The sequence below is a fragment of the Rhizobium sp. CBN3 genome, assembly GCF_030518245.1.
Lineage (GTDB): Bacteria > Pseudomonadota > Alphaproteobacteria > Rhizobiales > Rhizobiaceae > Rhizobium > Rhizobium aethiopicum_A.
In genome coordinates, this window is sequence record NZ_JAULSE010000003.1 from 226,387 (window position 1) to 341,071 (window position 114,685).

The 114,685-nt window shown below is 60.7% G+C and carries 103 protein-coding genes and 1 tRNA gene (2 of these 104 running past the window's edge); 49 read left to right on the forward strand and 55 right to left on the reverse strand.

The window, feature by feature from the left end; translation table 11 throughout:
* Position 1 carries a 1-nt sliver of a replicative DNA helicase gene (locus tag QWJ46_RS06415; RefSeq protein ID WP_184453508.1) on the forward strand. The gene continues 1,496 nt to the left of window position 1, outside the view, so only 1 of the gene's 1,497 nt is visible here; the start codon falls outside the window, past its left edge; its stop codon straddles the left edge of the window (only 1 of its three bases is visible, at position 1).
* Positions 2-25: 24 nt separating this feature from the next.
* Here QWJ46_RS06415 and QWJ46_RS06420 read toward each other — a convergent pair whose 3' ends face one another.
* The 3 genes from QWJ46_RS06420 to QWJ46_RS06430 all read right to left on the reverse strand — a co-directional run bounded on the left by QWJ46_RS06420 (position 26) and on the right by QWJ46_RS06430 (position 1,933).
* Positions 26-328: an AzlD family protein gene (locus tag QWJ46_RS06420; RefSeq protein ID WP_184453244.1), complete on the reverse strand. Its 303-nt coding sequence runs from the start codon at positions 326-328 to the stop codon at positions 26-28.
* Positions 325-1,044, reverse strand: coding sequence for an AzlC family ABC transporter permease (locus QWJ46_RS06425; protein WP_302749932.1), 720 nt, complete (start codon positions 1,042-1,044; stop codon positions 325-327). The genes QWJ46_RS06420 and QWJ46_RS06425 overlap by 4 nt, the downstream gene beginning before the upstream one ends.
* A gap of 67 nt (positions 1,045-1,111) precedes the next feature.
* Entirely contained in the window at positions 1,112-1,933 is an 822-nt protein-coding gene (locus tag QWJ46_RS06430) for an AraC family transcriptional regulator (RefSeq protein ID WP_302749934.1), read from the reverse strand.
* Between the two features lie 187 nt (positions 1,934-2,120).
* Between QWJ46_RS06430 and alr the strand changes: the two genes are divergently transcribed.
* Entirely contained in the window at positions 2,121-3,284 is a 1,164-nt protein-coding gene (gene alr, locus QWJ46_RS06435) for an alanine racemase (protein ID WP_302749935.1), read from the forward strand.
* Between the two features lie 11 nt (positions 3,285-3,295).
* Here alr and QWJ46_RS06440 read toward each other — a convergent pair whose 3' ends face one another.
* On the reverse strand, positions 3,296-3,931 hold the full coding sequence (locus tag QWJ46_RS06440; protein ID WP_302750266.1) for a LysE family translocator: 636 nt from the start codon (positions 3,929-3,931) through the stop codon (positions 3,296-3,298).
* Between the two features lie 166 nt (positions 3,932-4,097).
* Here QWJ46_RS06440 and radA point away from each other — a divergent pair, with 166 nt between their 5' ends.
* The 4 genes from radA (at position 4,098) to QWJ46_RS06460 (ending at position 8,749) form a co-directional block, all read left to right on the forward strand.
* Positions 4,098-5,498 (forward strand): DNA repair protein RadA, encoded by a 1,401-nt coding sequence (radA, locus tag QWJ46_RS06445; RefSeq protein WP_302749936.1) that lies wholly within the window; start codon positions 4,098-4,100, stop codon positions 5,496-5,498.
* A gap of 90 nt (positions 5,499-5,588) precedes the next feature.
* Positions 5,589-6,206, forward strand: coding sequence for a CvpA family protein (locus QWJ46_RS06450; RefSeq protein ID WP_088395735.1), 618 nt, complete (start codon positions 5,589-5,591; stop codon positions 6,204-6,206).
* Positions 6,207-6,439: 233 nt separating this feature from the next.
* The gene (purF, locus tag QWJ46_RS06455; RefSeq protein WP_302749937.1) at positions 6,440-7,930 is read left to right on the forward strand and encodes an amidophosphoribosyltransferase; all 1,491 of its coding nucleotides are present in this window, start codon (positions 6,440-6,442) and stop codon (positions 7,928-7,930) included.
* Positions 7,931-8,008: 78 nt separating this feature from the next.
* Entirely contained in the window at positions 8,009-8,749 is a 741-nt protein-coding gene (locus tag QWJ46_RS06460) for an SDR family NAD(P)-dependent oxidoreductase (protein WP_302749939.1), read from the forward strand.
* A gap of 9 nt (positions 8,750-8,758) precedes the next feature.
* Here QWJ46_RS06460 and QWJ46_RS06465 read toward each other — a convergent pair whose 3' ends face one another.
* Positions 8,759-9,508 (reverse strand): GH25 family lysozyme, encoded by a 750-nt coding sequence (locus QWJ46_RS06465; RefSeq protein ID WP_184453262.1) that lies wholly within the window; start codon positions 9,506-9,508, stop codon positions 8,759-8,761.
* 321 nt (positions 9,509-9,829) lie between these two features.
* On the opposite strand from QWJ46_RS06465, the gene cysS reads away from it, so the two are divergent.
* The 6 genes from cysS (at position 9,830) to cimA (ending at position 15,600) form a co-directional block, all read left to right on the forward strand.
* A complete protein-coding gene (cysS, locus tag QWJ46_RS06470) occupies positions 9,830-11,206 on the forward strand; it encodes a cysteine--tRNA ligase (protein WP_302749941.1) in 1,377 nt (458 codons plus the stop codon).
* Positions 11,207-11,414: 208 nt separating this feature from the next.
* Complete coding sequence (locus tag QWJ46_RS06475; protein ID WP_184453267.1) at positions 11,415-11,894, forward strand: GFA family protein; 480 nt, start codon at positions 11,415-11,417, stop codon at positions 11,892-11,894.
* The gene (locus QWJ46_RS06480) at positions 11,894-12,376 is read left to right on the forward strand and encodes a GFA family protein (RefSeq protein ID WP_184453268.1); all 483 of its coding nucleotides are present in this window, start codon (positions 11,894-11,896) and stop codon (positions 12,374-12,376) included. The genes QWJ46_RS06475 and QWJ46_RS06480 overlap by 1 nt, the downstream gene beginning before the upstream one ends.
* Complete coding sequence (locus tag QWJ46_RS06485) at positions 12,373-12,849, forward strand: GFA family protein (protein ID WP_302749942.1); 477 nt, start codon at positions 12,373-12,375, stop codon at positions 12,847-12,849. The genes QWJ46_RS06480 and QWJ46_RS06485 overlap by 4 nt, the downstream gene beginning before the upstream one ends.
* Positions 12,846-13,808, forward strand: coding sequence for a prolyl aminopeptidase (gene pip, locus QWJ46_RS06490; RefSeq protein ID WP_302749944.1), 963 nt, complete (start codon positions 12,846-12,848; stop codon positions 13,806-13,808). The genes QWJ46_RS06485 and pip overlap by 4 nt, the downstream gene beginning before the upstream one ends.
* Positions 13,809-13,986: 178 nt before the next feature.
* Positions 13,987-15,600 (forward strand): citramalate synthase, encoded by a 1,614-nt coding sequence (cimA, locus tag QWJ46_RS06495; protein WP_302749946.1) that lies wholly within the window; start codon positions 13,987-13,989, stop codon positions 15,598-15,600.
* Between the two features lie 18 nt (positions 15,601-15,618).
* Here the strand turns inward: cimA and QWJ46_RS06500 are convergent, their stop codons facing one another.
* Entirely contained in the window at positions 15,619-16,098 is a 480-nt protein-coding gene (locus QWJ46_RS06500) for a GNAT family N-acetyltransferase (RefSeq protein ID WP_184453277.1), read from the reverse strand.
* 312 nt (positions 16,099-16,410) lie between these two features.
* Between QWJ46_RS06500 and rarD the strand changes: the two genes are divergently transcribed.
* Positions 16,411-17,328 (forward strand): EamA family transporter RarD, encoded by a 918-nt coding sequence (rarD, locus tag QWJ46_RS06505; RefSeq protein WP_184453279.1) that lies wholly within the window; start codon positions 16,411-16,413, stop codon positions 17,326-17,328.
* 31 nt (positions 17,329-17,359) lie between these two features.
* On the opposite strand, the gene QWJ46_RS06510 is transcribed toward rarD, so the two are convergent.
* From QWJ46_RS06510 to QWJ46_RS06520, 3 genes are all read right to left on the reverse strand, one after another.
* Positions 17,360-18,292, reverse strand: coding sequence for a hypothetical protein (locus QWJ46_RS06510; RefSeq protein WP_302749947.1), 933 nt, complete (start codon positions 18,290-18,292; stop codon positions 17,360-17,362).
* Positions 18,293-18,386: 94 nt separating this feature from the next.
* Positions 18,387-19,394 (reverse strand): alpha/beta hydrolase, encoded by a 1,008-nt coding sequence (locus tag QWJ46_RS06515; RefSeq protein ID WP_302749948.1) that lies wholly within the window; start codon positions 19,392-19,394, stop codon positions 18,387-18,389.
* Positions 19,387-20,280, reverse strand: coding sequence for an MBL fold metallo-hydrolase (locus QWJ46_RS06520; RefSeq protein WP_302749950.1), 894 nt, complete (start codon positions 20,278-20,280; stop codon positions 19,387-19,389). Before QWJ46_RS06520 ends, QWJ46_RS06515 begins: the two co-directional genes overlap by 8 nt.
* Positions 20,281-20,367: 87 nt before the next feature.
* Here QWJ46_RS06520 and QWJ46_RS06525 point away from each other — a divergent pair, with 87 nt between their 5' ends.
* Positions 20,368-21,303 (forward strand): LysR family transcriptional regulator, encoded by a 936-nt coding sequence (locus QWJ46_RS06525; RefSeq protein ID WP_184453287.1) that lies wholly within the window; start codon positions 20,368-20,370, stop codon positions 21,301-21,303.
* Between the two features lie 46 nt (positions 21,304-21,349).
* Here QWJ46_RS06525 and QWJ46_RS06530 read toward each other — a convergent pair whose 3' ends face one another.
* Positions 21,350-21,973: a TIGR00730 family Rossman fold protein gene (locus QWJ46_RS06530; RefSeq protein ID WP_184453289.1), complete on the reverse strand. Its 624-nt coding sequence runs from the start codon at positions 21,971-21,973 to the stop codon at positions 21,350-21,352.
* A gap of 154 nt (positions 21,974-22,127) precedes the next feature.
* Between QWJ46_RS06530 and QWJ46_RS06535 the strand changes: the two genes are divergently transcribed.
* Both QWJ46_RS06535 and QWJ46_RS06540 read left to right on the forward strand, forming a co-directional pair.
* Entirely contained in the window at positions 22,128-24,182 is a 2,055-nt protein-coding gene (locus tag QWJ46_RS06535) for a LysM peptidoglycan-binding domain-containing protein (RefSeq protein ID WP_302749952.1), read from the forward strand.
* Positions 24,183-24,393: 211 nt separating this feature from the next.
* Positions 24,394-26,271: an ABC transporter ATP-binding protein/permease gene (locus tag QWJ46_RS06540; RefSeq protein WP_302749954.1), complete on the forward strand. Its 1,878-nt coding sequence runs from the start codon at positions 24,394-24,396 to the stop codon at positions 26,269-26,271.
* 61 nt (positions 26,272-26,332) lie between these two features.
* Here QWJ46_RS06540 and QWJ46_RS06545 read toward each other — a convergent pair whose 3' ends face one another.
* Genes QWJ46_RS06545 through QWJ46_RS06555 form a run of 3 tightly spaced genes read right to left on the reverse strand, consistent with a single transcriptional unit; the run spans position 26,333 to position 27,660 of the window.
* On the reverse strand, positions 26,333-26,944 hold the full coding sequence (locus tag QWJ46_RS06545) for an ATP-dependent Clp protease proteolytic subunit (RefSeq protein ID WP_302749956.1): 612 nt from the start codon (positions 26,942-26,944) through the stop codon (positions 26,333-26,335).
* 45 nt (positions 26,945-26,989) lie between these two features.
* Positions 26,990-27,349, reverse strand: coding sequence for an SRPBCC domain-containing protein (locus QWJ46_RS06550; RefSeq protein WP_184453298.1), 360 nt, complete (start codon positions 27,347-27,349; stop codon positions 26,990-26,992).
* On the reverse strand, positions 27,346-27,660 hold the full coding sequence (locus tag QWJ46_RS06555) for a helix-turn-helix transcriptional regulator (protein ID WP_302749959.1): 315 nt from the start codon (positions 27,658-27,660) through the stop codon (positions 27,346-27,348). The genes QWJ46_RS06550 and QWJ46_RS06555 overlap by 4 nt, the downstream gene beginning before the upstream one ends.
* 182 nt (positions 27,661-27,842) lie before the next feature.
* On the opposite strand from QWJ46_RS06555, the gene QWJ46_RS06560 reads away from it, so the two are divergent.
* From QWJ46_RS06560 to QWJ46_RS06570, 3 genes are all read left to right on the forward strand, one after another.
* The gene (locus QWJ46_RS06560; protein ID WP_281413893.1) at positions 27,843-28,646 is read left to right on the forward strand and encodes a phosphatidylserine decarboxylase; all 804 of its coding nucleotides are present in this window, start codon (positions 27,843-27,845) and stop codon (positions 28,644-28,646) included.
* 55 nt (positions 28,647-28,701) lie between these two features.
* On the forward strand, positions 28,702-29,547 hold the full coding sequence (gene pssA / locus QWJ46_RS06565; RefSeq protein WP_302749960.1) for a CDP-diacylglycerol--serine O-phosphatidyltransferase: 846 nt from the start codon (positions 28,702-28,704) through the stop codon (positions 29,545-29,547).
* A 286-nt stretch (positions 29,548-29,833) separates the two neighbouring features.
* Positions 29,834-29,980, forward strand: coding sequence for a hypothetical protein (locus tag QWJ46_RS06570; protein ID WP_302749962.1), 147 nt, complete (start codon positions 29,834-29,836; stop codon positions 29,978-29,980).
* Between the two features lie 138 nt (positions 29,981-30,118).
* On the opposite strand, the gene QWJ46_RS06575 is transcribed toward QWJ46_RS06570, so the two are convergent.
* Entirely contained in the window at positions 30,119-30,883 is a 765-nt protein-coding gene (locus QWJ46_RS06575) for an SOS response-associated peptidase (protein WP_302749964.1), read from the reverse strand.
* 65 nt (positions 30,884-30,948) lie between these two features.
* On the reverse strand, positions 30,949-31,269 hold the full coding sequence (locus QWJ46_RS06580) for a YnfA family protein (RefSeq protein WP_302749966.1): 321 nt from the start codon (positions 31,267-31,269) through the stop codon (positions 30,949-30,951).
* 183 nt (positions 31,270-31,452) lie between these two features.
* Here QWJ46_RS06580 and QWJ46_RS06585 point away from each other — a divergent pair, with 183 nt between their 5' ends.
* The 8 genes from QWJ46_RS06585 to QWJ46_RS06620 all read left to right on the forward strand — a co-directional run bounded on the left by QWJ46_RS06585 (position 31,453) and on the right by QWJ46_RS06620 (position 36,490).
* Positions 31,453-31,869, forward strand: a complete 417-nt coding sequence (locus QWJ46_RS06585) for an NUDIX hydrolase (RefSeq protein WP_085859061.1) — start codon at positions 31,453-31,455, stop codon at positions 31,867-31,869.
* Between the two features lie 58 nt (positions 31,870-31,927).
* Positions 31,928-32,344 carry a TIGR02301 family protein gene (locus QWJ46_RS06590; RefSeq protein ID WP_302749967.1) on the forward strand — a complete coding sequence of 139 codons (417 nt, stop codon included), beginning with the start codon at positions 31,928-31,930 and terminating at the stop codon, positions 32,342-32,344.
* A 103-nt stretch (positions 32,345-32,447) separates the two neighbouring features.
* Positions 32,448-32,705, forward strand: a complete 258-nt coding sequence (locus QWJ46_RS06595; protein WP_020920882.1) for a hypothetical protein — start codon at positions 32,448-32,450, stop codon at positions 32,703-32,705.
* 18 nt (positions 32,706-32,723) lie between these two features.
* The gene (locus tag QWJ46_RS06600) at positions 32,724-33,479 is read left to right on the forward strand and encodes a hypothetical protein (protein WP_184453315.1); all 756 of its coding nucleotides are present in this window, start codon (positions 32,724-32,726) and stop codon (positions 33,477-33,479) included.
* A gap of 96 nt (positions 33,480-33,575) precedes the next feature.
* Positions 33,576-34,421 (forward strand): folate-binding protein YgfZ, encoded by an 846-nt coding sequence (locus tag QWJ46_RS06605; protein ID WP_302749971.1) that lies wholly within the window; start codon positions 33,576-33,578, stop codon positions 34,419-34,421.
* Between the two features lie 29 nt (positions 34,422-34,450).
* Positions 34,451-35,023, forward strand: a complete 573-nt coding sequence (locus QWJ46_RS06610; protein ID WP_302750270.1) for an HD family hydrolase — start codon at positions 34,451-34,453, stop codon at positions 35,021-35,023.
* On the forward strand, positions 35,020-35,550 hold the full coding sequence (locus tag QWJ46_RS06615) for a tyrosine phosphatase family protein (protein ID WP_302749972.1): 531 nt from the start codon (positions 35,020-35,022) through the stop codon (positions 35,548-35,550). The genes QWJ46_RS06610 and QWJ46_RS06615 overlap by 4 nt, the downstream gene beginning before the upstream one ends.
* 58 nt (positions 35,551-35,608) lie before the next feature.
* Entirely contained in the window at positions 35,609-36,490 is an 882-nt protein-coding gene (locus tag QWJ46_RS06620) for a mechanosensitive ion channel family protein (protein ID WP_302749973.1), read from the forward strand.
* Positions 36,491-36,518: 28 nt separating this feature from the next.
* On the opposite strand, the gene QWJ46_RS06625 is transcribed toward QWJ46_RS06620, so the two are convergent.
* Entirely contained in the window at positions 36,519-37,034 is a 516-nt protein-coding gene (locus QWJ46_RS06625) for a superoxide dismutase family protein (RefSeq protein WP_184453323.1), read from the reverse strand.
* Between the two features lie 125 nt (positions 37,035-37,159).
* Entirely contained in the window at positions 37,160-37,501 is a 342-nt protein-coding gene (locus tag QWJ46_RS06630; protein ID WP_085777601.1) for a hypothetical protein, read from the reverse strand.
* A gap of 424 nt (positions 37,502-37,925) precedes the next feature.
* Here QWJ46_RS06630 and QWJ46_RS06635 point away from each other — a divergent pair, with 424 nt between their 5' ends.
* The 3 genes from QWJ46_RS06635 to QWJ46_RS06645 all read left to right on the forward strand — a co-directional run bounded on the left by QWJ46_RS06635 (position 37,926) and on the right by QWJ46_RS06645 (position 41,500).
* Positions 37,926-39,830 (forward strand): bifunctional diguanylate cyclase/phosphodiesterase, encoded by a 1,905-nt coding sequence (locus QWJ46_RS06635; RefSeq protein WP_302749975.1) that lies wholly within the window; start codon positions 37,926-37,928, stop codon positions 39,828-39,830.
* A gap of 145 nt (positions 39,831-39,975) precedes the next feature.
* Positions 39,976-40,620, forward strand: a complete 645-nt coding sequence (locus QWJ46_RS06640; RefSeq protein ID WP_302749976.1) for an HD domain-containing protein — start codon at positions 39,976-39,978, stop codon at positions 40,618-40,620.
* A 22-nt stretch (positions 40,621-40,642) separates the two neighbouring features.
* Positions 40,643-41,500, forward strand: a complete 858-nt coding sequence (locus tag QWJ46_RS06645; protein ID WP_302749977.1) for an MOSC domain-containing protein — start codon at positions 40,643-40,645, stop codon at positions 41,498-41,500.
* A gap of 112 nt (positions 41,501-41,612) precedes the next feature.
* Here the strand turns inward: QWJ46_RS06645 and QWJ46_RS06650 are convergent, their stop codons facing one another.
* From QWJ46_RS06650 to rpoZ, 12 genes are all read right to left on the reverse strand, one after another.
* On the reverse strand, positions 41,613-42,608 hold the full coding sequence (locus tag QWJ46_RS06650) for an aldo/keto reductase (protein ID WP_302749978.1): 996 nt from the start codon (positions 42,606-42,608) through the stop codon (positions 41,613-41,615).
* A gap of 96 nt (positions 42,609-42,704) precedes the next feature.
* Positions 42,705-43,475 (reverse strand): DNA repair protein RecO, encoded by a 771-nt coding sequence (gene recO / locus QWJ46_RS06655; RefSeq protein WP_302749979.1) that lies wholly within the window; start codon positions 43,473-43,475, stop codon positions 42,705-42,707.
* Positions 43,476-43,621: 146 nt separating this feature from the next.
* Entirely contained in the window at positions 43,622-44,107 is a 486-nt protein-coding gene (locus QWJ46_RS06660) for a response regulator (protein ID WP_042118173.1), read from the reverse strand.
* 102 nt (positions 44,108-44,209) lie between these two features.
* Positions 44,210-44,962: a Crp/Fnr family transcriptional regulator gene (locus QWJ46_RS06665; protein WP_184453336.1), complete on the reverse strand. Its 753-nt coding sequence runs from the start codon at positions 44,960-44,962 to the stop codon at positions 44,210-44,212.
* A gap of 146 nt (positions 44,963-45,108) precedes the next feature.
* Positions 45,109-46,050 carry a GTPase Era gene (gene era / locus QWJ46_RS06670; RefSeq protein ID WP_302749981.1) on the reverse strand — a complete coding sequence of 314 codons (942 nt, stop codon included), beginning with the start codon at positions 46,048-46,050 and terminating at the stop codon, positions 45,109-45,111.
* Positions 46,051-46,057: 7 nt separating this feature from the next.
* The gene (gene rnc / locus QWJ46_RS06675) at positions 46,058-46,777 is read right to left on the reverse strand and encodes a ribonuclease III (protein ID WP_302749983.1); all 720 of its coding nucleotides are present in this window, start codon (positions 46,775-46,777) and stop codon (positions 46,058-46,060) included.
* Positions 46,774-47,517, reverse strand: coding sequence for a signal peptidase I (gene lepB / locus QWJ46_RS06680; protein WP_064801523.1), 744 nt, complete (start codon positions 47,515-47,517; stop codon positions 46,774-46,776). The genes rnc and lepB overlap by 4 nt, the downstream gene beginning before the upstream one ends.
* Positions 47,518-47,741: 224 nt before the next feature.
* Positions 47,742-48,146, reverse strand: a complete 405-nt coding sequence (acpS, locus tag QWJ46_RS06685; RefSeq protein ID WP_184453340.1) for a holo-ACP synthase — start codon at positions 48,144-48,146, stop codon at positions 47,742-47,744.
* Between the two features lie 37 nt (positions 48,147-48,183).
* A complete protein-coding gene (locus tag QWJ46_RS06690; RefSeq protein ID WP_184453342.1) occupies positions 48,184-48,774 on the reverse strand; it encodes a DUF2062 domain-containing protein in 591 nt (196 codons plus the stop codon).
* Positions 48,775-48,929: 155 nt separating this feature from the next.
* On the reverse strand, positions 48,930-49,079 hold the full coding sequence (locus tag QWJ46_RS06695; RefSeq protein WP_184453344.1) for a DUF3563 family protein: 150 nt from the start codon (positions 49,077-49,079) through the stop codon (positions 48,930-48,932).
* A 196-nt stretch (positions 49,080-49,275) separates the two neighbouring features.
* Positions 49,276-51,510 carry a bifunctional (p)ppGpp synthetase/guanosine-3',5'-bis(diphosphate) 3'-pyrophosphohydrolase gene (locus QWJ46_RS06700; RefSeq protein ID WP_184453345.1) on the reverse strand — a complete coding sequence of 745 codons (2,235 nt, stop codon included), beginning with the start codon at positions 51,508-51,510 and terminating at the stop codon, positions 49,276-49,278.
* Positions 51,511-51,652: 142 nt separating this feature from the next.
* The gene (gene rpoZ, locus QWJ46_RS06705; RefSeq protein ID WP_011424719.1) at positions 51,653-52,057 is read right to left on the reverse strand and encodes a DNA-directed RNA polymerase subunit omega; all 405 of its coding nucleotides are present in this window, start codon (positions 52,055-52,057) and stop codon (positions 51,653-51,655) included.
* 298 nt (positions 52,058-52,355) lie between these two features.
* Between rpoZ and QWJ46_RS06710 the strand changes: the two genes are divergently transcribed.
* The gene (locus tag QWJ46_RS06710; RefSeq protein WP_064801515.1) at positions 52,356-52,937 is read left to right on the forward strand and encodes an NYN domain-containing protein; all 582 of its coding nucleotides are present in this window, start codon (positions 52,356-52,358) and stop codon (positions 52,935-52,937) included.
* A gap of 39 nt (positions 52,938-52,976) precedes the next feature.
* Here the strand turns inward: QWJ46_RS06710 and smpB are convergent, their stop codons facing one another.
* Together smpB and dapA are read right to left on the reverse strand one after the other, a co-directional pair.
* Positions 52,977-53,456 carry an SsrA-binding protein SmpB gene (gene smpB, locus QWJ46_RS06715; protein ID WP_004675044.1) on the reverse strand — a complete coding sequence of 160 codons (480 nt, stop codon included), beginning with the start codon at positions 53,454-53,456 and terminating at the stop codon, positions 52,977-52,979.
* Positions 53,457-53,545: 89 nt separating this feature from the next.
* Positions 53,546-54,430 (reverse strand): 4-hydroxy-tetrahydrodipicolinate synthase, encoded by an 885-nt coding sequence (gene dapA / locus QWJ46_RS06720; protein ID WP_302749986.1) that lies wholly within the window; start codon positions 54,428-54,430, stop codon positions 53,546-53,548.
* 213 nt (positions 54,431-54,643) lie between these two features.
* Between dapA and QWJ46_RS06725 the strand changes: the two genes are divergently transcribed.
* Positions 54,644-56,719 carry a lytic transglycosylase domain-containing protein gene (locus QWJ46_RS06725; protein WP_302749987.1) on the forward strand — a complete coding sequence of 692 codons (2,076 nt, stop codon included), beginning with the start codon at positions 54,644-54,646 and terminating at the stop codon, positions 56,717-56,719.
* A gap of 127 nt (positions 56,720-56,846) precedes the next feature.
* Complete coding sequence (locus tag QWJ46_RS06730) at positions 56,847-57,749, forward strand: alpha/beta fold hydrolase (protein WP_302749988.1); 903 nt, start codon at positions 56,847-56,849, stop codon at positions 57,747-57,749.
* 44 nt (positions 57,750-57,793) lie between these two features.
* Here QWJ46_RS06730 and QWJ46_RS06735 read toward each other — a convergent pair whose 3' ends face one another.
* The 7 genes from QWJ46_RS06735 to QWJ46_RS06770 all read right to left on the reverse strand — a co-directional run bounded on the left by QWJ46_RS06735 (position 57,794) and on the right by QWJ46_RS06770 (position 74,216).
* Positions 57,794-59,242, reverse strand: coding sequence for an HlyD family type I secretion periplasmic adaptor subunit (locus QWJ46_RS06735; RefSeq protein WP_302749989.1), 1,449 nt, complete (start codon positions 59,240-59,242; stop codon positions 57,794-57,796).
* Complete coding sequence (locus tag QWJ46_RS06740; RefSeq protein WP_184453351.1) at positions 59,239-61,383, reverse strand: peptidase domain-containing ABC transporter; 2,145 nt, start codon at positions 61,381-61,383, stop codon at positions 59,239-59,241. The genes QWJ46_RS06735 and QWJ46_RS06740 overlap by 4 nt, the downstream gene beginning before the upstream one ends.
* A 40-nt stretch (positions 61,384-61,423) precedes the next feature.
* Positions 61,424-61,732 (reverse strand): hypothetical protein, encoded by a 309-nt coding sequence (locus QWJ46_RS06745; protein WP_302749992.1) that lies wholly within the window; start codon positions 61,730-61,732, stop codon positions 61,424-61,426.
* Between the two features lie 72 nt (positions 61,733-61,804).
* On the reverse strand, positions 61,805-63,043 hold the full coding sequence (locus QWJ46_RS06750; RefSeq protein WP_302749993.1) for a GTP-binding protein: 1,239 nt from the start codon (positions 63,041-63,043) through the stop codon (positions 61,805-61,807).
* A gap of 18 nt (positions 63,044-63,061) precedes the next feature.
* Positions 63,062-67,582 carry a DUF4082 domain-containing protein gene (locus QWJ46_RS06755; RefSeq protein ID WP_368046078.1) on the reverse strand — a complete coding sequence of 1,507 codons (4,521 nt, stop codon included), beginning with the start codon at positions 67,580-67,582 and terminating at the stop codon, positions 63,062-63,064.
* Positions 67,583-67,791: 209 nt separating this feature from the next.
* Positions 67,792-68,973 (reverse strand): GTP-binding protein, encoded by a 1,182-nt coding sequence (locus tag QWJ46_RS06765; RefSeq protein WP_302749997.1) that lies wholly within the window; start codon positions 68,971-68,973, stop codon positions 67,792-67,794.
* A 101-nt stretch (positions 68,974-69,074) separates the two neighbouring features.
* Positions 69,075-74,216: a DUF4082 domain-containing protein gene (locus QWJ46_RS06770; RefSeq protein ID WP_302749998.1), complete on the reverse strand. Its 5,142-nt coding sequence runs from the start codon at positions 74,214-74,216 to the stop codon at positions 69,075-69,077.
* Positions 74,217-74,842: 626 nt separating this feature from the next.
* Here QWJ46_RS06770 and QWJ46_RS06775 point away from each other — a divergent pair.
* Complete coding sequence (locus tag QWJ46_RS06775) at positions 74,843-76,159, forward strand: polysaccharide biosynthesis/export family protein (protein ID WP_302749999.1); 1,317 nt, start codon at positions 74,843-74,845, stop codon at positions 76,157-76,159.
* Positions 76,160-76,178: 19 nt separating this feature from the next.
* On the forward strand, positions 76,179-77,684 hold the full coding sequence (locus QWJ46_RS06780) for an O-antigen translocase (RefSeq protein ID WP_302750000.1): 1,506 nt from the start codon (positions 76,179-76,181) through the stop codon (positions 77,682-77,684).
* Positions 77,685-77,875: 191 nt separating this feature from the next.
* Here QWJ46_RS06780 and QWJ46_RS06785 read toward each other — a convergent pair whose 3' ends face one another.
* Genes QWJ46_RS06785 through QWJ46_RS06810 form a run of 6 tightly spaced genes read right to left on the reverse strand, consistent with a single transcriptional unit; the run spans position 77,876 to position 83,407 of the window.
* On the reverse strand, positions 77,876-79,093 hold the full coding sequence (locus QWJ46_RS06785; protein WP_302750001.1) for a DegT/DnrJ/EryC1/StrS aminotransferase family protein: 1,218 nt from the start codon (positions 79,091-79,093) through the stop codon (positions 77,876-77,878).
* Positions 79,090-80,064, reverse strand: coding sequence for an NAD-dependent epimerase/dehydratase family protein (locus QWJ46_RS06790; RefSeq protein WP_302750002.1), 975 nt, complete (start codon positions 80,062-80,064; stop codon positions 79,090-79,092). Before QWJ46_RS06790 ends, QWJ46_RS06785 begins: the two co-directional genes overlap by 4 nt.
* Positions 80,061-80,777, reverse strand: a complete 717-nt coding sequence (locus QWJ46_RS06795) for a DapH/DapD/GlmU-related protein (RefSeq protein ID WP_302750004.1) — start codon at positions 80,775-80,777, stop codon at positions 80,061-80,063. The genes QWJ46_RS06790 and QWJ46_RS06795 overlap by 4 nt, the downstream gene beginning before the upstream one ends.
* Positions 80,767-81,870 (reverse strand): DegT/DnrJ/EryC1/StrS aminotransferase family protein, encoded by a 1,104-nt coding sequence (locus tag QWJ46_RS06800; RefSeq protein ID WP_302750006.1) that lies wholly within the window; start codon positions 81,868-81,870, stop codon positions 80,767-80,769. Before QWJ46_RS06800 ends, QWJ46_RS06795 begins: the two co-directional genes overlap by 11 nt.
* A complete protein-coding gene (locus QWJ46_RS06805) occupies positions 81,867-82,904 on the reverse strand; it encodes a Gfo/Idh/MocA family protein (protein WP_184453373.1) in 1,038 nt (345 codons plus the stop codon). Before QWJ46_RS06805 ends, QWJ46_RS06800 begins: the two co-directional genes overlap by 4 nt.
* The gene (locus QWJ46_RS06810; protein ID WP_302750009.1) at positions 82,901-83,407 is read right to left on the reverse strand and encodes an acyltransferase; all 507 of its coding nucleotides are present in this window, start codon (positions 83,405-83,407) and stop codon (positions 82,901-82,903) included. The genes QWJ46_RS06805 and QWJ46_RS06810 overlap by 4 nt, the downstream gene beginning before the upstream one ends.
* A gap of 556 nt (positions 83,408-83,963) precedes the next feature.
* Here QWJ46_RS06810 and QWJ46_RS06815 point away from each other — a divergent pair.
* Entirely contained in the window at positions 83,964-84,719 is a 756-nt protein-coding gene (locus tag QWJ46_RS06815; protein WP_064801485.1) for a response regulator transcription factor, read from the forward strand.
* A gap of 158 nt (positions 84,720-84,877) precedes the next feature.
* Here QWJ46_RS06815 and QWJ46_RS06820 read toward each other — a convergent pair whose 3' ends face one another.
* From QWJ46_RS06820 to QWJ46_RS06840, 5 genes are all read right to left on the reverse strand, one after another.
* Entirely contained in the window at positions 84,878-85,924 is a 1,047-nt protein-coding gene (locus QWJ46_RS06820; RefSeq protein WP_302750271.1) for a glycosyltransferase, read from the reverse strand.
* A gap of 128 nt (positions 85,925-86,052) precedes the next feature.
* A complete protein-coding gene (locus QWJ46_RS06825; RefSeq protein ID WP_302750011.1) occupies positions 86,053-86,862 on the reverse strand; it encodes a glycosyltransferase family 2 protein in 810 nt (269 codons plus the stop codon).
* Between the two features lie 129 nt (positions 86,863-86,991).
* Positions 86,992-88,044: a UDP-glucuronic acid decarboxylase family protein gene (locus tag QWJ46_RS06830; protein ID WP_184453379.1), complete on the reverse strand. Its 1,053-nt coding sequence runs from the start codon at positions 88,042-88,044 to the stop codon at positions 86,992-86,994.
* Between the two features lie 46 nt (positions 88,045-88,090).
* Positions 88,091-89,545 (reverse strand): sugar transferase, encoded by a 1,455-nt coding sequence (locus QWJ46_RS06835; RefSeq protein ID WP_302750014.1) that lies wholly within the window; start codon positions 89,543-89,545, stop codon positions 88,091-88,093.
* A gap of 7 nt (positions 89,546-89,552) precedes the next feature.
* On the reverse strand, positions 89,553-90,419 hold the full coding sequence (locus QWJ46_RS06840) for a WecB/TagA/CpsF family glycosyltransferase (RefSeq protein ID WP_302750016.1): 867 nt from the start codon (positions 90,417-90,419) through the stop codon (positions 89,553-89,555).
* A gap of 289 nt (positions 90,420-90,708) precedes the next feature.
* Here QWJ46_RS06840 and QWJ46_RS06845 point away from each other — a divergent pair, with 289 nt between their 5' ends.
* Positions 90,709-91,629: a phytanoyl-CoA dioxygenase gene (locus tag QWJ46_RS06845; RefSeq protein ID WP_302750018.1), complete on the forward strand. Its 921-nt coding sequence runs from the start codon at positions 90,709-90,711 to the stop codon at positions 91,627-91,629.
* Between the two features lie 125 nt (positions 91,630-91,754).
* On the opposite strand, the gene QWJ46_RS06850 is transcribed toward QWJ46_RS06845, so the two are convergent.
* Positions 91,755-93,884, reverse strand: a complete 2,130-nt coding sequence (locus tag QWJ46_RS06850) for a nitrous oxide reductase family maturation protein NosD (RefSeq protein WP_302750020.1) — start codon at positions 93,882-93,884, stop codon at positions 91,755-91,757.
* A complete protein-coding gene (locus tag QWJ46_RS06855) occupies positions 93,881-95,200 on the reverse strand; it encodes an O-antigen ligase (protein WP_302750022.1) in 1,320 nt (439 codons plus the stop codon). Before QWJ46_RS06855 ends, QWJ46_RS06850 begins: the two co-directional genes overlap by 4 nt.
* A gap of 616 nt (positions 95,201-95,816) precedes the next feature.
* On the opposite strand from QWJ46_RS06855, the gene QWJ46_RS06860 reads away from it, so the two are divergent.
* From QWJ46_RS06860 to gmd, 5 genes are read left to right on the forward strand one after another with little or no spacing between them, the layout of a single operon-like run.
* Positions 95,817-96,767, forward strand: a complete 951-nt coding sequence (locus QWJ46_RS06860) for a glycosyltransferase (protein WP_184453391.1) — start codon at positions 95,817-95,819, stop codon at positions 96,765-96,767.
* Entirely contained in the window at positions 96,764-97,867 is a 1,104-nt protein-coding gene (locus QWJ46_RS06865; protein WP_184453393.1) for a glycosyltransferase family 4 protein, read from the forward strand. The genes QWJ46_RS06860 and QWJ46_RS06865 overlap by 4 nt, the downstream gene beginning before the upstream one ends.
* Positions 97,858-99,003, forward strand: a complete 1,146-nt coding sequence (locus QWJ46_RS06870; protein ID WP_302750024.1) for a glycosyltransferase family 4 protein — start codon at positions 97,858-97,860, stop codon at positions 99,001-99,003. The genes QWJ46_RS06865 and QWJ46_RS06870 overlap by 10 nt, the downstream gene beginning before the upstream one ends.
* Entirely contained in the window at positions 99,000-101,207 is a 2,208-nt protein-coding gene (locus tag QWJ46_RS06875; RefSeq protein ID WP_184453398.1) for a polysaccharide biosynthesis tyrosine autokinase, read from the forward strand. The genes QWJ46_RS06870 and QWJ46_RS06875 overlap by 4 nt, the downstream gene beginning before the upstream one ends.
* 52 nt (positions 101,208-101,259) lie before the next feature.
* Positions 101,260-102,351, forward strand: a complete 1,092-nt coding sequence (gmd, locus tag QWJ46_RS06880; protein WP_302750025.1) for a GDP-mannose 4,6-dehydratase — start codon at positions 101,260-101,262, stop codon at positions 102,349-102,351.
* Positions 102,352-102,532: 181 nt separating this feature from the next.
* On the opposite strand, the gene QWJ46_RS06885 is transcribed toward gmd, so the two are convergent.
* From QWJ46_RS06885 to QWJ46_RS06900, 4 genes are all read right to left on the reverse strand, one after another.
* Entirely contained in the window at positions 102,533-103,555 is a 1,023-nt protein-coding gene (locus QWJ46_RS06885; protein WP_184453402.1) for a porin, read from the reverse strand.
* Positions 103,556-104,120: 565 nt separating this feature from the next.
* A tRNA-Ser gene (locus QWJ46_RS06890) sits at positions 104,121-104,211 on the reverse strand.
* Between the two features lie 168 nt (positions 104,212-104,379).
* Positions 104,380-105,597 (reverse strand): NAD(P)/FAD-dependent oxidoreductase, encoded by a 1,218-nt coding sequence (locus tag QWJ46_RS06895; protein ID WP_184453404.1) that lies wholly within the window; start codon positions 105,595-105,597, stop codon positions 104,380-104,382.
* Between the two features lie 87 nt (positions 105,598-105,684).
* Positions 105,685-106,800: a Gfo/Idh/MocA family protein gene (locus tag QWJ46_RS06900; protein WP_302750029.1), complete on the reverse strand. Its 1,116-nt coding sequence runs from the start codon at positions 106,798-106,800 to the stop codon at positions 105,685-105,687.
* A 208-nt stretch (positions 106,801-107,008) separates the two neighbouring features.
* Here QWJ46_RS06900 and QWJ46_RS06905 point away from each other — a divergent pair, with 208 nt between their 5' ends.
* From QWJ46_RS06905 to QWJ46_RS06935, 7 genes are all read left to right on the forward strand, one after another.
* Positions 107,009-107,884, forward strand: a complete 876-nt coding sequence (locus QWJ46_RS06905; RefSeq protein WP_184453408.1) for a MurR/RpiR family transcriptional regulator — start codon at positions 107,009-107,011, stop codon at positions 107,882-107,884.
* 91 nt (positions 107,885-107,975) lie between these two features.
* Entirely contained in the window at positions 107,976-109,910 is a 1,935-nt protein-coding gene (iolC, locus tag QWJ46_RS06910) for a 5-dehydro-2-deoxygluconokinase (protein WP_302750031.1), read from the forward strand.
* 198 nt (positions 109,911-110,108) lie between these two features.
* On the forward strand, positions 110,109-111,959 hold the full coding sequence (gene iolD, locus QWJ46_RS06915) for a 3D-(3,5/4)-trihydroxycyclohexane-1,2-dione acylhydrolase (decyclizing) (RefSeq protein ID WP_302750033.1): 1,851 nt from the start codon (positions 110,109-110,111) through the stop codon (positions 111,957-111,959).
* 68 nt (positions 111,960-112,027) lie between these two features.
* Positions 112,028-112,945 carry a myo-inosose-2 dehydratase gene (gene iolE / locus QWJ46_RS06920; protein ID WP_302750035.1) on the forward strand — a complete coding sequence of 306 codons (918 nt, stop codon included), beginning with the start codon at positions 112,028-112,030 and terminating at the stop codon, positions 112,943-112,945.
* A gap of 194 nt (positions 112,946-113,139) precedes the next feature.
* Entirely contained in the window at positions 113,140-113,937 is a 798-nt protein-coding gene (gene iolB, locus QWJ46_RS06925; RefSeq protein WP_302750037.1) for a 5-deoxy-glucuronate isomerase, read from the forward strand.
* An 88-nt stretch (positions 113,938-114,025) separates the two neighbouring features.
* Positions 114,026-114,247 (forward strand): DUF1127 domain-containing protein, encoded by a 222-nt coding sequence (locus QWJ46_RS06930; RefSeq protein ID WP_302750039.1) that lies wholly within the window; start codon positions 114,026-114,028, stop codon positions 114,245-114,247.
* Between the two features lie 72 nt (positions 114,248-114,319).
* Positions 114,320-114,685 carry the start of a helix-turn-helix transcriptional regulator gene (locus tag QWJ46_RS06935; protein ID WP_302750041.1) on the forward strand. It continues 474 nt past the right edge of the window, so the window shows 366 of its 840 coding nt (coding positions 1-366); its start codon is at positions 114,320-114,322; its stop codon lies beyond the right edge, outside the window.

Consider the following 114,685-nt stretch of genomic DNA (forward strand, 5'->3'; position numbering starts at 1 on the left):
ACGCGGTTTCCCGCGTCGATTTTCATCAGAGCCCTGCAGCCCGCAACAGCGCAACCGTTGCGACGCCGACCACGACGCTTGCAAGCATCGGCAGGCGGCGCGCGGCGATTGCCGTTGCCGCGCAGGCCAGCGTCTCCGCCCAGCCGGTCGCAAAGGCGGTCGGGGCGATGACGGCCATCAGCACTGCCGGCGGAATGGCTTCGATCGCCGTTCTCCGGCGCTCATCGATCTCGACATGGCGGATCAGAACGAGACCGCTGACGCGGGTGAAGACGGTTGCGGCAGCCATCGCGAGGATGGCGATAAGGATATCGAAATCCAGCGTCATGCCGCCTGCTCCCGCGCCCTGCCCTGCCAGAGGGCCATTGCCAGCCCAGCCAGCGCACCGGCGGCGATATACCAGACCCCCGGCACGAAATGGTGGGCTGCAACGGAAGCGCTACCACTGGCAGCAAGGACCGCGCCGGTTTCCGGCCCCTTCCAGAAGCCCATGACCAGCACGACGAAGACAGCCGGAAAGGCGAAGTCGAGGCCGATGACGGCAGGATTGCCGAGAAAGGCGCCGAGCAGTGCGCCTGTCAGCGACGAGCCGACCCAGGTGAGGTAAAAGGGCGTGACGATGCCGGCATACCAAGCGGGTGTCAGCCTTGTGCTGCCGGCCCGGAATTCCGCCATGGCCCAGAGCTCATCGGCGAGAAAGAGCATGGCGATATAACGTTTGACGCCGGGGAAGGATTGCATTTTCGTGCCGATCGACGCGCTCATCAGCACGTGGCGGATATTGACCAGCAGGGCGGCGAAGCCGACACCGATCCAGCTTGCCGGATGCGTCCAGATGTCCATCGCGACGAATTGCGAACCACCCGCAAAGACAAGCGCGCTCATCAGTGTCGTTTCCAGCGGCGAAAGGCCCTTGGTGGCGGCGACCGCGCCGAAGACCAGGCCGATCGGCAAGACGGCGACGACAAGCGGAAAGATGGTGCGCATACCGGCGAGAAATTCGCCAAGACGAAATTCGCCGGATGGCCGGCTGTGCTGCAACATGGCAACCTCCTGATCAAGATCGCGGAGGAGTAGCCCAGCCCGCCACGGCCGTATTGAACGAAAGTGATCAGCCCAGGCGGAACTGGCCAGGAGTTACGCCCGTGCGCGCCTTGAAATGCCGGGTGAAATGCGCCTGATCGGCAAAACCACATTCGAGCGCGATATCGGCCGGCATGCGCCCCTGCCGCAGCAGCCGGCGGGCCACCTGCACGCGCCGATCGGTCAGGAAAGCATGGGGCGTGATGTGATATTCCTTGCGGAAGGCGCGGATGAGGTGAGCACGGCTCAAACCCGCCACTCCGGCCAATTCCTCGAGGCCGATGTCGCTATCGAAATTCTCGACCAGGTATTCGCGGGCGCGGGCGACGGCGCTTCGCTCCTGCGTATCGACAGGCACGACAATCGTGCTGCCGTGACGCGCAAAGATCGCCGCCAGAACCGAGAACATGCCTTCATCGGCCTCCAGCGCGCCCGCGCCGCTTTCGAGCGTGCGGTGGGCGGCATGAAAGGCGTTGGCAAGCTGCGGATCGCGTGGAAGAGCGCCGGAGAAGGACGGCGTTGCTTGGAAGGCCTTGCCGGTGACATCCTCCAGAATATCGACGAACAGCTTCGTGTCAGGATAGATCATGCGGTAGCGGTAGCCTTCACCGCCCGGAGCGCCGTCATGGATGACACCGGGGTCGATGAGGTAAAGGTCGCCCGGCCCGGTTTCCTCCCGCCTGCCGCTGAGGGTGGCGATCTGGGTGCCACTTTCTATCGCGCCGATGCTGAAGGTATCGTGCGCATGCGGCGCGTACTCGTGCGTGAGAAAGGTGGCGCTCAGGCACTCCATGCCGCGGAAACGGGTATCCCGCCAGAAGCGGGCCGATTCCACATTGGCCAGCGGCATGGCCTCCGCGGCCTCTTTCTGCGATACGTTGTGCATCCAATAGAATTAGCGGGGAAGCCGGCACGCGTCTTGAACAAAAGTGATCGGACGAAAGGCAAAGGGTGATATGTGACCGCCTGCGCTTTTCCTTGGCCACAATGCTCTCTAGACTGGGCGACACGGCTCCTTCATTTCTTCACGGCGATTCATGACAGATTTTCCCATCCCCTTCGAAGACGACGATCTTTTCACTTCCGCAGGCCTGCGGCTGACCGTCGACCTGAGCGCGCTCACGGAAAATTGGCGCGACATGGCGCGCCGCTCAGGTGCAGCGCGCGCCGCAGCCGTCGTCAAGGCGGACGCCTACGGCATGGGCATCGAGGATGCCGGCGAAGCGCTCTACCTGGCGGGCGCCCGGGATTTTTTCGTCGCGACCGTCGATGAGGGGGCGACGCTTCGCCTCTATGCGCCCGAGGCGCGCATCTTCGTACTCTCGGGCATATGGCCGGGCACGGAACGGCGGTACTTCGACAATGATCTGGTGCCGGTGATTTCCTCCGACGAGCAGCTCGCCTTCTGGATGGCGGTGCTTGCCGATTATGGCGATTATCCCTGCGCACTGCATGTCGATACCGGCTTCAATCGGCTGGGGCTGCACATCGACGACGCCATCGCGCTTGCCGACGACGTCTCGCGGCCGGCGAGCTTTGCGCCGGTGCTGGTCATGAGCCATCTCGCCTGCGGCGACGATCCCAGCCATGCGATGAACCGGCAGCAGCTCGAATCATTCCGTAGGGTTAGTGCCGCCTATGAAGGCATCGATGCAAGTCTTGCCGCTTCGGCCGGCATCTTTCTCGGCGAGGATTATCATTTCGACCTGACCCGTCCCGGCATCGCGCTCTATGGCGGCGAGGCGGTCAGCGGCATGGCGAACCCGATGCGGCCGGTCGCCACCGCGGAAGCACGCGTCATCCAGGTGCGCACCGTCAAGGCCGGCGAGACCGTCAGCTATGGGCGGGCACTGCAGCTTCGCCGCGACAGCCGGCTGGCGATCGTCTCCGCCGGTTATGCCGATGGTTATATGCGCAGCCAATCGAGCGGCGGCGTGCCCCTGCGCCAGGCTGTGCCGCAAGGCGGGCAAGGCTTCATTGCCGGACACAAGGTGCCGGTTGCCGGCCGGATCACCATGGACTTGACGATCTTCGACATCACCGACCTGCCCGAGAACGCCGTGCGCGCCGGCGATTATGTCGAGCTGTTCGGAAAGAACATGCCTCTCGACGAGGTGGCGCGGGCGGCGGGCACGATCGGCTACGAGATCCTCACCAGCATGGGGCTGCGCCACGAACGGCGCTATGTGGCCGAGGAGTAGCGGCTCGCCTGTCAGCGGCTGCTCAGAGCAAGACGGACGCCAAGCGCCACGAAAAGTGCGCCGAGGCCGCGATCGAGCCAGAGCCCGATTTTCCCATTTTGCCTGAGCGTCTCTGCAAGACGTCCTCCGAGCAAGACGAGCGGCGGTTCGATGAAGGCTGCAACGACGATGATCAGCCCGCCGTGGAGCATCAACTGGGCCCATGCCGGTCCCACCCCTTCGACGATGAATTGCGGCAGGAAGGCCAGAAAGAATATCGCCACTTTTGGATTGAGGAGCGACACCAGGATTCCTTGACGGTAGATCCTTGCAACCGGCATTTCTTCGTCGGCCGCTTTTATCAGTCCGCCATCGCCGCCGGCGCGCAAAGCCTGGATACCGAGCCAGACGAGATAGGCAGCGCCAATCCATTTGACCGCGGAAAAGGCTACAGCGGAGGCGGCAAGCACAGCGGAAAGGCCCAATGCCGCCATCAGAACATGCAGGCAGGCGCCTGACCAGACGCCGAACAATGCGGAAAAACCGTCGCGTTTCCCGCCTCTCATTGTGTGACCGAGAATGAAAGCGATGTCGGGGCCCGGCGAGAGGTTGAGCAAAACCGCCGCCGACAGAAATGCAAGCCAGTGCGCAAGCGAATAGTCGAACATCTTCCACCGTTCCTGATGATCAGAGGCGAAAAGCATAGGCACGGCGAAGACTGATGGGGAAATCATTAGTTTTGATCCATCTCGGTAGCCATTATCTCGAGCACGACAATGATTCGGTGAAGCCTTCGAAGGCTTCATTTGCGGAACGCGACTGAAAGAAAGATTGATGGCGAAGGCCAAGACACAATTCATCTGCCAGAATTGCGGCGCGGTTCATAACCGATGGGCCGGCAAATGCGACAATTGCGGCGAGTGGAACACCATCGTCGAGGAAGACCCGATGGGCGGCATCGGCGCCGGACCCGGCAAGACGCCGAAGAAGGGCCGGCCGGTGACGCTTACGGCGCTCTCCGGCGAGATCGAGGAGGCGCCACGCATCCACACCGCCATGTCGGAGCTCGACCGGGCGCTCGGCGGCGGGTTCGTGCGCGGTTCGGCTGTACTGATCGGCGGCGATCCCGGCATTGGCAAATCGACATTGCTGATGCAGGCGGCCGCCGCCCTCGCCCGGCGCGGCCACAAGATCATCTACGTCTCCGGCGAGGAGGCGGTGGCGCAGGTCCGGCTGCGGGCGCAGCGGCTTGCCGCAGCCGATACAGACGTGATGCTGGCGGCCGAAACCAATGTCGAGGATATTCTGGCGACGCTTGCCGAGGGCAAACGCCCGGATCTCGTCATCATCGATTCTATCCAGACGCTGTGGAGCGAGCTTGCCGACTCCGCACCGGGAACGGTGACGCAGGTGCGCACCGGCGTTCAGTCGATGATCCGTTTCGCCAAACAGACGGGAGCCGCCATGGTGCTCGTCGGGCACGTGACCAAGGACGGACAGATTGCCGGTCCGCGCGTCGTCGAGCACATGGTCGATGCCGTGCTTTATTTCGAAGGCGACCGCGGCCATCACTACCGAATCCTGCGCACGGTCAAGAACCGCTTCGGCCCGACCGACGAGATCGGCGTCTTCGAAATGTCCGACAAAGGACTGCGTGAGGTCGCCAACCCCTCCGAGCTCTTCCTCGGCGAGCGCAATGAAAAATCCCCCGGTGCTGCGGTCTTTGCCGGCATGGAGGGGACGCGGCCCGTGCTCGTCGAGGTACAGGCGCTGGTGGCGCCGACTTCGCTCGGCACACCGCGGCGCGCAGTGGTCGGATGGGATTCGGCGCGGCTGTCGATGATCCTGGCGGTGCTGGAGGCCCATTGCGGCGTCAGGCTCGGCCAGCACGACGTCTATCTCAACATCGCCGGCGGCTACCGCATCTCCGAACCGGCAGCCGATCTCGCCGTCGCCTCGGCGCTGGTTTCCTCGCTTGCTGGTATTGCCCTTCCTGCCGATTGCGTCTATTTCGGCGAAGTCAGCCTGTCGGGCGCCATCCGGCCGGTTGCGCACACTGCCCAGCGCCTCAAGGAAGCCGAGAAGCTGGGCTTTTCCGCAGCGCTGCTTCCTTCCGCCTCCGCCGAGCTGCCGAAGGGTTCCGGCGGGCGATGGAGCGAGGTCGAAAGCCTGCCGGATCTGGTGGCGCGCATCGCCGGGTCGAAGGGAGCGCTGCGTGTGGAAGACGAGGTTTGATCCTTTCATTGCCGGGAATGGTGATGATATAGGAGGCACACGATAAGGCGCGACACGGCCGCCGAGCGGCAGTCCTGGAGTTGAATTTACATGCCCATTACGATTTTCGACGGTATTGTCATCGGCGTCGTGCTCTTCTCCGCCGTGCTGGCGATGGTCCGCGGCTTTTCGCGCGAGATCCTTTCGATCGCGAGCTGGGGCGGTTCGGCCGCCGCCGCCTACTACCTCTATCCGTACCTGCTGCCCTATGCGAAGAAGTACACCGATGACGACCGCATCGCGATCGCCGGTTCGGCAGCCGTCGTCTTCCTGATCGCGCTCATCGTCATCTCCTTCATCACCATGAAGATCGCCGATTTCATCATCGACAGCCGCATCGGCGCCCTTGACCGCACGCTCGGCTTCCTGTTCGGCGCGGCCCGCGGCCTGCTGCTGATGGTCGTCGCCGTCGCCTTCTGGAACTGGCTTGTCGATGTCGAGCACCGGCCGGCCTGGGTCAACGAGGCCAAGTCGAAGCCCTTTCTGGATTCGATGGTCGTGAAGCTGAAGGCGGTGCTGCCGGAGCAATTCGCCCAGATGATACAGGCGAGCTTCCGTGATAAGATGCAGTCGCCGGCACAGGGCAGCGAAGGCGCCACGCCGCCGGCGGCCGATCAAGCGCCGGCGGAAGACGCGCCTGCAGGCAACGCACAGCAGCCGGCGAATTGACGCAGTGTTCAGCAGCTTGACTCGCCTCGCGGCAATTGCCATTTGAGCGGGACGTGAAATAAGGGTCCGGCCGGGCATTCCAGCTCCGCCGGACCTAAGCCGTTTCAGAGCCCGCTGAACGGGCTTTGAATGCAGATGTCGTTCAGCACGAAGCTATCGGAAACCTGCGAGATTTCCGGTATCGTGCTATTGGTAATGCCGATCCATTCTTGTGAGAGCAGAGGCCCGCAGAAATGAACCAGTCCCATTCCTTCCCAATCGACGATCCGCTCGACGGAGATACGCTGCATGAGGAATGCGGCGTTTTCGGAATTCTGGGACATCCCGATGCCGCAGCTCTCACGGCTCTCGGGCTGCACGCCCTGCAGCACCGCGGACAGGAGGCAGCCGGCATCGTCTCCTTCGATGGCAAGCGCTTCTATCAGGAACGCCATATGGGCCTGGTGGGAGACCACTATACCAATCCAATGACCCTGGCCCGCCTGCCCGGCAGCATAGCGATCGGCCACACACGCTACTCCACGACAGGCGAAGTAGCGATGCGCAACGTGCAGCCGCTGTTTGCCGAACTGGAAGAAGGCGGCATCGCCGTCGCCCATAACGGCAATTTCACCAATGGCCTGACGCTGCGCCGCCAGATTATCGCCACCGGCGCCATCTGTCAGTCGACCTCCGATACCGAGGTCGTCCTGCATCTCATCGCCCGGTCGCGCCATGCTTCGACATCCGACCGGTTCATCGACGCCATCCGCCAGATGGAAGGCGGCTATTCGATGCTTGCCATGACCCGCACCAAGCTGATTGCCGCACGCGACCCCACCGGCATCCGTCCGCTTGTCATGGGCGAACTCGACGGCAAGCCGATCTTCTGCTCGGAAACCTGCGCGCTCGATATCATTGGCGCCAAGTTCATCCGCGACGTCGAAAACGGCGAGGTCATCATCTGCGAAATCCAGACTGACGGCTCGATCAGCATCGATGCCCGCAAACCCAGCAAACCACAGCCGGAGCGTCTCTGCCTGTTCGAATATGTCTATTTCGCCCGTCCGGATTCGGTCGTCGGCGGCCGCAACGTCTATACGACGCGCAAGAACATGGGCATGAACCTCGCCAAGGAATCGCCTGTCGATGCCGATGTCGTCGTGCCGGTGCCGGATGGCGGCACGCCCGCAGCTCTCGGCTATGCGCAGGAAAGCGGCATCCCCTTCGAATACGGCATCATCCGCAACCATTATGTCGGACGCACCTTCATCGAGCCGACGCAGCAGATCCGCGCCTTCGGCGTCAAGCTGAAACATTCCGCCAACCGGGCGATGATCGAAGGCAAGCGCGTGGTGCTGGTCGATGATTCCATCGTGCGCGGCACGACGTCGCTGAAGATCGTACAGATGATCCGCGAGGCCGGTGCGCGCGAAGTCCATATCCGCGTCGCCAGTCCGATGATCTTTTTCCCGGATTTCTACGGAATCGATACGCCCGACGCCGACAAGCTGCTCGCCAACCAATATGCCGACGTCGAAGCCATGGCCAAATATATCGGCGCGGATTCGCTTGCCTTCCTGTCGATCAACGGACTTTACCGCGCCGTCGGCGGCGAGGACCGCAACCCGGCCCGCCCGCAGTTCACCGACCACTACTTCACCGGCGACTATCCAACCCGGCTGCTCGACAAGAACGGCGAATCCATGGGCAACAAGCTTTCGATGCTTGCCAGCAACGGCTGAGCCGCTGCCGCTTTGACTTTCGCTTCCGAGGGGCCTATTGCGCCCCTCACCTTCGCAAGCAAATCCGGAACCGGACAGATGAACATCAATCTTGAGGGCAGGATCGCACTCGTCACTGGTGCGTCGCGCGGCATCGGCTACTTCACGGCCCTGGAACTTGCCCAAGCCGGCGCCCATGTGATCGCCTGCGCACGCACGGTCGGCGGGCTCGAGGATCTCGACGATGCGATCAAAGCCATCGGCGGCAGCGCGACCCTCGTGCCCTTCGACCTTGCCGATATGAATGCGATCGATGCGCTCGGCGGATCGATCTTCGAGCGCTGGGGCAAGCTCGATATCCTCGTCGCCAATGCCGGCGTGCTCGGCGTCATTTCGCCGATCGGTCACATCGAAGCGAAGGTGTTCGAAAAGGTGATGAACATCAACGTGACGGCGACATGGCGGCTGATCCGATCGGTCGATCCGCTGCTCGCCCGCTCGGATGCCGGCCGCGCCGTGATCCTGTCTTCAGGGGCCGCACATAAGTGCCGTCCCTTCTGGAGCGCCTATTCCGCATCAAAGGCCGCTGTCGAGGCGCTGGCGCGGACATGGGCCGGCGAGAGCCAATCGACGCCGCTGCGCATCACCAGCGTCGATCCGGGCGCCACACGCACGGCGATGCGGGCGCAGGCCGTGCCCGGCGAAGATCCGCAGAGCCTGCCGCATCCCTCCGAGGTCGCCAAGGCGATCTTGCCGCTGCTCGGCCCCGGCGTGACTGAGACCGGCAAGTTGTTCATCGTGCGCGAGAACAAGCTCGTCGACTACCGCCTGCCGGAATAAACGGACGCTTCAGTTCGCGGCAACGGCCGGGAACAGATGTGCGAAACCCGTTTCGGCGGGGCATAAGACATTGAGGTCCACCGGTCCCCGGATGCCGTCCAGGGTGCCGTTATCGGCAAATTGCCAGATCGACCAACGACCGCAGCCTTCCTGCGTCGGCTCCTGGAACACGCTTCGCAGCCAAACATAATGCTCGGGGAAGCGAGCCTCATTGCCCTTCAGATATTGATCGAAAAATTCCTGCGTGACGTAGAAGATCGGCTTTTCCGGAAAGATCGCTTTCAGTTCGGTGACGAAGGCATTCACCTCCGTCACCATTTCTTCGACCGTCGGGACCTTGTTGCAATTGCCGACGAATTCCAGATCGATGGCGATCGGCAGGGTTCGCGGCGCCTTCGGCACGGTCGCCAGGACATTCTGCGCCTGATCCTTGCCCGGGCGGCAGAAGGTGAAGAAATGGTAGGCGCCCCTCACCACCCCAGCATCTCCGGCACGCTGCCAGTTCTCGGCAAATTTGGAATCCTTGTGATCGCCGCCTTCGGTCGCCTTCATGATTGCAAAACGCACGTTCGGCTGGGCGGCCACCGTCTTCCAATCAATATCGCCCTGGTGATGGCTGACATCGATGCCTTGGATCGGATAATGCGATAAGGACGGATTGTTGAAGCGAAGCATGCCGAAATCGTATGCGAAATATGCGGCGGATGCGACCACCAGAATTGCAACCGCACCGATCGTCCATCGAACAACGCTTCCCACTCATTCCTCCCGTATTTTCAGCAGCTTCCGAAGCGGCTATACGCGATTTGCGCCACGAAAATGGCAGACGAGCCTCAGCGGACGCAGCGCACCGGATAAGTCGCTTCAGTTGCCGCTGATCCTTCCTTGCCCCTCTTGACCAAACGCCGTTCCCGCGCCATAAAACGCGGCATGAAAACGGTTATCTGCATTATCTGCGGAAAGATTATTCGCTAGCGCACGCGCTGGCCTGGCCGTTTTCGTCTCCCCAATAGTCAAGATGCGAAACGCCCCGGCCTGCCGGTCGCGGTATTTTTCTGATCGTGCATTTGGGAGAGTGAAATGGGCCGCACGCCGGAACTGAAGCTGTACAACACGCTGACGCGGGAAAAATCGGTCTTTGCGCCGATCGACCCCGACAATGTCCGGATGTATGTCTGCGGCCCGACCGTTTATGATTTCGCCCATATCGGCAACGCCCGGCCGGTCATCGTCTTCGACGTGCTGTTCCGGCTGCTGCGCCATGCCTTTGGCGAAGATCATGTCACTTATGCCCGCAACATCACCGACGTCGACGACAAGATCAATGCGCGGGCGCTCAGAGATCATCCCGGCCTGCCGCTGAACGAAGCGATTCGCGCGGTCACCGAAAAGACCGAGACGCAGTTTCACGCCGATGTCGCCGAGCTCGGCTGCCTCGAGCCGAATGTCGAGCCGCGCGCCACCGACAATATCGCAGAGATGATCCAGATCATCGACAAGCTGATCGGCAATGGGCATGCCTATGTGGCGGCAGGCGAAGTGCTGTTCGACACCAAATCCATGGCCGATTACGGCCAGCTTTCGAAGCGGCCGCTCGACGAGCAGCAGGCCGGGGCCCGCGTCGCCGTCGATGCGCACAAGAAGAACCCCGGCGATTTCGTGCTCTGGAAGCTCTCGAGCCACAACGAACCCGGCTGGGAGAGCCCCTGGGGCCGCGGCCGGCCCGGCTGGCATATCGAATGCTCCGCGATGAGCAGGCGCTACCTCGGCGATATCTTCGACATTCACGGCGGCGGACTGGACCTGATCTTCCCGCATCATGAAAACGAGATCGCCCAGTCACGCTGCGCCCATGGGACCGAGGTGATGGCGAATGTCTGGATGCACAACGGCTTCGTACAGGTCGAGGGCCGCAAGATGTCGAAGTCCGAAGGCAATTTCGTCACCGTCCACGAGCTGCTGCACACGGAAACCTTCGGCGGCCGCAAATGGCCGGGCGACGTGCTGCGTCTTGCCATGCTGATGACGCACTACCGCGAGCCGATCGATTTCTCGATCAAGCGGCTGGAGGAGGCCGAACGCCTGCTCGCCAAATGGCCGACGGCTGAGGTCGGCGATGCGGCGCCAGATGTCAGCGTGCTGAACGCGCTGGCCGACGACCTGAATACGGTCGCCGCCGTGCAGGCGCTGCATGCGCTGGCGCAAGCCGGCAACGATGCGGTCTTCGCCGCAAGTGCGGCGCTCCTCGGGGTGCTGCCGAAGAAAGTCGAAATCGACGAAGCCTTCGCAGCAGCGGTCGATGCGCTGGTCGCCGTGCGCCTCGAAATGCTGAAGGCGAAGAATTTCGCCGAGGCAGACAAGATACGCGACGAACTTGCGGCAAAGGGCATCCAGCTGAAGGATGGCAAGGATCCGGCGACCGGCGAGCGGGTGACGACGTGGGAGGTCAAGCGGTGATCGGGGAATTCGCCGCAAACACCCCTCCCCAACCCCTCCCCACAAGGGGGAGGGGCTACGTTGCCGCGCTGCTCGAAAGTAGCCTCACCGCAATCGCAACTATTCAAGGCGGAAGCGAAGGCGGTGCCACAGGAGAGCCCTCCCCCTTGTGGGGAGGGTTGGGAGGGGTCTTCTCTTTCTCATCGGCATCGTTGCGGAAGGATCGTCCATGACCAAGACCTATACCGGCGGCTGTCAGTGCGGCGCGATCCGTTTCCGCGTCAGCGGCGAGCTCAAGGATTCGTCGATCTGTCATTGCCGCATGTGCCAGAAGGCGTTCGGCGCCTATTATGCGCCGCTGGTCTCGGTGCGCGGCGCCGATTTCGAATGGACCCGGGGGCAGCGCAAGACTTTCCGCTCCTCGAATTTCGTCCTCCGCGGTTTCTGCGGCGATTGCGGCACCCCGCTGACCTATGAGGCGCCTGACGGAATGGCGATTGCGGCGGGTGCATTCGATGATCCGTCACAGCTGCCGCCGACCATTCAATGGGGTGTGGAAGGAAAGATCGGCTTCGTCGATCATTTGCACGAACTGCCGGGAGAACGGACCGAGGCGGATCTGACGGCGGGCTCCTTCCTGCACGAACTGATTTCCTATCAGCACCCCGATCACGACACGCCGGTCTGGCCGCCGGAGGATCGCACTTGATGGAAACTGCGAGACACACCGGCGGATGCCAGTGCGGCGCGGTTCGTTATCGCGCGCTGGGCGAACTCGGTTATCCCCATATCTGCCACTGCCGCATGTGCCAGAAGGCGGCCGGCAATTATTTCCTGCCGCTTGCGGCGGCCAAGCGCGAGAATTTCGAACTGACGCGCGGCGATCCCAAGTGGTTCCGCTCCTCCGATCTCGTCCGGCGCGGATTCTGCGGCGATTGCGGCACACCGCTGTTCTACGATATTCCTGAAGAGGATTTCATCAACATCGCGCTCGGCTCGCTTGATGATCCCGATGCGGTCAGGCCCGTTATGCAATCCAACACTGACCGCAAGATGTCCTGGTTCCACGCACTCGACGGACTGCCGGTGGAAGCCGAGCCAGATACGCCCGACCGCGAGAACGCGATCGCCGCAAGCAATCATCAGCACCCGGATCACGACACTTCCCATTGGCCACGGAGAATTCCATGACGGATAAGATCAGAACAGGCGGATGCCAGTGCGGCGCCGTGCGCTTCCGCATATCAGGCCAGTTGGGACGGCCCTCGATCTGCCATTGCCGCATGTGCCAGAAGCAGTTCGGCGGCTTCTTCTCCGCGCTGGTCACAGCACCGGAGGAAGGGATGGAATGGACGCGCGGCGAACCGAGCTACTTTAAATCCTCGGTCAATATCGACCGCGGCTTCTGCAGCAATTGCGGCACGCCGATGACCTATCGCCATCCAGGTGGGCTTGAGCTTGCGATCGGCACCTTCGACGACCGCAACGATCTCGCGCCGCAGATCCAGGTGAATTATGACGCCCGCCTGCCATGGGTCGAGACGATATTCGATGCGCCCGTGCACCAGGATCCGGATTTCTATGCCCGACAGGAGGCGATCATCTCCTTTCAGCATCCCGACCACGACACCCGGGCCTGGCCCGCGAAAGGCGTGAAAATATGACCGAGAGACTGCGCACGCTCTATCCCGAAATCGAAGCCTATGCCTCCGGGCATCTCGATGTCGGCGACGGCCATGTCATCTACTGGGAACGCTCGGGAACACCCGGCGCCAAACCCGCCGTCTTCCTGCATGGCGGCCCGGGCGGCGGCATCTCGCCGGCGCACCGCCGGCTTTTTGATCCCGCTCTCTACGACGTCATGCTGTTCGACCAGCGCGGCTGCGGCAAGTCGACGCCGCATGCGGAACTGAATGCCAACACGACCTGGCACCTCGTCGCCGATATCGAGCGGCTGCGCGAAATGGCCGGCGTCGACAGATGGCAGGTGTTCGGCGGCTCCTGGGGCTCGACACTGGCGCTCGCCTATGCCGAAACGAATCCGGAGCGCGTCTCCGAGCTCATCCTGCGCGGCATCTATACGCTGACCAAGGCAGAGCTCGACTGGTATTATCAGTTCGGCGTGTCGGAAATGTTCCCGGACAAGTGGGAGCGTTTCGTCGCTCCCATTCCCCCGGAAGAGCGGCATGAAATGATGTATGCTTATCATCGCCGTCTGACGCACGAGGACAGGAACGTGCGCCTTCAAGCCGCGCAGGCCTGGAGCATATGGGAAGGCGAAACGATCACGCTGCTGCCGGAGCCGTCGACCAGCGGCAAATTCGAAGAGCCGGAATTCGCCTACGCCTTCGCCCGCATCGAGAACCATTTCTTCGTCAATGCCGGCTGGATGGACGAAGGGCAGCTGATCCGGGATGCCGGCCGGCTCAAGGACATTCCGGGCGTGATCGTGCATGGTCGCTACGATATGCCCTGCCCTGCCAAATATGCCTGGCTGCTGCACAAGGCCTGGCCGAAGGCGGAGTTCCACCTGATCGAGGGCGCGGGCCATGCCTATTCGGAGCCGGCGATTCTCGATCGGCTGATCCGGGCGACGGACAGGTTTGCCGGGAAGCCGGACTGATCATTGGGCAGGCAGCCCCTCACCCTAGCCCTCTCCCCGCTCGCAGGGAGAGGCGACGTGCCCTGCGAGGCGGTGCGGCATATGCCTTCTCCCCGTCAGAACGGGGAGAAGGTGGCGGCAGCCGGATGAGGGGCAGCATCCGCAGTACAACAACACCCGCTCGCCGGGAGGAAACGACATGAAAGAACGCATCTATCTCTTCGACACGACGCTCCGGGACGGGCAGCAGACGCCCGGCATCGACTTTTCCGTCGAGGACAAGATTGCGATCGCCGACATGCTGGATGAGTTCGGCCTCGATTACGTCGAAGGCGGATATCCCGGCGCCAATCCGACGGATACGGCCTTCTTCAGCGAGAAGCGTACGAGCCAGGCGACCTTCGTCGCCTTCGGCATGACCAAGCGGGCTGGCGTTTCTGTCTCCAACGATCCAGGCATCGCCGGGCTGCTGCAGGCCAAAAGCGACGCCATCTGTTTCGTCGCCAAGAGCTGGGATTATCATGTCGCCGTGGCGCTCGGCTGCACCAATGAGGAGAACCTCGAATGCATAGCCGAAAGCGTCAAGGCGGCGGTCGGCGCAGGCAAGGAGGCGATCGTCGACTGCGAACATTTCTTCGACGGCTTCAAGGCCAATCCGGCCTATGCGATCGCCTGCGCGAAGACGGCCTATGAAAGCGGCGCCCGCTGGGTCGTCCTCTGCGACACCAATGGCGGGACGCAGCCGCCGGAGGTCCGCGCCATCGTCGAAGCGGTGATCGCGTCAGGCGTTCCCGGCCGCTGTCTCGGCATTCACGCTCACAACGACACCGGCCAGGCGGTCGCCAATTCGCTTGCTGCCGTCGAAGCCGGCGTCCGGCAGATCCAGGGCACCTTGAATGGTATCGGCGAGCGCTGCGGCAACGCCAATCTGGTGACGCTGATCCCGACCCTGGCGCTGAAGAGCGCCTACAACACCCGTTTCGAAACGGCGATCGACGAGGAGCGGCTGCTCAACCTCACCCGGTTCTCGCACGCCTTCGACGAGCTGCTCAACCGCTCGCCGGATCACCAGATGCCCTATGTCGGCGCCTCCGCCTTCGCCACCAAGGCCGGTATCCACGCTTCCGCCCTGCTGAAAGATCCGCGCACTTACGAACACGTGCCGCCGGAAAGCGTGGGCAATTTCCGCAAGGTCATGGTGTCGGACCAGGGCGGCAAGGCGAACTTCATCAATGCCCTCAAGCGGCGCGGCATTATTGTCGCCAAGGACGATCCGAAGCTCGATCTCTTGATCTCGATCGTCAAGGAACGCGAGGCTTCCGGCTATGCCTATGAGGGCGCGGATGCAAGCTTCGAACTCTTGGCGCACCGTACGCTCGGCACCATTCCCAATTTCTTTTCGATCGACGGCTTTCGGGTGATGATCGAACGGCGCTTCGATTCCCACGGCCGCATCAAGATCGTCTCCGAAGCCGTGGTGAAGATCACCATCGACGGCCAGACGCTGATGTCGGTTGCCGAGGCCGAAGGACCGGTCAACGCACTCGATCTGGCGTTGCGCAAGGATTTCGGCAAGTACCAGCACGAGATCGACGATCTGGTGCTCGCCGATTTCAAGGTGCGTATCCTCAATGGCGGCACGGCGGCAATCACCCGCGTTCTGATCGAATCCACCGACAGTGACGGTGTGCGCTGGTGGACGGTCGGCGTCTCGGAGAACATCATCGACGCCTCGTTCCAGGCGCTGATGGATTCCGTCATCTACAAGCTGATGAAGAACCGGCAGCTGGCGGGCAAGATCGCGGCGGAATAATCTGTTCCGCCGGTTCGGCTAACCGCGGGCAAACGCAGCCAGTGTCTCGCCCGCCATCCTATAGCGGATCCATTCCTTCTGCGGCTCCGCGCCAATCGCCTCGTAGACACGGATCGAGGGTTCGTTCCAGTCGAGCACGCTCCATTCGAAGCGGCCGCAATCCTTCTCAAGCGCGATCTGCGCCAGGCGCCGCAAAAGCGCCTTGCCGGCGCCCGAGCCGCGCGCATCCGGTGTTACGTAGAGATCTTCCAGATAAAGACCGTTCTTCGCTTGCCAGGTCGAATAGCTGAAGAAATAAACCGCCATGCCGATGGCTTGACCCTCGCGTTCGCAGATCAGCGCATGCGTGACCGAACCGTCGCCGAAGATCGCCGCACGCGTGCTCTCCTCGGTCGCCTCGACCTCGTGGATCGCCTTTTCATAATCGGCCAATTCGCGGACAAATCGTAGGATCGTTGCCGCGTCTGAAGGCGTTGCCGGACGTACGGTAAGGGTCATGTAAGAGGCTCCTGATCTGGCGCTTGGCGCTCCAGATGAAAGAACCTGCCGGGCCTGTCAACTGAATGCGCAGATCGTATCAGCGGGTTTGCCAGTTTGTTCCCTCGATTGGTCCGCCTGTCGCCTGCCCGCGGAGCAGCTGGAACAGGATTCGGATTTCGGGAGGCGATACCAGCCTTTGCCGCTATCATACGTTCATTCTTCCGCCATCCGTTTCAAATCCCCTTACCCTTCATTCAACGAAATGAATTGGCCTATTCACGGCGCTTAAGCTAGGCCGGATCAGAAGAAGAACAAAGATGGAAACGCCCGATGTCGACCGATGTATCCGTTCCGCTGGCCAAGAACGAAGACAGTCCGCGCGGTTTCGCCTTCGCGCTGACCGCCTATCTGCTCTGGGGCTTCCTGCCGATCTACATGAAGGCGGTGGCGCATATTCCGCCGGCCGAGGTGATCGCCCATCGCATCGTATGGTCGCTGCCGCTCGCGGGCATCGTGCTGATCGTGCTCGGGCGCACCAGTGATATTGCGACAGCGCTGCGCTCGCCGCGCATGCTGGCGATGGCAGCGCTCACCGCCTCGCTGATCACCGTCAACTGGGGTACCTATGTCTGGGCGATCGGCGCCGGCCATTCGCTCGATGCAGCGCTTGGCTATTTCATCAATCCGCTGTTCAGCATTTTCCTCGGCGCGGTGCTGCTCAAGGAGAAGCTGCAGCCGCTGCAGATGGCGGCGATCGCGCTTGCGGCCCTTGCCGTCGCCATTCTCGCATTGGACAGCGGCGGCATTCCATGGGTGGCGCTGACGCTGGCGGTCAGCTGGGGTTTTTATGCGCTGCTGCGCAAGACGCTGCCGCTTGGGCCCAACCAGGGTTTCTTCCTCGAGGTTCTGATCCTCAGCGGGCCGGCCCTCGTCTACATCCTCTATCTCGAATATGGCAGCGGCCTGGGTCATTTCTACCGTACCGGCCTTGCCGATACGACCTTGCTGCTCGGCTGCGGCGTCATCACCGCCGTGCCGCTGATGATCTATGCCAACGGCGCCAAGCTCCTGAAGCTCTCGACGATCGGTATCATGCAGTATATCGCGCCGACGATGATCTTCCTGATCGCGGTCTTCGTCTTCCGGGAGCCGCTCGGCACGGCGCGGATGATCGCCTTCCCGCTGATCTGGGCGGGACTGTTCCTCTATAGCTGGTCGATGCTGAAGGGAAGCCGCGGAAGGATGTAGCCGTTCTCTCATCGCAAGCCGGAGCGTTGGCTCAAAGCCAGGATAGCAGCGCTGTGCGGACGAGAATTCCGGTCATTGCGCTCAAGACGGCAATCCCCGCCACCGAGCGGAGCGCCGGCACCGAAGCGACAAGAATGGAAAGGCCGGGAAGATCGAGAGGGTTTAGCAGAAATGCGGATCCGTGAATGATTTTCTCCGGCGGAAGGCTCAGTTCCTTGTGGGCGTTAAGCAACAGGGTGACCGCTGCGCTCGATCCTGCCAGGCACTTTGTGAGCAGGAAGAGGACATCCTGCTGCGAGGCGCCGAGCAGCTGAAGCAATGGCTGCGCAGCGGACGTGAAGGCGGAAAGTGCGCCTGTGCTTTGGGTAAGCCTTACCAGAGCCAGTGAAATCACGAGCACCGGCAGGATCGCAGAAACGACGCCGATGGCATCTGTGCCACCGCGATTTATCGCCGCCAGCAGATCGCGCCTCGCCACGTCGTGGTCATTCGCCCTGTCGCAGGAACAGGGCTTTCCGGGCAAGGAACGGCGCCCAACGATCCAACAGGCGAGAGTGGACGCAACGAGCGCGCCGCAAACGCCGTTTATTATGATCAAGCCGGGATCGATACCGATACTTGCGAGAGGGAAACTGGCATTTGCCGGCGCAGCCGCAAGCACCGCCGCAAAGGCGGCGGCCATAAATTTCTCCGATGTTCTTTTGTGCGCCATCAGCGACAGGGCAGCAACCGGGGCAGCCGAACTTACGAGGCTGAGCTGGATGATCGCCAAGGCCCCAAAACCGTCCAGGCCGAAAACTCTAAAGAGCGGGTTGGCCTTGCCGGCGATTGATCGCAGTGCGCTCATGCCCTCGAGGTAGCGCATCAGCGAAAATGTCACGATCATCAGCGGCAGAAAGGTGAATATGGCGATGTCGACGGCACTTCGTCCGGCATCCAGGATGGCGGTGATCAGAATTGTCATGGGAAAGACTGGGTTTGATGGACGGTGAACGCGCGACCGGCTTGATGGAGGAAGCGGGCTCCGGATCCGATCCCGGAGCCACGTCGTTCAGACTCTATTCCGGTTTGAAATCTTCGTCGAAGAAGCGGGCAACCTCGGAATAGACCTGCATGCGCTGGCTCTCCATGAGGGCGAGATGCGTCGCCTCCCCGATTTCCACCCATCGCCTATAGGAGGCACCGGTCAGTTGCTCGAAATAGGCCCGCGCCAGATCGAGCGGGACGTCGTTGTCCCATTCGCCGTGCAACAGCAGCACCGGCGCGCGAATCTCGCTTGGCCGATAATAGGGGGCTCCAGCTCTCCAGTAGGTGCGGATGTCCTGGATCGGCCCGTTCGTGGCCCGGAGTTTGCCTTGCTCTCTGTCGGCCTGCGACGGCTCCTCCGAGAGGGTCAGTGCGGCCCAGAGGTCGAACCAGCCCTCAGGCACAAGACGTTCACGCGCGTATTCGGGTACGGTGCCCAGCCAACGTGCCAGGGCCGCATGGACCGGAACAAGCCTGTAGGAGCCGAGCGCGCCGCCCTGATCGATGGGGATGGCAACGTCACTCAGCCATTGCGGCGCGAGCAAGGCGAGCTTGACGACCTTGTCGGGGTTGCGCGCAGCATATGCACCGGCCACGGTACCGCCCCACGACATTGCAAAGACGTTAACAGCCTTCAGGCCGCGAAGCCGGAGGACGAAATCGATGGCCGTTGCGAAGTCGGCGACGCCGGTATCTGTGGCGACAAGCGGGGGGTTGAGATCGGGCGCCGCCTGCATCTCCGGCGGGCGGGTCGATTTTCCATAGCCCCGGACATCAACCGCAAAGACATCGAAGCCTCGATGAGCGAGGAAGTCGATGAAGGACATCCCGTTGAAGGGTACGTCGTAAAGACTTCCGGACGAGAAGGTCGCCCCATGCACCATCACGATCGTTTTCCCTGCGAGAAAGACTTTGTGGTCCTTCCTTCGCTTATTGCGGAGATAAAGCTTGATGCCGTCGGTCCCGCTATCAACGTAATGCTCGTCGAATACGATCTCGCCGGCGTCAAAAGCTGAAGATGCGAGCTTGTTGTCAGACATAGGACCACCTGAATTTTGCGCCGTCGCGGGTGACATATCCAGCAGACGAACCGGGAAAGTGCGTGGAGAAGTACATGGCGTGATTATCGGCAGCGAGTTCGAGTACGCGCCGTCTGGACTGGGCAGCCTGATCCAGGAATTCACAGAAGACCGTGTTGAGGTCGGGCCGTTCGACCTGGATCGGATGGTGCATGACATCGCCGGCGAAGATTGCCGCTTGATCGTCCGCCTTCAGCAGAACGGACATATGGCCGATGCTGTGCCCAGGCGTCGGCAAGAAGGTAAAGTGATCCAGGAAAGGACCGCCTGCACCGTCGATGAAATCGGCAAGCCCCGCCTCGATCACTGGCCGCACGCTGTCTTCATAGACACCGGCGCTGGGAATGTTGACGTCGTTGTGGCTTGCCGTCGACGCATAATATTCCTGCTCGGCACGCGGGAAGACGTAGCGTGCGTTTTTGAAAGTGGGGATCCATCTTCCGTCCTCGCGCACGGTATTCCAGCCGGAATGATCGACGTGAAGATGGGTATTTATGACGAAGTCGACGTCTTCGGGCTCGACACCTGCCTGGCGCAACCTGTGGAGAAACGGGATGGTCTGCTGATGGAAGGCGAGATTGCGCGGTCTTTCCTTATCGTTACCCGACCCCGTGTCGATGAGGATGACGTGGTCGGGCGTCGTGACAAGCCAGCTGTGGATGCTCACCACAAGGGCATCGCGGCCCTCTTCCATATCGACGGCGGAAAGACGTGGCTCGACCGCCTTGATCTCCTCAGATCCGGCAGTCGGGTAGAGAAATGAGGGCGGAACGTTGTGCAGATACTGCTCCTGCACCTTTCTGACCGTCACGCCGGCAATACGATATTCCTTTCCAAGATCGCTCATGGAATTTCCTTTCGAGTTGAACTGGACCGGGACAGCGCTGTCTGTTGCCTATGGACAGTAAGGAGAATTCGTGCAACGATCAAATCGATGAATGAAATTGTCTCCATCGATCATTTCAATTTGTGGTCTTTCGACCTCAACCTGCTCGTCGCCTTCGATGCCCTCATGAAGGAGCGGAGCGTGACGAAGGCGGCTGTCCGGCTGAAAATCCAGCAGCCCGCCATGAGCCATAATCTCGGCACTCTCCGGACCTTGCTTCAGGACGAGTTGTTCGTGCGTGTCGGCCAGGTCATGCAGCCGACCCATCGGGCGCTGCGTTTCGCCGAAGCCGTGGAGCAGATACTCACTCGCACGCAGCAGGCGATCGTAACGCCGGCGACTTTCGAGCCGGGCCGGGCTGAGCAAATATTCCGCATCGGCTTTTCCAGCGAGCTTGAGGTGCTGCTCGTGCCGCGTCTCGCCGCTATGTTGAGCGAGACGGCCCCCGGTATCAAAGTGCTTGCGCGAGCGGTCGACCCCGAGCTGGTCCATAAGCTCTTGGACGACAATGTCATCGACCTCGGCGTCGGCTGCTACGATGACGGCAACAACAGACATCGGCGGAGCCTGCTGTTCGAGCAATCGCTGATGTGTTGCTACAATCCGAAGCTTCTTGATCTTCCCGAAACTTTGGACCGCGACGCCTATGTCGGCCTGAAGCATGCCCTGGTTTCCCAGAAGGACGCCATCGAAGGCTGCATTGATGATGCGTTGAAGCGGATCAACGTGCGGCTCGACGTCTCTGTGGCAGCACCGGAATTCCTCACCGTGCTGACCACGGTCCTCGAAGCGCCCCTGATCGCAACTCTGCCGACCAGAATTGTGAAGCGGTATGCCGGTCTGTTCGGCTTAGCGATGGCCGAAGTTCCCCTCGATCTAATGGTGAGCCCGATATCGATGGTCTGGTCGGCGGCAGGCGACAATGATCCCGCCAATCGATGGATGCGATCTCAGGTGACGCAGCTTGTTTCGGCGTATAGCTGAATTTGCCGGCGAAACGGCGGGATTGCTCCAAGGACTGCTACGCCGCCTACATCTTTGAAATCACTTCGTCCTCGCCCTCACGATCGGCGGCGAGCTGGGCGGCCTGGGCCATGATCGCCGGAATGATGCCGGCGACGTCGTCGACGACGAGCGGCTGCACCCGATGGGCGGTGTGCAGGAAGCCTTCTTCAGTCATATGGCGCATCAGCTCCATCATCGGATCCCAAAAACCGTTGATATTGGCAAAGACCATTGGCTTTTCGTGACGGCCGAGCTGCGCCCAGGTCATGATCTCGACGATCTCCTCCAGCGTGCCGATGCCGCCGGGCAGCGCGACGAAGGCATCGGACCGCTCGAACATCGTATGTTTGCGCGCGTGCATGTCAGGGGTTACAATAAGTTCGTTGAGCTGACCGAGCGAATGGCGAGTCGCTTCCATATCGATCAGAAATTCCGGGATGATGCCCGTCACCTGACCGCCGCCTGAAAGCACCCCGCTCGCAACCGCGCCCATGATGCCTTTGGTACCTCCGCCATAGACGAGGCGCAGGCCGTATTCGGCGATCTCTCTTCCGAGAGCACGCCCGGCCGCCATGTGGGAAGGATCGCGTCCCGGCCTTGAGCCGCAGTAAACGCAGATGGATCGAATCGATACAGATTGTTCGGTCATAGGGCAAAACAACTATTCCATTTCAATGCAGTCAAGAAAATTGACTGAAAAGAAGCATACCGAGCTTGCGAAATTGCGTTGAATGCTTGTGGAAAGCATCGGAAATCGCTAGCAATTTCGGTTACTACGGCAAATTGCCGCCTTGGGAGACATAATGATGAAGAACCGTGCCGGCTTGCTGGCCCTTGCAGTGCTCGTAATCGCAATCCTACTGATGGTATTCTTCGTCATGCCGCGCATCGGCGGCGATGCATCCAAAGTCGGCGACGCCATCAACCAGGCGGGCACGGAGCTCAAGAACACGGTTAACGAAGCGGCAAAGACATCACGCTCTGCCGTGGCCGACTCGACTGGGGTCGCCGATCAGGTCAGACGCTTTTCGGCCGACGCCGGCGTGGCGCTCGGCGAGCTGAAGGCGCTGTTTGCGGATGGCAAAGGCCCTGCTCTCGATGTCTTCACCGCCGCCAAGACCAAGGCCGTCAATGCGCTCACCGCACTTGTGGGCTTCACCGTTCCCGAGGGCATCGATCCCGCAACACAAGCCATTGCCATCAAGATTAAGGAAGGCGGCGCCAAGGCGCTCGCCATCGTGCAGTCGCTGCCGGAAAATATGGCGGATGCGCCTGCCGCGATTGCCAGGGCCGAAGCTGCGCTGACCGGTGCCCCCGAACCTGCCTCTGCCGCGACCCCGGCGGCCGCAAATGCCGGCCCGAAACTTCCCGCCTTCGACGTCCTGCGTGTCGAGCCTGATGGATCGACCGTGATCGCCGGCTCCGCCGAGCCGAACGGCAAGCTCGAAGTACTCGACGGCGAAAAGGTGGTGACGACGGCCGATATCGGCCCGAGCGGCGATTTCGCCGCCGTCCTCGACGATCCGCTTCCGGCCGGCGACCACCAGCTCGTGCTCAAGGTGACGGGCAAGGATGGCAAGACCGCGCTTTCCGAAGAAGTCGCCACCGTTTCCGTGCCGAAGGACGGCAATGCCGCAAACCTGCTCGCGATGGTCTCCAAGCCTGGCGCGGCGAGCCGCATCATCACTGCGCCGACAGGGGACACCGAAGTCGCCGACGCCTCCAATCCGTTGGCGCCGGCTGCGGACAGGCCGGCAACTGGCGGGACCGCTGCAGCCGACGCGCCTGCCGCAACAGCAGCACCGACCGGTGAGCTGGCGCTGCAGACGCCCGGTCTGCCCGACGCCTCCGCCAGCGGGACAGATGCGGCGCCGGCCGTTCCCGGTGCTGGCGAAACCAACAAGGCCACTGCGCCGGATGTGATGGTCAACGCTGTCGAGATCGAGGGCAACAAGATCTTCATTGCCGGCACGGCGCGCGCCAACGCCAAGGTCCTCGGTTATGCCGACGACAGCCTTGTCGGCCAGGACACGGCCGGACCCGACGGCCATTTCGTCATCGACGGTGTCGCGGCCCTCTCGGTCGGCGATCATAAGATTCGCGTCGACGTTGTCGATCCCACGGGCAAGGTGATCGTGCGGGCCGCAGTGAATTTCAACCGCCCGGCGGGCGACCAGGTGCGGGTTGCTGCTCAAGCCGGCCCCGCCGATGCAAACGGCGCTTCCTCGATGGTACCGCTCGACGAAGGCGAACTCGGCAAGCTCAAGGCCGAAGCCGGCAAGGCGTTCGGGCTTTTGACGGGGCTGTTTGCCGATGGCAAGCTGCCAGGTGCCGAACAGCTGGCGGCGGCGCGCTCGGCAACGGAATTCGCGCTGCGCTCTGTCGCCGACTTCCGCCCGGCGGCAGATGCGTCCGACAGCTTCAAGCAGGCCTCCGGCGCCTCCTCGCAAACCGCCGCCAAGGCGCTGAAGGTGCTGCAGGATCTGCCGAAGGATGCAAAATCAGTCGGCGCTGGGCTCGACGGACTGGGTGCGATCATCGGTGAACTAACCGACACGCCCGCACCGGCCGCGCCCGCCGCAAACGATGCTGCGAGCAATCAGCCGAAGACGTTCGAACAGGCGCCGCTGACGGCAAACAATGCGGCGGTCATCATCCGCCGTGGCGACACGCTTTGGCAGATCTCGCGCCGAACCTATGGCCTCGGCGTGCGCTATACGACGATCTACATCGCCAACGAGGACAAGATCGTCGACCCGGATCGCATTCGTCCCGGCCAGATTTTCGGCCTGCCGAAGGACGCGCTGCCGAATGCCGAGGAACTGCACCGTAAACGGCTCTCCAAGCAGCACCTCTGAAAAGGCGGCAGCTTAAGCGCAACGCGACATGATGAAGCCGGGCGGGAGAAACGCCCGGCCTCACTTTTCCCGGCCCCTGCACGTGTTGCATTCCTCGGCCCGACGCCCTATCTGCCGGTGGCGGTTCGGGATTCAGGTGAGCGCGCCAGGCGCGCCCCTGCCCCACGCCTTGCCGGAAATCGAAGCAAATCATCCGGACTGGAGATACGGCATGGCAAACGGCAAGACAGTCTCGGAATCGCACCTGCTGCGGACGCTTTTCAACCTCTGGCCCTATATGTGGCCGGCCGGGCGGACCGACCTCAAGATGCGTGTCGTCTGGGCGTCGGTCTATCTGCTGATCTCCAAATTCGTCCTGCTGCTCGTCCCCTATTTCTTCAAGTGGTCCACCGATGCGCTGAACGGCAGGATGGATCTTGCCGGCGCGGTACCGCCGCTGCTTGCCGGCGCCATCGCCCTTGTCATCGCCTATAACGTCACCCGGCTGATCCAGCTCGGCCTCAATCAACTGCGCGACGCGCTCTTTGCCAGCGTCGGGCAACATGCCGTGCGCCAGCTCGCCTACAAGACCTTCGTGCATATGCACGAGCTGTCGCTGCGTTTCCATCTTGAGCGAAAGACCGGCGGGTTGTCGCGCATCATCGAGCGCGGCACCAAGGGCATCGAGACGATCGTGCGCTTCACGATCCTCAATTCCGTTCCGACCGTCATCGAATTCCTGCTGACGGCGGTGATCTTCTGGTGGGGCTACGGCTTTTCCTATCTTGCCGTCACAGCCTTTACCGTCTCGGCCTATATCTGGTTCACGATCCGCGCATCCGACTGGCGCATCGCCATCCGCCGCTCGATGAACGACAGCGACACCGACGCCAATACCAAGGCGATCGACTCCCTTCTCAATTTCGAGACCGTCAAATATTTCGGCAATGAGGAGATGGAGGCCAAACGCTTCGACAAGTCGATGGAGCGCTACGAGAAAGCGGCGACCGACGTCTGGACGTCGCTCGGCTGGCTGAACTTCGGCCAGGGTGTCATTTTCGGTATCGGCACGACGATCATGCTGGTGCTGTCGGCGTTGGCGGTGCAGCGCGGCGAGCAGACGGTTGGCGATTTCGTCTTCGTCAATTCGATGCTGCTGCAGCTTTCCGCACCGCTCAATTTCATCGGTTTCGTCTACCGCGAAATCCGCCAGGGTCTGACCGATATCGAGCAGATGTTCGACTTGCTCGAGGTGAAGGCCGAGGTCAAGGACGCCCCCGACGCTGCCGAGCTTCGGATCGGCCAGGGCGCGATCTCCTTCAAGGATGTGCAGTTCGCTTACGATCCGGCGCGTCCGATCCTCAAAGGCATTTCCTTCGACGTGCCGGCCGGCAAGACGGTCGCGGTGGTGGGGCCGTCGGGCGCCGGCAAATCAACGCTGTCGCGGCTGCTCTACCGTTTTTACGATATCCAGAGCGGCAGCATCACCGTCGACGGCCAGGATATCCGCACCGTGACGCAGAAGAGCCTGCGCTCTCATATCGGAATGGTGCCGCAGGATACCGTGCTGTTCAATGACACGGTCGCCTACAATATCCGTTACGGCCGCCCATCGGCGAGTGATGGCGAGGTGTTTGCAGCGGCCGAGGTGGCGCAGATCGCCCATTTCATTGAGGCGCTGCCCGAAGGTTTCGATACCAAGGTCGGCGAGCGCGGGCTCAAGCTTTCCGGCGGCGAAAAACAGCGTGTGGCGATCGCCCGCACCATCCTCAAGGCGCCGCCAATCCTGATCCTCGACGAGGCGACATCGGCCCTCGATACGACGACGGAACAGGAAATCCAGACGGCCCTCGACTTGGTTTCGAAGAACCGCACGACCTTGGTCATCGCCCACCGGCTTTCGACCGTCATCGGCGCCGACGAGATCATCGTGCTCAAAAGCGGCGAGATCGCCGAACGCGGCACCCATGCCGCCCTTCTCGAAAGGAACGGCCTTTATGCCTCGATGTGGAACCGCCAGCGCGAGGCGACACAGGCGGAGGAGCATCTGAAGCAGGTGCGCGAAAGCGACGAGATGGGCGTGATCGCGCGGCTTGCCCCGGCAAGCTGAAGCGGGAGGCGGCAGCGTTACTCAGCCCGTACGTAAATGTGGAATGTTGGCCGGTCATCGCTTATAGGCTGCTCGTGTCTTCGCGAACTTTCAGAATACGGTCTATAAGACCCCATTCAAGCGCTTGCTCCGCCGTCATGAAGCGGTCGCGATCCATCCCGCGCTCAAAGTCTTCATAGGAACGTCCGCAATGCTCCGCGTAGAGCCGCGTCATGCGTTGCTTGGTCTTTAATATTTCCTCGGCGTGAATCAGCATGTCGGAAGCCTGCCCTTGAAAGCCGCCGGAGGGCTGATGAATGAGGATACTGGCATTGGGCAATGCGGCTCTTTCGCCGGGTTCGCCTGCCATCAGCAGGAACGATCCCATTGAACGGGCCGTCCCCATGCAAAGTGTATGAACCGGCGCACGGATGAAGCGCATGGTGTCGTATATGGCCACGCCGCTGGTCACGGCGCCGCCCGGCGAATTGATATAGAGGTTGATGGGCTTTTTGGGGTTTTCCGCTTCAAGAAACAGCAGTTGCGCACAGACGAGGGCCGAAACGGTATCGTTCACCTCGCCATTGAGGAAGATAATCCGCTCGCGCAGAAGCCGGGAATAGATGTCAAAGGATCGCCCCCCCCGGCTGGACTGTTCTATGACCATAGGGACGAGTTGCATCGCTGCGCGCATCGGCGACCTCCAGACTTTCAGAATTTTAAGGGGAGGCTCGCCGTGTCAGGCGGCGAGCATGAGGGGCGGGCTGTTGCTGTTCGCCGGCGCTCTTGCCATTCCGTCGAATCTTGCGTCCGTCAGTTCGTGGACGATCCGAAGGCAGGTGCCGCCAGTGGCATTCGGGGTGATCGTGAACGTCACGGTGCTTTCAAGGAAAGGCGGGTTATCGTCACGCAGCTTGTAGCGAACTTTCTGGCCGGGGGTGACGGTGATCGCATCGGGATCAGCCAACGCATCCTTCGGCAACCACCTTTCCCGAAGTTCGGGAATGGTGACGGCACGCCAGACCTTTTGCGGCGGATCGCCCAAGTCAAACTCCAACTCGACGCCGCTATCCTGCTCCTTGGTCTTCCCTTCGTTCATTGATCCATGTCCTTCAGCAAGGCTTTGAGTGCTGCGATACGCTCCGGCCAATAGGCGCGGTATTTTGCGAGCCACTGGGCGATGAGAGCCAACCCATCGGGGTTGACTTCGTAATTCACGAAGCGACCCTGTCGTTCTTCCCTCACGAGCTTTGCACTGCGCAGAACCGCGAGGTGTTGCGACATCGCCGGCTGGCTAATCTCCATGCCCTCGCGCAAGGCACTAGCATTCATGCTCCCTGCCGCCAGCTTCTCAAAGATCGCACGGCGGGTCGGGTCTGCCAAAGCTCGGAAAAAGTCATTCTCGATCATGCGGACACATAAGCACGCACTTATGCGATTCGCAAGCTATTTTGAGGCAGCTTTCTGTTGCTGCGGAAATCCTAGACGATGTCCGCATCGGGCCGAAGCCGGTCAAAAGCTACAAAGTGGGATCATAAAACCTTAGCAATTCCGCATTTACGTTAGTGGTTGGGTAGCGTTACCGGCTTTTGTTGTTCAGAACCACGACGACGGAACCAGGGCCAGGGTCGCAGCATTGCTCAGGAGCCGGTTTTTCGCTAACCAGCAAAAACCGAAAAGCAAGGAGACCGGCAGCCATGAGCCTGTTCAACACGGTTCGCAACACGATCGTGCCCGTGCACAAGGAGGGTTACCCCTTCGTCGCCGCCTTCTTCGTCGCATCGCTGGTGCTGGGCTGGATCTTCAAGCCGCTCTTTTGGATCGGCATGATCTTCACGCTCTGGTGCGCTTATTTCTTCCGTGATCCCGAGCGGGTGACGCCGCAGGACGACGATCTCGTGATCTCTCCCGCCGACGGCAAGGTCTCGGCGATCCAGATGGTGACCCCGCCGGCAGAGCTCGACCTCGGCTCCGAGCCGATGCTGCGCATCTCGGTCTTCATGAACGTCTTCAACTGCCATGTGAACCGGGCGCCGATGCGTGGGCGCATCGTCAGCATCAATTATCGCTCCGGCAGCTTCGTCAACGCCGAACTCGACAAGGCGAGCGAGGACAACGAGCGCAACGGACTGGTGATCGAAACCCGGCACGGCCAGATCGGCGTCGTGCAGATTGCCGGTCTCGTGGCGCGGCGTATCCTCTGCTGGGCAAACACCAACGAGCCGCTGGACGCCGGCGAACGTTTCGGACTGATCCGTTTCGGCTCGCGGCTCGACGTGTTCCTGCCCGCCGGTGCAGCGCCTCGCGTCTCGCTCGGCCAGACGGCGATTGCCGGGGAAACGGTCATCGCCGAATTCGCCTCGGCCAAGGGTCCGGTTATCAGTCGCCGCGGCTAAGCCGCGGAACCCCGCGCCCTTGCCGGAATTGCTCTAGGAACGATTGGAACGCGACATGGAAACACCCTTTCCGCCTTTCGAGCCAAACGGGCCGGATGATTCCGCCCGCGGTCCGCGCCTGCGCGAGATTCCGTTCCGCCTCGTCTTTCCGAACCTCGTCACCATTCTGGCGATCTGCGCCGGGCTGACCGGCATCCGGCTCGCTTTCGAGAACCGTTACGAGCTCGCCGTCGCGATGGTACTGCTCGCCGCCTTCCTCGACGGCATCGATGGGCGCGTGGCACGGTTGATGAAGGCGACCTCGAAGTTCGGCGCGCAGATGGATTCGCTTGCCGATATCGTCAATTTCGGCGTTGCGCCTGCTCTCGTCGTCTATGTCTTCGCGCTCGACCAGGCCCGCTCGCTCGGCTGGATCGCAGCGCTGATTTATGCGATCGCCGCTGGCCTTCGCCTTGCCCGCTTCAATGTCATGGCCGAGCGCGAAAACAAGGCGAGCTGGCAATCGGAATATTTCGTCGGCGTGCCCGCGCCGGCCGGCGCCATGCTGGTGCTGCTGCCGGTCTATCTCGGCTTTCTCGGTCTGGCGACGGACCGCACCTTCGCCTATCTCTCTTCCATCTACACCGTCGCCATCGCCTTCCTGCTGATCAGCCGGCTGCCGGTCTGGTCGGGCAAATCGGAAGGCAACCGCCTGCGGCGCGATCTGGTGCTGCCGATGATGCTCGGCGTCGTGCTCTATGTGGCTCTGCTGATGAGCTACACCTGGGAGGTGATGGTCTTTACCGTTGCCGCCTATCTCGTCTCCCTTCCCTTCGGCGCACGCAGATGGCGGCGCAAATATGGGACGCTGACGATCGAGGAACCCGGCGTCGGCGACGACGATATCGGCCGGCACATCTGACCTCGGCGCGCTTCCGTATTCTCCCGGGCCACGGAATTGCATCTCTCCTGTTGTCACCTAGTTCCCGGATATACGCCCACGCGTTTTCCCGGGGGGAAAACCGCTTTGCGATTTTTTTGGAACCGCTCCCTTCAGTAAGTATTAACCAACGTAGGCTTCAGTTAAGCCTCGCGAATTATGGTGGGCGTTCACAAATCCTGATAAGCGACGCCGCCGTTTTGTCGCTATTTCCGACGAAAAGCAAAAATACAAAATACCCAGGGAAGCAACACGCAAGGAGAGTATCGTGACTTCGAAGAAGAGCAGTACCGGCGAACAACAGGCGGCCAAGCCAGACCTCGCCGCCAACTATCGCCCGGTCGGCTTGAAGGCCGTTGCCGCGGCATCGCTGATGACAAAGAACAAGCCGAACAGCGTCAAGAAATCCGCTTGAAGCGCCGAGCTTCGAACAGCAGTCATCCGGTTTCCGGCATGCCGTCATCCCGAGACTGCGGCATGGCTCTCGTGACATGCCTTCAGCATCGCAGCTGAGCCGAACAGGCGGCCGTGCCGGAAGCGGCCGATCCCGTTTTTAGAAAAAGCTCAGCTGGCCGTGATCCGGCTTTTGTTTCGCAGGCGCCTCGAGCGGTCTTTCGATGACGACCGGCTCCTGCAGGTCCGGTCCCATATTGGCAACCTTGTTGACCTTGTCGGAAACCGGTATGGCCTCGAAGAAATCGCCCCGAGCAGGCTGCATCAGGTCGACCACCTCGCGCGGTTCCTGCGTCTTGCAATCGAGCCAGCGCGAGAAGTCCTCCGGCTTGATGACGACAGGCATGCGATCGTGGATCGCGGAGATGCCCGCATTGGCTGACGTTGTCAGGATCGCACCGGTATCGACCTCGGAGCCATCGGCCGAGGACCACGTCTCCATCAATCCGGCAAAGGCAACGACCCCGCCCTGGCGCGGTCTGATCCAATAGGCCTGCGGCTTGCCGCCGCTCTCCTTGGACGGGCGATGCCATTCATAAAAACCTGAGGCCGGAATAAGCACGCGGCGATGACGCATCGCCGCCCGAAACGAAGCCTTGCCGATCGCCGTCTCGGCGCGTGCATTGATCAGCAGCGGGAAATCCCTCGGGTCCTTGACCCAGCCCGGCGTGAAGCCCCAGCGTACGAGCACGGCGCGCCGGTCGGGCAGGTTGCTGCCCCGCTCCCTGCCCTCACCTGCGATGACGACGAGGATCGGCTGCGTCGGGGCGATGTTGTAGCGCGCCGGGAAATCGTCGAGATCGAGACCGGAGAAGAAGTCGCTCAGATCGGCAACGGAGCTTGTCAGGGCGAAACGTCCACACATCGGCCTGTCTTTGCACCCGGCCCGAGTCCGGTCAAGGCGCACAGCATGCTTTTGCAGGACGTGTTTCAGGCGCGCGGAGCAAAGAGGATGACGCTCGCCCCCGCAAGGCAGATCAGTCCGCCGCCGATATCATAACGATCGGGCACCCGGCCTTCGATCAGCCACAGCCAGGAGAGCGAAGCAAGAATGTAGATGCCGCCATAGGCTGCGAAGGTTCGACCGGCGGCATCGCTCGGCACCAGCGTCAGAAGCCAGGCGAAAAGCGCAAGCGAGATCATGCCCGGCGCCAGCCACCAGATCGGCTTCTCAAGCTTCAGCCACGCCCAGAAGGCGAAGCAGCCGGCGATCTCGAAAACGGCGGCAAAGGCGTAAATGAGATAGGTCACGCAAAGCCCTTTCGAATATTTTTTGCCTCCTTGTTGCACAGATGTCGTTATTTCGCGAACCGCTGCGCAATTTTTTGGGGCTTGTCTTGGGAGCTATCCCACACGAAAATCGGGCCGTCCCGCAGCCGCGATCCGCAATCATCAGCCCGTCAGATCGAATAGGCCGTCACAGCAAGAGCAGCCATGACCTCCACCGCTAAAGCCGCTTCCTCCGCCATTCTCGAACGCGACGGGCGATTCCTTCTGGTATTGCGACGCAACCCGCCCTCTGCCGACATGTATGCCTTTCCCGGCGGCCGCGCCGAGCCGGGCGAAACGCCGGAGCAGACCGCGCTGCGCGAGTTCCGCGAGGAAACCGGCATCTCGGCGCACAATCCGCGGCTGTTCTCGACCTATGACCTTAAGACACATGGGCCGGACGGCAGCATCAGGAGCCATTTCTTCCTCTCGGTCTTTTGCGTCGACGCCGACCGGGAAATGGTGGCGGAAGCCGCCGACGATGCGGCGGCGCTTGGCTGGTATACGGTGGAGGAGATCCGGCGGCTACCTGTGCCGCAAAGCGTGCTCGAATGCGCGGAACGGCTGGCGGGCGGTGAATAGAAGTGGAAACTTTCAGGCGCGCCTTGTTGCCGTCACGCTCAACGTATCAACTGGCAGCATGATTCCCGTTCGACGCGTTGTCCTGTCCCTGATCGTGCTTGCCGGCCCCGCCACGGCTCAGGGCAAGAATACGCCGCCTGCGCAGGAGGATGTTGCGCCGCCGGTTGCGACCGTGCCCTATGACGACAAGCTGGCGCGACTCGCCGAAGTGCTGGGTTCGGTGCATTATCTGAGAACGCTCTGCAAGGCGCCGGGCGGGGATGAGTGGCGGGAAGGCATGAAGCAACTGCTCGATTCGGAGACCGGCAGTGAGCCGCAGCGCAAGGAAAGGCTCACCGCCGCCTTCAATCGCGGCTACCGGGCCTTCGCTTCCGTCTATACGGATTGCACCCCGGCGGCCATCGTGGCAGAAGAGCGCTACCGTAACGAAGGTGCAACACTCGCCACAGAAATTACCTCGCGCTTTGGAAATTGACGTTTAATTAACCTGTTTTCGCATGCGGGCGTGTCGTTTTGGGAAAAGGCTGTTAGTGTTATTAACGGTGCAGTAAGACATGAGAAGTTCTGAGGAAAAGACAATGGAAGCAAGCCTCAACGACATCGACGACATGATCGTCCACGAAAAGATGCAGGCGGCTCTGGAGTACCAGAACGAGGCTTGGGCCGACGGCATGGCCGACGGGATCGAGCCGGAGATCATAGCTGATGCCGCCATCGCGCATGCCCTGCGCGAAACCATCCGATTGCACGGGGAAAACAGCGCCGAAGCTCTGCTCGATTCGCTGCGCGACCGTATGCTTGCCGGCGAATTTTCCGCCAACCGCACCCTGCAATAATTATTTTCAGAGAGTTCGATGCGCATCGGTAAAGAGAAAGTTTCGCGAATTCGGCTCGCGCCGGTGATGCTTGCGCTGAGCTTTGCCGCCGGCAACGTCCTCCTCGCGCCCTCAGCCTACGCACTTTCCGAACTCCACAAGATCCCCGGCCAGGCCCCCAGCGATGCGCCGCCCGCACAAGGAAGTACTGAGGGGCAGAACCAGCCCCAGGGCACCACTCCCGGCGTTCCCATGGCCGAGCCGCTGGTCAACAGCCAGAACAGTCAGGGCGTCGACAAGACGCCGGGCGCCCAGGACGCATCCAAGCCGGTCGAGGTGATTTACGACATCAACAAGGCGCCCGAGCCGGTTCGCAAAATGCGCCAACAGATCGTCGAGGCCGCCGCCTCTGGCGATCTCGAACGGCTGCGGCCGCTGATGGGCACCGGCAAAGACCAGACGCAGGTGACGGTGGGCGAAGCGACCGACGACCCGATCGGCACGCTGAAAGATCTCTCCGGCGATCCCGACGGAGACGAAATTCTCGCCATCATGCTCGACATCGTCTCCACCGGTTTCGTTCATGTCGGCCAGGGCACATCAGACGACATGTATGTCTGGCCCTATTTTGCCGAGAAGGATCTGAAGTCGCTGACGCCGCCGGAGCGGGTGGAACTGCTGCGCATCGTCACCGCCGGCGACCTTTCCGACATGCAGGAATTCGGCGGCTATAATTTCTACCGCCTCGGCATTACGCCCGACGGCAAGTGGAAATTCTTCACGGCGGGCGACTGACGCCGCCTCGCATGCGTGTTCCGCATGTCGCGTGACCTTGCGATCCACGTCACGAAGGCATACCTCTGAGCGACAACCAACGCGACAGGTTCCGCCATGCCAGCCGTATTCCTGAAAGACCGCGCACTGCTCTCCGTCGGCGGCGCGGACGCCCAATCCTTCCTGCAGAACCTGATCACCACCGATATTATTTCGCTGGCGCCCGACGAGGCGCGCCCCGGAGCACTGCTGACGCCGCAGGGCAAGATCCTGTTCGACTTCATGGTCTGGCAGGACGGCGACGGCTACCTGATCGAAACGGATGCCGGCCAGCGTGAAGGGCTGGCGAAGCGCCTGACGATGTACAGGCTGCGAGCCGCCGTCACGCTTGCGCCGCTCGCTGACAATGGCATTACCGTTTGCTGGGGCGAGGATACCGATCGCGTCGGAGGCGCCCGAGACAGCCGCTTCGCCAAGGCAGGTGTCGCGCTCAGCCGCCGGGCAGGAAAGCATGGCGATGATGCGCCGTCACTCTATGAGAGCTTGCGCATCCGCCACGGTATCGTCACCTCCGGATTGGACTTCGCCCTGCAGGATGCCTTCCCGCATGACGTGCTGATGGATCTGAACGACGGCCTCTCCTTCAAGAAAGGCTGCTATGTCGGCCAGGAGGTCGTCTCGCGCATGCAACACCGCGGCACCGCGCGCCGGCGCGTCGTCACCGTGTCCGCCGCGACGGCCTTGCCTCCAGCGGGCACGGAGATCACCGCCGCCGGCAAGCTGGCGGGGACACTCGGTTCGGTCGAGGGCGGCAACGGGCTTGCGATCGTGCGAATCGACCGCGCCGGTGCTGCGATGGCGGAAGGCACGCCGCTGCTGGCCGGCCAAACGCCGGTTTCTCTCGCCCTGCCGCCATGGTCCGGCCTTGTCTTCCCCACCAGCGCCGACGAGGCCAGCGCGTGACGGCCAAAGCTCCGCGTGCCTGGCAACGCATGCTGTCTGGGCGCAGGCTCGACCTGCTCGACCCCTCGCCGCTCGATGTCGAACTCGCCGATATCGCCCATGGTCTCGCGCGCGTGGCACGCTGGAACGGTCAGACATCAGGCGATCATGCCTTTTCGGTGGCGCAACACAGCCTCGTCGTCGAAGATATTTTCCGCCGCTTCAACAATGCGCGGCCGGAGGAATGTCTGATGGCGCTGCTCCATGATGCGCCCGAATATGTGATCGGCGACATGATCTCGCCGTTCAAATCCGTGGTCGGCGGCGGCTATAAGGCGGTGGAAATGCGGCTGGAGGCCGCCGTGCACCTGCGCTTCGGCCTGCCGCCTCATCCATCGCGCGATCTCAAGGACCGGATCAAGAAGGCCGACACGATCGCGGCCTATTTCGAAGCGACGGTCCTTGCCGGCTTCACGCCCGCCGAGGCGCAGAAATTCTTCGGTCAGCCGCGCGGCATCAGCAAGGAGATGTTGCTAATCGAACCCTTGCCGGCGCTGCAAGCACAGCGGTTGTTCTGCGAGCGTTTTACGGCGATCGAGGCCGAGCGGGGAATGGTATCGTGAGCTTTATCGTCGTCTCGCCGCTCTCGCGCATCGCCGAAATGGCGGTGCATCACAAGGCGCGCGACATGATCAGCCTGATCGCCAAAGAACAGAGCTTTCACCGGCCGGGTGTGATCGCGTCCGATCGTCACCTGACGCTTTCGATGAACGACATCACCTTCAAGGGCACGGGCGGTCTCGTGGCACCTGACGAAACGCATGTCCAGGCGATTATCGACTTCGCCACATCCTGGCGGCGGGAGACCCCGCTGCTCATCCATTGCTGGATGGGCGTGTCACGATCGCCGGCCGCCGCACTCATCGCCGCGCTGTCGATCGCGCCGGATCAGGACGAGGAAGGGCTTGCCCGCCGGCTGCGCGCCGCTTCGCCTTTCGCGACGCCGAATGCTCGCCTGATCGAGATTGGCGACACATTGCTTGAGCGCGGCGGCCGGCTGGTTGCCGCCGTACGGGCGATTGGGCGTGGCGCCGATGCCGACGGCAATGCGCCCTTCCTGCTTGCGGTCCGCGACAACGCCTGCGGTTGACGCTGCTGCCCTCCGCTCCATCTTGGCCTCGACCACGCAATAGCCACAGGGCCTGATCATGGAACAGCAAGCAGCCGATGTCCTCCTCGCCACCCGCACGGCACTCAGCCAGGCAAGCGCGCTTGCAGTCCAATATTCCTTCTCCGTCCTCGGGGCGTTGATCCTGCTCGTCATCGGCTGGACGCTGGCCGGCTTTGTCAGCCGCTGGGCCTATGAGGGCCTGTCGCGCATCCATGGCATCGACGAGACACTGGCGCGCTTCTTCACCAATGTGGTGCGCTATGCGCTGCTGATCCTGGTGTTCATCACCGTGCTCGGCCAATTCGGCGTCCAGACCGCCTCGATCATCGCCGCCCTAGGCGCAGCCGGCCTGGCGATCGGGCTGGCGCTGCAAGGGACTCTGCAGAATATCGCGGCCGGCATCATGCTCCTGATCCTCAGGCCGTTCCGGGTCGGCGAATATATCGAAACCAGCAGCGTGGCCGGCACGGTGCGCGAGATCGGATTGTTTGCGACCGAACTCAGAACCGGCGACGGGCTCTATCGGCTGGCGCCAAATTCAACACTGTGGAATACGCCGATCACCAACTTTAGCCGTGAACCTACGCGGCAGAACGACCTGAAAATCAGCATTTCTCATGAGGATGACCTCGATCTGGCGATGGAGACGTTAATGGGCATTGCCAAAGGCAACCCAAGGGTGCTGCCGTCACCGGCACCCAGCGTTTTCATCGACAGCCTCGGTGACAGCACGATATCACTAACGCTGCGCTACTGGGCAAAGACCGGAGACTGGTGGCAGGTCAGCCGCGACATGGTGAAGCGGGTAAAACTTGCCTTCGACGAAAAGGGAGATCCGGCCGCTGTGCGGGATGATGGCAATTCCGCGCTGGGGAAAAGATCCTACGGCACGGCGACGGAAAAGCCGACACGGCAGTGAAACATTGCAGCGCGGGACGATCGTCGGCCTATTCGACCACTCCGCAGGCAAGTCTTTCCCCCGCGTCACCGGAAGGCTGACTGCGATAATCATCGGAATTGGCGTGCACCATCAATGCGCGGCCGCGAATGCCGTCTTTCTTGCCATCAAGCGTGACCATGCCGTCGAAGATCTGGGCTCTGAGCACGCCGTCCTGTCCGACATATTGATTGGGCATGTCGCCGGCATGCGGCCCTTTGGCGGCAAGGAGGCCGTGCTCGGCCGAGCCCGGGTTGAAATGACCGCCTGCCGATTCGTAATGGCTCGCCGCGTCGCAGCGGCCGGTTTCATGAACATGAAAGGCCACCCATTTATTCGCCGGCAGACCCGATATCTCCACTTCGATCAGGACGCCGCCATTGGCGGCGGCCGTCAACTGGGCGCGGCCATTTTCCTTGCCGTCCTTGCCGACGAAATTGGCGACCGCCGTCTGCTTGTCCTGAGCACCTGCCGGCAAGGCAATCGCCAGCAGGCTCAGGGCGGCGATGATGCGCATGGCTTTCATGGAGATCTCCTTCCTTCCGGTTGTCCTTCTGAACGTGTCAGACCGGAAGGTGTTCCTCTGCGGGCCATCCAACGAGAAAAGCCGACCAACCGGCCGGCTTGCAGATTAGATGAATTCAGACATCGTCAGGCGACGGCGTCGAAATCGAACTGGCCGTAGGTGTTGCGGTAGAGATCGTCGGATTGGCTGCCGGTCGCAGACGCGCTCTGCTGCAGCGGATAGGGCACGGCGATGCTGCTTGTCGTGCCGCTGTCGTGGGTATCCATCATCAGCGCAATCAGGCTGCCGGAAAATTTGGGCTGAGTCTCGCTGCCCATGTCTTCCTCCAGGAGTTCCTTGATGATGCCTGGCTTTTCATCGGCGGCACGTTCGCCGCGGCTCAATACGCCGTCGCCGTTTAGATCAAGCCGCGAAAGCGTCGCAAGATACGCATATGAAGTGTCTGAAACGGATGTGGTGCGGGTCATACAAACCTCCATTCACCGCCTTTTGCCGGTGGTGTTTGTACGCAATACGAGGTGGGAAATCACTGTTGACACGGTGGTTAAACTGATTTGCGCAGTGCGTCAATAAGTTGTTAACTTCTCATTAACAATGGTTGACAGAAATTAACGGAGCGCGCTCGGACCCGGTTTCCGCGGCTGCCCGCTTTTGTATTTCAGTAATTTTCAATATAGAAAGCAACCTGTCTGACGACGTGCACCTCTGCTGCACTGCAACCGAATATTAATCCGCCCGCTCCAAAATAGTCATCAGGCATTACCCCGTACGTCACTCATAAAAATTGATTTCAATCGTCTCTCTCAGAAAGGTTTTCATGTCCGATATTTTGAGGCACGTCCATCAGACGCTGACGGCTTTTGCTATGGCCGTCGGCCAAGATGCTTTTCCATGAAGGCTGAAGCGCTCTTCTGGCGGCAATGTACGGAGGCTGTCATGGCCGACGGATCAATCGACGCGCAGCGTCTGATGGAACTAGTGATCGCAACCTATCACAGCTATGAAACCGATTATGAGGCAATCGAGAGAAGCACGGAAACGCTTCTGAGGGAAAACCAGACGCTGAGAGGGAATCTATCGGCGCTCAGTCAAGCGTTCGACGGACAGAAAAAACTGTTCGAGATAGTCCTGAACAACCTGCCGCTCGGCCTCAGCGTTTTCGACGCCGGCAAGCGGCTGACGCTTTACAATATCCGCTTCCCTCAGCTCTTTGGCCTGACACCGGAAGATATCGCCGCGGGCGCGACGATTGCCGAACTCATCGGCAAAATGCGCGGCAACGAAAGCACTGCCTCCAAAACCGTCCGGCAGACAGCACGAACTTCCCTCGCCAAGACAGGAAGCAGCAGCATCCGCCGGCGCGAATGGCAGATGCATGATGGCCGCATCATTCAAAGCGTGGTGACCATCCTCTCCGACGGCAGCAGCATCGCCATTCATGCCGATATCACCGAGGATCGAAAGGCCGCCCAGCGCATCACCTATCTCGCCCATCACGATCCCCTGACCGGTCTTCCCAATAGGATGTATTTCCGCGAGCAGGTCGATGCGACGCTCGCCGAGCGCAAGCCGCACGAGCAGATCGCCCTCGTCCATCTCAATCTCGACCGGTTCAAATCGATCAACAACACGATCGGGGTGTCGGTCGGCGACAAGATCCTGCAGCAGGTCGCGGAGCGGATCCGAGCCTGGGCCGGGTCGGAAAACATGCTGGCGCGCCTTGGTTCGGACGAGTTCGCCATCCTGCAGACGGGCAAGCAGCAGCCTAGAAACGTGACGGCGCTGGCCGACCAGATCCGCCGCGCGCTTTCCGAGCCATTTCTGAACGGCGAGAAACAGGTGACGCTCAGCGTCTCCATGGGTATTGCGATCGCTCCCGAGAATGGCGGGGAACCCGATATCCTGCTGAAAAATGCCGGCGTGGCGCTGTCGCATGCTAAGGCGGACGGACGCAAACGCGAGCGCTTCTTCACCGGAGAAATGGAAGCACAGATGCAGTTGCGCCATGCGCTGGAGGTAGATCTACGAGTCGCGGTCGAGAATGAGGGATTCGAACTGCATTACCAGCCGCTCTACGATCTTGCCGAGCGGCGAACCTGCGGTTTCGAAGCATTGATCCGCTGGAACCATCCGGTGCGAGGCCGCGTGCCGCCGATGGATTTCATTCCGCTTGCCGAGGAGGTCGGCCTCGTCGTCGATATCGGCCGCTGGGTTTTGCGCCAGGCCTGCAGAGATGCTGCCCAATGGCCGGAGAGCATCAAGGTCGCGGTCAATGTTTCGGCGATCCAGTTCCGCAGCGGCAACCTGATGCAGGACGTCAGCGAAGCGCTTGCCGCCGCCGGGCTGTCGCCATCGCGGCTCGAACTGGAAATCACCGAGAGCGTGCTGATGGAGAACCTGAACGAGGTGCTGCCGATCCTGCATGCCCTGAGGGACCGCGGCATCCGCATCTCGATGGACGATTTCGGCACCGGATACTCCTCGCTGAGCTATCTCTCGAGCTTTCCCTTCGACAAGATCAAGATCGACAAATCCTTCGTCAACGACATCGTCGACAACAAGGAGGCACATGCGATCATGCGCGCGATCATCCTGCTCGGCGATGCGCTCGGCATGCGCGTCACAGTCGAAGGTGTCGAGACGGCCGCCCAGCTGACGCTGCTCGAATGCGAGGAATGCGACGAGATTCAGGGCTATCACATCAGTCCGCCGCGCCCGGTCCGTGACGTGCCCCATCTTCTCTCCCTGCCGCCGAAGAGCAGCGGCGCGACGGCTTTTCCGACGCTCGAGCGCTGACCTCCCTCGATTGCGACTCGCACGTTAAGCCGCTACAAACCGGCTTCGAGATCCCCGGGTTTCGTAGCGGCGTCGCTTCCTGTGAAGCTCCCTTCGCTTTCGGCCGGCGCTCTTCGACGTTTTTCTTCCGACAAGAGGTAGCGCAATGTTCGAGGCCGAAGCCTTCTCTCCTCATGAAACGCTGGCAGCGGCGCTGATCGCACACGCGGCCGAGGGCGACGACGGCTCACACGATCTTGCCCATATCCTGCGCGTCTTCAGGAACGCCATGCGCATCCATGCGGGAGAAGGCGGAGATGGGCGGATTCTTGCCGCCGCCGTGCTGCTGCACGACTGCGTTGCCGTCGAGAAGAATTCGCCCTTGCGGTCAAAAGCGTCGGCCTTGGCGGCGGAAAAGGCTTCGGTGATCCTTTCCGAACTCGGCTGGAGCGAAGCGGATATCGAATCCGCGGCCCACGCCATCACCGCTCATAGTTTTTCCGCCGGGGTGGCGCCACAGACGCTCGAGGCGAAGATCCTGCAGGATGCCGACCGGCTGGACGCGATCGGCATGGTCGGCGTCGCACGCTGCTTTTATATCGGCGGACGAATGGGATCGGGGCTCTACGATCCGTTCGACCCTGCGGGTGCGAACCGTGCGCTCGACGACAAGCGTTATGCCATTGACCACTTTCAGACGAAGCTGTTCAAACTGGCGGAGGGATTCCAGACCGAGACCGGCCGCCGGATTGCGGCCGCGCGCGACAAGGGCCTGCGCGATTTTCTCGCGGCGTTCATGGATGAAATCTAGGGGATCAGATCAGGAGAACGACATGCATATCAGCGACCTCTTCATCTATCCGCTCAAGAGCGCCCGCGGCATTGCCTTGCCTGCCGCCGAGATTGACGCCTACGGGCTTGCCGGCGACCGGCGGGCGATGATCACCGACCCGCAGGGCCACTTCATCACTCAGCGCGAATTGCCTGATCTCGCGCGCATCGCGACACGACCGGAAGCAGGCGCCTTTCGGCTGCTGATGGAAGGAAAGTCCGAACTGTCTGTGCCGCCGCCTCGGCCTGAAGTCCGCATGGATGTGACCGTGTGGAAATCGACCGTCAGCGCCGCCGTCGCCGATCCCGACAGCAACCGGCAGCTTTCCGAATGGCTCGGCCGCGAGGTGCGACTGGTCTTCTTCGACGGGCAGGCACGGCGGACGGCGAATGCCGAATGGGCCGGCGATGGCACGCCGGTCACCTTTACCGACGGCTACCAGATCCTCGTGACGACGACGGGTTCGTTGAAGGCGCTGAATGCCGATCTCGCCGCTCATGGCGAAGGCGCGGTCGGCATGGAACGTTTCCGTCCGAACATCGTCATCGACACCGATGAGGCCTGGCCGGAAGACCGCTGGGCGGCGGTCGAAATATCAGGCATTCGTTTCGATCTCGTCAAGCCCTGTTCCCGCTGCATCATGACAACGCAGGACCAGCTGACCGGTTCGCGCGAGGGGCCGAACCCGATGCCGGCCATGGGCCGCATCCGCATGTCCGCCGACCGGCGTGTGCCAGGGCCGCTCTTCGGCTGGAATGTCACGCCGCGCGGCAGCGGACGGATCACGATAGGCGACGAGGTGAAGATCATCGAGGCGCGGCCGGAGGGCTGGGCGATGAAGGTTCGCGCACGAGGGTAGGTCGAATTGCGGAAGGGCTGAGGGCGCTTTGTCCCTTATACAGCGCAACATTCTCCCTCATTCCTCTGCCTGTCATAGGAATGAGGGAGCGTGGGGAGAGTTTCACTGTCTCTCACACATGTCCGAGTGCGGCGTCGATAGCCGCCATGACGTCAGCCGGCAGCGGTCCCTTTTCCAGCGCACCCGCATTTTCCTCCACCTGGGCGACGGTGCGAAAGCCCGGAATGGGGAAAGTGCGCGGCGACCTTGCCAGGAGCCAGGCGAGCGCCCCCTGCGTCAGCGAGCGGCCGCCTGACGTCAGGAGATCGCGGACGGCATCGAGCCTTGCGGCAAATTCCGGAGCCATGCGCCCGTCCTTGAAATAGACCATCCAGGGGAGTGCCGCGCCGCGGACATCCTTGGCGTCCACTGGCTTGTCGGCTGTGAACTTGCCGGTGAGCAGCCCCATGGCCAGCGGACCGCGATTGATGGAGATCAGGCCCTTCCCTTCGATCACGGCGATCATCTCCGGCACCGGATCGAAGACGTTCATCGTATGCTGGACCGAGACAAAGCCGGCGCGGCCGGCATGGCGGGCGGCGCGATCGGGATAATCGGTGCTCCAGCCGAACGCGTCGATCTTGCCTTCGGCGCGCAGCGCCTCCAGCGTATCGAAGACGGCATCCGACTGTTCCAGCGGAAAATCGTTGATGTGAAACTGCAGGAGATCAAGGCGGTCGCGCTTGAGACGGCGCAGCGATGTCTCGACCGAGCGGCGAATGAACGCCTCATCGGCGAAGGCGCCGATTGCCTGCTTCGTCTCCGGATCGGTCGCGAAGCCGAACTTGGTGGCGACGACGATGTCGTCACGATTGCCGATCGCCCGGCCGAGCACCTCCTCCGAATGGCCGGCCCCGTAGTTCGAGGCGGTGTCGAAGAAGCGGATGCCGAGGCCGATGGCGCGATCGATCGCTTCGACGGATTCATTGTCGTCGACTTCGCCCCAGCCAAGCGGCGTGTCACCAGCGTAGAAAGGGCCACCGATCGCCCAGCATCCCATGCCGAGGCGCGGGATTTCGCGACCGTTCCAGAGCGTGATCGTCGTCGGTGATGCGGTCTTGGTCAGCATGGGATCCTCCTTGATTGGCAGTCAAGAGATAGGTGCCGCCCATCGGCGGGTAAACCGCCAAATCCGGAGGATGTTTTGCAGCAGTAAAAAACCAGGTCAGGCAGGGACGCCGTTCGGATCGGAAAGCGTCCGCGAGGTTGGATCAAGCGCCCTGAGCGCCGCCCGCACGAAACCGTCACGGGCTGCCGCAGCCTCGATGCCGCGCGGCTCGTAAACATGGCGATGCAGAAAGAATCCGGTCAGACGGAACGCGGCTGCAAGGCTGTCGAAGTCCGCCGCGTGATTACCTTCAACGCCGAGGAAGGGCGGCAGGATCAGCATCTTGTCGGACCAGGGCGCGCCGGCGTTGCGGCTGACCGCGCGGCCGGATTTCGGCGAGACATAGGCGAGATCGGACCGGGCGCCCGTCGCCGCGCATTCGGCAAGATCGAGACCGAAACCGAGATCATTCAGCACCGCCAGCTCGAAACGTACGAAAAGCTCACCGGCATCGGCCGGGTTATGCAGGTGATCGAGGATCACCTGCAGAGCGTCGAAGAGGTGCGGATGCGGGTCTCGTTCGGGCAGCAGCCGCAGCAGAGCGCCCATCGCCTGGACGCCGTAGACGGCGGTGGCCGTTTCCATCAGACGGGCGGCGCGCAGCGTCACAGGCTCGACGCGGAATTCGCCGAGATGTTCGTCAAGCCGGGCGCGCCAGACGACCTCGACGGCATTGCCCGGCTGCAGCACCGGCTGCATGGCGCGCGAACGGCCGGAACGCACCAGGCCGAGGTGACGACCGCGATCACGCGTCATCACCTCGGCGATGACGCTCGTCTCGCCGTGGCGTTTGACACCCAGAATGATTGCCTGGTCCTGCCACTGCATAAGAAGTTCCCGCGACCGATTACTCTTATCGTAGCGCATAACTAGGGAAACCGGAATCGATTTCCCGAAGGATTGCCCGCAGTTTCAAACTGATAGCGTCTTGCGCACAGATGCTCTCAAGCAGACCCCGCTTCGGTCGAACTGCGTCATGCCGCAGCCGGCAGAAGCCTCTGCAGGAATTCGCGCATCGCCTTTTCGTCGAACGGCTTCACCAGCAGCGGTATATGCTGAAGGTCGCACGGGAAGTCACGTATATCGGAATAACCGCTGACGAAACCGAAGGGAATGCCGGCATCGAGAAGATGGCGGGCAAATCCGAAACTCATGCCCTCGCCGAGGTTGACGTCGAGAAGGGCGAAATCATATTTTTCCGCAGCGATGGCGGCTCTTGCCTGATCGAGACTGCCGACAATATCGATGCTGTCGACACCGGCCAGGCGCAGAATATCCTCCGCCTCCATTGCGATGATCAGACTGTCCTCGAGAACCAAAACACGGAGTGCATTCATGATTCCGTGCCCCTCGTCGGGCGCTTGTCGCAGCGCCCCGGCCTTTTCGCCAACATCATTGCCCTCCGGTGCCCCGCATGGCACGCTATCGGTGAATTCCGCCACCAGTTCTGAATAAACCATTTTTCTGCCCGGTCGATAAGAATCAAAATCGGAGGAAAGATGACGACCGACCTTATTTTCCCAACAGCTAAACTGCATTTAAAAAAGACATAGGGCGTTCGGCTAAATGAAGGGACGCTTGCCCTCTCCCAGCCCCTCCCAGCCGGCCATCATCATTAACTCCTCACCGTTTTGGACTTCGCAGCCGCGTTCCTGCCAGCGGATCAGACCGCGTTCTCCAAGCTTTCTCAGCGTCTTGTTGGTGTGAACGATGGAAAGACCGAGAGTGTCGGCGATGTGTTGTTGAGTGATGGGGATGAATTTGCGGCCGTTGAAGAGATCGAGCTTCCTGCCGCGCTCATACAGGAAAGCGATCAGATAGGCCGCTCTTTCCAATGCCGTGCGGCGGCCGATGGAGAGGAGATGCTCATCCAATATTCGTTCTTCGCGCGCGGCAATCCAGGTAATGTCGAAGGCGAGCGAAGGATGTTTGTTGTAGAGCGTCATCAACCGATCTCGCTCGAAGACACAAAGGGAAACGGGTGAAAGCGCTTCAATGGAATGCTGCATTTCGCCGGCGATCGTTCCCTGCAGACCGATCAGGTCACCAGGCATGATGTAATTCAGAATCTGGCGGCGCCCGTCCTCCAGCATCTTGTAGCGAAAGCCCCAACCGGACAGCACGGTGAAAAGATGGGCGCTGTGGGCGCCCTCGACAAGGATGGTGGAGCCGGCATCGACGGCAAGCTCGCCGCGCTTGAAACGTGAAACGAATTCCAGCTCGTCGCGGCTGAACTCCCTGAAATGCGGCAGAGGCCGCAAAGGACATAGCTCGCACGGGGTCTTGAAAGAATAGATGCGTTTCGACGTTGCCATGCCTGCCCTGCGGTCGCGGATACGACGACCCGTCTGGCGCGTCGCCGACCGATGAATGCGCGAAGCTTAGATTCGTTCCGCAACGAGACGGATTTTTTCCTAAGAAACAAGGGGCTGGAGGCTGCCCGATGAAATCGTTGCCATCCCTATTTAGGGAAGTCGAGGCCCATTTCGCGGAACCGCTCGGGATCATCGCCCCAGTTCTCGCGGACCTTGACGAAAAGGAAAAGATGAACCGGCTGCTCCAAAATCTCCGCCAGTTCCTTGCGGGATGCAGTCGAGATCGCTTTGATGGTTTCGCCACCTTTCCCGAGGGCGATCTTCTTCTGGCTGTCACGCTCGACATAGATCACCTGCTCGATCCGTACCGAGCCGTCCTTGCGCTCCTCCCACTTTTCCGTTTCGACATGCGAGGAGTAGGGAAGCTCCTGGTGCAGGCGCAGGAACAGCTTTTCGCGGGTAATCTCGGCGGCGAGCTGACGCATGGGGAGATCGGAGATCTGGTCTTCCGGATAGTACCACGGCCCCTCCGGCAAGGTGGTGGCCAGATAATCCATGACGTCGTCGCAGCCGGAACCGGTTTCGGCCGAGATCATGAAAGTGCGTTCGAAAGCGATCTTCTCGTTGGCGCTCGCGGCCAGCGCCAGCAGATCCTCGCGGTTGACGCGGTCGATCTTGTTCAGCACCAGGATCTTCGGCTGCTGGACTTCCTTCAGGCCCTCGAGGATGGCTTCGGCGTCGCCGCGCAGACCGCGCTCGCTGTCGATCAGCAGCATGATCAGATCGGCATCCTTGGCGCCGCCCCAAGCAGAGGTTACCATGGCTCGGTCGAGCCGCCGGCGCGGCTTGAAGATGCCGGGCGTATCCATGAAGACGATCTGGGCATTGTCGTGAATGGCAATGCCGCGGACGATCGCGCGCGTCGTCTGCACCTTGTGACTGACGATCGACACCTTGGCGCCGACGAGGCGGTTCACCAGTGTCGATTTGCCGGCATTGGTCGGCCCGATCAGCGCAACGAAACCCGAATGCGTCGGACCACTGGCTTCTACGGCAGCTTCGGCCGCGATATCTTCTTCTTGTGTCATTGTCCCGTCAGTTTCCGGCAGACGATTGCTGCCAAATGCCTTCACGCTCGAGCATCTTGGTCGCCGCAATCTGTTCGGCGGCACGCTTCGACCGCTCTACGCCGGTTTCCGGCTTTATGCCAGCAACTTCCACCGTCACCTTGAAGCGCGGATCATGATCCGGTCCGCTGCGTTCATCAACCCGATAGATCGGCGTGACGCCGAATTTCGCGTGTGACCATTCCTGCAGCTCGGTCTTGGCGTCGCGCTTGGCGCCGTCGGCCCTGACCGCCCTGCCCTGCCAATAGCGCAGAATGAACCGGCGGGCGACCTCGAGACCGCCATCGAGATAGATTGCGGCGATCAGGCTCTCGACGACATCGGCGCGCACATTCATCATGCGCTTGCCGGTCAATTTCTTCACATCGGCGCCGGTGCGGATATAAAGGTGGAGATTGAGTTCGTCGGCGACCGCGGCACAGGTTTCGGCGCTGACGAGCTGGTTGAGACGAACCGAGAGCTCGCCTTCCCCCGCCGTGCCGAAGGTGCGGAACAGAAGCTCGGCGATGCAGAGCCCGAGGACCCTGTCGCCGAGAAACTCCAGCCGTTCGTAATTGCCGCCCTTTTCCGTGCGGGCGCTGGCATGGGTCAGCGCCCGGTCCAGGCGTGCCTTTTCGGCGAAGTCATGGCCGATTAGGCTTTCGAGCTTTGCGCGGTCCGCCGCAGAAAGCGTCTGCGCCTTACTCATTCAACGACCTTGAAAAGGCGGTCCCAGCGCATGTTGGTCGGCCACTTCCAGATTTCGCGGAAAGACGTGTCGTTGCCGAGCGAGAAGAAGATGACGCTGGCGCGACCGACAAGATTTTCAGCCGGCACGAAGCCGACGTCGAAGCGGCTGTCGAGCGAGTTGTCGCGGTTGTCGCCCATCATGAAATAATGGCCTTCCGGCACGATGAATTCGCGGGTGTTGTCGCCGCGCGACACCGGCGACTGGTCGAGCGTGTCGTAGGTCTTGCCGTTATCCAGCGTTTCGCGGAATACCGGCACGTCCTCGCCCGGATCGAGCTTGTAATCCGAGGTGAAACTGCCATCCGCCACCTTAGGAACCGGCTTGCCGTTGACGTAGAGGACGCCGTCGGTGACTTGGATATGGTCGCCGGGCAGGCCGATGCAGCGCTTGATATAATCGACATCGGGATTCGGCGGGAAGCGGAAGACGACGATATCGCCGCGCTTCGGATCGGAGCCGAAGATGCGGCCGCTGAACAGATCAGGCGAGAAGGGCAGCGAATATTTCGAATAGCCGTAAGCGAACTTATTGACGAAGATATAATCGCCGACGAGCAGCGTCGGCATCATTGAGCCGGACGGAATGGTAAAGGGCTGGAACAGCACCGTTCGGATCACCATCGCCAAAATCAGCGCCTGAATGATGACCTTGATATTTTCCCAGAGGGCGTTCGGCTTGGTATCGACTTTTTCGGACACGCAGTCTCATTCCTTCAAGACGCCGTAAAGGCGCAATTCTTTCTGCCGTTCTCTCTAGCGGCTTCGGCCGGTTGCGGCAATGGCGACAACATGAAAAGCGACGAGAGGTCGCGTCGAAACGCTTCCGCGGTCGCGATCAAATGCTCCCGTGGTCGCGTTGAAACGCTTCCGAGGTCGCGGCCAAACGCTCCCGAGGTCCCGTTGAAACGCTCCCGGGGTCACGATCATGGGCTCTCGGGCAACGCCTCGATGATGACGAAGGCCTGCGCCAAGGGATAATCATCGGTTATTGTCAAATGAATGGCGGCCCGATGGCCCGCGGGCAGCATCGCTTCCAGGAGCACGGCGGCGGTACCGGTCAACTGCATGGTCGGCTTGCCGCTCGGCAGATTGACGACGCCCATGTCCTTCCAGAAGACACCCTGGGCTATGCCGGTGCCGAGCGCCTTGGAACAGGCCTCCTTGGCGGCGAAACGCTTGGCATAGGATGCGGCGCGGTTTGCCCGGCGGTCGGAACGGGCGCGCTCGATCTCGGTGAAGCAGCGATTGGTGAAGCGCTCGCCGAAGCGCTCGATCGATTTCTCGACACGACGAATGTCGATCAGATCGCTGCCAATGCCGATGATCATGCCGGAACCTTCCGTCGCCTAAGAATTCTGCACCGGTTCATACGCTCGGCATGTCGCCGGCCGGACCCGCCAGGCGCAGGCGCGCCCGCTCTATTAGCCGCGTGCGGCGGCGGGCCTGAAAACCCCTGACGGTGTAGAACGTCAGCGCATAGAGCGCAACGGCGGTCACGATTCCCGGCGGAATGGCGCCGATCAGCATCGGCTCCAGCACCGGCCTCCACAATTCGGTGAAGTTCAGCTTGTGAAAGAGCGCGGCGAGATCCACCATCTGACCGGCCAGATGATCCTCACGGCTCAACAGCAGATGGCCGATCTCCCAGGTGATACCCCAGATGAAAGGATAGGTCAGCGGATTGCCGAATGCGGCGCAGCCGAGAGCCGCGGCCACCATATTGCCGGAGAGGAAATAGGTGATGACGAAAGCCATGACGAAATGCACGCCGATGAACGGCGTCCACGAGACAAAGACGCCGGCGGCGACGCCGGCCGCAACCGCATGCGGCGAAGCGCTCAGGCGCAGGATGCGCATTGTCAGGTAACGGATCGGGCGAAGGAAACCTTTTCGGGGCCATAGAAGCTCCCGCATCTTTTCCTTGAAACCCGCAGGCTTGCGACGGCGAAACAACATGGTCGCTATTTAGTGCAGTGCACCGGACCATGACAAGAGCGGCAAATGGTACCGCCCGAAACAGCCCCTTCATTTTTCTTGCAAAGGAGCATCTTCATGCCGAGGGGCGCTCGTTATACGTAACGTCCCTCACTCGACCAAGTATAAAGGTGGTATCAGCGATTGCGGAACAGACCGCGGTCGACCTGACGCTGACGAAACTCGAGATCGATACGATCCAGCGAGCCGTTCAAATATGCCATTTCACGTTCCTGAGCAGTCGGAGCGCGAAGGGCGCGAGCGATTTTCCTGATAGGGTCAAACATTACCTTGTCTCATCTTCTGTTTACGTTTTCGATGACCAGAAGATAGTCCTGCCAAAGGTTAATTACCATCGCTGCAACATGGACACAGCTATGCGCTAAACGCATTCCTTGCCTTATTGCTGCGCCATCACGATCACAAACCGATCATAAAATGTGCATTTTTGTCGATCAGGTCCATGGCAGGCTTAGCAAAAGCCTACTCATAGAGCCGCCGGACCGTGGCGATGCAATCCAGGTCCTTCATCTGGGCGAGCAACTGGTTGAGCTGGCGCAGATCCCACACCTCGACTTCCAGCATCATCTCGGTGAAATCGGCTGCCACGCGCACCGTATTCAGCATGCGAATATTGACGTCGAGCCCGGCTACAGTCTGGGCGACCTTGGCAAGCGTGCCGGGCTCATTCAACGCATTTACCATGATGCGCGCCATGAAACGCGACTTGTTGGCCTCGTCGAGATCCCAGCGCACGTCGATCCAGCGATCGGGCTGATCGTCGAAACGCTGCAGGCTCGGCGACTGGATCGGATAAATGGTGATGCCCTTGCTCTGATCCATGATGCCGACGATGCGGTCGCCGGGCACGGCGCCGGTCGAGGCGAACTTGACGTCGACATTGCCGGACAGGCCGCGGATCGGGCCCACATCGACATCGGCATCGAGTTCCGATTGGCCGCCTTCGGCCCCGGCCTTGGCCTTGCCGGGAATCTTGAAGATCATGCCTGCGGCGCTGCGGACATTGAACCAGCCGTCATCGCCGGAGGGCTTGACGGTGACGCGCTCGTCCTGATGGTCGGGATAGACGGCGCGCAGCACGTCGAGCGATGACATCTCGCCGCGGCCGACGGCGGCGATCGCATCCTCGACATCCTTCTGGCCCAGACGGTGCAGCGCCGGTTTCATCGCCTCGCGCGAGAAAATCTTGCCGGCCCGATTGAAGGTGCGCTCGAGGATGCGGTGGCCGAGGCCGGCATATTGCTTGCGGATCGCCATACGGGTGGCGCGGCGGATGGCAGCGCGCGCCTTGCCGGTGACGACGATCTCCTCCCAGGCGGCCGGCGGAACCTGCACGCCGGAGCGGATGATCTCGACCTCGTCGCCATTCGCCAGCCGCGTCACCAGCGGCATGATGCGGCCGTTGATCTTGGCGCCCACCGTCGTGTCGCCGATATTGGTGTGCACCGCATAGGCGAAATCGATCGGGGTGGCGCCGCGCGGCAGCGCAATCAGCTTGCCCTTCGGCGTGAAGCAGAAGACCTGATCCTGGAAGAGTTCGAGCTTGGTGTGCTCGAGGAATTCCTCCGGGCTGTCACCTTCGGCGAGCGCCTCGATCGTATGGCGCAGCCAGGAATAGGCATTGGATTCGCGCGAAAGAATGTCGCCATCGGCATTGGTGGCGCCGTCCTTGTAAAGCGTGTGGGCGGCAATGCCGAATTCGGCGATTTCGTGCATGCGCTTGGTGCGGATCTGCAGCTCGATGCGCTGGCTGGACGGACCGACGATGGTGGTGTGCAGCGAACGGTAGTCGTTCTGCTTCGGCGTCGAAATATAATCCTTGAAGCGGCCTGGCACGACGCGCCAGCGCGTGTGGACGATGCCGAGCGCCCGGTAGCAGGAAGGGATGTCTTCGACGATCAGACGGAAGCCATAGACATCGGAAAGCTGCTCGAAGGAAAGCGACTTCGACTGCATCTTGCGAAAGACCGAATAGGGCTTCTTCTGCCGGCCCTTGACATAAGCGCTCGTCAGGCCGCTTGCGACCAGGAGGTCGCGCAGTTCCGCCTCGATCTTCTTGACGATGCCCTCGTTGCGCTTGGAAAGCTCTTCCAGCCTCTTGGTGACGGTCTCGTAGGCTTCCGGATTCATATGGCGGAAGGAGAGCTCTTCCAGCTCCTCGCGCATGTCCTGCATGCCCATGCGGCCGGCGAGCGGCGCATAGATTTCCATCGTCTCTTCGGAAATGCGGGCGCGCTTGTCGGCCGACATGTGATCGAGGGTGCGCATATTGTGCAGACGGTCGGCGAGTTTGACGAGCAGGACGCGCACATCGTCCGATATGGCGAGCAGCAGCTTGCGCAGGTTCTCCGCCTGCTTGGCCTTTTTGGTGACGAGATCGAGCTTCTTGATCTTCGTCAGCCCCTCGACCAGGCGGCCGATATCCTCGCCGAACAGTTCGTCGATCTCGGCGCGCGTCGCCGTCGTATCCTCGATAGTATCGTGCAGAAGGGCGACCGCGATCGTCGATTCATCGAGATGCATGTCGGTGAGGATGGCGGCGACTTCGAGCGGATGGGAAATATACGGATCGCCGCTCGCGCGTTTCTGCTGACCATGTTTCTGCATGGCGTAAACATAGGCTTTGTTCAGCAGTGCTTCATTGGCATCGGGCTTGTATTGCTGAACCCGCTCCACGAGCTCGTACTGCCGCATCATTCCAAAGCCACTCCGACAAAAATAAAAGCGCGCCAATCAACGATTGGCGCACACATGGGCAATAATATGCCTAAGCAATAAAGGCGCAAGATTGACGATTGGTAATCGTCGCTCTTTTCCGAATCAGATCCGGTCGAGACGCTTAATAATCGTCGCTCTTTTCCGGCGGCACGAGGCCTTCGATACCGGCAAGCAGCTCTTCTTCCGACATCTGATCGAAAGTGATCGTCTCCGGCAAGTCGTCCTGCTCCTCGCTATCGGCGGCAGCAGCGCCGCCGGCGGCGATCATGCTGGCCGGATCGGGCTCGGGCTCGTCGACTTCGACATGCTTCTGCAGCGAATGGATCAGATCTTCCTTGAGATCATCGGGCGAAAGCGTCTCGTCGGCGATTTCGCGCAGCGCCACGACAGGATTCTTGTCGTTGTCGCGATCGATGGTGATCGAGGCACCCTGGGAAATCAGCCGGGCGCGGTGGCTGGCGAGCAGAACCAGCTCGAAGCGGTTCTCCACCTTGTCGATGCAATCTTCAACTGTGACACGGGCCATTGCCTGTCCTTTACGGTCGTCATTTCGGGATTAGCACGCCCGATACAATTAAAACCGGGCAAATACAAGTTTTTCGTTCCGGCTCCCCTCGTCTTTATCCGCAGCCGAGCTAAATTTCCATGGAGAATGTGACAATTCCACCAAAGGTTGCTTGGAATATGCGGAACCGTGCCCTAAATCTCCCTTATATGAACACTTAGTAAAGTACGCATCAAATCAAAAATCACAATAAGCCGTTGTATTTATTGAAATTTGATGCCCTGCGAATTTCGATTTCTCTCATTGGAATTGGTAAGCGATGTTTGACCCACGCGAAAAAATTGCACTCTTCATTGACGGCGCCAACCTCTACGCTGCATCCAAGAGCCTCGGTTTCGACATCGATTACCGCAAGCTCCTGAAGGCATTCCAGAAACGCGGCTACCTCCTGCGCGCATATTATTACACCGCGCTGATCGAGGACCAGGAATATTCATCGATCCGTCCTCTGATCGACTGGCTCGACTATAACGGCTATAAGGTCGTCACCAAGCCCGCCAAGGAATTCACCGACTCCATGGGCCGGCGGAAGATCAAGGGCAACATGGACATCGAGCTTGCGATCGACGCCATGGAGCAGTCGGAAACCGTCGACCATCTGGTCATCTTCTCCGGTGACGGCGACTTCACGAACCTCGTCGAGGCGCTGCAGCGCAGAGGCCGCAAGGTCTCGGTGATCTCGACCATGGCGACGCAGCCGCCGATGATCGCCGACGACTTGCGCCGGCAGGCCGATCATTTCATCGACCTCTTGTCGCTGAAGGCTGAGATCGGTCGCGATCCCGCGGAGCGGGCGCCGCGCCCGGTCGAAGTCGCCCCGGCCAGCGATTTCGGGGAGTAATCGAAAGCGCCGCGAGCCGATCGGCTGTGGCGCGATGGGTTAGCCGTTATCCTTCAATAAGCGGCTCTTTTGCCGATTCCAGTCGCGCTCCTTCTCGGATTCGCGCTTATCGTGCAATTTCTTGCCCTTGGCGAGCGCCAGCTCCATCTTCGCCCGACCCCGGTCGTTGAAATAGATCTTCAGCGGGACCAGCGTCATGCCTTCGCGGTTGACGGCGGAGCGCAGGCGATGGATTTCACGGCCCGACAGCAAGAGCTTGCGGCGCCGGCGCGGTTCGTGATTGAAGCGGTTCGCCTGCAGATATTCCGGCAGGTAGGAGTTGATCAGCCAGATCTCGCCATCCTCATCCGACGCATAGGATTCGGCGATATTGGCCTTGCCTTCGCGCAACGACTTGACCTCCGTGCCCTTCAGCACGAGACCTGCCTCATAAGTATCGATGATCTCGTAGTTGAAGCGGGCCTTGCGGTTTTCGGCCACGACCTTGTTCACCACGCGCTGGCTGCCTTTGGGGGCCATGACGATATTCCTTCGGGGCGCGAAAAGCCGCGCCCTCATTGCTTGTCCTTATGTAAGGGAACGACCCGGCCTTGTGAAGGCCGGTCTCCTCAGTTCAGCAATCCTGCGTGACGCATGGCGGCGTCGATCGCTGCTTCGGTTGCCGGCTCCAGGGTCGAAAGCAGCGGCGAGCGGACATTGCGGCTCATCCGGCCGAGCTTGGCGAGGCCGTATTTGGCGCCGCAGAGACCGGGCTCAAGGAAGATCGCCTTATGCAGCGGCATCAGCCGGTCCTGATATTCGAGCGCGCGGGCGTATTCACCGGCCAGCGTCGCGGCCTGAAAATCGGCGCAGAGGCGCGGGGCGACATTGGCCGTCACCGAGATGCAGCCGACGCCTCCATGGGCGTTGAAACCCAGCGCCGTCGCGTCCTCGCCGGACAATTGTCTGAAGTCCTTGCCGCAGGTGATACGCTGCTCGGAAACACGCTCGATCTTGCCCGTCGCGTCCTTGACGCCGACGATATTGCTGTGTGCCTTGGCGAGAGCGCCCATCGTTTCCGGCGTCATGTCGATCACCGAACGGCCGGGAATATTGTAGATATAGATCGGCAGGGCGACGGCCTCGGCGATCGCGGAAAAATGCGCGATCAGACCCTTCTGCGTCGGCTTGTTGTAATAGGGCGTGACGACGAGCACGGCGTCGGCGCCGACCTTTTCGGCATGTTGGGCGAGTTCGACCGCCTCACGCGTATTGTTCGAACCGGCGCCGGCCATGACAGGAACGCGTTTTGCCGCCACTTCGATGCAGAGTTCCACGACCCGCTTGTGCTCGGCATGCGACAGCGTCGGCGATTCGCCAGTCGTGCCGACCGGAACGAGACCGCTGCTGCCTTCCTTGATCTGCCAGTCGACATGGGCGGCGAAGCTCGCTTCGTCGATCAGTCCGGCATCGGTGAAGGGGGTGACGAGGGCGGGGATGGACCCATTGAACATGCAAAGCTCCTCACGACCAAATCCTTGCTTCGGCCGCATTCCATGAATATTTTGCGCACCATAGAGCGCCGAAATCATCGCGACAAGCGCGGAGAGTTCGGTTTAGGGCAAATTCCGATAGCAGATGTGAATGAATTTTACCTGGTACGGTAAGGCTTCGTTAAGATGCCTCTAGCCAAATGGGCAGGGCGTGTTTTCATTGCGAGATCCCGGATGAAGAAAGCTGTCCTGATTCTGACCGCCTTCGGCTTCGTTGCCGCCGCGTGGGGCAGCCTCGCGTCGCCGCTTCCCGGCGAAAGCATTCCGACGCCCGGCATCAAGCCGATCGGCTTCGTTCCCGAGACATCGATACCGGAAGCGCTGACAACCGGCGCCATCCCGCGCAATCCGGCCGTCGCGGCCGTCGCCAATGATCTGAAAAGCGGCCTCGATGCGCTTTCCGCCAAGAATCCGCAACTGGCTCTGTCGATCCGCGACAGCCTGCGCGAGGGTACGCTCGACCGCCATATCCTCACCTGGGCGATCGCCGTCTCCGGATTGAAGGGCGTTCCCTCCTATGAAATCGCCAGTGCTGCGCAGGAGCTCAAGGGATGGCCCGGCCTTTCCAGGCTGCGAGCCTATTCCGAACGTGCGCTCTACGACGAAAACCCCGCCCCGTCGGCCGTGCTCGCCGCCTTCGGCGATACCGCGCCGGAGACGATGCAGGGCGCCGTCATTCTCGGGCGGGCGCTGACTGCGTCAGGCAAGCAGGCGCAGGCAGCAAGATATATCCGCAAGGTCTGGCGCACTGAGGCGCTCGACAAGGCGAGCGAAGACAAGATCCTCCTCGAGTTTTCCGCCCTGCTGACGCCAGCCGACCACAAGGCGCGGATGGATTATCTGATGTATCGTGGCCGGGTAGCGCAGGCCAAGCGCTTCGGCGATATGGGCGAAGCGCAGTCCCTCTACAAGGCCTGGGCCGCCGTCGACGCCAAAGCTGCCAATGCCGACGCGCTGCTCAATAGCGTCGAGCCGAAATGGCGTGGCGATGCCGGCCTGCTGTTCGCGCGGATCGAATATCTGCGCAAGCAGGACAAATATACCGAAGCGGCGGCGCTTCTGGAAAAGATGCCACGCGAGCCAGGCGAACTCGTCAATTCCGGAGAATGGTGGAACGAGCAGCGGATCGTCAGCCGCGGCCTCGTCGATCAAGGACAATTCAAGCCTGCCTATCGCATCGTCGCAAGATCCGCGGCAACCAGCCCGACTGATATCGTCGAGGCCGAGTTCCATGCCGGGTGGTACGCGCTGCGCGGGCTGCAGGACCCGACAACGGCAGAAAAGCATTTCCGCAAGATTCTGGCGACTTCGAACGGTCCCATCTCGGTGTCGCGCGCCTGGTATTGGCTCGGGCGGGCAGCCGAGGCCGGCGGCCCCGGCAACTCCGGCGAATTCTATGGCAAGGCCGCGAATTTTCCCGGCACCTTCTATGGGCAGCTCGCGGCCGAAAGGCTTGGACGCAAGACGCTCAACGTCAGCTATCCCACCCCGAGCGCAGCCGACCGCCAGAGTTTCCAGGCGCGCGAGGCCGTGCAGGCAATCGCCCGGCTCGAGGCAGCCGGCCATGGATGGCGGGCCGACATCCTCTATCTCGCGCTCGCCGATCAGCTGCAAAGTCCCGGTGAACTGGCGATCCTTGCGGCGCAGGCCGAGCAGTCAGGCAATCATCATCTGTCACTGCAGGTCGGCAAAATCGCCTATGGCCGCGGCATCGACGTCGCAGCACTCGCTTTTCCCGTCGGCGTAATCCCGGCGAATGCCAATATCTCCGGCTCCGGCAAGGCGCTCGCCTATGCGATTGCCCGGCAGGAAAGCGCCTTTAACCCGGCCGCCGTTTCGGCGGCGAATGCGCGCGGCCTACTGCAGCTTCTGCCCGGCACGGCCCAGGCGGTGGCCAAGCGCCACAACATCACCTTTTCGAAGGACAAGCTGACGGCCGATGCCGGTTATAATGCGACGCTCGGCGCGCATTATCTCGGCGAGCAGATCGAAGCCTTCGGCGGCTCCTACATCCTCACCTTTATCGCCTATAATGCCGGGCCGAAGCGGGTGCCGGAATGGATCGGACGCTACGGCGACCCACGCGGCAGGCCGGTCGACGAGATCGTAGACTGGATCGAGCGCATCCCCTTCCCCGAAACGCGCAATTACGTGCAGCGGGTGATGGAGAATTATGAAGTCTACAAGGCCCGCCTTGGCCAGCCGGCGGATATCGAGCGCGACCTGATCGGCGGACGCAGCGCCTCCTGAAGCCGTTCGGCGCGGCTTGAAAAGCAGGCTGGTCTTTGTTTTTCCGCATGTCTTTATCGCAAAACCGCTGCACACTTTTGCGAGACATGCTCTACACCTTCCGGATCAGACAGCTCTCGAGGATGCGATGCCGAACGTGGATGCAGGCGATTTCCAAGAACGATTTTACTCTTCCTCCGATGGGCTGAGGCTTTATGCACGCGACTACCGGCCCGAGAAGGCGGCAGCCGCCGAACGGCTGCCAGTGATCTGCCTGCCCGGCCTGAGCCGCAATGCCCGGGACTTTCATCCGCTTGCGCTGCTTCTCAGCCGCGACAGAACAGACGCGCGCAGGGTGATCGCGCTCGACTCGCGCGGCCGTGGCAATTCCGCATGGGATGAGAACAGGGCCAATTACAATCTCGCCGTCGAGACCGGCGACATCATTGCCGCCTGCACGGCATTCGGCATCGAGCGGGCGATTTTCATCGGCACCTCGCGTGGCGGCCTAATCCTGCATTTGATCGCAGCGACACGGCCGGATCTTCTCGAAGCCGTGGTCCTGAACGATATCGGACCGGCGATCGAGGCGAGTGGGCTGGCGCTCATTCGCGACTACCTCAACAGCGGCAAGGCGCCGGCCGACTGGAAAGAGGCGGCCGATCTATTGCGGGAAAATCACGGCGCCTCGTTTACCGCGCTTACAGGCGAGGACTGGCGCGAAATGGCGCTTGCGCTATATCGCGACGTCGGCGGAAGGCCAGTCGCCGATTTCGATCCAGCGATCGCCGAGGCGCTGAGATCGATCGATTTCAGCCAGCCGCTGCCCGATCTCTGGGCACAATTCGAAAGCCTGAGCCGCTTTCCGCTGATGCTGATCCGCGGCGAAAATTCACCGCTGCTGTCGCAGGAAACCGCGAGCGAAATGACCCGACTGCATCCCGGACTGATCCTTCATTCCGCCGGAGGGCAAGGACATGCGCCCCTCCTCCATCTCGGCAATATCCCTGCAGCAATTCGCGCTTTTCTCGCCACTTTGCCGGTAGGCTGATTAATCGGAATCGGATGCCCCCGGCGTGTGTCGGAGGCCCTTCCTCAGTTCGGTTCCCGGATGGCATCATCCAGGCCGCGCAGCAGCGGGTAGAGGAAATAGGAGATCACCGTCCTGTTGCCCACCTTGATCTCTGTGGAGACGGTCATGCCCGGTAGCAGTCTGACCGGCACGTCTGAGGCGTTCAGCCTCGTATCGGCAAGCAGGATGCGAGCCTTGAAGAAGGGGGCGGCCGGCTGGCTCGGGGTGGCGGTCTGCTCCTGCTGCTGGCCGGTCATGAACGTGTCCTGGCTGATGGTGCGAACCTCGCCCGACGCGGTGCCGTATTTCTGGAAGGGATAGGCGTCCAGCTTGATGCGGGCTTCCTTACCCACGGCGATGCGGCCGATGTCGCGGGTGTTGATCGAGACTTCCGCTTCGAGCGGCACGTTGATCGGCACCAGTGTGACGATCGGTTCGGCTTCGCGTACGACGGAGCCGATGGAGCGCTGGGCGAGATCGAGCACGATAGCGTCGGCCGGTGCTGTCAGCGACACCATGTTGCGGCGCAGCTCCATCTTCTTCAGCTCTTCATCCGCCATGTCGCGCTGGCCGCGCAGCTCCACCAGCTGTTCCATCGCGGCGCGGCGGAAATCCTCGATGAAGGCCTGCCGGTCGGCTTTCAGCTTGGCAAAGGCATGCGCGGCCTCGTCGGCCTTGCCGCGCACGGCAGTCAGATCGGACTCGACGTCGAGGCGGGCGTCGCGCGAGCCGAGCATGGTGATCAGCGAGCCGCTCTGCGTGTTAAAGAGCCGCTCGCGCGCGCCTTCGATCTGCGAGAGAGTGTCGCGTCGGTCAATGAGCACGGCCTCCTGGTTCTTGGCCGCGGCAAGCGCTGCCGATTGGCCGGCGATCTGCTGCTCGAAATTCTGCAGCTGCGCCGTGTAGAAGGCCCGCCGCTGACCGAAGAGCTGCACCTGCAGCATCTCGTCGGGCGTCGTTCCCGCCATCATCGTGTAGTCGTCGCCGGCAAGTTCCGCCTCGATGCGCTTCACCTGGGCGTCGAGTGCTGAGAACTTCGCCTGCTGCTGGTCGACATCGGCCTGACTGAAGGTGGCGTCGAGCGTTGCGAGCGTCTGTCCGGCATGCACCACCTCGCCGGCCTTCACATCGATCGTGCGAATGATCGAGGTTTCGAGCGGCTGGACGACGATGGTCGGCTGAGTGGTGACGAGCTTGCCGGGCGCAATCACCACCTCGTCGATATCAGAGACGGAGGCCCAGATGATGGTCGCAGCAATTAGCGCCGTCACGCAATAGAGCGTCATCCGCGCAACGCGGGGCGGAGCACGTTCCTCGAGCTCGACGGCGTCGGACTGGAATTCAGCAATTGCCGGCGGCAGCGGCATGCGGGCGACGAGCTGTCCGCCCCTGCCTGGCGGCCCCTTGTCTGAGGGACCATGGTCTGAGGCTACGGGCAGGTTCTCGCCGGATTTTCTGACACGCGCGTTCATGCGACCTGCCTCATTTGCTGTGCCCACAGGTGGCGATAGGTCATGCAGCGCGACACCAGCTGGTCGTGCCGGCCGATATCGGCAACCTTGCCCCGATCGATGACGAGAATGGCATCGGCATCGACGAGGGTCGAAAGCCGGTGCGAGACGATGACAACGGTGCGTCCGGCGGCGATCCGGCTCAAATTCTCGCGGATGATCGCCTCGCTGTCGGGGTCGAGCGCACTCGTCGCCTCATCGAAGATCAGGAGCTTCGGATCGGTGATCAGCGCCCGCGCAATGGCGAGCCGTTGCTTCTGACCGCCGGAGAGGTTTGCGGCATTTTCTTCCAGCATCGTGTCGAAGCCGCGTGGCAGGCGCTCGATGAATTCTTGCGCACCGGCAATGCGGGCGACCTCCATGATCTCCTCGATGCTGGCATCGGGTTTGGCGGCGGCGATATTGTCGCGCACCGTGCCGCGGAAGAGGAAATTATCCTGCAGCACGACGCCGATGCTGGTTCTGAGATGCACGAGGTCGATCTCGCGGCTGTCATAGCCGTCCATGCGCACCAGCCCTTCCTGGCTCTGATAGAGTCCCTGGATGAGCCGCGTGATCGTCGTCTTGCCCGAGCCGCTCTTGCCGACCACGCCGAAGACGCAACCCGCCGGAATGGCGAAGGACACATTGTCGAGCGCCGGCGCCGCATCGGGAGCATAGCGGAAGGTGACCCTGTCGAATTCGATACGGCCATGCAGATGCGGCCGCACCCCTCGGCCGCGGCCTGCCTGCTCCGGCCGCTGGTTCATGATCTCGCCGAGCATGCGCACCGACAGAGCCACTTCCTGATATTCGTGCACCATGGTGACGATCTGCACCAGCGGTCCCGAGACGCGGCCGGCCAGCATGTTGAAGGCGACCAGCGCGCCGATCGTCATGGAACCGCTGAAGACATCGAGTGCGCCGAGCCCGATGATCGCCACGCTCATCAGCTTCTCCAGAAGCCCGGTCATCGACTGGGCGATGGTGGAGATTTTTTCGACCCGGAAACGCACCGAGATCGACTGCGCCGAATAATCGTCCCACACCTTGCGCTGGCGCGGCTCCAGCGCCAGCGACTTGACGGTGCGCATGCCATGCACGGTTTCCACCAGCAGGGCCTGCCGGTCGCCTTCGGCCTGATAAAGCGCTTGCAGGCGACGCTGGAACGGCCCGACGAGCAGCATCACCACGAGCCCGACGAGCGCCGCAAAACCCAGCACCACGAGCGTCAGCTTAACGCTGTAGAGAAGCAGGATCGGCAAGAAGACGAAGAGTGAAACACCATCGAGAAGCGTCAGGAACAGCCGGCCGGTGAGGAATTCGCGGATGCGCCCCGTCTGTTGCATATGCTTGACGAGAACGCCGGCCGAGGCCTGTTCGAAGAGCGCAATCGGCAGGTTGAGCAGATGGCCGAAGGTGCGCGTCGCCACGCGGATGTCGATCCTGTTGGTGGCGTAGAGCAGCAGATAGCGGCGCAGGAAGCTGAACGTCGCGTCGAAGACGAGCGCCACCGCGATGCCGGCCGTCAGAACCGTCAATGTCGCGTAGCTCTGATGCACGAGCACCTTGTCGATGACGAGCTGAAAAAACATCGGCGTCGTCAGCCCCAGGCCGTAGAGCACGAAAGCTGCGAGGGCCACGTCACGGAAGAAGCTGCGTTGGCGGATGATTTCGGGGACGAACCAGCGGAAGCCGAAGGGCCGGTCCTCATCCGACATGCGATAGTTGCGCTTCAGCAGAACCACCGATCCGAGCCAGGCCTTGGCGAATTGCTCCTCGCTCAGCAGAATGACTTCGGGACGGGTAGCGAGCGGGTCGAGAACGCGGATCCGCTCATCCTCGCCCTCCCCGAGAGCGCCTGATATGACCACCCAGTTGCCGTTCGAAAGTTCGGCAAGCACCGGGAAAGCCTCGCCGAGCTGGAACAGGCTTCGCCAGTCGAGGGTCAGATGCCTGGCCCTAAGGCCAGCGTCCTTGGCCATTCTGAGCATTTGCCGCACGGCCACCGGATCGTTGCCGACGGAATAATCGTGCTGCAATCGCTCAGGAGAAAGGTCGACGCCGTGGTGACGCGCGACGAGCGCAAGACAATGCAGGTTGGTATGCAGAAAACCACTCATGGCCCACCCGAAACACTACGAGACCGAGGCTGTCCCGTTGTCAGTTGAAATTCGGCGAGGCGTTCGAACCGCCGCCCTGCACCGACTGGATATCGGTGGCGGCTGCAGCCGACATGTCACCGATGCGACGAACCGCGCCCGCCTCCACCAAGCCGCCAAGCGCCTTCTGCATGAGGTCGACCGCATTGGCGAAGGCGTCGACAGGCATGATGATGCGCTGGCGGAAAACCGGCTTCGGATTGTTGTTGGCGTCGCGATCGGTGGCCGAGAGCGACATCAGGTCGATGCGCACGATCGTTCCCGTGACGGTGATTTCGCCGATACCGTCTGCATAAAGTTCGCTGCTCATTGTTCTCTCCTCTGGTTGATAATCAAAACCTGTTCACCTTTGAGTCGACGCATCGGATATCCGAAAACCGCTTCACACTTTTCGGTCCGATGCGTGCGTATCGTGCCGCCATGCCGGAAACGGATCGCGAAGGCCGACGGCGGTCTGCGGATCGAAACCCGTCTCCTCCCCGGTCAGGCAATCGTCGAGCGCGGTGCGGATGGCGCCCTCATCGAAGCCGGAGCCGGAGCCGATGAAGACCAGCTCCTGGCGGCGGTCGCCCCAGACATCGTCCCAATGCCGGTCGAGCAACTGGCGGAATTGCGGATGGCGCGGCCAGTGCGCGCGCGGCACCGAGGCCCACCAGAAACCCCTGGTACCGATGCGGCATTGCATGCCGGCAATCGACAGTAGGCCGATCTCGTCCGGCCGGGTCGCCAGCCAGAAATGACCTTTCGCTCTGATGATGCCGGGCAGTGGCTGCTCGAGCATGCGGCTGAGCCGTGCCGGATCGAAAGGCCGGCGATTGCGATAGACGAAGCTTGAAATGCCGTATTCCTCTGTCTCCGGCACATGATCGCCCCAGCCGTAAAGCTCCTTGTGCCAGAGCGGATGGCGGGCGGCCTTGGCTTCGCTGAAAAAGCCGGTATCCAGGATCGCGCCGAGGGGCACCTGGCCGAAGACCGCCTCGATGACGCGGGCATCCGGATTGAGTGCTGCGACGACCCGGCGAACCTCGGCAAGGTCGGTCGAGGGCACGTCGCCCGCCTTGTTGATGATGACGACATCAGAAAATTCGATTTGCTCGACGAGCAGTTCCACGAGCTTGCGCTCATCGTCCCTGTCACGCCTTTCGCCGCGATCGGCCAGGAACTCGTCGCTCCGGTAATCGACAAGCAGATTGACCGCGTCGACGACGCAGACCATGGTGTCGAGCCGCGCCACGTCGCAAAGGGCTGCTCCGCTCTCGTCGCGGAAGGAGAAGGTCGCCGCTATCGGCAGGGGCTCGGCGATCCCCGTGCCCTCGATCAGCAGATAGTCGAAACGGCCGGCGGAGGCGAGCCGGCGGACCTCGCTCAGGAGATCGTCGCGCAATGTGCAGCAGATGCAGCCGTTGCTAAGCTCGACCAGGGTTTCGTCGGTCCTCGAGAGGTTGGCGCCGCCGTCACGGACGAGATCGGCATCGATGTTCACCTCGCTCATGTCGTTGACGATCACGGCGATCCGGCGTCCCTCGCGATTGTTCAGGACATGATTGAGGACCGTCGTCTTGCCGGCGCCGAGAAACCCCGCCAGGACCGTCACCGGAAGTCGATTGTCTGCACCCGTCATCGATACCCCCGCTCGCCTTTACGCCGCGAGCTGCGGTTTGAACGCCACGTCCACATAGTAGTTTGTGCTGTTGTAACTGCTCGTCGGGAACAACCCGCTCGATCCATAGGCGTAGATGCCGTTGTCACCGCTGAGCGCCCTGAGGTCGCCGCTCGTCTTCTCGGTGCTGAAATAATTGCCCGTCGCCGAGTAGTTGCCGTTCGTGCTGTACGAAACGACGTAGGTCGTATCCGCTGCGACAGCGACCTGCTGGGTGAGCGTGGCAGTCTGCCAGCCGCTTGCTGTTTCGTTGCTGAAGGTGATGCTGGCAAGCAGCGTGCCCGAGGCGGTCCAGAGGTAACCGTTATGCGGGCCGGTATTGTCGGCGCCCTTATAGAAGCGGATGCCCGTGACCCAGCCTGCCGTGTCCGCCTGAAATTTCATGCCGAGATTGACCGGGTGATTGTCGTTCACGGAGACGATTGCAGGCGTTTCATTGGCGCTGAAGAGGTTCTGCTCGCTCCCCTGGGCGTTGACGGTAAGCGCAACCTGGGCCGATGCCGTGCCGCCCTGACCGTCGGCGATGGAATAGCTGAAGCTCGCCGGCCCGGTATATCCTGCCGTCGGTGTGAAGGTGACGGTCTGCGTCTGGCTGTTGTATGACACCGAACCGTTGACCGCGCCGCTGACGCCGGTGATGACAAGCGGGTTGCCATCGGCGTCGCTGTCATTTGCCAGCAGGTTTGCAGCGGCGATCGACAGAGCCGTATTGGTATAGGTCGTATAACCGTTGTCATTGGCGGCCACCGGCACCGTATTGCCCGTCGACTGATTGAAGACGACATCGACCCAGTAATTCGTCGACTGGTAGCTCGACGTCGGGAAGGTCGAGCCCGATCCGACCGCGTAGACGCCATTGCTGCCTGCAAGCGCCGTCAGCGAGCCATTGGTATGCGCCGTGTTGAAATAGTTCGAGGTCGCCACATAGGTGCCGGTCGTGTGGTAGGAGGCGACATAGGTCGCACCCGCCGTGATCTGCAGCGGCGTAGCGAAGTTCGCGGTCTGCCAGCCGGAAAGCGACTCGTTGGTGAAGGTGACCGTGGCGACGAGCGTGCCGTCGGCCCTCCAGATGGAGCCGGTATGCACACTGGTATCACCGGCAGCCTTGTAATAGCGGATGCCCGAGATGGTGCCGGTCGAGGAAGCCACGAACTTCATGCCGAGTTCCAACGCGGTATTGTCGTTGAAGCTGCCGCCGGTCGGTCCCTCACTTGCCGTAAACAGTGTCTCGCCAGCCGAACCCGTCTGAACGGTCAGACTGACATTGCCTTGATCCGTGCCGCCGCGTCCGTCCGACAGCGTATAGGTGAAGCTCGCCGGGCCTGAATAATCGTTGGCCGGCGTGAAGGTGATGGTGCCGGTCTGCTTGTTGAGAGCGACCGTGCCGTTGACGGCATTGCCGACGGCCGTGATGGTCATCGCATCGCCATTGGGATCGGTATCGTTTGCCAGGAGCGAGGAAATGGAGATAACAAGCGTTCCGTTGTGGCCGATGATCAGCCCGCTGTCGTCGGTCGCGACCGGCTGGCTGTTGGGGCCGGCATCGAAGACCACATCCACCCAGTAATTGCTGCCGCCCGGATTCTGGCCGGGGAATGTGCTGGGCGTCGTGCCGTAGGCGAAGACGCCGCCGCCATCGACGGCCTTCAGCTGGCCGCTGGCATAGGGCTCGTTGAAATAGTTCTGGGTGAGCGAGTAGTAGCCATTGCTGTGATAGGAGGCCACATAGGTCGTGCCGGCCGCGATCTGGATCGGGCTGGAGAACATCACCGTCTGCCACCCTGAGAGCGATTCCCCTGTCGCTACGCCGGTCGCCAGCAGCGTTCCGGTGCTGCTCCAGAGGCTGACGACGTGTTCGCCGATGTTATAGAAGCCCTTGTAGAAGCGGATGCCCTCTACCGAGCCTGCCGTCGTCGCTTGGAAGCGCAGGCCGAGCTCGACTGAATCGCGATCGACCGCTACTTCGGTCGCGGGCTTTTCCGCCAGCGTCCACAGGCCCTGCGTGCCCGGCAGCGTGACGGTGACCTGCTTGCCGGCCGATGGCGCCTCCAGATTGACGCTGTCGTCGACGGCGCGTGACAGGATCGTATAGGTGCCGCTCGCCTGGACGACCCAGTTATAGCTCCAGTTCTCGCGGCCCGTGGCCTTGAACCAGTGCTGGCCGCCATCGGTGGAGACCTCGACGCCGGCAATGATGCCGCCGCCGAAATCCTGCGCCGTTCCTGATATCGTCACATGCTGCCCTTCGAGGAAGCTTGCGCCTGATATGGGCGAGGTAATCGACGAGGTGGGCTTCAGCATGTCGGTCGATTGGGTCGCGAGGATCAGGCTCGCATCGAGCGTCGTCGGCTGGATGCCCATGTCCGCGAACATGTTCACCATCGCCTGCTGCACGTTGCGATCGGTTGACGTTGCCGGCCCCTGATGCTGATCGTTCAGCCCCCAGGACCAGAAGACGGTGCCGGCGCCGAAGACGAGTGCGCCGCTTGCCGCCCGGTACATGGTCAGGCTGTGGGTCGCCACCGCGTCGCCGATCGTCGAGCCGTAATCGCGGAGATAGGTGTTGACCGCGACCGAGGAGAGCGACAGGTCGATCAGTCCAGCCGGACGGAATCCATTCTCGACATCCGAGTCCCATTCATAGCCGAGCAGGTTCTGCACCAGATTGTAGGTCTCGCCCGGCTGCAGATCTGCCACATCGGTATTGCGCCAGAAGCGAAGGTTCGAATAGTCGTAGGGGATGGAGATCGTATCCTGGCGGTAGCCGTCCACCTGGAACATCGTGCCCGTCAGCGAATTTTCCGGCTCCTGCCCCGGATCGGCGTAACGCGGATCGCGCCAAGTGCCGGTGCCGATACTGCTCGGGTCCGTGCTCGTGCCGTAGGTCTCCTTGTAGCAGACCACGGTGCGGTAGGCCTGGCCGCTGCCGTCGATACTGCTTTCCCAGCGAACCTTCCAGTAGACTTCGTTGCCACTCCAGAAGGCGAGGTTCACGCCGGCATCGCGCGCGGCCTCCACATTGGTGCGCTGCTCGGCCGACCAGTATTCGTCATGGCCGACCGAAAGGAAGGCCTGATGGTTGAGCAGCAGATTGCCGCTGCGCGTCGCATCGACGCCGGAAATATAGGAAACGTCGTAGCCGTTCTGCTCCAGCCACTGGATGGCTGAATGCTCCACGCCAAAGATGAAATCGTGCGAGCCGCCGACCGGGCTCGTATTGGTGATGATCGGCCTGTTATAGCTGATCGCCGAGGCGCGACCGATCGCGGTCAGGCCGCAGCTGCAGTTCGGCGGCAGGTAGCCGATCATGTCAGCGGGATCGACGGGGACATCGCCGTAATAGAGGCTGGCGCCGCCCCAGGCATTATAAGCCTGCCAGGTCGTGTCCGAGGTCTGGAAGACGATATTGCTGTGCGAGGAATCGTCGCGCACGACGAAGGGGATGATGCTGGCATCCTCGGTGCCGTCCTCGCGCACCAGCTTGGCGAAATAGACGCCGGAGACCGCATCGGTCGGAATCTGCCAGCTCGCCGAGACCGACCAGTTGCCGCAGTCGATGAGACCGAGCGACATGTCGACGATCGGATGCGGCTGGATCTGCGCCGTGGTCAGCTGTTGCTCGATCGAGCCGACCTTGCGCGCACCGGCCCCGCCGTAATAACCCATCCGGTAGATATCGATGCGGTAATGCGTGGAATCGGTGGCGATCTTGAAATCGACGGTCTGGCCGATATTCGTGCTGATTTCGGTGGCGAAGCCCTGAATGGTGCCCTTGCCGTCGCCTTCCAGGCCCCACTCGCTGATCGGGTTGCCCTGTTTCAGATTTTCCAGTGCGATCTTGTTGAGCGTCACCGCAGCCGGCGCCGCCGCCGGTGCGGCCAGCGCTGAGACCGCGGTCGTCTCAGCCGAAACGTCCTGGCTGGGTTCCACCGAGAGGGATGCTATCGAGGCCTGCAGGCGCAACGAAGTCGTGTCGAGACTGCTGGAAGACGTCACCGGCGCCGCCGTCGTGGCGCTTCCGGTGTCGGCATCGCTGGTAATACCCGTCAGTGCGGGAGCGGCGGGCAGTGTCGCAGCCTCTTCGTACGGATCCGGGGCAAGTACGGTGTCTTGCGATGTCGAGGAGGTCGTGTCGAAGACCGTCGCAGCCGACGCCGTCTTCGTGGATGTGTCCTGCGTGCCACCATCGGCGGCAGGCGCTGGCATCGGCGTCGACGATGCAGGCGACGACTGCATGTCGCCTGATGATATCAAGGAAGATGTAACCGTGCCGATGAAGGAGGATTGAACGCTTGCGCTGCCTTGATTGGCAAAGCCGGAAGAATCCTGAGTGCTCGAAGAGACTACGGTCGGAGTTCCAAGCAGTGCGGCCCAGGCCGAGGTTGCGTGACTGATGCACGGCTTGCCGCCGGCAGCAGTCAAGTATTTGCGATTCCTCACATGAAATCTCAGCAAGAGCGGCGTCCCCATTTCCCGTCGACCAGCATTGAATGGCTTCATCCTGCCAGCTTTCGGAGCGGAACGTACGACAGCAATCTTGGGTATGTGGGTGGTACTCCATACGCCGATATGATGATCCTCACCGCATATCCGGTTCTGGAGCTGTCTGGTGCTTCCGCTAAGCCGCGGACGCTGTGTAAGAGGAAGCCGGTCAGTCTTGTTTTGCCGGTCCGGCTGGTCGAGCCGGCAAACTCCGGCGCCGCCCCGTGCTACCAGGCCGGAAACGGATCTTCGAGAGCCGACCAGTCCCGCGGATCCGAACTGGCCAGGCAGTCGTCCAACGCGCTGCGGATGCCTGTCTCGTCCATATCGACACCAATGAACACGAGTTCCTGCCGACGATCGCCCCAGGCGCTGTCCCATCGGCGCTCGAGATGCTGACGAAACTGCTGATGGCTCGGCCATTCCTGCCGCGGAACGGCCGCCCACCAGAGCCCCATGGGTTCACAGCGTCGTTGCGCTCCGGCCGCCGACATCAGACCGACGTGACGCGGTCGCGTGGCCAGCCAGAAATGACCTTTGGCGCGGATGACCCCCGGCCAGGGCTCGTCCAGGAATGCCCGAAACCGCGTCGGGTCGAAGGGGCGCCTGGTGCGATAGGCAAAGCTCGATATCCCATATTCCTCCGTCTCCGGAACATGATCACCCGGGCTGTACAGTTCCTTGTGCCATAACGGGTGAGCGGCGGCTTTTGCTTCGTCGAAGAGGCCCGTACTGAGAATGGTTGCAAGCGAAACCTTGCCGAAGTCCGTCTCCACCTGGTGCGCATCCGGGTTGAGTGCAGCCACCGTCTTGCGAACTTCCGCGCGAATTTCCTCGGTCGCGTCCGAGATCTTGTTGATCACGACAACGTCGGCAAACTCGATCTGGTCCACCAACAGGTCGATGAGTGTCCGCCGGTCCTCGCCGTCCCGCTGCATGCCGCGATCGCGAAGCAGATCGGCGCTGCTGTAATCAGCCAAAAGGCTTGCGGCGTCCACGACAGTCACCATGGTGTCAAGTTTGGCAAAATCGGAGAGCGAAACGCCGTTCTCGTCGCGGAAGGAAAAGGTGGCAGCGATGGGGCGCGGCTCGGCAATGCCCGTCCCCTCTATCAGCAGATAGTCGTATCGCCCCTCTTCGGCCAGTCGCCGTACTTCCGTCAGGAGGTCATCGCGCAGGGTACAGCATATGCAGCCATTGCTGAGCTCAACCAATGCCTCCGTCGTATGCGACAGGTTGCAGCCGCCGTCTCGAATGAGACTGGCGTCTATGTTCACTTCACTCATATCGTTGACGATGACGGCGACCCTGAGGCCCTGACGATTGGTCAGCACGTGGCTCAGAAGCGTCGTCTTGCCGGCGCCGAGAAAGCCGGCGAGCACTGTCACCGGGAGCCGGCCATTGTTCATCGCTGTCGCTTGAATGGGAGCGGAGGCCGCGTCCCTTTCTGCGATCCGCATTTGCGTCGTGTTAGCCTCATTCGAAACAGATCCTAACCTTATCCCTTGCATCACGCGACCAGTTGCGGCCGGAAGACGACGTCGGCGTAGTAATTGGTTGAATTGTAGCTGTTGGTCGGGAAAAGACCTGCGGTGGCGGAACCGCCATAGGCATAGACGCCATTGCCGCTGGCCGGCGCCGTCAACGGACCGTTGGTGACGGCGGCCGTAAAGAAATTGCTGGTCGCCACGTAAGCGCCGGTCGTGTGATAGGAGGCGACATAGGTGGTATTGGCGGCGATGGTGACTGGGTTTGTGAAGTTCACCGTCTGCCAGCCGCTCGCGGTGGTGGTGGTGAAGGTGGCGGTGGCAAGCTTGGTGCCTGTCGTGGTCCAAAGGTCGACGACATTCTGGCCGTTGTCATTGGCGCTGCGATAGAATCTGATGCCGGTGACATCTCCGGCAACGTTCGACGTGAACTTGACGCCAAGTTCGAGCTGCTGACCATCGTTGAAGGTCCGGCTCGGCGTGCTGGAAGCAGAGAACAGGCTGTAGGTCGTCGGCGCCGTCGACACGGCGATATTGAAGGTCTCGTTGGCCGCAAGGCTGCCGAGATCGGTTGCCGTCACCTTGACGCCGTAAGTGCCAGTTGTCGTCGGCGTGCCGGAGAAGGTGCGTGTCGAGGCGTTGAAGGTTAGCCAGGAAGGCAGGGCCGTGCCATCGGCGGACGTTGCCGCATAGGCGAGCGTGTCGCCGCTGTCGACATCGGTGAAGGTGGTCGTCGGCAGCGTGAAGGAGAAGGCAGAGCCGACGGTGGCATTCTGGGTGGTCGTCTGGACGGCCAGCACCGGTGCATCGTTGGCGCCATGGATGGTGATCGTCAGGTTCGCCGTGGCAGTGGCGCCGGCGCTGTCGCGCATCGTGTAGCTGAAGACATCGCTCAGCGTGTTGGTCGACTGTCGCAGCGCCTGGACGGTCGCATTGTTCTCGTTGACCGCATAGCTATAGGTACCCGATGCATTGAGCACGAGACTGCCATAGGTGCCGTTCAGCGCCGAGCCGAGCGTGCCTGACGTCGCCCCGAAACGAACTGCCGTGACGGTCTTGGTGTCACCGGTATCCGGATCGGTGTCGTTGGTCAGCACGTTGCCGCTCGCAACCACCCCGCCCGAACCATTGGCAACGCCGCCCTTCTCCGTCGCATCCCCTGTGTCGGCAACCGCCGTGGGCGTCGTGTTGCCTGATGTCGACACGGCGATATTGAAGGTCTCGTTGGCGGCAAGGCTGCCGAGATCGGTTGCCGTGACCTTGACGCCGTAAGTGCCTGACGTCGTCGGCGTGCCGGAGAAGGTGCGTGTCGAGGCGTTGAAGGTTAGCCAGGAAGGCAGGGCCGTGCCATCGGCGGACGTTGCCGCATAGGCGAGCGTGTCGCCGCTGTCGACATCGGTGAAGGTGGTCGTCGGCAGCGTGAAGGAGAAGGCAGAGCCGACGGTGGCATTCTGGGTGGTCGTCTGGACGGCCAGCACCGGTGCATCGTTGGCGCCATGGATGGTGATCGTCAGGTTCGCCGTGGCAGTGGCGCCGGCGCTGTCGCGCATCGTGTAGCTGAAGACATCGCTCAGCGTGTTGGTCGACTGTCGCAGCGCCTGGACGGTCGCATTGTTCTCGTTGACCGCATAGCTATAGGTACCCGATGCATTGAGCACGAGACTGCCATAGGTGCCGTTCAGCGCCGAGCCGAGCGTGCCTGACGTCGCCCCGAAACGAACTGCCGTGACGGTCTTGGTGTCACCGGTATCCGGATCGGTGTCGTTGGTCAGCACGTTGCCGCTCGCAACCACCCCGCCCGAACCATTGGCAACGCCGCCCTTCTCCGTCGCATCCCCTGTGTCGGCAACCGCCGTGGGCGTCGTATTCGAGCTCGACGTCGTAAACATCACATCGACCCAATAGTTCGTCGACTGGAAGGTGCTCGTTGGGAACAGGCTGTTGCTGCCATAGGCATAGACGCCGTTGCCGCTGGCCGGCGCCGTGAGCGGACCGCTGGTTACATTTGAGGTGAAGTAGCCGGTCGTCGAGGAATAGTGACCGGTATTGGTATGGTAAGATGCAGTGTAGGTTTGTCCGACCGTCAGCGATACCGGACTGGTGAAATAGGCGGTCTGCCAGCCGCTGGCAGTCTCGTTCGTGAAGGTGAGGGTCGCAATCCGCGTGCCGGTACTTGACCATAGTGAACCGGTATGCGTGCCGGTATCAAGACTGCCCTTATAAAAACGAATGCCGCTGACCGTACCTGCCACGGACGTCTGGAATTTGAAGCCGAGTTCAACCGCCGAGGTATCGTTGGTGTTGACGACCGCTGGTGTCCCCGAACCGAAGAGAGAGGTGTAACTCGGCCCGCTGACGGTGACCGTTCGTCCCGCCGAGGGTGTTTCCAGGTTGACGTTATCATCGACTGCGCGAGACCGGATGGTATAGGTGCCCGTGGTTTGCGGCTGCCAGGTATAAGTCCAGTTCTCATCGCCCGTCGCCGGATGCCAGCTCGCCCCGTTGTCGGTCGAAACCTCGACCGCGGCGATGACCCCGCCTCCGGTGTCGGCAGCGGTGCCGGTAATCGTCACGGTGGATCCAACGGTCGCCGTTGCGGGCACCGTGATGACCGATGTCGGCGCAGTGTGGTCCAACGAAGCGGTCGCGGCGGTGAGCCCGGACTGTAGCGTTCCAGGCTGAATGCCCATGTCAGCAAGCAAATTGACCATTGCCTGCTGTACGCGCGAGTCCGTCCGGGTCGCCGTGAGGTCGTGATTGTCGCTGAGCCCCCATGTCCAGTAGACGGTGCCGGCGCCGAACACCAGCGCGCCGCTGGGGGCGCGATAGAGCGTCAGATTGTGGGTCGCCGTCGCATTGCCGGTCGTGTTTCCGTAATCGAGCAAATAGCTGCTGACTGGAAGCGTCGTCGACGACAGCTTCACCAGGCCAGCCGGATCGAAGCCGTTGTCGGGCGCTTCGTCCCACTCGTAACCGAGATAGTTTTTGGTGAGCGTCGCCGTCTGCCCCGGCTGAAGATTGGCAACGCTCGTATTGCGCCAGAAGCGCAAATTAGCGTCATCATAGCCAACGGTGATCGCGCCGAGATTGCTGCCGACATCGTCGACCTTGAACAGCTGGCCGGTCAGCGAATTCTCCGGATTGCCGCCGCCAATGGCAGGTGGGCTGAAGCGTGGATCGCGGAAGGTGCCTGTCCATTGGTCGGAAGGATCGATATCGCCGCCCGCCCATGTCTCCTTGTAGGTGATCAGGGTGCGGTAAGGCGTGCCGTCGGCGCTATAGGCGTTGCCCCAGCGAGTTCGCCAATAGACCTCGTTACCGCTCCAGAACATCAGGTTGACGCCCGCATCGCGCGCGGCCTCGACATTGGTTCTCTGCTGTCCCGACCAGTATTCGTCATGCCCGGCATCGACATAGGTCTTGTGATTGAGCAAGAGGCTGCCATAGCGGTCGGCGTCGACACCCGACAGGTAGGAGACGTCATAGCCGTTCTGTTCCAGCCAGTAGATGCCCGCATATTCAGCACCGAACAGATAGTCCTGGGGACCGGCGTAAGTGCCGACCCCGCCGCGAGTCGCGATCGGCCTGTTGTAGCTAACGGCATAGGCGCGACCGGCACCCTGCCCTGTCGCCGGACCGTTGCCGCCATAGAGGTTTGCGCCACCCCAACCATTGTAAGCTTGCCAGGTCTCATCCGCGGTCTGGAAGACAACGTCGCTGTGGCTGTCGTCGTCGCGCACGATGAACGGGATGTGATTTTCGCCGGAGGTGCCATCCTGACGGACGAGCTTGGCGATATAGACGCCTGAAACGGCATCATCCGGAACGGTCCAGGACGCCGAGACGGCCCAGTTACCGGCGTCCACCGTGCCGGTCGTCGCATTGCGCAACGGACTAGGTTGGGTCTGCAATCCTGTGTGCTGCATGGTCGCGACCTTGCGCGCCCCCATGCCGCCATAATAGCCGAGCCGATAGATATCGATCCGGTAGTTGGTGGAATTGGTATTGATCTTGAAGCTGATCGTCTTGCCATTATCGACGCTGATATCGGTCGCAAACCCTTCGATGTTGGAGCTGCCGGCACCGTCGATGCCCCACTCGCTCTCCGGATTGCCCTGCTTCTGGTTTTCCAGCACGATCGCGTTGCTGACCGCCGCCGCAGCCGCCAGACTCTGCGTCGTCGAAGACCCCTGCGTGGAAGGCTTAGGTGGCTTCGTCACAGAGCCGGACAGGATACCGATATCCTTGGATTTTGTTCCCGTTCCCGTCTCTCCCCCGCCTGGCAGAGTTCCATTGGTGAGCGCCGCGTCCGACCATGTTGCAGTGCCGGTCCAGCCCGAGAGTGGGGACAAGTCACGATCGAGAAGCGGATCGCTGACCGAGGCGCCGATGGCCTGCTTGATCGTCGCCACATAATCCGGCCCTTCGGTCAGCCTGGTCCCCGGCAATTGACCGTCCTGTTGAAGCAGGGCGCCGCCATGGGCCCAATCGAGAATCCGCGTGGGGGAGGTAAAATAGCCGCACCCGCACACGCCAAAGGGCATGCCGAAGGCCAGCGAATTCGCGCCGGCGTCGTGCGCAGTCGCCTGGCCTGACGGGCTCGATTCGAGAATGACGACCTTGCCCGAATGAGCATGCCCGGCCGCCACCTTAGGAGCCCCACGCCCCGAAGCTGTCGGTGCGGGGCTTTGCGGCAGATAGGGAGCCAGAGGATCGTCGCCCATGGAGCTCATTGCGGTATCGGTGCGCTGAAGGGACGATGCGGCCCCGAACGCAACTCCATCCGCGTGCCATTGGAAACGTGCAAAATCCGGCTTAAGCGCCGACAGCGCGGCCACATCGCCGCTTCGAATTCCCATTTCGCCAGGCGTTGCGAAAGTGTCAGGCAACGGCCGCTCTTCGAGGCTGTTGACCGCGTCGCCGTTCACGTGCGCTCTCTGCCCGCCATCATGCTCGTTGAGGGCCGCATCCTTATAGGGATCGTCGACAAGGGTGCCCTGCTTGTGTCCATCGGCGGTTTGCACAGATGCCGCAAGTTGAGCACTATCCTTATGTTTTTCGGCAGGTTTGCGCGATCTTTCTTTTCCGCCGACGGTCAACCATCGGGGCACCAACGAATCCACCAGAAGTGAGTGCGAAATCCACCGGCGAGCGTTGCGATACATGGCGGGTACCTCTCGCTATATTTATCAGGATCAAATCTATGAGGATCGTTTGACACGACTCTGGGAAGTATAGTCGAAAAATAAGCGAGTATATCCTACGCCTTTCGCTCTACGGGCGCCATCCTTTGGGCAACAGCCGTGTTGTATGAACTAGTGACGGGTGCGACGGGCCGTGAAGCTGCGCCGCGTCCGGTGCAGGGGCTCAAGCCGCGGCGGCGGCTTAGTCCACCATCGCCACTTGGCGGCACTGACGCTGGAAACGCCCAAGCAGGAAGCAACGGACCGGGTCGACCAAGCGATGCAAAGGCCGTCTGCATCGGGGCGCCTTCGATCCGGCACGCCTATGCGATCGCGGTCCTTCACTGCGAGCGCACCTATTCCCGCGTGCATGATCTCGGTGATTTTTCAGGATGATCCCTCTCTGAGATATACGCTCCTGCTCGATTTAGACTGAGGCACCCACCCCATCTCATCAATAGTGATGAGGCAAAGCAAACGACCTTCACCTTCCTCAAGCCTTCGCCAGACGGCACACTAACGATGCGGCTTCGGACCTGCCGGCCGGCGGTCGAACGGCGTGAAGGCATTGGATCAGCATCCGTTCAAGGATGCTTCGCAGGCGAGATATGTATATGAATTCATCGCACCGCATCCCTCAGCTGCTCTTTCGCACGACGTTTGTCATCGGTGCACTCGCATTTCTTGCCGGAGCGGTGTCGCCGGCTCTCGCCGACAGCGCGTTCTTCGCTCCACAAACGAAAATCCGACTGAGCGTCGTGCAATGGATACCGTCCAAGGGTCAGTTTGATCGGTTGGATGGGATCAGTGGGGAATACACTGTTTCGGATTCAGGCATAATTTCCCTGCCCTTTTTGGGGTCGCTGGCGGTCGCCAATCTCGACAATGAGGGCCTTACCATCGAGATTGCCAAGCGCCTTCAGGCGAAAATGGGTCTGACCCAGGCACCTGCAGTGACCATCGACGTTCTGGACTATTCCTCCATTTACGTGGTGGGAGACGTGATGGCGCCGGGAGAATACAAGTTTCGCTCCGGCCTCAGCGTCTTGCAATCCCTCGCCATGAGCGGCGGCCCGTTGCGGGCGGCGGCGCAGCAGCAATCGCAGGCGATCAGGCTTGCCGGCGATTTGCGGGACATTGACCACTCGCTGCTGCGCAGTTCGGCAAAGCTCGCGCGGCTGCAGGCGGAGATGGCCGGTGCGAAGGAGATAGTCTTCGATCAGCCGTCCGCCGCCGATCGGCAATATGCCGAGAGTATCTACGAGGAGGAGCGGGTCATTTTTCAGGCCCGTGCAAGCGCGCTGGACAGACAGTCGGTAGCGCTCGTCGAATTGCGTAATCTCTTGACTGCGGAAATCGAAACGCTGGAAGAAAAGCTGAAAGGCTCGGATGACAATATCCAGTCGGTGGAGGAACAACTGACGAGCGTGAAGACGTTGGTCCAGAAGGGCCTGTCGATCAGCTCACGTCAGATGGATCTGGAACGATTGCTCACCACCTATCGTTCGGATCGGCTCGATCTCGTGACTGCCATCATGCGGGGACGCCAGGCAATCAACGAGACGACGCGCAGTCTCGAGGGCCTCTCCGACACTCGCCGCAACGAGCTCGCTACCGAGCTACAGGCGGAAAAGGCCAACCTCGATCAGCTCAAATTGAAGCGTGACACCACGCAACAGCTGCTTGTCGAAGAACTGGCGAGCGGCGCCAGCGTGAAGAATTACGATGAAGAACTTCCGCTGACGTTCATCGTGAGCCGGCGGGAAAAGGGTGAGGTCAGTCAGTTCCAGGCTTCCGAAATGACGGAGCTGGCACCGGGCGACGTGGTCAAGGTGACTCGGGTACGCACCGCCGATGCGTCATCCGAAGACGCCGCTGCGCTGCCTGTCCAGACAGGGGCGAATGTCAGTCAGGTAAGCCGATGATGACGGGCTGGGGCTTTCGATGACTTTCAGAATGATCCCACCAAGCCAGACCTATACCCAGATCCTCAAATCGACGATGCTGATGGGCGGCTCTTCGCTCGTCAACGTCGCGCTCAGCATCGTCAGAAACAAAGCCATGGCCGTCCTGCTCGGGCCGGAAGGCATCGGGCTGATAGGCCTTTACAGCTCGATCGTGGATATGGCGCAGTCCCTCGCTGGTCTGGGCGTCGGCGGCAGTGGCGTGCGTCAGGTCGCTGAGGCAGCCGGCACCGGCGATACAACCAGGATTGCCCAATCGGCGACCGTACTGAGACGCATATCAGTGGTGCTGGCGCTCTTTGGGGCGCTCCTTCTTGCCGCACTGGCGTATCCTGTCTCAAGTTTCACCTTCGGTGATTACCAGCACGTCGGGGGCATTGTGCTGCTGTCGCTCGCCGTTTTCTTCCGGCTGGTGTCTGCGGGGCAAGGCGCATTGATTCAGGGTATGCGCGGAATCGCGGATCTTGCCCGCATCAACGTGCTTGCCGGGCTCTTCGGTACAGCGGTGAGTATCCCTTTGATCTATCTCTTCGGGGTGCAGGCGATCGCACCGTCGCTTGTGGTCATTGCAGCTGCCTCAATCGTTCCGACGTGGTGGTACAGCCGGCGGATCTTTCCAAATCCATACCCGATGTCGGTGCGCCAGTTCAGCCGGCAGGTGTCGGCTCTGCTCCGGCTCGGGTTCGTCTTTATGGCAAGCGGGCTTCTGACCTTCGGCGCGGCCTATGCCATCCGCATCATCGTGCTGAAGGAAGGCGGCGTCATGGCGGCGGGATTGTATCAAGCTGCCTGGGGTCTCGGCGGTCTCTACGCCGGCTTCATCCTGCAGGCCATGGGGACGGATTTCTATCCTCGCCTGACTGCAATGATCGACAACGATGTCGAATGCAACCGGCTCGTCAACGAACAGGCCGAAGCCAGCATGCTGCTCGCCGGCCCCGGCCTGCTCGGCACGCTGACGCTGGCGCCGCTCATGATGAGCCTGTTCTATTCGGCAGAATTCCACGGTGCAGTCGAACTTCTGCGCTGGATCTGTCTCGGCATGATGCTGCGCATTATTTCCTGGCCGATGGGTTTCATCGTCGTGGCGAAGAACACCCAGGCGATTTTCTTCTGGACTGAGGTTGCGGCTGCAGTCGTGCATGTTGGGCTTGCCTGGCTCCTGGTATCGCTGCTCGGTACCCAAGGAGCCGGCATGGCATTTTTTGGCCTGTATGTCTGGCACGCCATCCTGATCTATGTGATCGTCCGCAAATTGACCGGTTTTCGCTGGTCCGCCGCCAATCGCCGACACGCGTTGCTTTTCTTGCCTGCATCGGGACTGGTATTCCTGATGTTCTCGATTTTGCCGCTGTGGCCGGCGACGGTGATCGGCTTCGTCGCCGTCCTTGTCTGTGGGTTGTATTCACTGCGCATGCTGGTCGACCTGCTTCCGCCGGAGTCCGTGCCGGCCATGATTCGCGGATGGATCACGAAGTCAGCCTAGAGCGATTCAGCTCTTCACGGAAACGTAGGACGATTCTAAGCTTTTGTATTTACCGCAATTCCCCGCAAAAGCGCTTCGCGCTTTGCCTGGGAAAACCGCTTCGCACTTTCCTGGTGTTCTAACGAACAATGCGCGCATCCTCAGATCCGCGCATTGTTTGTTATGCAAATTGACGTATCAGAAGATGGCGTTCAGGCGACAGCGATATCCATGGCACGTTGGACGCCGGCGGCTCCGACGGTCGCCTCCTCAAGGGCTGCGCGAAGTGCCTCAACAACCCTGACGATGTCGAGGTCCGTCATCTGGGCGAAGAGCGGCAGGATTATCGTTTGCTGTTGCGCTGACACGCTTCGCGCCAGGTCAGTGGCGGCTCGATGGACGCTCTGGCCGGAATAGGCTCCTTCCAGATGAATATTCATCACGCCGCGCCTGGTCGATATCCCTTGATCGAGCAGTACCTGCATGACTGCCCGTTGGTCGACGACATCAGGTAATCTCACACAGAAGCTCTGCCAGTTGCTGCGGGCCCAATCAGGCTCCATCGGCAGCGTTAGGCCGGCGATCGTCGAGAGGCGCTCGCAATATTGAGCGGCAATCCGCCTTCGCTCTGCAACCAGCTCCGGCAGCCGGCGGAGCTGTACCCGTCCGACCGCGGCCTGGAGGTCGGTCATGCGATAGTTGTAGCCCAGTTCATCATAGTCCTCGAAAATCACCTGTTTCGAGCCGTGGCGGACAGCGTCGGTGACGCTCATGCCATGCTGGCGCCACAGCCGGAATTTTCGGTCATATTCCGGATTCACAGTCGTCAGCATGCCGCCATCACCCGTCGTGACGACCTTTCGGGGATGGAAGGAGAAGCAGGCAATGTCGCCATGCGGCTTGCCGATCTTTTCCCAACGCCCGTCCCAAAGGATTTCGCTTCCCGTCGCACAGGCCGCATCTTCGATAACCGGTATCGAATGGCGCTTGCCGATCTCCACGATCGAACGGAGATCGCAGGGCATGCCGAGCTGATGCACGCACAGGATTGCCTTGGTGCGGGGCGTGATTGCCGTTTCGATCAAGCCGGGGTCGATATTATAGCCATCCGGCTCGATATCGACGAAGACGGGCACCGCATCGCAGTATCGAACGGCGTTCGCGGTGGCGATGAACGAATGGCTGACAGTAATGACTTCATCGCCGGCACGGATGCCGACCGCCATCAAGGCGAGATGAAGCGCGGTTGTGCAGTTGGAAACGGCACAAGCGTGCTCGGAGCCGACGAAGGCTGCGAATTCCTTCTCAAATGCCGCGACTTCCGGCCCTTGCGTCACCCACCCCGACAGGATAACGCGGCGCGTGGCCTCAGCCTCTTCCTCTCCGAGAACGGGTTTGGCGACGGGAATCGTCGATGACAACGGGCTCATGCTGCCTGGCCTCCTGCCGAAGCAGTCTTCGACTGCCACCACTCGACAAGGTCACGAAGCCCCTGCTCCATCGAGATTTCCGCCTTGAAGCCCAGGAGCCTTTCGGCCTTGCTGATATCGGCAAGACGACGGGTGACGCCGTTGACGGCGCGCGCCTCTTTGTGCTGCGGCTCGAGTGAGGATCCCATGATGTCGCTCAGCATCTGCGCGAGTTCCAGCAGGCTTATTTCCCTGCCGCTCGCGACGTTGAACACCTCGTCCGTAACGTCGCTCTTTGCCGCCAGCATGTTTGCCCGCGCGATATCGCGTGCATCGACGAAGTCCATCGTCTGGCTGCCGTCTCCATAGACGAGCGGCGGCATTCCGGCTGCCAGGCGTTCCATCCAGCGGATCAGAACTTCCGTATAGGCGCCGTAAACGTCCATTCTCGGCCCGTAGACGTTGAAATAGCGCAGCGCCACATAGCGCAGGCCATACATTTCCGCGAAACTGCGCAATAGACCCTCGTTGAAGGTCTTGGCCGCGCCGTAGATCGTCCGGTTATTGTAGGGATGATGCTGCTCGGTCGTGGGGAAGCTTTCGGCAAGCCCCAGCACGGAGGCGGAGGAAGCAGCAACGACCTTCGACACGCCAGCCTTGACCGCAGCTTCGAGGACGTTGAACGTGCCCTCGGCCAGAACATCGAAGGCGAGCCGCGGTTCTTCCGCGCATTGCGTGATGCGGATCGCAGCCTGGTGAAAGACGATGTCGACGCCGTCGAAGGTTTTCGCCAGAAGTGCCCTGTCGCGGATATCGCCCTCGATGATGTTGACGGAGCCGCTTGATATTGCCGTGCTGAGATTGTCCCGGCGCCCACGCACGAAATTGTCGAGGACGATGATCTCGCGAGGTTTCTCCAATGCGACAAGATCGGCAATATGCGAACCGATCAGACCGGCACCGCCGGTTATGAGCACTCGTTTGTTTCTCATGATCTTCCCTCACGCGACATGTTCGTCATCGGATCATTCTCCGAACGCCGACGTATGAATTTCGCCGGTACACCGGCGGCGACCGAGAACGGCTCGACGTCGGAAACGACGACTGCTCCGGCTCCAACGATCGCCCCCTTCCCGATGGTCACGCCGGGAAGAATGGTCGCATTCGTTCCGATATCGGCCTCTGCACAGATGCGTACCGGCTTGATTTCAAGATCCGTACGGATGATCGGCACGTCTATCGGCAGTGCGGTGTGGGTCGAGCCAAGCACCTTGGCGCCCGGCCCCCATCCGACAGAATCCTCGATCACCAGGTCGCGCGCGTCGAAATAGGCCATCGGGCCGATCCAGACATTGTCGCCGATGACGCAAGTGCCATCGTAGCGTCCCTGGATGTAGGCCTGAGCGCCGATGAACACGCCATTGCCGATTTCGAACGTTTCCGGATGTTTGAAACCGGCGCCGCTTGCGACCTGCAGACCTTCGCCGCAACTCCGTGTGATAGCCTGCCAGATGGCTTTGCGCATCAGCGCGTCGACGACGCCGTCGCCTGTCGCGAAGCGGCCGTAGAGTTCGATCAGGCCGGCGCGCCCATATGATTGCCTGAGTTCTTCGGCGAGCCCCGCCTGATAGGCTGGATCTGCCGGCTTCTGGCCGCGGCCGTGGACGGCCTGCACGACGCGAGCCTCGCGTGGACTAGCTGACATAGGCATACTCCAGCGCAGCCGCGACCTGATCGACGTGCTGTACGGGCATTTCAGGATAGATCGGCAAGGAGAGAACCTCGCGTGCGGCGGCTTCCGACACCGGGAAGTCGCCGGCTTGGTAACCGAGGTCGGCATGGGCCTTCTGCAAATGAACGGGAATAGGGTAGTGCAGACCGGATGGAATGCCCTCTGCTGTGAGCACGCGTTGCAGGCCATCGCGATCGTGGCTTCTGATGGCGTAGACATGGTAGACATGCCGCCGCTCCGGCACTTCGACAGGCGTTCGCAAATGCGGCGATCCTGCAAGCAGGGAGGAGTAGCGGCGGCCATGCGAACGACGGGCTTCGGTCCAGGCTTCGAGATGCCGGAGCTTGACGCGCAGAATGGCTCCCTGGATGGCGTCCATGCGATAGTTGAAGCCCTTCAGCAGATGGTGATAGCGCTGCTCCTGACCCCAATCCCGCAGCATGCGCATTGTCTTGGCCTGCTCATCGCTGTTCGTGACGGCGATCCCGCCCTCGCCGCAGGCGCCGAGGTTCTTGCCCGGATAGAAGCTGAAGCAGCCAGATGCGCCGATGCTGCCGGCGCGCGCGCCCTTATACCGGGCGCCATGTGCCTGGCAGGCGTCCTCGATGACCGGAATCTGGTGGTGATCAGCGACTGCCATGATGCCATCCATGTCCGCCATCTGACCGTAGAGATGGACGGGGATGATGGCCTTGGTCCGGGAGGTGATCTTCGCCTCGAGCTGAGCCGGATCCATGGTCAGCGTCACCGGCTCGACATCGACGAATACGGGTGTTGCGCCGGTATAGCAGATCGCCGACACGGTCGCGACAAAGGTGAACGGCACGGTGATGACTTCATCGCCGGGACCAATGCCCGCCGCAAGCAAGGACAGATGCAGGGCACTCGTCCCGGTGTTGACGGCGATCGCGTGTTTGACATTGCAATAATCCGCGAATTCCTGCTCGAGGCGGATGACTTCCTCGCCCAGTATGTATTGCCCAGAGGCGAGCACGCCGAGCACGGCGGCGTCGATTTCGCTCTTGATCGATTGATATTGTGCTCTGAGGTCCAGAAAGGGGATCATGCGATGCGCCTCGCCTCTTCGAGCTCGACGATACGACCGCGCTGTGCGAGCGACCGGCTTGCGGCTTCAAGGACTCGAACGACACGCAACCCGGCATGCCCGTCCGTAATGGGGCGGGAATTCTGCTCGATGCACTCGACGAAGTGATCCAGTTCGCGCTTCAATGCCTCGGTCATATCGAGCTTGGGCGCCCACATATCGCCGCTGCGGTAGCCGACCAGCATCTGATGCACCTTCTCGCCATACGCATCGGAATTTGGGCACATGGTGATGCCCTTGTCATAGACCTTGATCTTTTCGCTGGGCTCGAGATCGTCATAGACGATCATCTTGTTGCTGCCGCCGATCAGCGTGCGGCGCACCTTGACCGGCGCCAGCCAATTGACGTGGATGTGCGCGATGAGCTTGCTCTCGAAAAAGAGCGTCAGATAGGCGATGTTCTCCGGCTCGCCGAGCACGTGGCTCATGCCCGTCGCAGAGACAGCCACCGGTTTTTCCTGCAGGACGTGGTCCAGGATGGAAAGGTCGTGCACGGCGAGGTCCCAGATGACGCTGACATCATGCTGGAAGAGCCCGAGATTGACCCGAACCGAGTCATAATAATACATGTCGCCAAGGCCGCTTTCGACCAGTTCGCGCATTTTGCGCACGGCGCCGGTGTGGACGAAGGTATGATCCACGGCCAGCACGAGGCGTCGGCGCGCAGCTTCGTCGACCATTCGCGAGGCTTCTTCCGCCGTCGCTGCCATCGGCTTTTCGACGAAGACATGCTTTCCGGCCATCATCGCCTGCATTGCAAGCTTGAAATGCGTCGAGACCGGCGTCGCGATGGCGATCGCATCCACTCTCGGATCGCGCAAGACTTCCTCGAAATTGTCGGTGACCGTTGTTGCGGGGTACCGGCTTTTGACGGCTCCCAACCGTTCGACATTGAGATCACAGACTGAAACAAGGTGGGCGCCGGCCGCTTCCGAGATGTTACGAACCAGATTCGGACCCCAATACCCATATCCGACAACAGCGATACCGATCATTCCATTTCTCCCAACGCAAACATATCCACCGGTCCGTCATTGACGCGGCCGATCACCCGAGCCGGAACGCCCGCGACGATGGCGCCGTCAGGCACGTCCTTTGTTACAACCGCTCCGGCGCCGACCTGCGCGGCCTCTCCGATGGTCACGCCAGGCAGAATGGTGGCATTGCTGCCGATCGAAGCGTGGCGCTTGACCAAAGTGGGGATGAGTATCCAGTCGGTCTCCGTTTGGAGGCTGCCGTCCGGGTTAACGGCGCGCGGGTAGGTGTCGTTCGTAAACATGACCCCGTGGCCGATGAACACGCCGTCTTCCAGCGTCACGCCCTCACAGAGGAAGGAATGGCTGGAAATCTTGCAGTCTCTCCCGACCACGACATTCTTCTGGATTTCGACAAAGGTGCCGATGCGCGTTCCTGCGCCGATCGTGCAGCCATACAGATTCACGAGATCTCGATGGTGAATGACGCTGCCGTCACCCAGCTTGACATCTGATGCAATCATCCCTGAAAACCCCTACTACTCCTGACAGGGCCCGATTTTCAGTTGAAACAAACAATCGGGCGATTGCGTCCAAGGTTTCAAACCAACAGGACAAATATTTCCCTACACTTCAAAGAGAATTGTTTTCGTCATCCGAGTAAAGAAACAAAACGGTTAAGCTCACTCACCTAAAGGCGTATCTACTTATGACGACTTACGCCCTGGCTAACGCTATCGACCAGCACTGGTGGCTGGGGTCACCTCCCGCGCGCAATGCGGGCCTACGCTGGAGACAGCGATTGTTTCCATGCATTTAGTGGCTTGTCATAAAACTGATATGTAAAAACAGAGACTATCCTGCGGGGAATCCAGTAAGACCTAAGTCTATACTCATGATTACCTTCCAATTTCCAGCCATTTATGGAAGTTGTGCTGTACTTAGCCTATATTAGCTACTGTAACGTTCCGCGAATTGTGGTATTCGATTCCTACTTTAGAGTTTCCTAAACCCCCGTATTGAGAGGGGTCGGTACTCGGGTCGTAGTGAAGCGTAACGTGTTAGAGGGAGGGTGAAGCTGTGAATTCAGCACTTATACCGAATTTGGACCTCAGGCAGGAAAACGTAGCTCTTCCCCTTAATAACGCGCACACACTTGCCCTGTCGGCAGGACAGACGCATTCGCTCGTCATTCTCGATAATCGCGAACTTGATCGTCAATGCCTGGCGCAATGCATGGCTGCCCAAAAGGCGGATTTGCAGATTCTGGCGTTTGGATCGATTGAGGAGTGGAAGCAGAAGCGCGACGAATACGCTCCGCTTGCGGCAATCCTCTTGAACGTCGGCGGCAAGAAGGTCGATGAACCGGCCGTTTCGGAGCAAATCCGGAAACTTTCGTCGGAATTCGCGTCTACACCCCTTATCGTATTGGCCGATAGCGACGACTTCGGCCAAATCGTTAGGGCTCTTGAGTACGGCGCCAAAGGGTTCATACCCGCCTCGGTCAGCGTCAGCGTCTGCATGGAGCTGATCGCGCTGTCGGTGGCAGGAGGAATATTCGTGCCTGCAAGCGCCCTGTTCGCCATGCGTCACCTGCTGGACTCGAGCAACTCGACGGCCCGCCCGCTCTCCGGCATCTTCACCGATCGTCAGGCAGAAGTGGTGGAGGCGCTCCGGCGCGGAAAGGCGAACAAGATCATCGCCTACGAGCTCAATCTCCGAGAGAGCACCGTCAAGGTGCATGTTCGCAACATCATGAAAAAGGTCAAAGCGACCAACAGAACGGAAGTTGTTTTCAAACTCAACGACTTGTTCCAAAGTGGTGTTCCGGCGTGAGCGTGAATACGGCGATGCGCTGATATAATTCTTGGGGTAAATCTTTTCGTATTTTGCAGCACATTTGTGCTCAAATCACCCGGTGGCGCGAAATGCGTCACCGGTTCTTTTTGATATCGGGCAGGTTGTCGCGTATGGCGTGAAGAGCGATCGAGCGCTCAGCTGCCGACCGTTGTTCCCGTACTTGCAGATGAACTAACCCGGTTCCTGCGCATGCATCCTGCAACTCGTCGCGCGACGGACTTCAAGACGTACCAATACTTCGGCCCGATCGTTTGCTTGCAGACCAATTTGAACCAGGGCAACGAATTTCGCAGCTCAGGAGAGACCTCCAGGGCAAAACGCTGAATGGCCGCGGCCGTTGCGAGGTCGAAGTTGTTGAAGGCGATGCCAGCCTGTTGAAGCGCCTTATTTCCGAGCTCCCTGGCAAGAAAGCGTCTCAGCATCTGATCCTTTTTGAGGCCATCTGTCGCTTGGCTAAACAGGGCATCAAAAGCCTTTTTTCTTTGCAGAAGGTCGGAAAGAATGTTTTCTCCATAGTATTGCAGTGACATATTCGAAGCATGTCGGCGATATACTGCTTGATCCTCTTTGATGAAGCCTACATCAGCATGTGATGCGAGCCGCAGCCACATTTCCATATCGCCGGCATGCGGTAGCTCCTTACGATAGCCGCCAACCTGCTTTTGCAGCGCCGTCCTCACGACAGCCGTCGGCGTTGGAACGAGATTGCTTGCCCCACTCAACCGAATGAATTGCGGACCGGACAAGACCTGCATGGGACGCATGTTATTGTCGCCGAGAGGATCAGCGCGGCTCGTATTACCGTCCGGCTCAGCTATGAGCGCGTCCCCGAACGCCATCCCCACATTCGGATAAGTGCGCATCAGTTCCGCCGCGCGGCCCAGCGAGCCCGGCAAAAGATAATCATCCGCAGAAAGAAGCAGGAATAAGTCACCGCCGGCCCAATCGATTCCCTCATTGTAGGTGGCGATGTGGCCCATGTTTGTCGTGTGCCGCCGATAAGTGACCCGGTCATCCCGGGACGCCAGCGCCTTTCCGACTTCCGGTGTATTGTCCGGCGAGCAGTCATCCAGAATAAGCACGCGCACATCGACGCCTGCTTGTGAAAGGACGCTCTCAACAGACTCCTGCAGGAAATGAGCGTAGTTATAGCAGGGAATGACGACATCAACACGTTGCAAACTTATTCCTCCGCTGGCACAGCGCCACGCTTGGTTCGACAGATCTTCCGCCCGCGGCATCGTCTTGTTGTTAGGTGGCCTTAGTTTCCCGCTCGCAGCTGCATTGAGAGATGTTTCCGCCTCGGCACTCATGTTTTGGCTCCGAGATAGGAATACGGGGAAAGTCTTGACAGCGCATATTGACCCACCAGCTTTGCTACCGTGCGCCGCCTGAGCGGGAAGCCGAAATCCTGCCAGATGCGCCAGCGGTCTCGAACCGGAAGGGACTTGAACCAGTAGTAGGGCTGGTCAGTGAACGCGAGGGTCTTGCTGCCCGCGGGGGCAGGTTCACCCATCCGCTTATAGTCGGCTTCCCAAGTCGTGCGGTAACAGACCGTCGAGATCGGCTCATGAGAGCGCGACAGCCCAGAGCTCCGTATCGAGCTCCAATAGACAGAATCTCCCACTGGATAGAGTTCCCTCGGCATGTGAGCCCAACGCGCGATGATCGGCAGGCACGGCCGCGTGAGAAACAAGCAGTTCGTATCCACGTGCGTGCGGCCGTCGCTTTTTGAGTCGTCGAACATGTAGGTACCGTCTGCGCGATGCATCGAACGTCTCGATGAGCAAACCGCAGCACCGGTACGGTGGTGAAGTTCAAGCAGACGCTGGATGTGGTCGGATCTGTACCAGTTGTCCGCATCGAGAAACGCCACCGCGTCATAACCCTGGGCGAAGGCGCTGAGGCTGCCGATCACGCGAGCCATGTTGCCCGCGTCGCCGTGAGCATTGGGCAGGATGAAATGTTTTGCGCCCCAGCAACCGACGGAACTGTTCGGAAAGCCGTCGGCAACAAAGACATGGTCGCATGCAACGGTTTGGTCGACAACGCTCGCCCGGCACTGCTCAAGGAGTTCGTTAGGCTCCTTGTAATATGGTGTAATAACAGCAACGCGCATTGCCCATGTCCTCGGTGTTTTTGCGGCGATTTGCACGTCCGACGATCGCCGCCCCTTTTTACAAACCGCGATATGGGCTCGGTTCAGTAAACCCAAACCGAGCCATGATTTGCGCTTTGGCGTTGCCGATCACGTTCCCAAGGGCGCAGCGTGCGGAACGGGAACGCCGACGGCCGGAGCAGGCGGACTGGTGAAGGCCATCTGCGGAAATCTGACGCCGGGCATGCTTCTGGCCTCGCCGGAAAGCTTCCACTCGAAATAGGCGATCGTTCTTTCGAGCCCTTGGCGCAGGCTCACCGTCGGCTGCCAGCCCAGTTCCTGCTTTGCCCGGCTGATATCGGGCTTGCGCTGGGTCGGATCGTCGATCGGCAGGGGTTTGAAGACGATGCTTGATTTCGATCCGGTCATGTCGATGACCATTTCGGCCAGTTCCCGGACCTGGAATTCTCCCGGGTTGCCGAGATTGATCGGACCCGTTACGCCAGCCGGCGTACCCATCAGGCGGATAAAGCCCTCGATCAGATCGTCGACATAGCAGAAGGAGCGCGTTTGCGTGCCGTTGCCGAAGATGGTGATCGGCTCGTTTTGAAGCGCCTGGACGATGAAATTGGAGACGACGCGGCCGTCATTGGTCTGCATTCGTGGCCCGTAGGTATTGAAGATCCGCGCCACCCGGATTTCCACGCCATATTGACGGTGATAGTCGAAGAACAGTGTCTCGGCGCACCGCTTGCCTTCGTCATAGCATGCCCGCGGGCCTATGGGACTGACGCTTCCGCGATACTCCTCGGGCTGCGGGTGAACCGCCGGATCGCCATAGACCTCGCTTGTCGATGCCTGGAAGATCTTTGCCTTGGTGCGCTTGGCCAGGCCGAGCATATTGATCGCCCCATGCACATTGGTCTTCACCGTCTGCACCGGATCGTGCTGGTAGTGGACCGGAGATGCCGGGCAGGCGAGGTTGTAGATCTCATCGACCTCTACATAAAGCGGGAATGTGATGTCGTGGCGGAGTATCTCGAAACGAGGATCGTCAAGAAGGTGCAATACGTTATCGCGCGAGCCGGTATAGAAATTGTCCACGCAGAGGACGTCATTGCCCTCTCGCAAAAGCCTTTCGCACAGGAATGATCCCAGAAATCCGGTGCCGCCGGTAACCATAATTCGCTTCTGTCCGTGCATTGATTTGCTCCGTTGTTAATGTTTGCCCACAGGGATGGAGAACATGTCAGCAAGCTCCCTTGCCTTTCAGGACCGCAGGAATTGTGCTGAGAAGGATGTGCCAGTCGAACCACAAGGATCGATTGTCGATGTAGAACTCATCGAGTTGCTGCTGCAGTTCGATATCCGCGTTGCTTCGTTCGGATATCTGCCAAAGCCCCGTCAGCCCCGGCGTTACCGAGCGCCGCTTGGCACGAAACTCGCTATCCATCGCCGAAAGGTGATATTCCGGGAAGGGACGCGGTCCCACGAAGGACATCTCTCCTGCAATGATGTTCACCAGCTGCGGGAGTTCGTCGAAACTCGATGAGCGAAGGACATGCCCGATCACCGGCAGGATGCGCGGATCCTGCCGAAGCTTGAAGTGGTTAGACCACTCGGCTTGTATGTCCGGATTGTCCCGGAACAATGTTTCGAGGCGCTGTTCCGCATCTCTGTACATCGTTCTCAGTTTCAGGACGCGCACCGGTTTGCCGGACAAGCCTTCCCTGGCGTGTCTGAAGAAGACGGGACCCGGATCGATGGCATAGATCGCGGCGGCGGCAACCAGAATGCAGGGCATCAGCACCAGCGTCGCAGGGATAGCGATCACGAGATCGAGGACTCGACGAACCAGGTTCGAGCTTGCCGATCTCCCGCCAACGGCCAAGCGAACACCGATCTCTCCGCCGACGTCCGCCGGTCGCAATCCGGTTATCTTGAGGTTCGGCGTGTCGGAGAGGAGGATGACTTCGGCGAACTGCCGACGCATCGTTGCCAACTCGGCGATAAATGAGCCCGTATCATCAGCGATCAAGGCAATCGACGGCCCGTTGTCGGCTAATACTTCCGAAGTATCGGGAGAAAAGGATTCCGGCCGAATGCCGTAGTGCCAATGCTCTGAGAAATACGCCATGAGCGAGGGGATACGATTGCGGGCACCGACGATCACCGCCCGCTCACCCCAGATACCAAGCCTCCAGGACAGTCCTCGTGCGGCCCCGCGCATAAGAGGTTGAACAACCAATCCGAGGCCAAGGAAGCCGATGATCGGAAACAGCAGTCCTAGCCCTTCCGGCAGAAGGATCGCCCCAAGCGCTGCTATGATGGACACCTTGAAGGACGCCGTCGTGCGGCGGCGCAGATGTTCGTGGTCGTGAAGTCGATATCCGGGATAGAGCCCGTTCGATGCATAAAGAACGATCGCTGCCAGTGCTGCGAGAGCGAAAGCGCGCTCCAGCACCATTTTCTCCGAACCGTGCGGAAGAAACGGCAGGAGAAGAAGATAGGCTATCAGATAGCTTGCGATGTCGCCGGCAACCAGAAATGACGACGTAGCAAGCCGAGGCAACCTGCGCCTGAATGGAACCGGTATCTTCAGCCCTGCCCGCGTGCTGAATTCGGCGGTCGGCGTGGGGTTTGCCACGAAAGGGTTCGCCTTCCGCAGGTCGGACGTGATTGCTGACGGCGCAAATAGGGACATGGTCGCTTCACACCTTTACGGCTGTTGCTTTTGGCGCACTCGATCCAAAAACCTCGTCTTCGATCGGAAAATTCCGAAGACCCAGTCTCTGGAATGCTGTCAGTGAGATGAAGGTCGGCACGACGAGCGCATAGCGCCGCCACAGCCGTCGCGGCTCGCACAAAAGACGAAAGGCCCATTCGAAGCCGCTTCTTTGAATGAACCTTGGAGCTTGCCGCTTGAGGCCGGCGTGAAAATCGAATGCAGCTCCGACGCCGATAAGCATCGATGCATCCAGACGGTCACGCATGCGCGCCATCCAGAGTTCCTGCTTGGGACTGCTCAGCCCCACCCAGATGATATCGGCGCCGGATCGATTGAGCCGGTCCGCAATATCGGCTTCCTCTAGCGGTGACAGTTTATGAAAAGGCGGTGCATAGGAGCCGGCTATCTCAGCTTCCGGGAATTTCGCGACAAGCCGCGCCTGCAAGTGCTGCAGCGTCTCGGGCGTTGCGCCATAAAGGAAGTGGCGTATACCCTTCGATGTGCCGGCCTCGAAAACAGACAACATCAGATCAGGTCCGTAGACCCTGTCGCTCTCCACATGGCCAGCACGCTTCAATGCCCATACCAACGGCATGCCGTCGGGGGTCACGAGGAAAGCCCGGTTATGTATCGACCGGAGCTCTGGGTCATCTTGACATCGGACGACACCGTGTGCGTCGCGAACGCACACATATTCCCTCCTGCCGTCTTCAATCCCTTTTTGAATAAAACCGGTCGCGCTTTTAAGATTAACTGCCGAAATGCGAACACCAAGGACATTAGTCCATTCCAGGGAGTCCTTTTGTTTAAGAACTGAAGTTTGGCCTCTGTCTGCTGGTTGCTTTCCCATGACCTACGCTTTCGCGATTTAAACTGTCACCAGAATATGCCGGCAGAGCGATTGTCTCCATACTTTCAGTTCCAACTATTGGACGTAGAAGACACTTCATATTCCTACGCCTTCGGCCGAGATAAGTTACAATGTTCGAAGTACGGCGGCGTACCCCCACGGCTTGCCACGTTGCTCTTTTTGATGAGTGCGATCCCGAAAGAGCGGTTTGACCTTCACAAAGCCGCGGACAATAGTCACTCTCGCGCCAAGCCTGGGCGGACCTGCGCGCGAATAAAGCGGGGGAGAGATGGTTAACCCGACAGGCGAGATGACAGGCCCGGCTGGCGATCCTTCAGAGCTGCCCGGCAAAACCAACCAGCTGCAGAAAGACCTGAGCTCTGATGGGTATATCATCATCAGAGAACTATTGTCCGCTGATCAGGTGGAGCGCTTACGGCTGATTATCAAGCAACACCTAAGGTCGGGAGGTCGTTACCAGTACGGCGGCAAATTCCAACTTCATGCCATGTATGTCGCAGAGGACATCGCCAAGTTTCTGACTTCCGATGTGATCCTCAGTCGCCTCAAGGAAATCACGCGACCGCTTGACGTCGTTCTCACGGGCGAATGCGATATGATGATCAATACGACATCGTCATGGCATAACGACGTTCCCCACCACCCTGCCTGCATCGACGAAACCATCTTCGCGGACGAGTCTTTCAGGGTCTACAAGATTGCATTCTACCTACAGGATCAGGACGAAAATTCGCCGGCGACATTGAAGGTTCGACCAAGATCTCACCTCAAGGGCCTGGTTGAGAGCATGCCGGAGAAGGGCTTGGGTATAGGGGCGGGCGATGCCATCATCTTCGACGTGCGCATCGAACATGCCGGTCAAATGCCGACACTCGTCGACAGAAGCCTACGCAAGTTCTTTGAGCGGATCGGGCCGCGACTTCGCCTCGACTCGCAAAAGGCTTTCACGGTGACACGATCAGTCCTTCGACGGATGGCCGGGACCCGTGACCGCATGGCGCTTTTCATGACCTTTGGTCCGCCCGATTCATGGACCCATTCTTATGCCGAAGAAGGCTGCAATCGCCATTCCGGCGTTCGAGGGACGCTGAGCGCAGAGGTTCTGAAACAGCTCGCTGCCAATAACATCAGCCCGCCCATTATCGGCAAGCCGGTCGCACCCCGGCAGGTTTCCGGGCCGGGAACTTGATGCGTGGGTATGGATTCGAACCCGACGCAGGATCCGTTGGAATTTTCACTCTGGGCCGGTTCGCCGAGGCCATGACGTCATAGCTCCTATCGGCAGCAGTCATTTCCGTCCCGTCGCCGGTCTTGTTATTCGGGGTGCGACGCTACGCTGCCTGTATCGATCCCAGCCTTCTGAAGGTCGCTTAGACTGCCAAACTCTCCCGAAGGCATGACCTCCGGGTGGATCCTGAAGCTCTTGTCGTTCAGATTGCCGCTGTAACGGTTACGCGCAAATTGCACCGATCCGAGCTTGTGGTCAGGCACGTAAATGTATGCTGCAAGCCCATTACCGCTGTCGACCGACACGATATTGTCCTCGATACGATTGGGGCCTGCCCAAGGCGGACGCCACCCCCGGCCCGTACCGTCATCGACGCGAAAGGCAGCCCCAGATCCGCCTGTAATGATGTTCCCCGTCACCAGGTTGCTCCAGCCGCCGTTTATGCCGATCGCCGATATGTTATCCAAAAGCCTATTTCCTTCGATGCGCACACCACTGGCCTTGCCGTCGGTATAGATCGCCCAACTGATAGGAGAAGGCCATTCACTGGTATTTTCATATCCAGGAGGCCAGAATGTCCCATCGACCCTGTTCATAAGCTGACCTGTTCCGGTGACGAGATTGTAGCGAATGCTGCTGTTCAAAGGGTCCGTCTGCTCACCCATCATCTTGATGGCACCGCCGTCTGCCGTTTGCTGATTGGCGTTGCGGACCACGTTGTGTTCGATGACCGCGTCATGGACTGCGTCCTGATCTCCCCACAGCGAGCCACCGGCAATACCGAACTGGGCTGCGTTTTCGATGAGATTATGAGCGATCCTGACATTGTCGGCAGCCTGGAACCAGATCCCGGCCGTTTCGAAATAGACCCTGCCGATGTCATGGATGTGGTTCGACAGGATTGTCGCACCGTGGGATTTGAGGAAGGTGCCATAGGTCGTGCCGACATAAATTCCATTGCCGGCCACATCCGCAATCACGTTGCCGGCAATCAGGACATCTTTGCTCTCGGAAACATGGATGCCGACGCCGACATTGTCGATGGAATTGCCGAGCAGCCGGACGCCGTCCGCCCGGTCGAGCCGTATGGCGCCAAAGCTCCTGGTGTCGGTACCGAACTTGCCGCTGCCGCGCGGATCCCCATCCCTGAACTGGAGCCCGGATACAACCATTCCATCGGCTCCATCCAGCCTGAAGAATGTCGGCAGGATGCCGGCGACAGTCGTAGAGCTGATTGGCAATCCATCGGTCGGGAGGTAGACGAGTTGCTCCTTGGCGCGGTCATACCACCACTCCCCGGGAGCATCGAGCAGGGCCGCCGCCCCGGTCAGAAAATAGCGGCTGCCTTCCGCGGTGAAGAAATAGGCAGTGCCTCTGGTGTTGATGGCCCGGTTCGCGGTGTCGATTGAGACCACTGGGAGGGTGTCACTGCCCCATTGGCTGCCGGGGCGAAAACCACCGACAATATGAGCGACAAGCCCCTTTGTATTTTTCGAGATCGGAAGATCGCCGGCATGGAAGCAAAAGCGCGTGTTGCCATGCCATATGTCGTCATCCTCAGTGCACTTGGCAGCGAAAAGCCACCCTTTGCGCGGATCTCCATCGAGCGGAGCGTTGGGAAATCGCGCCTGCGTCTGCAGCGCGCCCTTGACGAAAAGGTCGCCCACCTCCCTGCCTGCAGGCAGCTTCAGTGATGCCGTCCAGCGGCCATCGGCCTGTGCCGTCCAATTGCGTACAAGCGGACCGCCGTGCAGAACCGGCGCTTCGTTGCACCTCGCCGTGATGACCAGGCCCGCGTCGCGCGCGTCGAAGACGATCGGTTCAGTGAGATAATAGTCCCCGCCGCCCATTGCGATCGTGTTTTGGCCGCGCTTCTCACGCGCAGCATCCCGAGCTCTCTCGATGCTGACAAATGGACCGTCGGTATGCTGAGGATTGGGTTTGGGAAGACGCCCACTCCAACTGTCCTTGCCATTAGGAGAAACATAGAATACCGCCCGGGCCGCAGATGTGCCCGTCAGTACTTTGCTCAGTGAAGTCCCCTTCAGCCTGTCGGAAAAGGTCGCCGGCGACGCTTCCGCGCAAGTCGCTTCCCTGAGCGCCGTCTGCAGCTTATCGGGCGCATCTGCGTCCGGAGTCACTGGGGCCAGGTTGCTCGGCTGCGGAAAGAGCGTCGCAAACAGAATGCTCAAGATCGATACGAAAGGCAGCCTCAAATCTGCAGCTCCGCCGTTTTGCTGCGCGCCGATGCCCGCATTTGCTGGCCGGGGGTCATCGAAACAACGGGCTCGTATAGAGAGAACATGATGATGCCCGACATAAACAGAACGAAAATCGCGTCATTCTGGATTAGGAAGATTGTCTCGGTCATGTTCATCACCAAAATGACGACTGTGAAGACATTCAGCCAGAGCCAGCAATAGCGCGGGTCCCGGCATTGGAGGACCGCCCCTTGGCGCAATGCCTGTAGAAGCATCAGAGCGAACAAAATCATTCCGCTTATTCCGAAGTTCAGCAGCGTATCGCGGAATCCGTTATGGGCGTGGGGAGCCATCCATCCGATCTTCGACCAGATAATCCAGGCGTCGGGATTAGCTTCTGTCCAAAAGGCCTGGTAGCCGAAGCCGAGCAGCAGATGATCGGCAATCTGACCATCGACCAGTTCCCACAAGGGTACCCGGCCGGTCAAAGTGGCATCCTTGCCAAGCGCCTCCAGGAATGGAACCAGGAATTCGTGAAGCAATAGGAGGAGCCCGATGAACATTTGAACAAAAAACAGGATGAGGACGATGCGACTGATGCCGCCGATCCGCCGCAACAGGGTATAGAACCCGATCAAGCAATAGGCAGATACCGTCGCAATGATCGCGGTCATCGATCCGGAGCCCATGAGACAGGCCCCACCCGCGATCAAGAAAAGCAAAGCGGTCCGCCGTAAACCCCGATTACCGTCCATTAAAACGGCCGTCGACACCAGTGTCATCATAGCGGCATACCAACCGAGACTGTTCTTGTGGATGAATATGCCACGCACGGCGCCGTCCATCGGCATGCGAGCGAGACCCGGCGACGCCACGAAGACCAGCAGGCTGAGGACGATGCATGTTCCGAAGGTGGCAAATGCCAGGAGAAGCAACTGCCGTGGCGTGAAGCGTATCGCCAGCACGTAAGCCAGAAGCACAGTAAAGAGCAGGCCGATGGCGCGCCTGAATGTCGTTGATGGGCCTACCGACCAGAAGACGGACACAAACGGCATGGCGACCATCAGCGGGACAAACCAATTTCGCTTGAGCGCCGTTAGAAATTGCGGAAAATTCCGTACCAGCATCAACAATGTAAAGCCGTATACGGGTAGGCAAAGCAGACGCAATATAGACCTGGCGTGATCGCTAAGGGCTCCGTCGGCGTCCGCCAGCATGAGCGGGAAAAGGGCGCCTGTCTGAAGGAAAAGGCAGAAGCCCGCGCCCCAGCATTCTATCGCTCGCCAACTGACGGTCGGCCCATTCGCGGCTCTAAGCGTATCGGCTCTCATTATCGGTCCCGATTTGCCTGGACAGATGAGAGGCTGTTGATCGCGGCAATTTGGAAAGACATGGGGTCCCCTTTCACAGCTGCGCTGCTTACCAACGAACATCCCGACACCTCCCCAGTCAACTGACGCAAACGAAGACGGAGCTAAGCCTAACGCGCATACCCACCGTCCAAGGACGTTGGTTGGATTAAGCTCACGGTCGACCCCTCCCCCAAAAGTTGGTGCTTGGGCCAATGCCATTGCCCATAAGAGCAGATGTCACCGGTGACCAATCGCCGTTAGCTTGGCGATGAAAACATACCGCGAAGATCGCGCTGAGCCGCAGTTGGTGGTGAAGTGAGGCAATAATTCTGGCGCAGCTGGCTGTTGGCAGCGACGCTTGGAAGGGTTGGGATTCTTATGGTTCTGCGTCATGGTCCTGGTTTCGTATGCACTATAACGGAAGCGTCACGCGTTGCGGTGGTGACCCTACGAGCTCAGGGCAGAATCCTGATCGCGCAGAATGATGCCTGTCCGCCTCTCATCTCTTTCCATCAATTCGCGTTGCCGAACGAACGAGCGTTCGCAACTCCGGCGTACCGATGTGTCGCGCAGCAACGCGCTTGAGAGGGGTGTCATGGAGCGGCCGACGATCAGCGTCCTCATCAACAACTACAACTATGGTTGCTTTCTTCCTCGGGCGATCGACAGCGCCTTGCGCCAAAGAGCGTCTGATGCCGAGATCATCGTCGTCGATGACGGCTCGAGCGATCAGTCGCGCTCGGTTCTCGAAGGTTATGAAAAGCGGGTGAAGGTGGTCTTCCAGGAGAACCAGGGACAGGCCGCCGCCATTAATGCCGCTGTAAAGGCAAGCAGTGGTGACATCCTCTGTTTTCTCGATGCCGATGACTGGTGGGCGCCGGGCAAGCTGTCGGCAACAGCCGCTGCTTTCCAGTCGAATCCTCATGCATCGCTTGTTTATCACCGACTTCAGCCAACGCAGACCGATGGCTCAATAGCCTTCAAGCCAATTCCTCGAACCCTGTGTTCGGGCGATTTGTCGCCGCGCCTTGCGAGATCGGCTGGCTGGTGGCCCTTCCCACTGACATCAGCCATCGCTGTAAGACGCAGCGCCTGGGATGCGGCAGGAGAGATTCCCGAGCAGTTTCACATTTCCGCCGATGCCTGGCTCGCGGGCATCTACCCATTTCTGGGGGATGTTGTCGCCCTGTCGGATTCACTCGGATTCTACCGGATTCACAACAACAACTGGTATCGGTCAGTCGATGACGCCGCCATGCTGCGAAAGCGGATGGCCCATTGGCGGACTGTCGTTGACGCGACGAACCAGTTTCTTTCCGCGCACGGTTTAGCCGGAAGGCTGCGTCTGACCGATCACTTTCCGTATCGGGTCGCCTCAGCCAGGCTGGAGGGCGCAGATGCACGCACCCGGTTCAGACTTGTCGCCGAAGGACTTTTTTTCGCCGGAGAACCAAACTTGCTGAGGCGTATGCGTGAGGCATTGCGGACAGCCCGCGACCTTCCTCGACGCGGTCAGGCGGTTGGCTTGTCGGAGTCGGCACGATGAAGGCGCTGATGCTGGTTTCCGAACTCGAAGACTACACCATCTCCTTCGCCAGCGGTGTTGCGCAACACCTGCAGGTCGTGCTCGCAGTCCCGCGTCGGCGCTACGCCAATCTTGTCTCCTCTTTCGATCCGGCCGTCGATCTGCACCTTTTGGACTGGCCACGGCACCGCTCACTCTCCAATCCCTGGTTCCTGCACCAACTCACGCGTCTCATCCGGCACGAGCGGCCGAACGTCATTCACCTTCTGAGCAATTCCACGCTCTGGCTGAACTTCGCTGCGCCATTCTGGCGGCCGATCCCGCTCGTGACGACCGTCCATGACGTTGACGTGCATCCCGGTGATTCCGACACCCGAACGCTCCCGGCCTGGGCTCCGCAATTGATCGTGCGGCAATCGGGTCATGTCGTCGTCCATGGCGAGGGGCTGAAACGAATGGTTCTCGAGCGATATTCAAAATCGCCCGAGTGCGTCCATGTCCTGTCGCATCCGGCCATTCATCGCTACGCGGAACTCGCTCGGCAGCACAAGATGGCGCGGCGCCACGCAGATGGAACCTTGCGCGTCCTGCTTTTCGGGCGGATTTTTGCTTACAAGGGGTTGGAACATCTAGTCCGCGCCGAGGCGATGCTGAAGGATCAGCTCCCCAATCTGCGCATCACGGTCGCCGGCCGCGGCGATGATCCCTGGATCTTCCAGCCTCTTATGGGCGAAGCCGGCCGCTATGATATTCGCAACCGCTTTATCGAGGACATGGAGGTCGCCCAGCTTTTTCTGGATGCCGATATCGTTGTTCTTCCCTACACGGAAGCCTCGCAAAGTGGTGTGCTCAACCTTGCCGCGGCATTTGGCAAACCGGTCATCGTGACCGATGTCGGCGAATTGCGCGCCACCGTTCTGCCGAACGGACTGGGAATGGTGGTTCGGCCAGGGGACGTCGAACAGCTCGCCAGTGCCATCCGGACACTGGCTGATAACAGTGAACTGAGAAGCAGCTTCGGGACCAGCGCGCTCGCCTGGGCCACAGGTCCGAATTCGCCTGAACAGGTCGGGGCGCAGGCTGCGGCCGTTTATCGTGAGGTGGTCGGAGCATGCGAATGACGGCGCTCACAGAGGGGGATCGGATAGCGGTGCGGAATGCAGCAGCAACCGTGCGCCACTACGTCCCGGGTGGTCGCGAGAACGGCGGCGGAATTGGCAGGATGGTCGGCTATATATCGAGCACGGCCAAGGAGGCGGGCGAAACGCATCTCGTCACCGACACCAGAGGACCGCGCTGGTCCCTGGTTACGTCGCCGATGCGCATGCTCAGCGCCATCTTGATGATGGCCAAGGATCGGATAATTGCTCCGGCACGCATTCACCATATCCATATCGCCGGGCGCGGCAGCACAGCAAGAAAACTGATCCTCACCGAGGCTGCCCGCCTCCTCGGATGCTCTCACATATTACACCTGCACGATTACGACTATGCGAGTGACTTTGCCGCACGCTCGCCACGGCAACAAATGCTCATACGCCGGATGTTCCAACATGCCGACCAGGTCGTAGCGCTGGGGCAGCGCGACCGTATGACGCTAACGACGCTTCTGGGCGTGGACGAGCGCCGCGTGGCCGTCATCCGCAATTGCGTTCCCGACCCCGGGGCGCGCAGTGTTCACGTCGGCAAGATGCCGTTGATCGTCTTTCTCGGCCGGCTGAGCGAACGCAAAGGCGTTGGGGAGCTTCTGCTTGCCTTAAGTCATCCGATTATGAAGGCGCTCCAGTGGCGAGCCGTGCTGGCAGGCGACGGACCTGTGGAGGACTACCGACGCCAAGCCGCAGCCCTGGGCCTTTCAGATCTGGTGAAAATGCCGGGCTGGCTCGGCGCCGACGAGGCGCAAGCCTTGTGTGCACGGGCAGATATCCTGGTCCTACCTTCGCATGCCGAGGGCTTGGCAATGGCTGTGGTCGAAGGGCTCGCCCACGGGCTTGCGGTCGTTACCACGCGCGTCGGCGCGCATGACGAAGTCATCTCCGACGGTGAAACGGGCGTCTTCGTGCCTGTCGGAGACAAGGATGCCCTGGCTGCGGCGCTGGCAAAACTCGTCAGCGATCCGGAAATCCGCAACCGCCTCTCGGCCAAGGCCCGAGCTCATTATCTCAATCAGTTCAGTATGAAAGCTTACATGCGATCGCTGGAAAAACTCTACGACGCCGTCTCCGCGCAACCTCAAACGTCGGTTGGTGAACGATGACCATTTCAACTATCCCGCCAGACCGCAACGCCTCGCTCTCGTCGATGCGTTACGATCCCCGGTTTCAGGTAGAAACGAGGTCGGACGACTTTGACCTCACATCGGGCCTGCGTCTTATCCGGCGAAGGATGGTGATGATCGCGGCTATCATCACGCTGTTTATGGCGATCGCCGCGATCATGGTTTCGGGGTTGAAGCCGAGTTTTCATGCCGAGTCCCGGCTGATAATCCACACACCTCTGGCGACGAAACTCGGGCCTGAGGATTCCGGTCGCAACGATCCGCTGGACGCCGCATCGGAGACCGAACGGCTTCTTTCCAGAAGCATTGCAGAGCGGGTAATCCGCGACCTGCGGCTAGATCAGTGGCCGGAATTCAATCCGGCGCTGCAGGAGAGCTCGCTTATCGACAGGGTCCGAGCAATGTTGCGCGGTCTGGTCGACAGAGAAAAACCATTCTCGCCGGTACGAAACAGCATCGAGCCAATCATCCCGAAGTACTACAAGGCATTGCGCGTATGGCGCGATGGCCAGAGTGACGTTATTCAGATCGGCTTCGATGCGAGCGATCCCCAACTGGCAGCCTCAGTCCCGAACCGGCTCATCAGCATCTATCTCGAAGAGCGGAAGGACGGTCTGCGGGGGCGCCTGGATGCGGCAGAAGAATGGGTTCTGCAGCGCATCGCCGAACAGAAGGACCGCGCTGCGGCAGCACGCGATGCCGCCGACGCGTATCAGAAAACGATGGACGTCGTCTCAAATGACGACGATCAGGTTGAACAGATCAAGTCAATAATGGAGCTGGGCGAGCGGCAGACAAAAATCGAACAAAGCCGCACTGAAGCGAGAGCAACGATATCTGCACTGGAAGCGGCTGACGACCTCTCGCTTGCCCTGCAGAATATGGTTATTCCCGACAGTATTGGCGCGGCGCAACGGGAGCTTCGTTCGCAGGAGCAAGATCTCGAGCGCCTTCTCGAGATATATGGCAACACCGCCGAAGCCGTGGTCGATATGCGGGCGAAGATTCTTAAATCCCGCACCGATCTCAGCCTTGCGGTCGATCGATATCTTCAATCCATCCGCTCCAAGCTTGCGGCGCTCGATCATGAGGATGACGCGGTCCGGTCGGCCTTGGCGGTTGCGCATGAGAAACGCGCTCGCTCTGCCCTGGCGCAAACGGAGCTGGCGCGACTCCAACGCATGTCTGACAAGGAGCAGACCGCGCTTGATAAGCTCGAAGAGCAGCGCCGTGGCCTGGCTGCGCAAGCCATGCTGCCGGGAGCGGAACTGGAAGTTTTGTCACCGGCAGCGGTGCCGCTGGCACCGCAGGGGCGCGGACGACTTTTCTATCTGGTCGGCGCCCTCCTGGCTTCGATATCGATCGCGGTAACAGCCGCTTTCGTGGTCGAGATGCTGGATAACTCGGTCCGCAGCTTCGATCAGATGGCCGGAATGCCTCGCATAGTGCCCGCCGGATTCATCCCGCGCCTGAAACGGAAGGACCGGGGGGATCCATCTATGCTCTTTGGGTACATTCAAGACGGGATGTTTGACGAAGCAATTCGCTCGGTCATAACTTCGCTCAAACAGTCCAACGGTGGAAAGCTGCCTAACAGTATTGTCGTGACGTCGGCTCACAGCGGAGAGGGCAAGTCGCTTGTCGCCAGATCACTGGCAATCGATCTCGCCGCCAACGGAATTCCGGTGCTGCTTGTTGATGGCGACCTCAGACACGGAAATCTCGACTCGTTTTTCAGGTCAGAACTACAGCAGGGGTTGAACGAATTCCTGTGTCGACAGGCTGGAATCCGGGACATCATCGATCACCATCCGAGCGGCATCGACTTCATTCCGGCCGGCAATGCCACTCTCCATCGGCGCGCCCGTATGACGGATGCGGCCGACATCGTCTCGATGGCCGCCTCGCTGGGCCAAGTCGTCATCTTCGACAGCGCACCCGTGCTCGCCTCGGCTGATACGATGCATCTGACGGCGTTAGCAGAACGAACGCTCGTAGTCGTAAAATGGGGTAAGACGAGCCGTCGCGCCGTCGAATTTTGCTTACATCAGCTGAGGACCGCACGCAACGCAGAGCTCTGCGTTGCCATAAACAACGTCAATCCGAAACAACACGCCATGTACAACTTCAGCGATTCGGAATTGTTTGTGAAATCACTGAGGAAATACCACGAATTCACCTGAACCGGGAGTGCATTCACATCTGGTTCCGCCGAAACAAATTACGGAGACCGTAGTGAAGAATAAAAACAAGGTTGCGCTGATTACGGGTATAACAGGTCAGGACGGTGCTTACCTGGCCGAGTTTCTCTTGGAGAAGGGTTATATTGTTCACGGCCTCAAGCGACGCTCATCGTCCTTCAACACCAGCCGCATCGAGCATCTATACGAGGATCCCCATGTCGAGAATCCCCGGTTCATCTTGCATTTCGGGGACATGACCGATTCAACGAACCTCATCCGTGTCGTTCAGGAAACGCAGCCTGACGAGATCTATAACCTCGCAGCACAGAGCCACGTTCAAGTCTCCTTCGAGACGCCGGAATATACGGCCAACGCCGATGGAACCGGCACACTTCGGTTGCTTGAAGCAATTCGCCTCCTGGGACTGACCAGGAAGACGCGCTTCTATCAAGCGTCCACCTCGGAGCTCTACGGCAAAGTTCAGGAAGTCCCGCAAAGCGAAACGACGCCTTTCTACCCTCGATCACCCTACGCAGCGGCCAAGCTCTACGCCTATTGGATCGTGGTCAATTATCGCGAGGCATATGGCATGCACGCCTCGAACGGCATCTTGTTCAATCATGAAAGTCCGATTCGCGGCGAGACCTTCGTGACCCGTAAAATCACCCGGGCGGCGGCTGCGATCCATCTTGGACTGCAGGAAAAGCTCTATCTCGGCAATTTGGATGCACAGCGCGACTGGGGACATGCGCGCGAATATGTCCGCGGGATGTGGCTGATGCTGCAGCAGGACGAACCGGAGGACTATGTCCTTGCAACCGGCGAAACGCACTCAGTTCGCTCCTTTGTCGACAAGGCTTTTACCAAGGTGGGCATGCCGATTGATTGGCGTGGGACCGGAGTTGAGGAAAAGGGGTATGACAAGACATCCGGTCGGTGCGTGGTGGAGGTCGATCCGGCTTATTTCCGCCCGACTGAAGTTGACCTTCTGATCGGCGATCCGACGAAGGCGCATACGAAGCTTGGCTGGAAACACGAGACCAGTCTTGATCAGCTGGTTACGGAGATGGTCCGCGAGGATCTGAAAGTCATGGCACGAAATGTTCCGGCGGTGAGTGTAACCAAAGGTTTTGCCTATGCCTGAGGTGATCTACAGCCTTGCCGGAAAAAGGGTCTAGGCCGCCGCCCCCCGCGGCATGGTTGCTCCGCGATCGTGCGATCGTCTCGCTCCGAGGGCTGCGAGATTCAAATGCTACCCCCGCATAAATGCAAAAAAAGCCCGGCTCGAGAGCCGGGCTTTCCTGATCGACCGAAGTCAGACCAGATTAGAACGAACGCTGCAGGCGGAAGTAGCCCGAGGTGGAGTCGTCGCCGTCTTCCGGATCGAGGTACTGAACCGAAGCCTTGGCGTAGAAGTTGTCGACGATCTGGTAATCAACCGTCAGACCAACCTTCCAGGCATCGCCGTCGGCGAAGTCGTTGCCGTCAACACCGTAGTCGCTGTAGTACTGGACGCCGGGGGTGATCTTGAGCTTGTCGGTTGCCTTGATTGCGTATTCGGCAGCGATAGCCCATTCAGCTGCAGTGTAGTAGGAGCTCGGGCCGGTGGCGTAGACGGCTGCGAGGCCGAGCGTGCCGGGACCGATGTCAACCGTACCCATTGCGCGGATAGCGCCTTCTTCGTTGTCGACGTCGTAGCCGGCAGTGATCTGGTAGCTGAAGATACCACCCTTGCCGCCGAGACCGACTGCAACGCCAACGTTGTTGGCTTCTTCGTCAGACTTGTAGAAGCCGTCTTCCAGTTCGTCGACGCTGATGCCAGCGTAGAAGGCGTCGGTTTCGTACTGATAACGGATGGAGTTATGCAGCGTGACCGGAGAACCGATATCGTCGGTTTCGCCAGAGAGGCCGTCGTCCCACCAGCTGTAGAACAGACCAGCGCGGAAGCCTGCGATGTCGAGGTAAGCGGAGTCGAGCTTGGCGCCCTGATCCGATGCGTTGTCAGCATTGAACTGCATGACGATGACGCCGGTCAGCGGACCATATTCGGTGTCGCTCTTAGCCGTGAACTGAACCTGACCGCGAGTACGGGCATCCCAGTCGCTGTCGTTGCTGGCCGAGCCGTTGAGCGGCTGATCACCAACGTCGACCTGGAAACGGATGTAACCGTTGATCTTCAGGCAGGTTTCGGTGCCGGGGATGTAGAAGTAGCCGGTGCCGTAAGCGTCGCAAACGCGAACATATTCAACCGGTTCCGGCTCGGCAGCAACGATAGCGTCAGCAGCCTGAGCACCGGAAACTACTGCCAGAGCAGCAGCGGAGCCGAGAAGAAGGCTCTTGATGTTCATAAATGACCTCCAATTCAAAGTTTCGATCGGGTTTGGGATCTTTCGCTGAGCAGCGTTCCCTGCCCCATCCCCGTGTTTTAAGAAGTGGACGATCCGTCGCCCTTGCTTCCGAGGGTGAAAATACAAGACGGCGGCCGTCACGCAATCACCAACTTACTCGAATGGGTGGTTTGCGGGAGCCTTCCCGACACTCTGTTGCCGAAAGGACACAAGTCGGGCAACCGGCCCTGATTTCCTTTATGCTTTGTTAAGAAAAGCCTGATTTTGCCGCAGCTTAGGCGAGCCAAACAAAGAGATGGACATGCGCCCTTCGACGCATTTTGGACACGTTTTTGACAAGTTCAGGCTATTGCGGTGGAGATGGCAGTTCCCGAAAGCGTAACCGGACGTTCACCCATCCGCTCTCGCTACCGCCTGAGGGCAGAAGCGCGGGACGTGATTCCCGCCAGCGATTCTCTCTCTTCGAAGCGATTCTCCCTTGCGCGCGACTGGCAGGGATAGCCGATTAAGCGGCCGTGATTCGCCGACGGAAGTTGAGATCAGAGATACGCGGTGGAAATCAAAGTGGCGGAGAAGATGGGATTCGAACCCACGATACGCTTTTGACGTATACTCCCTTAGCAGGGGAGCGCCTTCGACCACTCGGCCACCTCTCCGGTGCCGCCTAACTAGGGTGAGCGGTCTGTGAATGCAAGGGTTTTTTGAGTTTTCACCAGAAGAAATGCAGGGCCGGCGTTTCGGCTTTTGACGGACAGCGCCTGCCCCCAAAAGCTCGGCCGATCGATCCTCCAGGCGCACACGCCTTGTAGCGCGCGCTCGCGGACTCAGCTCAATAGGCTCTTGAGATCGGCCGAGGCGTCGGCGAGAATCGCTCGATCGGGATTGGTTCCGGATTCCAGTAGCTTCTTGCCGGTCACATAGGCCTTCGCGTCATTGATCGCATCGACAGCGATCAGCTGACCTTCCCTGAAGTACCAGATCGAATGAGCCCCTTCGCGGGCGCCCGGACGCAAAAGCGTGTCGTCATAACCGAGATTGAAACCGGCGATCTGGAGTTTGACGTCGTACTGGTCGGACCAGAACCAAGGCTTCGGCTCATAAGGCTCGTCGCCGCCGGCGATGAGAGCTGCCGCAGCTTCGGCCTGGTCGACGGCATTCTGCACCGATTCGAGCCTGATGCGCCCACCCTGCCATGGAAGTGCGGCGCAATCGCCGGCCGCAAAAATCGCCGGATCGGAGGTGCGGGCGAATTCGTCGACGATAATGCCGTTGGCGACTTCCAGGCCGGCTTCCTTGGCAAGCTGGTCGTTCGGCACGACGCCGATGCCGACGACGACGAAATCGACATCGATGACCGAGTCGTCGGAAAGGGCGGCGCCGGAAACCCGACCATCCTTGCCGATCAGATGTTTCAGGCCGGTCTTCTCGCGGATCACCACGTCGTGGCTCTCGTGGATGGCGCGCATGAGGTCGGCCGTTTCCTTCGCCGCGACGCGCTGCAGGATGCGATCGGCCATTTCGATGACCGTGACTTCGAGACCACGATGGCGAGCGACGGCCGCAGCCTCGAGGCCGATGTAACCGCCGCCGATGATGAGAACGCGACGGCCGGGGCGCATTTCATCGGCCAGCAGATCGGCATCGCGCTTGTCGCGGGCGACATAGACGCCTTCGAGATCACCGCCGATTGCTGCCGGCAGCCGGCGCGGCGTCGAGCCGGTGGCGAGCACCAGCGTACCATAGTCGAGAACAGAGCCGTCCTGCAGCAGAACTTGCTTGCTGTCCCGCTCGATCTGCTCGGCCCAGGTCGAAAGGCGAAGATCGACGTCGTTGTCGGCATACCAGTGTTCCGGGCGGAACAGCAGGCGGTCGAAGCTCATTTCGCCGAGCAGATATTTCTTCGAAAGCGGCGGGCGCTGATAGGGGGCTACATCCTCGGCGCCGATGAGGGTGATCGGGCGCGTATCCTTCAAAGCACGCAGTTTGGCTGCCAAGGCGAAACCCGCCTGTCCCGCGCCGATGATCACCACTCTATCCGTCACGATCTCACTCCTGAAACTAGGCTCGACATTTACGCCAAGGCCTATCCCCTGCCCCATGCGCCGTCAACGGAAAGCGGCTTCTTACATTCAGCCGATTTCGATCCAGCGACGCTCGTGGAAGGACTGTGCCATGGCATGCACCGACTTTTCTATCCTGAGACCGTCTTTAAATGTCACGATCGACGACGGCTCGCCTGATATTGCCCGGATCAGCTCGCGGCACTCGATGATCTTCAGATCGTTGAAACCGAGGCCATGGCCAGGAGCCGGGATGAAGCGATCATAGGGCCGATGGGCAGGCGCCGCCAGTATCTTGCGGAAGCCCTGCTCCGAACCGGGCCCTTCTGCCTGATAGAGTTCAAACTCGTTCATGCGCTCCTGGTCGTAGAGGATCGAGCCTTTCGAGCCGTAAATCTGCAGGGCGATGCGCCCCTTGCGACCCCAGGCGGCGCGATTCGCCATCAACACGGCGGAGATGCCGCCGCCAAGCCGCATCAGCACGTTGGCTGCATCGTGATTTTCGACGGCACGGCGGCCACCCTGGCTGAGCGGACGGTCGGCATAGGGCTTCACCATATCCGTTATGACGGCCTCGACATGGCCGAAAAGATACCAGAGCAACGACAGCGGGTGCACGGCGAAATCGTCAAGCGCACCATAGCCGGCGGAAAGCTCGCTCTTCCAATAAAAGAAGACGTCGGGATCGGCCATGAAATCCTCGTCCATTTCGACGCGGACATGATTGACCGCACCGATGGCGCCGTCGCCGACAAGTTTCCTGATGTGCCGCATGACGGGATTCTGAATGTAATTATAGCCGAGAGCGGCAACCTTTCCGGAGCGCTCTGCCGTCGCCAGCATGCGCTCGGCATCGGCATAGGCGGGCGCCATAGGCTTCTCACACCAGACATGCTTGCCGGCTTCCAGGGCCGCGATCGCCATCTCGGCATGGAACTGGTTGGGCGTGGTGACGGAAACGACGTCGACCTCGGGGTCGGCGATCAGCGCCCGCCAGTCGGCCGTTGCCTTCTCGAAGCCGAACTCGCCGGCACGGGCCTCGGCAAGCGCGGCATTGGCTTCAGCCAGGTGCACGAGCCGCGGACGCTCGACATCGCCGAACACGGTCTTTACCGCATTCCAGGCCAGCGCATGGCACTTGCCCATATAACCCGTGCCGATCAAACCGATGCCAAGTGGCTTCATTTTCCGTCTCCTCCAGAACTGTGCGCGGATTTTTGGAATATTTGGATCATTTTGACAAGAGACCGTTGGCAGGCATATGGCCTTCATTCTTCGCTGCGATTGTACAAAACCCTTCAATTACAGGCGATTAAAAACAATTAGGCGCGCCGTTCGAAATCGTCTATGCTCAGGAATATGGAATATTTGTTTCATCCCGTGAGCCGCAAGCATGGATAATGATCCCCAAAGGCACGCGCGCGTGCCGCGCGATTTCGAAAGCCTGCGCAGCACTATCATCGAGCGCAAGGCGAACATGCCGAAGCGGCTGGCGCAGGTCGCCGCCTTCGCGCTCGGCAATCCCGACGAAATCGCCTTCGGCACGACGGCGAGCATCGCGGCCGCCTCCGAGGTCCAGCCGTCGACGCTGGTGCGCCTGGCGCATCATCTCGGTTATGACGGCTTTTCCGATCTGCAGAGCATCTTCCGTGAAAGGCTGCGCGACCGGACGCTGAGCTATGAAGAGCGGCTCGTCACGCTGGAGCAAACGAGCGGCGACGACGAAGACGCCAACCTGCTTTCCGGATTCATTGCCGCGGCGAACCAATCGGTCAACCGGCTGGCCGCGACGGTTCAGAGCGAGACGTTCACGAAGGCGGTGGATATCCTCGCCGCCGCCGAAACGATCTATCTGATCGCCAAGCGCCGCTCCTATCCGCTGACGGCGCATATGAGCTATGCATTTTCCAAGCTCAACATCCGCCACCAGATCGTCGCCTCGCCGAACGGAGTCGATCCTGAAATGGTACAGTTCGCATCGCCGAGGGATGCGGCGATCGCGGCGAGCTTCTCGCCCTATGCAGCCGACAGCCTTAGTCAGAGCCAGGAGCTCGCCGATCGCGGCGTCCCGGTCATTGCGATCACCGATTCGGCCTTCTCGCCGCTTGCCGCCTGCGCCACACATTGGTTCGAGGTGGCGGAAGCGGATTTCGCCGGCTTCCGCTCGCTTTCAGCCTCGATGGCGCTCACCATGGCGCTGCCGGTTGCGATCGCCGAGCGGCGTCGCAAGCGTCAACATCACAAAGCTGGAAAAGAGAAAATGGAATAAACATTCCGAATTGACAAAATATCGGAACCAATGTTTCATTATCGACATTCGCAGGCACTGGAAGCCGCGCAAAATCTAGCGGGAGGACATCATGGTACAATCGAATCCGGGTTCACAGCCGGAGCCGGCGCTTGATGTAATCACCATCGGCCGCTCCTCGGTCGATCTTTACGGCCAGCAGATCGGTTCGCGCCTGGAGGATATCGCCTCCTTCGCCAAATCCGTCGGCGGCTGCCCGTCCAATATCGCTATCGGCACGGCGCGGCTCGGCCTCAAGTCCGGGCTCATCACCCGCGTCGGCGACGAGCAGATGGGACGCTTCATCCGCGAGCAGGCGGCGCGCGAGGGCGTGGCGACGGACGGCATCGTCACCGACAAGGAACGGCTGACGGCGCTGGTGCTGCTGGCGGTCGAGGCCGAAGGCGTATCGCCGATGATCTTCTATCGCTCCGACTGTGCCGACATGGCGCTCGAAGAAGGCGATATCGACGAGAACTTCATCAAATCCTCACGCGCCGTTCTCGTCTCCGGCACGCATTTCTCCCGGCCGAATACCGAGGCCGCGCAACGCAAGGCGATCCGCATCGCCAAGGAGAACGGCCGCAAGGTGATCTTCGACATCGACTACCGGCCGAACCTCTGGGGGCTTGCCGGCCATGCGGAAGGTTTCGAGCGTTATGTGAAATCCGACCGCGTCTCCTCGAAAATGAAGGAGACGCTGCCGGATTGCGACCTCATCGTCGGCACCGAAGAGGAAATCCTGATCGCATCAGGCGCCGATGACGTGCTCGGCGCGCTGAAGGAAATCCGTCGCCTGACGCCGGCGACGATCGTGCTCAAGCGCGGCGCGATGGGCTGCATCGTCTATGACGGGCCGATCGCCGATGACCTCGAAGCCGGCATCGTCGGCCAGGGCTTCCCGATCGAGGTGTTCAACGTGCTCGGTGCCGGCGACGCCTTCATGTCCGGTTTCCTGCGCGGCTTCCTGCGCGACGAGCCGCTGAAGACCTGCGCCACCTGGGCCAATGCCTGCGGCGCCTTCGCCGTCTCCCGCCTGCTCTGCTCGCCGGAATATCCGACCTGGGCGGAGCTCGACTTCTTCCTGAAATCCGGCAGCAAACATCGGGCGCTGCGCAAGGACGAGGCGATCAATCATATCCACTGGGCATCGACCCGGCGCGGCGAAATCCCGCTGCTGATGGCGCTGGCGATCGACCACCGCTCGCAGCTTGTCAGCGTCGCCGACGAACTCGGCGTCGGCCATGACAAGATCGTTGCCTTCAAGCGGCTGGCGGTCGAGGCGGCAGCGCGCGTTTCGAACGGCCGCGATGGCTACGGCATGCTGATCGACGAGCGTTTCGGCCGCGACGCCTTCTTCGATGCGGCGACGAAGAACTTCTCCTGGATCGGCCGGCCTGTCGAACTGCCGGGCTCGAAGCCGCTGCGCTTCGAATTCAGCCAGGATATCGGCTCGCAGCTTGTCGAATGGCCGCTCGGCCATTGCATCAAATGCCTGTGCTTCTACCACCCCGACGATCCAGCCGAATTGAAGACGGAGCAGCAGGAGAAGCTGCGCACCCTATTCGAGGCCGCGCGCAAGGTCGGTCGCGAGCTCCTGGTGGAAATCATCGCCGGCAAGAACGGACCGCTCACCGACGATACGATCGCGACCGCGCTGGAGGAGCTCTACGCGCTCGGCATCAAGCCGGACTGGTGGAAGCTGGAGCCGCAGGCTTCCGGCGAAGCCTGGAAGAAGATCGATGCGGTCATCGCCAAAAATGATCCATGGTGCCGTGGTATCGTGCTCCTGGGACTTGAGGCGCCCGCCGACGAGCTGATCTCCTGCTTCGAGGCGACGCTGGCAGCTCCCTCCGTGAAGGGCTTTGCCGTCGGCCGGACGATCTTTGCCGATCCGGCGCGCGCCTGGCTCTCGGGCAACATGAACGACGAGGAGGCGATCGCCGACATGGCCGGCCGCTTCCGGCAATTGACAGAGGCCTGGCTTAAGACGCGTGGGCTTCACTGAGAATTAAGACCCCTCCCCAACCCCTCCCCACAAGGGGGAGGGACTTACGTTGAGGCATCGCTTTACGCCACAAACGAGCTCTCTTGCGGACGCAAGGTTGCGGTGAAATGCGGTGAGCCACACGAGTTAGCCCCTCCCCCTTGTGGGGAGGGGTTGGGGAGGGGAAACCAACTAGAGCGAAGATTGCGGGAGGCCCCGATGGGCAAGACGATACGGTTGACGATGGCGCAGGCCGTCGCGCATTTCCTGAAAGTACAGATGACGGTTGTCGACGGCAAAAAGGTGCCGATCTTCGGCGGCGTCTGGGCGATCTTCGGTCACGGCAACGTCGCTGGTATCGGCGAGGCGCTCTACCAGGTGCGCGGGGAATTGACGACCTATCGCGCCCACAATGAACAGGGCATGGCGCATGCTGCGATTGCCTATGCCAAGGCGAATTTCCGCACGCGCTTCATGGCTTGCACCACCTCGATCGGCCCAGGCGCGCTGAATATGGTGACGGCCGCAGGCGTCGCGCATGTCAACCGCATTCCGGTTCTCTTTCTCCCTGGCGACGTCTTCGCCAACCGCGCGCCCGACCCGGTGCTGCAGCAGATCGAGGATTTCGGCGACGGCACGGTTTCCGCCAATGATGCCTTCCGCCCGGTTTCGCGCTATTTCGACCGAATCACCCGCCCGGAGCAGATCATCACGGCGCTGAAGCGGGCCATGCAGGTGCTGACCGATCCGCTCGATTGCGGGCCGGTGACGCTGTCGCTCTGCCAGGACGTTCAGGCCGAGGCCTTCGATTATCCGGCAAGCCTATTCGAAGAAAAGGTCTGGACGACCCGCCGGCCGCAGCCGGATGCGGACGAGCTGGCAAATGCCATCGCGCTGATCAAGGCGTCTGAGAAGCCGGTGATCGTCGCCGGCGGCGGCGTGCTTTATTCGCAGGCTACGAAGGAACTCGCGGCCTTCGCCGAAGCCCATGCCATCCCCGTCGTCGTCACCCAGGCCGGCAAGTCGTCGATCAACGAGACCCATCCGCTGGCGCTCGGCTCGGTCGGCGTCACGGGCACATCGGCGGCGAACGCGATCGCCGAAGAGACGGATCTCGTCATCGCCGTCGGCACGCGCTGCCAGGATTTCACGACCGGTTCCTGGGCGCTCTTCAAGAACGACAGCCTGAAGATGGTCGGCCTCAACATCGCCGCCTATGACGCGGTGAAGCACGACAGCCACCCTGTGGTGGCCGATGCCCGCGAAGGGCTGAAGGCGCTTTCGGCAGGCCTTTCCGGCTGGAAGGCGCCGGCAGCACTTGCCGAGAAGGCAACGGCGGAAAAGAAAATCTGGATGGAGGCTGTCACCAAGGCTATGGCGGCGACCAACACCGCCCTGCCCTCCGATGCGCAGGTGATCGGCGCGGTGGCGCGCACGCTCGGCGGCGAGAACACGACGGTGCTTTGCGCCGCAGGCGGTCTGCCAGGCGAGCTGCACAAGCTCTGGCCGGCGACGGCGCCCGGCAGTTATCACATGGAATACGGCTTCTCCTGCATGGGCTACGAGATCGCCGGCGGGCTCGGCGCCAAGATGGCGCGCCCCGAACGGGATGTCGTCGTCATGGTCGGCGACGGTTCCTATATGATGATGAACTCCGAGATTGCGACCTCCGTCATGGTTGGGGTCAAACTCAACATCGTCGTGCTCGACAATCGCGGCTATGGCTGCATCAACCGGCTGCAGATGGGAACCGGCGGCGCCAACTTTAACAATCTGCTCAAGGACTCCTATCACGAGGTGATGCCGGAGATCGATTTTCGCGCGCATGCCGAAAGCATGGGCGCCATGGCTGTCAAGGTCAGTTCCATCGCCGAACTCGAGCAGGCGATTGTCGATTCGAAGAAGAACGATCGCACGTCCGTCTTCGTCATCGACACCGATCCCTTGATCACCACTGAGGCCGGCGGCCACTGGTGGGATGTCGCGGTGCCGGAAGTCAGCCCGCGCGAAGAGGTCAACAAGGCGCGCAAGGGTTATGTCGAAGCCCGCGGCTCCCAGCGCATTGGCTGAAACAAGTTAGCCCCATTTTTCCGGAGGAGCGGACCCGCTCCTCCGCCATGTCTTTAAGGAGAATATTGATGAAGGCCAAACTCGGCATGTCGCCCATCGCATGGTGGAACGACGACCTTCCTGAGCTTAGCGACGATGTGTCCCTCGAAGAATGCCTGCGGCAATCGCGCAGTGCCGGTTTCACCGGCATGGAACAAGGCCGCCGCTTCCCCAGCAACCCGGAAGAAATGCTGCCGATCCTGCGCGCAGCCGACGTGACGCTATGCGGCGGCTGGTTCTCCGGCACGCTTGTCAATGAAGAGCTTGCGGCCAACAAGGACCGCATCGCGCCGATGATCGAGCTGTTCAAGGCGGTCAACGCGCCCTGCATCGTCTATGGCGAAGTCGGCCGTTCCATCCAGGGCGATCGGTCCAAGCCGCTCGCCACCAAGCCGCGCCTTTCCGACGACGAGATGAAGGCCTATGCGCGCCGCGTCACCGAATTCGGCGAATGGTGCGCCGAGCAGGGCATGCCGCTCTCCTATCACCACCACATGGCCGCCGTCGTCGAAACCGAGCCGGAACTCGACGCTTTCATGCACAATTCGGGTGAAGGTATTCCGCTGTTGCTCGACGCCGGGCATCTGGCCTTTGCCGGAGGCGATGTGCTGCGCGCCATCGACAATCACCACGCCCGCATCAACCACGTCCACGTCAAGGATATCCGCAAGTCGGTGGTGGACGGGCTCGACCGCAGCCGCCAGTCCTTCCTCGACGCCGTGGCGCTTGGCGCCTTCACCGTGCCGGGCGACGGCTCGCTCGATTTCGGCGCCATCGTCCAGCGTTTCGCCGACCACGGCTATGAAGGCTGGTTCGTCGTCGAGGCCGAACAGGATCCGCGCAAGGCGCCGCCGCAGAAGATGGCCGAGATCGGCCATGCCGAACTGATGCGGGTGATGACGGCGGCAGGCTATACTGTGGAAACGGAAGGCTACCCGAAGGGGTAACCGAACAAAAACCCCTCCCCACCCCCTCCCCACAAGGGGGAGGGACTTAACTTGAGGCACCGCCCCGCACCAGATAGCGGCCACTCCGCAAGAGGGAACGCCGTATATGGGCGAGACGGCACGGCAGGTTAGCCCCTCCCCCTTGTGGGGAGGGGTTGGGGAGGGGAATTTTCCAGGTAAAGAAGGAAAAACCAATGCCAAACCTCAAGGTGAAACCATCCGGCACGCATGGCCGCGTGACGCATGTCACCCCGGAGAACGCCGGCTGGACCTATGTCGGCTTCGATCTGCATCGGATCAAACCGGGTGAGACCGTTTCTGGGGAAACCGGCGAGCGCGAGGTCTGCCTGGTCTGGGTGACCGGCAAGGGCAAGGCGTCGGCCGGCTCGAAGGATTTCGGGACGCTCGGCGAGCGGATGAACCCCTTCGACGGGGCTCCGCATGCGCTTTATATCCCGATGGGCTCGACATGGTCGGTCACGGCGGAGACCGATCTGGAGCTCGCTGTCTGCTCGGCGCCCGGCGGCGGCGGCTATGAGGCAAAGGCGATCCCGCCCGGCACGCATCCGCAGGTGACGCGCGGCAAGGGCACGAATGTGCGCTACGTCAACAACATCATGCCTGAGGACGATAATTCGGCGCATTCGCTGCTCGTCGTCGAGGTGATCACGCCAGGTGGCCATACCTCCTCCTATCCGCCGCACAAACACGATCAGGACGACCTCCCGAACGAGAGCTTCCTGGAGGAGACTTACTACCACCGCCTCAACCCGCCGCAGGGTTTCGGTTTCCAGCGCGTCTACACCGACGACCGCTCGCTCGACGAGGCGATGGCGATCGAGGACGGCGACGTGACGCTGGTGCCGAAGGGCTATCATCCCTGCGCCGCAACGCATGGCTATGATCTTTATTATCTCAATGTCATGGCCGGGCCGAAGCGGATCTGGAAATTCCACAATGCCGCCGAGCACGAATGGCTGCTGAAGGCATGAAGGCCGCGCTCGATCGCTAAATAATCTGACAGCGCCAAACTGTCGGTGATGGTTCACTGCCTCCGTCCAATGAGGATGGAGGATCATCATGCACAGCTCGCATTTCACGATACCGGCCGGCAATATCCGCTCTTCGCGGCGGCCCGGACTTCTTTCTGCAGCGGCCACAGCAGTCCGCTGGCTGGGGCGCAAGATCAGCGAACGGCGCAACTACAATGCGCTGATGGAACTTTCCGACGATCAGTTGAAGGATGTCGGCCTCTCCCGGGGGCAGACAGAAAGCGACGTGCACGTTTACTGCCGCTACTGAAACATCAGACTCACTGTGGTACTGTGCCCCAGCGCAGCCTTGTCGGGCTGCCTGCCTGAACCGGACGATACAATGTCGCAGTTTTCAACAGCTCTGCTCCTGAAAACCAAGACCGTCACCATTCGTGACGTCGTCTGCAATGGCGAGTGCCGCCACAAGAGCGACGAGGAATGTGCTCACAAGACAAGCCTCGTCTATCCCTATCGCGGCGTCTTTATGCGCCATGTCGGCCGCACGGATACGGTGGCTGAAGCCAATCAGGTGCTGTTCTTCAATGCCGGTCAGGGCTATCGGATCAGCCATCCGATCGCGGGCGGCGACGGCTGCATCGACCTGTCGATCGACGAATCCATGCTGGAAGAGCTGGCGCCGAAGGAGCAGGCCCAGCCCGGCCCGGCCTTTTCCTTCCGCCGCCAGCGCCGGCGGATCGACCCTCGC

Excerpts from the sequence above, each read along its gene's own strand:
- QWJ46_RS06420 (WP_184453244.1), bottom strand. The coding sequence starts at position 328 with ATGACGCTGGATTTCGATATCCTTATCGCCATCCTCGCGATGGCTGCC.
- QWJ46_RS06425 (WP_302749932.1), bottom strand. The coding sequence starts at position 1,044 with ATGTTGCAGCACAGCCGGCCATCCGGCGAATTTCGTCTTGGCGAATTT.
- QWJ46_RS06430 (WP_302749934.1), bottom strand. The coding sequence starts at position 1,933 with ATGCCGCTGGCCAATGTGGAATCGGCCCGCTTCTGGCGGGATACCCGT.
- alr (WP_302749935.1), top strand. The coding sequence starts at position 2,121 with ATGACAGATTTTCCCATCCCCTTCGAAGACGACGATCTTTTCACTTCC.
- QWJ46_RS06440 (WP_302750266.1), bottom strand. The coding sequence starts at position 3,931 with ATGTTCGACTATTCGCTTGCGCACTGGCTTGCATTTCTGTCGGCGGCG.
- radA (WP_302749936.1), top strand. The coding sequence starts at position 4,098 with ATGGCGAAGGCCAAGACACAATTCATCTGCCAGAATTGCGGCGCGGTT.
- QWJ46_RS06450 (WP_088395735.1), top strand. The coding sequence starts at position 5,589 with ATGCCCATTACGATTTTCGACGGTATTGTCATCGGCGTCGTGCTCTTC.
- purF (WP_302749937.1), top strand. The coding sequence starts at position 6,440 with ATGAACCAGTCCCATTCCTTCCCAATCGACGATCCGCTCGACGGAGAT.
- QWJ46_RS06460 (WP_302749939.1), top strand. The coding sequence starts at position 8,009 with ATGAACATCAATCTTGAGGGCAGGATCGCACTCGTCACTGGTGCGTCG.
- cysS (WP_302749941.1), top strand. The coding sequence starts at position 9,830 with ATGGGCCGCACGCCGGAACTGAAGCTGTACAACACGCTGACGCGGGAA.
- QWJ46_RS06475 (WP_184453267.1), top strand. The coding sequence starts at position 11,415 with ATGACCAAGACCTATACCGGCGGCTGTCAGTGCGGCGCGATCCGTTTC.
- QWJ46_RS06480 (WP_184453268.1), top strand. The coding sequence starts at position 11,894 with ATGGAAACTGCGAGACACACCGGCGGATGCCAGTGCGGCGCGGTTCGT.
- QWJ46_RS06485 (WP_302749942.1), top strand. The coding sequence starts at position 12,373 with ATGACGGATAAGATCAGAACAGGCGGATGCCAGTGCGGCGCCGTGCGC.
- pip (WP_302749944.1), top strand. The coding sequence starts at position 12,846 with ATGACCGAGAGACTGCGCACGCTCTATCCCGAAATCGAAGCCTATGCC.
- cimA (WP_302749946.1), top strand. The coding sequence starts at position 13,987 with ATGAAAGAACGCATCTATCTCTTCGACACGACGCTCCGGGACGGGCAG.
- QWJ46_RS06500 (WP_184453277.1), bottom strand. The coding sequence starts at position 16,098 with ATGACCCTTACCGTACGTCCGGCAACGCCTTCAGACGCGGCAACGATC.
- rarD (WP_184453279.1), top strand. The coding sequence starts at position 16,411 with ATGTCGACCGATGTATCCGTTCCGCTGGCCAAGAACGAAGACAGTCCG.
- QWJ46_RS06510 (WP_302749947.1), bottom strand. The coding sequence starts at position 18,292 with ATGACAATTCTGATCACCGCCATCCTGGATGCCGGACGAAGTGCCGTC.
- QWJ46_RS06515 (WP_302749948.1), bottom strand. The coding sequence starts at position 19,394 with ATGTCTGACAACAAGCTCGCATCTTCAGCTTTTGACGCCGGCGAGATC.
- QWJ46_RS06520 (WP_302749950.1), bottom strand. The coding sequence starts at position 20,280 with ATGAGCGATCTTGGAAAGGAATATCGTATTGCCGGCGTGACGGTCAGA.
- QWJ46_RS06525 (WP_184453287.1), top strand. The coding sequence starts at position 20,368 with ATGAATGAAATTGTCTCCATCGATCATTTCAATTTGTGGTCTTTCGAC.
- QWJ46_RS06530 (WP_184453289.1), bottom strand. The coding sequence starts at position 21,973 with ATGACCGAACAATCTGTATCGATTCGATCCATCTGCGTTTACTGCGGC.
- QWJ46_RS06535 (WP_302749952.1), top strand. The coding sequence starts at position 22,128 with ATGATGAAGAACCGTGCCGGCTTGCTGGCCCTTGCAGTGCTCGTAATC.
- QWJ46_RS06540 (WP_302749954.1), top strand. The coding sequence starts at position 24,394 with ATGGCAAACGGCAAGACAGTCTCGGAATCGCACCTGCTGCGGACGCTT.
- QWJ46_RS06545 (WP_302749956.1), bottom strand. The coding sequence starts at position 26,944 with ATGCGCGCAGCGATGCAACTCGTCCCTATGGTCATAGAACAGTCCAGC.
- QWJ46_RS06550 (WP_184453298.1), bottom strand. The coding sequence starts at position 27,349 with ATGAACGAAGGGAAGACCAAGGAGCAGGATAGCGGCGTCGAGTTGGAG.
- QWJ46_RS06555 (WP_302749959.1), bottom strand. The coding sequence starts at position 27,660 with ATGATCGAGAATGACTTTTTCCGAGCTTTGGCAGACCCGACCCGCCGT.
- pssA (WP_302749960.1), top strand. The coding sequence starts at position 28,702 with ATGGAAACACCCTTTCCGCCTTTCGAGCCAAACGGGCCGGATGATTCC.
- QWJ46_RS06575 (WP_302749964.1), bottom strand. The coding sequence starts at position 30,883 with ATGTGTGGACGTTTCGCCCTGACAAGCTCCGTTGCCGATCTGAGCGAC.
- QWJ46_RS06585 (WP_085859061.1), top strand. The coding sequence starts at position 31,453 with ATGACCTCCACCGCTAAAGCCGCTTCCTCCGCCATTCTCGAACGCGAC.
- QWJ46_RS06590 (WP_302749967.1), top strand. The coding sequence starts at position 31,928 with ATGATTCCCGTTCGACGCGTTGTCCTGTCCCTGATCGTGCTTGCCGGC.
- QWJ46_RS06595 (WP_020920882.1), top strand. The coding sequence starts at position 32,448 with ATGGAAGCAAGCCTCAACGACATCGACGACATGATCGTCCACGAAAAG.
- QWJ46_RS06600 (WP_184453315.1), top strand. The coding sequence starts at position 32,724 with ATGCGCATCGGTAAAGAGAAAGTTTCGCGAATTCGGCTCGCGCCGGTG.
- QWJ46_RS06605 (WP_302749971.1), top strand. The coding sequence starts at position 33,576 with ATGCCAGCCGTATTCCTGAAAGACCGCGCACTGCTCTCCGTCGGCGGC.
- QWJ46_RS06610 (WP_302750270.1), top strand. The coding sequence starts at position 34,451 with ATGCTGTCTGGGCGCAGGCTCGACCTGCTCGACCCCTCGCCGCTCGAT.
- QWJ46_RS06620 (WP_302749973.1), top strand. The coding sequence starts at position 35,609 with ATGGAACAGCAAGCAGCCGATGTCCTCCTCGCCACCCGCACGGCACTC.
- QWJ46_RS06625 (WP_184453323.1), bottom strand. The coding sequence starts at position 37,034 with ATGAAAGCCATGCGCATCATCGCCGCCCTGAGCCTGCTGGCGATTGCC.
- QWJ46_RS06630 (WP_085777601.1), bottom strand. The coding sequence starts at position 37,501 with ATGACCCGCACCACATCCGTTTCAGACACTTCATATGCGTATCTTGCG.
- QWJ46_RS06635 (WP_302749975.1), top strand. The coding sequence starts at position 37,926 with ATGAAGGCTGAAGCGCTCTTCTGGCGGCAATGTACGGAGGCTGTCATG.
- QWJ46_RS06640 (WP_302749976.1), top strand. The coding sequence starts at position 39,976 with ATGTTCGAGGCCGAAGCCTTCTCTCCTCATGAAACGCTGGCAGCGGCG.
- QWJ46_RS06645 (WP_302749977.1), top strand. The coding sequence starts at position 40,643 with ATGCATATCAGCGACCTCTTCATCTATCCGCTCAAGAGCGCCCGCGGC.
- QWJ46_RS06650 (WP_302749978.1), bottom strand. The coding sequence starts at position 42,608 with ATGCTGACCAAGACCGCATCACCGACGACGATCACGCTCTGGAACGGT.
- recO (WP_302749979.1), bottom strand. The coding sequence starts at position 43,475 with ATGCAGTGGCAGGACCAGGCAATCATTCTGGGTGTCAAACGCCACGGC.
- QWJ46_RS06660 (WP_042118173.1), bottom strand. The coding sequence starts at position 44,107 with ATGGTTTATTCAGAACTGGTGGCGGAATTCACCGATAGCGTGCCATGC.
- QWJ46_RS06665 (WP_184453336.1), bottom strand. The coding sequence starts at position 44,962 with ATGGCAACGTCGAAACGCATCTATTCTTTCAAGACCCCGTGCGAGCTA.
- era (WP_302749981.1), bottom strand. The coding sequence starts at position 46,050 with ATGACACAAGAAGAAGATATCGCGGCCGAAGCTGCCGTAGAAGCCAGT.
- rnc (WP_302749983.1), bottom strand. The coding sequence starts at position 46,777 with ATGAGTAAGGCGCAGACGCTTTCTGCGGCGGACCGCGCAAAGCTCGAA.
- acpS (WP_184453340.1), bottom strand. The coding sequence starts at position 48,146 with ATGATCATCGGCATTGGCAGCGATCTGATCGACATTCGTCGTGTCGAG.
- QWJ46_RS06690 (WP_184453342.1), bottom strand. The coding sequence starts at position 48,774 with ATGTTGTTTCGCCGTCGCAAGCCTGCGGGTTTCAAGGAAAAGATGCGG.
- QWJ46_RS06695 (WP_184453344.1), bottom strand. The coding sequence starts at position 49,079 with ATGTTTGACCCTATCAGGAAAATCGCTCGCGCCCTTCGCGCTCCGACT.
- QWJ46_RS06700 (WP_184453345.1), bottom strand. The coding sequence starts at position 51,510 with ATGATGCGGCAGTACGAGCTCGTGGAGCGGGTTCAGCAATACAAGCCC.
- rpoZ (WP_011424719.1), bottom strand. The coding sequence starts at position 52,057 with ATGGCCCGTGTCACAGTTGAAGATTGCATCGACAAGGTGGAGAACCGC.
- QWJ46_RS06710 (WP_064801515.1), top strand. The coding sequence starts at position 52,356 with ATGTTTGACCCACGCGAAAAAATTGCACTCTTCATTGACGGCGCCAAC.
- smpB (WP_004675044.1), bottom strand. The coding sequence starts at position 53,456 with ATGGCCCCCAAAGGCAGCCAGCGCGTGGTGAACAAGGTCGTGGCCGAA.
- dapA (WP_302749986.1), bottom strand. The coding sequence starts at position 54,430 with ATGTTCAATGGGTCCATCCCCGCCCTCGTCACCCCCTTCACCGATGCC.
- QWJ46_RS06725 (WP_302749987.1), top strand. The coding sequence starts at position 54,644 with ATGAAGAAAGCTGTCCTGATTCTGACCGCCTTCGGCTTCGTTGCCGCC.
- QWJ46_RS06730 (WP_302749988.1), top strand. The coding sequence starts at position 56,847 with ATGCCGAACGTGGATGCAGGCGATTTCCAAGAACGATTTTACTCTTCC.
- QWJ46_RS06735 (WP_302749989.1), bottom strand. The coding sequence starts at position 59,242 with ATGAACGCGCGTGTCAGAAAATCCGGCGAGAACCTGCCCGTAGCCTCA.
- QWJ46_RS06740 (WP_184453351.1), bottom strand. The coding sequence starts at position 61,383 with ATGAGTGGTTTTCTGCATACCAACCTGCATTGTCTTGCGCTCGTCGCG.
- QWJ46_RS06745 (WP_302749992.1), bottom strand. The coding sequence starts at position 61,732 with ATGAGCAGCGAACTTTATGCAGACGGTATCGGCGAAATCACCGTCACG.
- QWJ46_RS06750 (WP_302749993.1), bottom strand. The coding sequence starts at position 63,043 with ATGACGGGTGCAGACAATCGACTTCCGGTGACGGTCCTGGCGGGGTTT.
- QWJ46_RS06755 (WP_368046078.1), bottom strand. The coding sequence starts at position 67,582 with ATGAAGCCATTCAATGCTGGTCGACGGGAAATGGGGACGCCGCTCTTG.
- QWJ46_RS06765 (WP_302749997.1), bottom strand. The coding sequence starts at position 68,973 with ATGAACAATGGCCGGCTCCCGGTGACAGTGCTCGCCGGCTTTCTCGGC.
- QWJ46_RS06770 (WP_302749998.1), bottom strand. The coding sequence starts at position 74,216 with ATGTATCGCAACGCTCGCCGGTGGATTTCGCACTCACTTCTGGTGGAT.
- QWJ46_RS06775 (WP_302749999.1), top strand. The coding sequence starts at position 74,843 with ATGTATATGAATTCATCGCACCGCATCCCTCAGCTGCTCTTTCGCACG.
- QWJ46_RS06780 (WP_302750000.1), top strand. The coding sequence starts at position 76,179 with ATGACTTTCAGAATGATCCCACCAAGCCAGACCTATACCCAGATCCTC.
- QWJ46_RS06785 (WP_302750001.1), bottom strand. The coding sequence starts at position 79,093 with ATGAGCCCGTTGTCATCGACGATTCCCGTCGCCAAACCCGTTCTCGGA.
- QWJ46_RS06790 (WP_302750002.1), bottom strand. The coding sequence starts at position 80,064 with ATGAGAAACAAACGAGTGCTCATAACCGGCGGTGCCGGTCTGATCGGT.
- QWJ46_RS06795 (WP_302750004.1), bottom strand. The coding sequence starts at position 80,777 with ATGTCAGCTAGTCCACGCGAGGCTCGCGTCGTGCAGGCCGTCCACGGC.
- QWJ46_RS06800 (WP_302750006.1), bottom strand. The coding sequence starts at position 81,870 with ATGATCCCCTTTCTGGACCTCAGAGCACAATATCAATCGATCAAGAGC.
- QWJ46_RS06805 (WP_184453373.1), bottom strand. The coding sequence starts at position 82,904 with ATGATCGGTATCGCTGTTGTCGGATATGGGTATTGGGGTCCGAATCTG.
- QWJ46_RS06810 (WP_302750009.1), bottom strand. The coding sequence starts at position 83,407 with ATGATTGCATCAGATGTCAAGCTGGGTGACGGCAGCGTCATTCACCAT.
- QWJ46_RS06825 (WP_302750011.1), bottom strand. The coding sequence starts at position 86,862 with ATGCGCGTTGCTGTTATTACACCATATTACAAGGAGCCTAACGAACTC.
- QWJ46_RS06830 (WP_184453379.1), bottom strand. The coding sequence starts at position 88,044 with ATGCACGGACAGAAGCGAATTATGGTTACCGGCGGCACCGGATTTCTG.
- QWJ46_RS06835 (WP_302750014.1), bottom strand. The coding sequence starts at position 89,545 with ATGTCCCTATTTGCGCCGTCAGCAATCACGTCCGACCTGCGGAAGGCG.
- QWJ46_RS06840 (WP_302750016.1), bottom strand. The coding sequence starts at position 90,419 with ATGGGAAAGCAACCAGCAGACAGAGGCCAAACTTCAGTTCTTAAACAA.
- QWJ46_RS06845 (WP_302750018.1), top strand. The coding sequence starts at position 90,709 with ATGGTTAACCCGACAGGCGAGATGACAGGCCCGGCTGGCGATCCTTCA.
- QWJ46_RS06855 (WP_302750022.1), bottom strand. The coding sequence starts at position 95,200 with ATGAGAGCCGATACGCTTAGAGCCGCGAATGGGCCGACCGTCAGTTGG.
- QWJ46_RS06860 (WP_184453391.1), top strand. The coding sequence starts at position 95,817 with ATGGAGCGGCCGACGATCAGCGTCCTCATCAACAACTACAACTATGGT.
- QWJ46_RS06865 (WP_184453393.1), top strand. The coding sequence starts at position 96,764 with ATGAAGGCGCTGATGCTGGTTTCCGAACTCGAAGACTACACCATCTCC.
- QWJ46_RS06870 (WP_302750024.1), top strand. The coding sequence starts at position 97,858 with ATGCGAATGACGGCGCTCACAGAGGGGGATCGGATAGCGGTGCGGAAT.
- QWJ46_RS06875 (WP_184453398.1), top strand. The coding sequence starts at position 99,000 with ATGACCATTTCAACTATCCCGCCAGACCGCAACGCCTCGCTCTCGTCG.
- QWJ46_RS06885 (WP_184453402.1), bottom strand. The coding sequence starts at position 103,555 with ATGAACATCAAGAGCCTTCTTCTCGGCTCCGCTGCTGCTCTGGCAGTA.
- QWJ46_RS06900 (WP_302750029.1), bottom strand. The coding sequence starts at position 106,800 with ATGAAGCCACTTGGCATCGGTTTGATCGGCACGGGTTATATGGGCAAG.
- QWJ46_RS06905 (WP_184453408.1), top strand. The coding sequence starts at position 107,009 with ATGGATAATGATCCCCAAAGGCACGCGCGCGTGCCGCGCGATTTCGAA.
- iolC (WP_302750031.1), top strand. The coding sequence starts at position 107,976 with ATGGTACAATCGAATCCGGGTTCACAGCCGGAGCCGGCGCTTGATGTA.
- iolD (WP_302750033.1), top strand. The coding sequence starts at position 110,109 with ATGGGCAAGACGATACGGTTGACGATGGCGCAGGCCGTCGCGCATTTC.
- iolE (WP_302750035.1), top strand. The coding sequence starts at position 112,028 with ATGAAGGCCAAACTCGGCATGTCGCCCATCGCATGGTGGAACGACGAC.
- iolB (WP_302750037.1), top strand. The coding sequence starts at position 113,140 with ATGCCAAACCTCAAGGTGAAACCATCCGGCACGCATGGCCGCGTGACG.
- QWJ46_RS06930 (WP_302750039.1), top strand. The coding sequence starts at position 114,026 with ATGCACAGCTCGCATTTCACGATACCGGCCGGCAATATCCGCTCTTCG.